A 112248-nucleotide genomic window follows, 5' to 3' on the forward strand; every position below is an offset into this window, starting at 1 on the left:
CCGCACCCTGGTCACCGCCGCCGCCACCTGGGCCGTGCTCGGCGGCACGTCCCTGGGCCGCGCCGGGACGGCGATGGCGCGCACCCTGGACGCCGGCGACCTGCCCGCCGCCCGTGCCCTGCTGCCCACCCTGGCCGGCCGGGACCCCGCCGGGCTGGAGGTCCCGGAACTGGCCCGCGCCACGGTCGAGTCGGTCGCGGAGAACACCTCGGACGCCGCCGTGGCGCCGCTGGTCTGGGGGGCGCTGGCCGGCCTGCCCGGCCTCCTCGGCTACCGCGCCGTCAACACCCTGGACGCGATGGTGGGCCACCGCTCGCCGCGGTACGCGCGCTTCGGCTGGGCGTCCGCGCGCGCCGACGACGTCGCCAACTGGCTGCCCGCCCGGCTGACCGCCGCGCTCACCGTGGCCACCGCGCCGCTGGCGGGGGGCTCGGCGCGCGCGGCGTGGACGGTGTGGCACCGCGACGGCGCGGCCCACCCCTCGCCCAACGCCGGCCGGTGCGAGGCGGCGCTGGCCGGTGCCCTGGGCCTGCGGCTGGGCGGCCGCAACGTCTACGGCAGCCGGGTGGAGGACCGTCCGGTCCTCGGCAGCGGGCGGTCGCCATCGGCGCGCGACGTCCCCCGCGCCGTGCGGCTCTCGCGCGCGGTGTGGACCGTGGCCGCCGCGCTCGCGGCGGTGGCCCGGGCACTGCCCCGCTCCTGACTCCACGCTGCTGCCCAACGCCGCTCCGTGACCGTCTCGGGACGGCGCACCGGGACACGCGGAACGGGGCACCAGATCGGCGTCGACGCCCGTGCGTGTCGCCGCAGGACGTCGTACGGTCCGAGGACACGGAGCGGCCGGTGACTTCCGGTCACCGGCACACCGCGGTGGTCGAACACACGGCCGGCGGCGCCCCGGCCGGGCCGGCCCCGACGGCACACCCCATGGAGTCGACATGACCGCGACCCATCCCCCCGCCTTGACGCGGAGCACGGCGCCTCGTGCCCGTCCCACCCCGCAGCCGGCACACAGCGCCTCCTCCCGGCGGCTGGCCGGCCGGTACCGCTACGACCGGCGCGCCGGCACGTGGACCTGGTCCCCGGAGATGTCCGCGCTCCTCAACGTGGCACGCAACGGCGCCCACCCGTGCACCGAGCTGCTGGTCCGCTCGATCCACCCGGGCGACCGGCCGCGGGCCCTCGACGCCATCTCCGGCGCCTGCTCCGCCGGCGTGCCCTTCGCCCTGCGGGTGCGGCTGGGCAGCCGGGGTGGGGTGGAACGCCCCGCCGTCCTCGTCGGCGAACCCGTCGTGGACGCGGCCGGGGCGGTCGACGCCCTCGAGGGCGTGCTCGTGGAGCTGCCGCCGGAGCCCCGCCCGTCGGCCGCCCGGCCGGGCGCAGGCGAGCCCGAGGACGACCGGGTGCAGGCCCTGGAGACCGAGGTGACGCAGCTGCGCACCGCGATGAGCAGCCGGGCGGCGATCGAGCAGGCCAAGGGCATCCTCATGCTGCTCACCAGCTGCGGCGAGCAGGTGGCCTTCGACCTGCTGGCGCACATCTCGAGCAACTCGCACCGCAAGGTGCGCGACGTCGCCGTGGCGATCGTCGAGTCGGCGGCCGGCCACGCCGGGCTGCCCCAGGACATCCAGGCGCTCATGCGCGACGTCTGCCCACCCCGCCCGCACCCCTGAGGGCGCGCCGTGCGCCCCGGGAGCCGGCCGCTCCTGGGGCGCACGGGATGATGCCGCTGTCGCCGGCGGCCGCCGGCGCCCCCGAGCCGAGAAGGGGGACGCGGCGTGCTCTACGTGGTCGTCCGGTTCCTGCTGCGCCCGTTGTTCCACGTCGTGCTGCGCATGCGCGTGACGGGGCGGGAGAACGTGCCGGCCACCGGCCCGGTGATCCTGGCCAGCAACCACCTGTCCTTCATCGACAGCATGGTCATCCCGCTGTCCGCGCCCCGCCGCGTGCACTACCTGGCCAAGGCCGAGTACTTCACCGGCACGGGCATCGGTGGCTGGCTGACCCGGACCCTGTTCACCGCGCTCGGCGCCATGCCGGTGCAGCGGCAGACGTCCCGGGCCGCGCAGGAGGCGCTGGACACCGCACTGGCCGTGCTGCGCCGCGGCGAGGGCTTCGGCATCTACCCGGAGGGCACGCGCTCGCGCGACGGGCGGCTGGCCCGCGGCAAGACCGGGGTCGCCTGGCTGGCGCTCACCGCCGACTGCCCCGTCGTCCCCGTGGCCGTGCACGGCACGGACCGGGTGCAGCCGGTCGACTCCCGTTGGCCGCGGCCGCACAAGGTGTCGGTCACCTTCGGCGAGCCGCTGACGTTCCCCGAGCAGCGCGGGATGGCCGGCAACGGCCGGGCCCGCCGCGTGGTGACCGACCGGGTCATGGAGGCGATCGCCGAGCTCTCCGGTCAGGAGAAGGCCGGCTGGGGGCAGCCGGCGGCATGAGCGGCGCACTGCTCGTCGCCGGGACCACGTCGGATGCCGGCAAGTCGGTGGTGACCGCCGGCATCTGCCGCTGGCTGGTGCGCCAGGGGGTCTCGGTCGCCCCGTTCAAGGCGCAGAACATGAGCAACAACTCCATGGTCACCCCCGACGGCGCGGAGATCGGCCGGGCGCAGGTCATGCAGGCCGCCGCGGCCCGCGTCGAGCCCGAGGCGGCGATGAACCCGGTGCTGCTCAAGCCCGGGGGCGAGGACTCCAGCCAGGTCGTCGTCCTCGGCCGGGCCGTGGCCGACGTGACCGCGCTGTCCTACCGGCCGATGAAGGCCGCGCTGCTGGAGCAGGTGCTGGCCAGCCTCGAGGACCTGCGCGCGCGGTTCGACGTCGTCGTCTGCGAGGGCGCGGGCTCCCCCACCGAGATCAACCTGCGCGCCGACGACATCGCGAACATGGGGCTGGCCACCGCCGCCGGGCTGCCCGTGGTCGTCGTCGGTGACATCGACCGGGGCGGGGTCTTCCCGGCGCTCTACGGCACGGTCGCGCTCATGCCGCCGGCCGACCAGCGGCTGGTCGCCGGCTTCCTGGTGAACAAGTTCCGCGGCGACGTCCGCCTGCTCGCGCCCGGGCTGGACCAGCTCACCGCGCTCACCGGCCGCCCGACCCTCGGCGTGCTGCCCTGGCTGGCCGGCGCGGCGGTGGACGTGGAGGACTCCCTCGGCGTCCCGACCGGCGTCTCCTCCGCCGGCCCGCCGCACGGCGAGGAGGTGCTGCGGGTCGCCGTCGCCCGGCTGCCGCGGCTGTCCAACTTCACCGACCTCGACGCGCTGGCCGCCGAGCCGGGGGTGCTGGTCCGCTACGCGACCACCCCCGAGGAGCTGGCCGACGCCGACCTGGTCGTGCTGCCCGGCACCCGCGCCACGGTCGCCGACCTGGGCTGGCTGCGCGCCACCGGCCTGGCCGACGCCGTGGTCCGGCACGCCGCCGCCGGCCGGGCGGTGCTCGGCGTCTGCGGCGGTCACCAGATGCTGGCCCGGACGATCACCGACGACGTCGAGTCCCGGGCCGGCACGGTGCCCGGGCTCGGGCTGCTGCCGGCCGACGTCCGCTTCGCGCCGGAGAAGACCCTCGGCCGGCCGGCCGGGACGGCGTGGGGGGAGCCGGTGCGCGGCTACGAGATCCACCACGGAGTGGTCACCGTGGACTGGCTCTCCTCCGACCTGCCTGCCGAGCCCTTCCTCGACGGCGCCCGCGCCGGGTCGGTCTTCGGCACCACCTGGCACGGGGCGCTGGAGGTCGACGGCTTCCGGCGCGCGTTCCTCGCCGAGGTCGCCCGGGTGGCCGGACGGCGGTTCGTGGCGGCGCCGGACACCGACTTCGCCGCCGTCCGCGAACGGCGGCTGGACGCCCTCGGCGACCTGGTCGCCGAGCACGCCGACACCGACGCGCTGTGGCGGCTGCTCGAGGACGGCGTCCCCGACGGCCTGCCGGTGCTCCCGCCCGGGGACGCGCTCAGCCCTCGGTGAGCCGGGCGCGCACGTCGTCCGGCCAGGGGGCGGCCACGCCGCCCGAGGCGCACACGTAGGTGGTGCGGACGACGCAGCAGACCTGTTCGCCGACGCGGACGGTGAACCGGACCGTTACGCTGGTGCGGCCGACCCGCTCGGTCTCGGCGTCCACCGTGACGGTGTCGCCCCACCGCGCCGACGACGTCCACTCCAGGGAGCTGGCCTTGACCAGCGGGTCGATGCCGCGGGCGACCAGGTCCTCCCAGGGCAGGCCGTGCGCCGTCCACCAGTCGTAGGAGGCCTCGTCGGTCCAGGTCAGGTAGTGGGCGTTGAAGACGACGCCCTGCTGGTCGCACTCGACGTACCGGACCGGGGAGCTCCACCGTGCAGCCACGGCCGGTGACCGTAGCCCGGCTACCGTGTACCCGTGGACACCGCTCCGGACGTGCTGGCCGGTTACCGCCCACCCTCGCGGCTGGTGCAGGACAAGGTCGTCGACCACCTCGACCGGCACTGCCGCGCCTTCATCGCGCTGTCGCCGTTCGCCACGCTGGCCACGGCCGGGGCCGACGGCTGGCCGGACGTCTCCCCGCGGGGCGGTGACCCGGGGTTCGCTAGGGTCCTCGACGAGCGGACCCTCGCCCTCCCGGACCGGCAGGGCAACAACCGGGTGGACAGCCTGCGCAACACCGTGGGCAACCCGCGGGCCGCTCTGCTGTTCTTCGTGCCCGGGTTCGAGGAGACGCTCAAGGTCTTCGGGACGACGACCCTCGTGGGCCCGGACGACCTCGGCGTGGACCTGACCGAGTTCGGCCGCCCGCCGCGGTCGGTGCTGGTGCTGACCGTCGAGCGGGCGTACTTCCAGTGCGGCAAGGCGGTCATGCGCTCGGGGCTGTGGGACCCGCAGCGGCAGGTCGAGCGCTCGACCTTCCCGTCGCTGGGCGAGGTGCTGCGCGACCACTGCGGGCTGAGCACGCCACTGCCCGGGCAGGAGGAGATGCGCGCGGAGCTGGCGCAGGAGCTCTGAGGGAGGGCCTCCCTGCCACACCGTTCGCAGGCTCACGCCAGGCCCCGTCCCGAGGCTCGCCCTGAGCCCGCGAGGGGTGAGGAGGACGGGGTCCTTCCGCCTGCGGGGAGGCCGGGATCCGTCGGTGGCCCGGCCTATCGTCCGCGCATGGCCACCGACATCCAGATCGTGATCGACTGCGCCGATCCGCACGGACAGGCCGACTGGTGGGCCGAGGTGCTCGGGTGGCAGGTCGAACCGCAGGACGAGGCCTTCATCCGCCGGATGGTGGCGACGGGCGCGGCGACCGAGGCGGACACCACCACGCACCGCGGCGCGCTGGTCTGGAGCTCGGCCGCGGCGATCACCTCGCCCGACCCCCACCGGCCGCGGGTGCTCTTCCAGCGGGTCCCCGAGCCCAAGACCGTCAAGAACCGCGTGCACCTCGACGTGCACGTGGGTGCCGACCGGCGGGAGGACGAGGTCGCCCGCCTGCTGCGGCTCGGGGCGACCGAGCTCCACCGGCAGTCGCAGGGTCCGTTCGAGTGGGCGACCCTCACCGACCCCGAGGGCAACGAGTTCTGCGTCGCCTGAAGGAGGACCCCGTCCTCTCTCAGCCGACGCGCAGGTCGCGTGCCAGCTTCCGGTAGGCGACGGTGCGTTCGGCGACGGCCCGTCGGCGACCGCGCCGGCTCCGCCGGCCGGTGCCCAGGTACCGTGCGTCCTCCACGAGCTGGAAGGCGGCGAGCACGCTCGCCTTCACCTCGCGCCCCCGCGGCAGTGCAGGGGGAAGCGGCTCAGCCGAGGTCATGGCGACCCCCCTCTCCCGGGGTCGGCCGTGCCCGGTCCCCGTACGGCCATGGTGCCCCTGTCTCGGCAGGTCCAACCGTGTTGGTGACGGATCGACACCTGTGTGTCACACGGAACACCCGACCAGCACCACCCGCCCCACCGGGCACACCCGTACCGTGCCGGGCATGGCCGGACCCTCCCTGCCCCGGGTGCTCAGGTCGCTGCTGCGCGCGGTCGTGCGGCCGCCCGCTCCCCGGCCCGGTCCGCCCGCGGACCGGTCCCGCCCACCCGCGGCCCGGCCCGCTCCGTCCGCCGCCCGCGGCCCCGGCGGCCCCGTCCGGGACCTCAGCGGCGGCCTGGACGGCGTCGACCTCGCCTTCCGCCCCCAGGACGACGGCGAGCCCGACCCGGGCGAGGTCGTGTGGGCGTGGGTGCCCTACGACGAGGGCGACGGCCGCGGCAAGGACCGCCCCGTGCTCGTCGTCGGCCGCCGGGGAGCCGACCTGGTCGGCCTGATGCTTTCCAGCCAGGACCACGACCGGGACGCCGCGGACGAGGCCCGGCACGGCCGCACCTGGATGGACGTCGGCCGCGGCGGCTGGGACCCGCGCGGGCGGCCCAGCGAGGTGCGCCTGGACCGCCTGCTGCTCCTGCCGCCCGGCTCGGCCCGCCGGGAGGGCGCGGCGCTCGGGCGGGCGGTCTTCGACGACGTGGTGACGGCGCTGCGCGCACTGCACCGCCGCTGACCGCGGTGGACGCCGCCGAGGTCTTCTGGGCTCTGCACAGCGACCTGCCGCGCGAGGGCGTGGGGTCGGACGCGACCACCCGGACCCTGCTGGCGCTCGCCGCGCCGCTGCCGCCCTCCCCCCGCGCCCTCGACGTCGGGTGCGGTCCCGGTCGGGCGTCGCTGGTGCTGGCCGGCGCCGGCGCGCGGGTGATCGCCGTGGACCTGCACGAGCCGTTCCTGCGCCGCACCCGGAGGGCGGCGCAGGACGCCGGCCTCGGCGGGCGGGTCGCCGTGGAGCGGGCGTCGATGACCGCGCTGCCCCACCCCGACGGCGCGTTCGACCTGCTGTGGTGCGAGGGCGCGGCCTACCTGATGGGCGTGGACCGGGCGCTGCACGAGTGGCGCCGGCTGCTGCGGCCCGGTGGGGCGCTGGTGCTCACCGACGCGGTCTGGACGACGGCCACCCCCTCCGCGGAGGCCCGCCGGTTCTGGGTCCAGTACCCGGCGATGCGCGACGAGGCGGCGCTGGTCGCGGCGGCCCGGTCGGCGGGCTACCAGGTCCTGGCGACGCACCTGCTGCCCGACGCGGACTGGACCGACGAGTACCACGGCCCGCTGGCCGCGGCGATCGACGCGTGGCCGGACCCGGACCCCGGGACGGCCGCGGTCCTGGCCGAGGCGCGCAGCGAGGCCGAGGTCCGGCAGGCGCACCGCGACGAGTTCGGCTACCTGGCGCTGGTGCTGCGCCGCAGCTGAGCGACCGGCGCCGCGGCAGCGGCACCGGCACCGTGCAGCCGGCGCTTCGCGAGGGCGATGGGCAGCTGACCGGCCAGCGCAGGCAGCACCCACCAGACCGGGTTCCCCGTGGCGGCCACCAGCAGCCCGGTCGCCAGCGCGATGTAGGAACCTCCCAGCAGGTGCGGCTGCAGGGTCCGCCAGTGGGGCCACGCCTGCCGCCGGGCCAGCGCGCCGGCGACCGCGAGCGCCTCCGTGGCCACGGCCACCGGGAGCAGCCAGCCCAGGCCGGGTGCCGACACCGCCAGGACCGCGCCGCTCGCCGCGACACCGGCGACCGCCGCCTGGTAGCCGCCGGCCGGGCCCCGCGCCCGTGCCCCCGCCAGGCGGGCGACGAGCCACACCGGCCCGAGCAGCAGTCCCGCCGTCCCGGCGGTCACGTGGAGCAGGAGCAGCGGGTCGCCGGTCATGGGCCGACGGTGCCAGCGGCCCGGCCACCCGGGCAGTGCCGTCCGTCAGGACCCGGGTGTGACAGGTGTACGGGTCACTCCGCGACGGACTGGTCGCGCACCGTCTGCCGGGGGCGCAGGTGGTAGACCCCGGCCTGCGGGCCCAGCGGGGTCAGGTCGTAGCGGTGCACCACCTTGGGGCCGCCGTGCAGGTGGACGTGCGTGACGGTCGGCAGGGGCTCCCCGTGCCGCGCCTCGCGGATCTCCACCCGGCCGTCGAGCGGGCCACCGACGAACAGCAGCACCGCGTCCTGCGTGCCGGCGTCCGCGCCGGTCTGGTCCTCGGACGACTCCCTCACCTCCTCCGACACCGGGTCGAGGGTAGGCGCGCCCGGTGGCCGCGGCACGGCGCCGTCCGGGGCAACCGGCCTCCTCCGGCGTGCCCCGACCTGCAGGGGGTCCCCTCAGCCGCCCTCCGAGCGTCGCAGCCAGCGCGCCAGCAGCGGCGCCGAGAGCAGCATCACGAACAGCCGCAGCACCTGCACGGCGAGCACGAAGGTGGCGTCGGCGCCGCTGTCCTGGGCGGTGGCCAGCACGGCGTAGAGACCGCCGGGGGTGGTGGCGAGGTAGGCGTCCAGCGCGCTGGCGCCGGTGGTCGCGGTGAGCACCGCACCCAGCCCGGCACAGGCGGCGACCAGGCCGAGTATCACGGCGAGCGCGAGCGGCAGCGCCCGGCCGACGGTGCGCAGGCTGTCCCGGTCGAAGTTCAGCCCGACCACCAGCCCGATGACCAGGAAGGCCGCGGTCTCCAGCGGGGCCGGGACGTCCGCCCCGCCCGAGAGCCCGCCGAGGTCGAGCCCGGCGGCGACCAGCAGCGGCCCGAGCAGCGTCGGCACGGGGATCCGCAGCAGCCGGGCCAGCGGCGCGCCGGCTCCCAGGCAGACCGCGGCGAACAGCAGCCCGGCCGGCCACCCGGGCCCGGCGTCGTCCACCGTCGTCCCCCCGGAGCCGGGAGCGGCGCCGAACAGGGCCGTGGCCGCCACCGGCATGAGGACGACGATGAGCAGCACCCGCAGGTACTGCAGGACGGCGACCATCCGGTCGTCGGCGCCCAGCTCCCGGGACATCGCCGTGATGCCCGACGCTCCCCCGGCGACCATGGCGAACGCCCCGGTCACCGGGCTGACGCCGGGCTGCAGGCGCATGAGCAGCCCGGCCAGCACGCTGAGCAGCAGGGTGCCGACGGTCACCAGCAGGACCGGCAGCCAGTCCCGGCCGATCGCCTCGAGGGTGTCCAGGTCGACCAGCGCGCCGATCGACACGCCGATCAGCCCCTGGGCCGCCGTGGTGGCCGGCCGGGGGACGGCGAGCCGGCGGCGTCCGGCCAGACCGCGCACCAGCCCGGCCACCAGGCCGCCGAAGAGGGACGGCGAGGGCAGGTCGAGGACGTCGAGGGCCAGCGTGACGGCGAGGGCGGCGGCGACCACGAGGGCCAGGTCGGTCGCGCGCGCACCCCACCCCCGCTCCGCCACGCTCCCCAGTCTCCCGGCCCTCCTGCTGGATCCCGCCGCGAGCCTGGTGAGGTCCCGGACGGCCCCGTCCAGGGGCCCACCCCGAGCTCGCGGAGGGTGGGGAGGACGGGGACCCTTCGTCAACCGCCCGTGATGCGGCGCAGCTCGGCGACGTGCGCGTCGAACGCGGCCCGCCCCTCGCGGGTGAGGGCCAGGCTGGTGCGCAGCCGGGAGGCGCGGGTGGCCTTACGGACCCGCACGTAGCCGGCCTCCTCGAGCTGCTTGACGTGCTTGGACAGCACCGAGTCGCTGACGCCGACGGTGTCTCGGACCGCGGCGAAGTCCATCGTGTCGACGGCGGCGAGCAGGCCGCAGACCTGCAGCCGGGGTGGCGGGTGGATGACCGCGTCGAAGCGCGGCGCGACCGCGGTCACCGTTCACCACGCAGCTCGGCGACGTAGATGCGGGTCCACCACCGGCTGATGAGCGCCACGCCCACGCCGAGCACGGCACCGGCGACCACCATCGCGCCGCCCCAGTGCTCGTCGGCCGCGAAGCCGGCGAGCAGGACCCCGAGGGCGAACACCATCCACACCGACAACGCCCGCCAGGTCGGGCCCTTGCGGAACCCGTCCACCCAGAAGCCGGTGCGCCGCTTGTAGACCTCGACCATCCCGCGGAGGCACAGCAGGAAGACGACGAGCGCCGCGAGGCTGACCCAGTTGTCGTGCAGCGCGTAGGAGCTCACGAACCCGAACAGGAGCAGCCCGAGCAGCGCGTCGTACCACCACGGCTGCACGGCCCGGTCGGCCAGCGCGGCGCGCTGGGACTGCAGGGCGGCCAGCTCGGCCCGGGCGGCGTCACGGTCGGGGACCTCGTTGCTTTCCATGTCGGAAAGACTGCCGGTCCACTTTCCATCTCGTCAAGACACGGGCCGGGGTGTCACTCACGAGGGCGGCCGTGGTCTGATGACGCGGCCACAGCGACGGCAGTGGAGGAAGCCCGGTGCGACTCCGGCGCGGTCCCGCCACTGTGTGCCGGCCTCGTGCCGGGAAGTCAGGAACTCCCGCCGTCGCCTCCTGCCACCTCCGGGCGTGGACACCCGGGGAGAGGACGCGTGCCGTGCGCGGTCGACCCGCATGACCTATCCCTTCGGTGCCGTCGTCGGCATGGACGACATGCGGCTCGCGCTGCTGCTCAACGCCGTCTCCCCCGCCGTCGGCGGCGTGCTCGTCCGCGGCGAGAAGGGGACCGCGAAGTCGACGGCGGTGCGCGCGCTGGCCGCCGTCCTGCCGCCCGTGGCCGTCGTCGCCGGCTGCCGTTTCGCCTGCGACCCCGCCGCCCCGGACCCGGCCTGCCCTGACGGCCCGCACGATCCCGGCGCCCCGGGCTCCACCCGCCCGGCGCGGCTGGTCGAGCTGCCGGTGGGCGCCTCGGAGGACCGCGTCGTCGGCTCGCTGGACCTCGAGCGGGCGCTCACCGAGGGCGTGAAGGCCTTCGAGCCCGGGCTGCTGGCCGCGGCGCACCGCGGCGTGCTCTACGTCGACGAGGTCAACCTGCTGCACGACCACCTGGTCGACCTGCTGCTCGACGCCGCCGCGCTGGGCACCGCCTACGTCGAGCGCGAGGGCGTCTCGGTGCGGCACGCCGCGCGGTTCCTGCTGGTCGGGACGATGAACCCCGAGGAGGGCGAGCTGCGCCCCCAGCTGCTCGACCGCTTCGGGCTCACCGTGGAGGTGGCCGCACCCCGCGACCCGGCCGAGCGCGCCGAGGTGGTGCGCCGCCGGTTCGCCCACGACGCCGACCCGGCCGGGTTCGCCGCGTCGTGGGCCGACGAGGAGGCCGGGCTGGCGCGCCGGATCGCCGAGGCCCGCGCCCGCCTGCCGCACGTCGTCCTGTCCGACGACGCGCTGCGCCAGGTGACCGCCGTGTGCGCGGCGTTCGACGTCGACGGGCTGCGCGCCGACCTGGTCACCGCCCGCGCCGCGATCGCGCACGCCGCCTGGTGCGGCCGGGACGAGGTCACCGAGGACGACGTCCGGGTGGCCGCCCGGCTGGCCCTCCCACACCGCCGGCGCCGCAACCCGTTCGACGCGCCCGGCCTGGACGAGGAGACCCTCGAGCAGGCGCTCGACGACGCCCGCCCCGACGACGACCCACCCGAGGGCCCGGACGACGGCGGCGGCACCCCGCCTCCGCCGCCGCCCGGCGGCCCGTCCGGGGACGGCGGTGCGCCGGAGTCCCCGGACGCCGACAGCGGCACCGGGTCGTCCCCTCCCTCGACGGCACCCCGCGGGGAGGGTGGCGGCTCCGCCGCGGCCGCCCCGGCGCCCGACCGCGCCGCGGTGGCGCCCGCCGACCCGTTCCGCACCCGCCGCCTCGAGGTGCCCGGCATCGGCGCGGGCGTGGCCGGCCGGCGCTCGCGGGCACGGGGCGACCGCGGCCGCGTCGTCGGCGCCACCCGCCCGAGCGGCACGGTCACCCGGCTGCACCTGACCGGCACCGTGCTCGCCGCCGCACCGCACCAGGTCGCCCGAGGGCGCACCGGCCCGGGGCTGCGGATCGCCCGGGAGGACCTGCGCCAAGCCGTCCTGGAGGGCCGGGAGGGCAACCTCGTGCTCTTCGTCGTCGACGCCAGCGGCTCGATGGGCTCCCGCTCGCGGATGGCTGCGGTCAAGGGCGCCGTCCTCTCGCTGCTGCTGGACGCCTACCAACGCCGGGACAAGGTCGGCCTGGTGACCTTCCGCGGCACCGGCGCCGAGCTGGCGCTGCCGCCGACCTGGTCGGTCGAGGCCGCCGCGGCCCGGCTCACCGCGCTGCCCACCGGCGGCCGCACCCCGCTCGCCGCCGGGCTGCTGCGGGCGCACCAGACGCTGCGGGTGGAGCGGGTCCGCGACCCGCAGCGCCGTCCGCTGCTGGTCGTCGTCACCGACGGGCGGGCCACCGGCGCACGCGGGTCCGCGGCCGTCGCCGACGCGCACGCGGCCGCGGCGCTGCTGGCGGCGGAGGGGACGGCGGCCGTCGTCGTCGACTGCGAGTCCGGGCCGGTGCGCCTCGGGCTGGCCGGCGCGCTCGGGACGGCGCTGGGCGCGCAGACCCTGCGCCTGGAGGAGCTGGCCGCCGAGTCGCTGGCCGCCACGGTGCGCTCGCTGCGGGAGGCCGCCTGATGCCGCAGGGACAGGTGGGCGTCGTCCCGCAGGACGGGCTGACGACGAGACAGCGGCGCAACCGGCCGCTGCTCGCCGTCCACACCGGGGAGATGAAGGGCAAGTCCACCGCCGCGTTCGGCATGGCGATGCGGGCGTGGAACCAGGGCTGGTCGATCGCGGTCTACCAGTTCGTCAAGAGCGCCAAGTGGCGGGTCGGCGAGGAGAACGCGCTGACCGCGCTGGGCCGGCTGCACGAGCAGACCGGCGAGGGCGGGCCGGTGGTCTGGCACAAGATGGGATCGGGCTGGAGCTGGTCGCGCCGTCAGGGCACCGAGGTCGACCACGCCGCCGATGCTGCCGAGGGCTGGGCGCAGATCAAGCGCGACCTCACCGCCGAGGCGCACCGCTTCTACGTGCTCGACGAGTTCACCTACCCGCTGAAGTGGGGCTGGGTCGACGTCGACGACGTCGTCGAGACGCTGACGAAACGCCCCGGCACCCAGCACGTGGTGGTCACCGGGCGGGACGCCCCGCCGGCGCTGGTCGAGGCCGCCGACCTGGTCGTCGAGATGACCAAGGTCAAGCACCCGATGGACGCCGGCCAGAAGGGCCAGCGGGGGATCGAGTGGTGAGCAGCGCGGTCCCGCGGCTGGTCGTCGCCGCGCCGTCGAGCAACGCGGGGAAGACGTCGGTCGCCACCGGCCTGGTCGCCGCGCTCACCGCCCGCGGCCTGACCGTCTCCCCGCACAAGGTCGGCCCCGACTACATCGACCCGGGCTACACCGGCCTGGCCGCCGGGCGGCCCGGGCGAAACCTGGACCCGGTGCTGGTCGGCGAGGAGCGGGTCGTCCCGCTGTTCCTGCACGGGGCCCGCGGCGCCGACGTCGCCGTGGTCGAGGGCGTCATGGGCCTGTTCGATGGCGCGACCCGGCCGGGCCTGGAGCCGGGGTTCGCCTCCACCGCGCACGTGGCCCGGCTGCTGCGCGCGCCGGTGGTGCTGGTCGTCGACGCCTCCGCGCAGGCGCAGAGCGTCGCCGCGCTGGTGCACGGGTTCGCCACCTACGACCCGACGGTGCGGCTCGGCGGCGTGGTGCTCAACCGGGTCGGCAGCGACCGGCACGAGGAGATCCTGCGCGAGGCCCTCGGCGGCTCCGGCGTGCCGGTGCTCGGTGCGGTCCGCCGCATGGAGGCCCTCGGCACGCCGTCGCGGCACCTCGGGCTGGTGCCCGCCGCCGAGCGGTCGGCCGAGGCGCTGGGCACCGTCGGCCGGCTCGGCGAGGTGGTGGCCGGCGCGGTCGACCTGGACGCCGTCCTGCGGCTGGCCCGCACCGCCCCGGCCCTGGACGCCGTGCCGTGGGATCCCGCCGCGGAGGTCGCACCGGTGGACGGCCGGCCGCGGATCGCCGTCGCCGGCGGTGCGGCCTTCACCTTCGGCTACGCGGAGAACACCGAGCTGCTCGAGGCCGCCGGCGCCGAGGTGGTGACCGTCGACCCGCTGCGGGACGAGGAGCTGCCCGAGGGCACCGCCGGTCTGGTGGTCGGCGGCGGGTTCCCCGAGGTGCACGCCGCGGACCTCTCGGCGAACGAGACGCTGCGGGCCGACATCGCCGCGCTCGCCGCCCGGGGCGGCCCGGTCGCCGCCGAGTGTGCCGGGCTGCTGTACCTGGCCCGCAGCCTGGACGGCGTCCCGATGTGCGGCGTCCTCGCCACCGACGCGGTCATGTCCGCGCGGCTGACCCTCGGCTACCGCGAGGCCGTCGCGCTCAGCGACTCGGTGCTCGCGCCGGCCGGCACCCGGGTGCGCGGCCACGAGTTCCACCGCACGGTCGCCACCCCGGCCGCCGGGTCCGCGCCGGCCTGGCGGTGGGCGGGAGCCGGGCCGGAGGGGTTCGTGAGCGGGGGCGTGCACGCGTCCTACCTGCACCTGAACTGGGCCGGGTCCCCGGCCCTGGCCGAGCGGTTCGTGGCCGCCTGCGCGGCAGCAGCTCTCCCGGAAGGGGCACGGCATGCACATCGCTGAGGGGTTCCTGCCGGTGACGCACGCGGTCGGCTGGACGCTGGCCGCCGCGCCCTTCGTCGTCCACGGTGCCCGGCAGGTGGTCACCGAGGTGCGCGAGCGCCCGGAGAACACGCTGCTGCTCGGCGCGGCCGGCGCGTTCACCTTCGTCCTGAGCGCCGTGAAGCTGCCCTCCTTCACCGGCAGCTCCAGCCACCCCACCGGTACGGGGGCCGGCGCCGTCCTGTTCCGGCCGCCGGTGATGGCGCTGCTCGGCACCATCGTGCTGCTGTTCCAGGCGCTGCTGCTGGCGCACGGCGGGCTGACCACGCTGGGCGCCAACGCGTTCGCCATGGCGGTGGTCGGGCCGTGGGCCGGCTACGGCGCCTACCGGCTCGTCCGCCGGCTCGGCGGCGGGCTGCTGCCCGGGGTGTTCGCCGCGATGGCCGTCGCCGACCTCGCCACCTACGTCACGACGGCCGGGCAGCTCGCCCTCGCCCTGCCCGACGCCGAGACCGGGGTCCCCGGCGCGCTGGTCAAGTTCCTCTCCGTCTTCGCGCTGACCCAGGTGCCGCTGGCGGTCGGCGAGGGGCTGCTGGGCGTGCTGCTGTTCCGGGCGCTCACCGTGAACGCCCGCCCCGAGCTGGAGCGCCTCGGCCTGCTGGCGGCTGCGCCGGAGCCGACCCGGTGACCCGCTCCCGGCTGGGAACCGCCCTGCTGGTCCTCGGTGTGCTGGCGCTGATCGCGCTGCCGCTGGTCCTCGACGGCGGGACGTCGGAGTTCGCCGGCACCGACGCCACGGCCGCCGAGCTCGCCGAGGAGCAGGGCGCGCAGCCCTGGTTCGAGTCGGTGTTCTCGCCGTCGTCGGCCGAGGTGGAGTCGGGGCTGTTCGCGCTGCAGGCGGCGCTCGGCGGCGGGGTGCTCGGCTACGTGCTCGGCAGGCTGCGCGGCCGCCGGCTGGCCGAGCGCTCGCGGGAGGACGGCGGCTCGTGAGCACGCACCTGCGCCGTGATCACCGGCAGGTGACCGCCCCGATCCGGCGTGTCGGCAGCCACCCGCCGATGACCACGGAGGCCCCGACGTGACCGGGCTCGCCGTCGACGACGCGGCCTGGGCCAGCGCCTGGCGCCGCCGCTCCCCCGCCGACAAGCTGCTGCTCTGCGGTGGCCTGGTCGGGTGCGCCCTGGCGCTGCCGGCCTGGCCGGGGAGCGTGCTGGTCGGGCTCACCGCGGTCGTCCTCGCACTGGGCCCGGCCCGGGTGCCCGCCCGCACGTTCGGCCGGGCGGTGCGCTGGCCGCTGGCGTTCATCGCCGTCGGCGCGCTGACCTCGGTGGTCACCGTGGGCACCGGCGGCCTCGGCTGGGCGCCGGACGCCGCCGCCCGCGCCGGCTCGCTCGCCGGGCACGCCCTGGCCGGCAGCGCCGCGGTGCTGCTCCTGGCGACCACCACGCCGATGTCGGACCTGCTGCCCGCGCTGCGCGGCCTGCGGGTGCCGGCGGCGGTGGTCGAGGTCGCGGCGGTCACCTACCGGCTGCTGTTCGTGCTGCTGGCGAGCCTGCGCACCATCCGCGAGGCGCAGACGGCGCGGATGGGGTACTCGACGCCTGCCCGCGGCTGGCGCTCGTCCGGCGCGCTGGCCGCCGCGGTGCTCACCCGCTCCTGGGACCGGGCCCGCCGCATGCAGGAGGGGCTGGCCGGGCGCGGCATGGAGAGCGGTCTGCGGGTGCTGCCCGAGGTGCTGCCGTCGTCCCCGGCCTTCCTCACGGCCTCCGCCACCGGGCTGGCCGCCATCGTGGCCGCCGGGCTGGCCGCATGAGCCACCGGACGCTGACCGCCGAGCGGCTGGTCGCCGGCTACGAGCGCGGCCGCCGGGTGCTCGACGGCGCCTCGCTCACCGTGCCGGCCGGGCGCCGGCTGGCACTGCTCGGGGCCAACGGCTCGGGCAAGACCACCCTGCTGCGCTGCCTGTCCGGGGCGCTGGAGCCGGTCGCCGGCACGGTCGCGGTGGACGGGCAACGGCTGCAGCACACCCGCCGCGGCCTGCGCGCGCACCGGCAGGAGGTGCAGCTGGTGCTGCAGGACCCCGACGACCAGCTGTTCAGCGCCTCGGTCGCCCAGGACGTCTCCTTCGGCCCGCTCAACCTGGGCCTGCCCGAGGACGCCGTCCGGGAACGCGTCGCCGAGGCGCTCGCGCTGCTCGGCGTCGGGCACCTGGCCGGCCGGCCCACCCACCAGCTCTCCTACGGCGAGCGCAAGCGGGTCGCGATCGCGGGCGCGGTGGCGATGCGGCCGTGCGTGCTGCTGCTCGACGAGCCGACCGCGGGCCTGGACCCGTCTGCGGTCACCGAGGCGCTGGCCGCGCTCGAGCGGCTGCGGGCGTCGGGGTCGACCGTCGTCATGAGCACCCATGACGTCGACCTGGCGCTGCGCTGGGCCGACGACGTGGCCGTCGTCGTCGACCGCGCGGTGGTGCAGGGCGCGCCTGCCGAGGTGCTGGCCGACGACGCGCTGCTCGCCCGCGCGCGGCTCGACCGCCCGTGGGCGCTGACCGTCGGTGCCCGGCTGCGCGCCCTCGGCCTGCTGCCCGACGGCGCCCTCCCCCGTGACGTCGGGTCGCTGCTGGCAGCGTTGCCCGAGGGGGTGACCCCGTGACCGTCGTGGGGATCGGCGCCCGACCGGGCGTGAGCGCCGCGGAGGTGCTGGCCGCCGTCGACGCCGTCCTGCCCGCCGGTGCGGACGGCGTGCGGCTGGCCACCCTCGACGCGCGCGCCGCCGAGCCCGGCCTGGTCGAGGCGGCGGTCGCCCGGGCCTGGCCGCTCACCGGGCACCCCGCCGCCGCGCTGGCCGCCGTCCCCGTGCCCTCGCCGTCCTCCCGGGTGGCCGCGGCCGTCGGGACGCCGTCGGTGGCCGAGGCCGCGGCCCTGCTGGACGGCGGGACGCTGCTGGTGGGCCGCACGGTCGTCGGCCGGGTGACCGTGGCGGTCGCCGTGGGCGGCGCTGCCGACCCGGCGGCCGCGCCGCGCGGGAGCCGACCGTGGACGCGGTGACCGACCTCGACCACCACGGGGACGCCGAGCTCGCGCCGGGCCTGGTCGACCTCGCGGTCAACGTGCGCGCCGGGACGCCGCCGCCGTGGCTGCGCGCCGTCCTGCACGAGGCCCTCGACGACGCCGCTGGCTACCCCGACGCGCGACCGGCCCGCGCCGCGGTCGCCGCCGCGCACGGCCGCCCGGTCGACGAGGTGCTGCTCACGGCGGGCGCCGCCGAGGCGTTCACCCTGCTCGCGCGGGCGCTGCGGCCGCGCCGGGCGGTCGTCGTCCACCCGTCGTTCACCGAGCCGGAGGCCGCGCTGCGCGCCGCCGGGCACCCGGTCGAGCGGCTGCTGCTGGAGCCGCCCGGCTACCTGCTGCGGGAGGTGCAGGAGGACGCCGACCTGGTGGTGCTGGGCAACCCGACCAACCCGACGTCGGTGCTGCACCCGGTGGACGCCGTCGCCGCGCTGGCCCGGCCGGGGCGGGTGCTGCTGGTCGACGAGGCGTTCGCCGACACGGTGCCCGGCGAACCGGCGTCCCTGGCCGGGCGGCGCGACCTGCCCGGGCTGCTCGTGGTGCGCAGCCTGACCAAGACGTGGGGACTGGCCGGCCTGCGGGTTGGATACGCGTTCGGCCCGGCGGACCTGGTGGCGGCGCTGGCCGCGCAGCAGCCGCACTGGCCGGTGTCCACCCCGGCGCTGGCCGCCCTCGTCGCCTGCACCACCCCCGCGGCGCGAGCCGAGGCCGGGGCGGCGGCGCGCGCGCTCACCGGGGACCGGGAGGCGCTGCTGGCCGCGCTGCCACCGGCTGTGGAGGTCGTCGGGACGCCGCGGTCGTCGTTCGTGCTGCTCCGGGTGCCGGACGGCGCGCGGGTGCGGGCGGCGCTGCGGGACCGGGGCTGGGCGGTGCGCCGCGGCGACACCTTTCCCGGGCTGTCCCCCGACCACCTGCGGGTCGCCGTCCGCGATCCCGCGACCTCGGTGGCCTTCGCCGCCGACCTCGCTGCCATCCTGGACCCTGCGCTCCCCGTGACACCGGCGTTCCGGGACCTGCCCCGCATCCCCGAGGAGATCCGCTGAGCCGCCCCACGCCCCCCTCCAGCGACGCCTCCTTCGCCGGCACCCCGCTGGGCGCCACGATCGCCGCGATCGCGCCCCGGGACGCCGCCGCCGAGCGCGCCGCCCGCGACCGGCTGGACCGGATGACCAAGCCGCCGGGCTCACTCGGCGTGCTGGAGGACGTCGCCGCGCAGCTGGCGGGCACCGCCGGCACCTGCCCGCCCCCGCTCCCCACGCCGGCCGCGGTGGCGGTCTTCGCCGGCGACCACGGGGTGCACGCGCAGGGCGTCACGCCGTGGCCGCAGGAGGTCACCGCGCAGATGGTGGCCAACTTCGCCCGCGGCGGTGCGGTGGTCAACGCCTTCGCCGCGCAGCTCGGCGCCGACGTCGTCGTGGTGGACGTCGGGGTCGCGACGCCCTACGCGGTCGAGCCGAGCCCGGCGCTGCTGTCCCGCAAGGTCCGGCACGGCACCGATGACCTCGCCGTCGGCCCGGCCATGACGCTCGAGGAGGCGCAGCGGGCGGTCGAGGTCGGGATCGAGGTCGCCACCGAGCTGGCCGCGGAGCACGGCTGCCTGGTCACCGGCGACATGGGGATCACCAACACCACGGCGTCGGCGGCGCTGGTCTGCGCGTTCACCGGTGCGACGCCGGCCGCTGCCACCGGTCGCGGCACCGGCGTGGACGACCCGACGCTGGCCCGCAAGGTCGAGGTGGTCGCCCGCGCGGCCGCGCGGGTGCCGGAGCAGCCGTCGACGCCGGAGGCCGCGCTCACCGCCCTCGCCGAGGTCGGCGGCCTGGAGCACGCGGCACTGGCCGGCTTCGTGCTGGGTGCCGCGGCGGCGCGGGTGCCGGTGCTGCTGGACGGCGTGATCGCCGGGTCCGCGGCGCTGGTCGCGGCCGCCCTGTGCCCGGCGGCGCTGGAGCACGCGCTGGCCGGCCACACCTCCGCGGAACCGGGACACGGCATCGCGCTGCGGGCGCTGGGCCTGCGGCCGCTGCTGGGGCTGGACCTGCGCCTGGGCGAGGGCACCGGCGCGCTGCTGGCGCTGCCGCTGGTCGCCAGCGCGGCGCGGGCGCTGCGCGAGGTGGCGACGTTCGACTCGGCCGGTGTGACGGAGAAGTCGTGAGCGGGCTCGCGAGCTCACGCGGGGGCTCAGCTGCGCCGCTCGCTGCCGCGACGAGCGCCGGCGAGGAGCGACCGTGAGCGCCACCCCGGTCGACCCCGCGAGCGGGGTGGTCTACCCGGTCGGGCTGCGGCTGCTGGACCGGGAGGTCGTCGTCGTCGGCGGCGGGCAGGTGGCGCACCGCCGCGTCGCCGGGCTGCTGGAGGCCCGCGCGCGGGTCACGGTGGTCAGCCCCGAGGTGACGCCGGCGCTGGAGGCGCTGGTCGGCCCGGGCGCGGTCACCTGGCTGCGCCGCCGCTACGAGCCGGGCGACCTCGGCGGCGCGTGGTACGCGGTGGCCGCGACCGACGACCCCGAGGTCAACGCAGCGGTCGCCGAGGAGGCCGAGCGGTCGCGGGTGTTCTGCGCCCGCGCCGACGACCGGTCGGCGTCCAGCGTCTGGACCCCGGCGGTCGGCCGGCAGGGCGACCTCGTCGTCGGCGTGCACGGCGGCGGCGACCCGCAGCGCGCGGTCGGTGTGCGGGACGCGGTGCTGGCCGGCCTGACCGACGGCACCATCCGCGACCACGCGGGCCGGGAGGGCCCCGCCGGGCGACCGGGCTCGGTCGTCCTCGTCGGCGGCGGCCCCGGCGATCCCGGGCTGATCACCGTGCGCGGCCAGCAGGCGGTCTCCCAGGCCGACGTCGTCCTCGCCGACCACCTCGCGCCGCAGTCGCTGCTGGCCTCGCTGCCGGCCGACGTGGAGGTCATCGACGCCTCGAAGCTGCCGCGCGGCCGGTACATGGCCCAGGAGCAGATCAACGCGCTGCTGGTCGAGCACGCCCGGGCCGGGAAGCGGGTGGTGCGGCTCAAGGGCGGCGACCCGTTCGTCTTCGGCCGCGGCATGGAGGAGCTCGAGGCCTGTGTCGCCGCGGGCGTGCCGGTGGAGGTGGTGCCCGGGGTGACCAGCGCGATCGGCGTCCCCGGGCTGGCCGGCATCCCGGTGACCCACCGCGGGCTCACCCACGAGTTCGTCGTCGTCTCCGGGCACGTGCCGCCGGGTCACCCGCAGTCCCTCGTCGACTGGGAGGCGCTGGGCCGGCTGCGCGGCACCGTCGTCGTCCTGATGGGCGTCGACACGGCACCGGCGATCGCCGCGGCGCTGGTCGAGCACGGCCGCGCGCCGGAGACGCCGGTGGCCGTCGTTGCCGACGGCTCGACGCCGACCCAGCACGCGGTGCGCACCACGCTCGCCAGCCTGGGGCAGACCCTGGCCGACGAGGGCATCCGCCCGCCCGCCGTCTGGGTGGTCGGCGAGGTCGTGCGACTGACCGCGGGGCTCGCGCACCCGCGCTGACGCCCCCGACCCTGCCCGGCGTTCCCGCGGGAACGTCAGCGGTCGGCCGGGACGGCGCGGTCGCGCAGCAGCCGGACCACCGCCTGCGGGTCGTCGGCCCAGAAGGCGACGCGGGCCACCGGCTCGTCCTGCCCAGCCACCGGCACCGGCGAGTCGACGCACAGTTCCACATTCGAGTCGCCCATGACCGAGAGCACCAGCCGGTCGCCGTCGCGGAGGACGGTCCGCCCGTGCTCGGACTCCACGCGGCGCCGGACCGAGACCAGGCCGCCCAGCGGGACGGTGATCGCGTGCAGGTGCCCGAAGCGCAGCACCAGCTCGCCGTCGCGGAGCAGGTGCGGGTGCTGGAACAGCGACAGCCCCGAGCCCAGCACCCAGACCAGCGCGTAGACCGACACGGCGAGCAGGACCCACCGCGCGACCTCCCACGGGAGCAGCACGTGGACGACGGCCGTCTCCAGCACGCCGAGGGCGGTCACCGCGCCGAGGACCAGGCCGAAGCGGCCGGCGTAGGGCAGCGGCACGTCGTCCGGCCCGACGGCCGAGCGGCGCCGGACGGCCCACCAGAGCGCCCGGACCACCCCGGCCTCGGCGCGGACCAGCCGGAGGAGCACCGGTGGCCAGACGGCCTCCGCCCCCGCGACGAGACCCGCGCGCCGGCCCCCACCCCGCTGCCGCGTCGCCCGGTACGCGCGGCGGAAGGCGGCCGCCTCGACGACCAGGACGACGGCGAAGAGCGCCTCCAGGACCAGCGCCACGACGAGGCCGGTCCGCAGCGACAGCACCCCGGACAGGACCAGCGCGACGTCGACCAGCGGGACGACCAGCGCCAGCCAGCGGAGCGCCGGGAGGAGCACCGTCCACGAGACCATCCCGAGCTCCCGTCATCCGTGCTGCGAGTAGTTGTACTGCCGATGTAGTACACCTACTATCACCGCGGCGGCAAGACGTCGAGGAGGCGCGGTGACCCGGAACGTGTCGGAGCAACCGGTCGTGCGGGTCCGCGGCCTGCGGATGACCTACGGCACCCACGAGGTGCTCACCGGCGTCGACCTCGACGTGCACTGCGGCGAGGTGGTCTGCCTGCTCGGCCCCAACGGCGCGGGCAAGTCCACGACGATCGAGGTGCTGGAGGGCTTCCGGCTGCCGTCGGCGGGCGAGGTGCGCGTCCTCGGCGCCGACCCCGCGCGGGCCGACGACGCGTGGCGGGCCCGGGTGGGCGTCGTCCTGCAGTCGTGGCGCGACCACCCCCGCTGGACCCCGCGCCGGCTGCTCACCCACCTCGGCGGCTTCTACCGGCCCTACTCCACGCCCGAGCGGCCCCGCCCCCACGACGTCGACCGGCTGCTGGAGACCGTCGGCCTCACCGACGACGCCGACCGCAGGATCGCCACGCTCTCCGGGGGACGACGGCGGCGGCTGGACGTCGCCGTGGGCCTCGTCGGCCGGCCGGAGCTGCTCTTCCTCGACGAGCCGACCGCCGGGTTCGACCCCGAGGCCCGCCGGGACTTCCACGACCTCGTGCACCGGCTCTCCGACCTGGAGGGCACCAGCGTGCTCCTGACCACCCACGACCTCGGCGAGGCCGAGCGGCTGGCCGACCGGATCCTCATCCTCGCCGGCGGCCGGATCGTCGCCGACGGCAGCGCGGACGCCCTCAACCGGCAGGTGGCCGCCACCAGCGAGGTGCGCTGGACCCGGCACGGCGAGCGGTTCGTGCACGCCACCGACGAGCCCACCCCCTTCGTGCGCCGGCTGTTCGAGCAGTACGGCGACGAGGTGGCCGACCTCGAGGTCCACCGGGCCAGCCTGGAGGACACCTACCTCGCCATGGTGACCCGGCACCAGTCCGGCGTCCGGCCCGAGCTCGTGGAGGTGGCCCGGTGAGCGGGGGCAGCGCGTACGCCGTTCGGCTGGGTCTGCAGCGCGGCTGGACCGAGTTCACGCAGAGCCTGCGGGCCGTCCAGGACCAGGCCGGCTACCTCGTCCTGGCCGCGCTCACGGTCGGCTACCTCTGGGTCAACCGCGCCGACCCGGTCGAGGGGACCTCGCTGCTCTACCCGACCGTGGCACTGCCGGGGATCCTCGCCGGCCTGGTCGCCTACAGCGCCGTCTTCAACACCGCCTTCGTCCTCGCCATGGAGCGCGAGGACGGCACCCTGCTGCGGCACCGCGCGCTGCCCTCCGGGATGCGGGGCTACGTGACCGGCCAGGTGGCCCTGCAGTCGCTGAACCTGGTGCCCACGCTGCTCGTCGTCCTCGTGCCCAGCGCCCTGCTCTTCGACGGCGCGGTGCCCGGCAGCGCCGGCGGCTGGCTCACCGTCGGGTGGGTGCTCGCGCTCGGCCTGCTGGCCACGCTGCCGCTGGGGATGGTGCTGGGCTCGGTCGTGCCGGACGCCCAGAAGGTGGGCCTGTGGGGTCTGCTGCCCCTCGTCGGGGTCACCGCGATCTCCGGCGTCTTCTTCCCCGTCCAGGCGCTGTGGGGTTGGGTGCAGGCGGTGGCCCAGCTCTTCCCGGTCTACTGGATCGGCCTCGGACTGCGCTCGGCGTTCCTCCCCGACGCCGCGGCCGCCGTGGAGCTCGGCGGCTCCTGGCGCACCGGGACGACGGTCCTCGTGCTCACCGCCTGGGCGGTGGCGAGCCTGCTGGCGGCCCCCGTGGTGCTGCGGCGGATGACGCGCCGCCAGTCCGGGTCCCAGGTCGCCGCGGCCCGGGACACGGCCGGCCAGTGGATCAGGTGAGCCCGTGAGCGGCGACAAGTCCGGGGACGCCGTCTACAACCGGATCGCGCTGCTGCGCGCCGAGCAGGGCGTCACCCGGCGCGAGCTGGCCGACGCCCTGGGCGTCCACTACCAGACCGTCGGCTACCTGGAGCGCGGCGAGTACAACCCCAGCCTGCACCTGGCGCTGCGCATCGCCGAGTTCTTCGGCCTGCCGGTCGAGGTGGTCTTCTCCACGCGGCCCTTCCCGCGGATCAGCGACGCCGGGACCCCGGAACCGCCCGCGGCCGCCGGGTAGGCGCCGGTCAGCCGACGTCGACGACGGCGGGGGGCGTCATGCCGACGGTGTAGGACGCCATCGACAGCGAGCCGTCGGTGAACCCGTCGACCAGCAGCTCCGCCGTCGTGCCGGTCGCCCCCGCGATCCCGGCGACGTAGAGCAGCGGCAGGAGGTGCTCGGGGGTGGGGACGGCGAGGCCGGCGTCCGGGTGCCCGTCGAGGGTGGCGACCTCGGTGGGCCGCTCCACCATCAGCTCGCGCACCCGCTCGTCGAAGCGGTGCGCCCAGTCGTACCCGCTGTCGGGCATGGTGCGGCTCACCGCGGCCAGGTTGTGGACGACGTTGCCGCTGCCGATCACCAGCACGCCGTCCTCCCGCAGCGGCGCCAGCGCGGCGCCCAGCCGCAGGTGGTGCTCGGCGGGCTCGAGCGCGTTGACCGACAGCTGCACCACCGGCACGTCGGCGTCCGGGAAGGCGTGCCGCAGCACCGACCAGGCGCCGTGGTCGATGCCCCAGCTGTCCAGGTCGGCGCCGACCCACGTCGGGTGGACGACGTCGGCGACCTCCTCGTACAGCTCGGGCAGCCCGGGCGCCCCGTAGTCGACGTCGTAGAGCTCGCGCGGGAAGCCGAAGAAGTCGTGGATGGTGCGCGGCCGCGGCATCGCGGTCATCGCGGTGGCGTGCAGGTACCAGTGCGCCGAGACGACGAGGACCGCCCGCGGCCGTGGCACCGCCTGACCGAACGCGCGCCAGGCCCGCGTGTAGCGGTTGTCCTCGATGGCGTTCATCGGGTTGCCGTGGCCCAGGAACGCAGCCGGCATCACCGTCACGCCGTGATCCTCTCCCGCACGCGCGGCGCGTGCGACACCGGGAGGATCACCCGGCGTCGGTCCCGGCGGTCACCCTGGCGTCGGTTCCGGTGGTCACCCGGCATTGGAGGTCGGCGGCACGCGCCGCAGCGCCGGGGACAGCCGGCGCGCACCCGGCCCCTCCCTGCCGGCGACGTCGCCGGGGTTGTAGAGGCCGCACCGGGTCAGCGACAGGCAGCCGCAGCCGATGCAGGACGACAGTCCGTCTCGCAGCTGCACCAGCGCCGCGATCCGCTCGTCGAGCCGCTCCCGCCAGGACGCCGAGAGCCGGGCCCAGTCGCGACCCGACGGCGTCCGCCCGTCCGGCAGGGTGGCCAGCGCCTCGCGGATCTCCGGGAGCGTGAGCCCGACGTTCTGCGCGGCGCGGACGAACGCCAGCCGGCGCAGCACGCTGCGCGGGAAGCGGCGGGCCCCGCCGGCCGTCCGGGTGGCGGTGACCAGGCCCTGCGCCTCGTAGTAGCGCAGCGCGGAGACGGCCATCCCCGACCGCTCGGCCACCTGCCCGATGGTGAGCAACCCGTCCACGACGTCTCCTCTTGACCTCGAGTTCACTTGAGGTCCGACGGTAGCGCCATGACACCTCCCACCGCACTCGTCACCGGCGCCTCCCGCGGGCTCGGCGTCGCCCTCGCCGAGGCGCTGAACCGCCGCGGCTGGCGGCTCGTCGTCGACGGCCGCGACCCCGACCGGCTGGCGGCCGGCGTCGCCGCGCTCCCCCGGCCCGACCTGGTCACCGCCGTGGCCGGCGACGTCGCCGACCCCGCCCACCGGGCCGCCCTCGCCGCCACCGTCCCCGGCCGGCTGGACCTGCTCGTCAACAACGCCAGCGAGCTCGGCCCCACCCCGCTGCCCCGGCTGGCGGACCTGCCGCCCGCGGCCCTCGAGCGGGTGCTGGCGGTGAACACCGTCGCCCCGCTCGCCCTGGTCCAGGCGGTGCTGCCGGCGCTCGAGCGGGCCCGCGGGGTCGTGCTCGACGTCAGCAGCGACGCCGCGGTCGAGGCCTACGAGGGGTGGGGCGGGTACGGCGCGAGCAAGGCCGCGCTGGACCGGCTGAGCGCCGTCCTCGCCGTCGAGCACCCGGCCCTGCGGGTGTACGCCGTCGACCCGGGCGACATGGCCACCGACATGCACCGCGCAGCCGACCCCGACGCCACCGGGCTGCCGGAGCCGGCGGCCGTCGCCCCCGCGCTGCTGCGGCTGGTGGACGGTGACCTCCCCAGCGGCCGGTACCGCGCGGCGGAGCTGGCCGTCCCCGCGGAGACCGGACGGTGACCGCCGTCGCCATGGGTGCCGAGGCGAGCGCGCCGCCGGAGCGCCGGGGCCTGGCCCGCGACGGCGTCCGGCTGATGGCGGTCCGGCCGGGCGGCCTCACCGAGACGACCTTCCGTGACCTGCCCGAACTGCTCGAGCCCGGCGACCTCGTCGTCGTCAACACCTCGGCGACGCTGCCCGCGCGCCTCGACGTCCGACGGGCCGACGGCGTCGGCGCCCCGCTGCACGTCTCCACCACGCTGGACGACGGCGACTGGGTCGTGGAGCTGCGCCGTCCGCACAATGACGGCCCGGACCGCGGCGTGGAGCCCGGCACGGTGCTCGACCTGCCGGGCGGGGTCCGGCTGCGGCTGCTCGAGGGCTTCCCCACCCCGGCGCGGGCGTCGCGGCTGTGGCGGGCCCGCCCCGATCCGGACGTCCCCGCGGCCGAGCTCCTGAGACGGCACGGCACGCCCATCCGCTACGGCCACCTCAGCGCCGCCGTCCCGCTGGCCGACGCGCAGAACGTCTACGCCACCGATCCCGGCAGCGCGGAGAACGCCAGCGCCGGGCGGCCGTTCACCGACCGGGTGCTGGTGCGGCTGATGGCCCGCGGGGTCCCCGTCGTCCCGGTGGTGCTGCACGCCGGCGTCTCCAGCCCCGAGCTGCACGAGCCGCCGGTGCCGGAGCGCTACCGGGTGCCCGAGGTCACCGCCCGGCTGGTGAACGCCACCCGCGCGGCCGGGAGCCGGGTCGTCGCCGTGGGGACGACGGTCACCCGAGCGCTGGAGACGGCGACCGGCGAGGACGGCGTCACCCGCACCGCGGCCGGCTGGACCGACCTGGTGCTCGGTCCGGACCGCCCCGCCCGGGTCGTCACCGGCCTGCTCACCGGGCTGCACGCGCCCGACGCCAGCCACCTGCTGCTGCTCGAGGCGGTGGCCGGCCGCGAGCTGGTGGACGAGGCCTACGCCCGGGCCGCCGCCGGCGGGTACCTGTGGCACGAGTTCGGCGACACGATGCTGTTCCTGCCGTGAGGGGGTGGGCCGGTGGTCGAGACGCTGCTCCGGGCCGAGGGGCCGCGCGGCGAGGTGGCCCTCCGCCGGCGCACCACCGACGACGGCGGCACGCACCTGGAGCTGGTCGTCGACGGCGTCTTCGCGATGGACGACACCGACACCACCACCGAGTGCGCCCTGGCCACCGAGGCGCTGAGCCGCCTCCCGGGCGCCGACCTGCAGGTGCTCGTCGGCGGGCTCGGCCTGGGGTGGACGGCGGCCACCGCGCTCGCCGAGCCGCGGGTCGGCACTGTCGAGGTGGTCGAGCTGCACGAACCCCTGGTGCGGTGGGCCGAGCAGGGCAGGCTCCCGGCGCTCCCGCCCGGCGCCCCGCGGCTGCGCGTGCGCACCGGCGACGTCGCCGACGTCCTGGGCGAGCACGACGGCTGGTGGGACGCCGTCCTGCTCGACGTCGACAACGGTCCGGGCTTCCTCGTGCACCGGTCGAACGACGCGCTCTACCGCCCAGCCGGACTGGCCGGCGCGGTGGCTGCGCTGCGTCCCTCCGGCGTCCTGGCGATCTGGTCGAGCTCCCCGGCCCCGCGGCTGCGGCAGGCGCTCGCCGGGCTGCCCACGACCACGGACGCCGAGGAGCTGCTACTGCCGGTGGCCCGCGACGGGCACGAGTTCACCTACGCGGTCGTGCTCGCCCGCCGCTCGGCGACCGGGTGAGCCGGCCGGCCGCGCTCCGGTGGCGGCCCACCACCCGGGGAACGAGGCTGGGGACGCCGGAGCAGACGGCGCCACCCGGGTTCGGGAGACGCACATGCCAGGGACGTGGCTGCTGGGCAGCGAGGTCGCGCAGGACGGGGACCGCGACGGGGACGGCGGACCGGACGGCGCACGCGCGGTGCTGCTGGGCCTGCGGGACGGCGGGCGCGGCGCGGTCGACCCGCTGGACGAGCTGGAGCGGCTGGCCGACACCGACGGGGTCGCCGTCGTCGGCCGGCTGGTGCAGCCCCGCGACCGGCCCGACCCGGCGACCTACCTGGGGTCGGGCAAGGTGGCCGAGCTCGCCGACCTGGTGCGCGACCGCGACGCCGGCCTGGTGATCGCCGACGGCGAGCTCTCCCCCGCGCAGGTGCGCAACCTCGAGGAGCGGCTCGGTGCGCGGGTGGTGGACCGGACCGCGCTGATCCTCGACATCTTCGCCCAGCACGCGCGCAGCTCCGAGGGCAAGGCGCAGGTCGAGCTGGCCCAGCTGGCCTACCAGCTGCCGCGGCTGACCGGCCACGGCGTGGAGATGTCCCGGGTCGGTGGCGGGCGCACGGCGGGTGGCGCGGGCATCGGTGTCCGCGGCCCCGGCGAGCAGCAGCTGGAGTCCCGCCGCCGGCACCTGCGGCGGCGGATGACGCTGCTGCGCCGGCAGGTGCAGGACACCGCACGGCGGCGGGAGCGCACCCGCTTGCGGCGGCGCCGCAACCGGGTGCCGGCAGTGGCGCTCACCGGCTACACCAACGCCGGGAAGTCGGCGCTGCTGAACCGGCTGGCCGGCGCCGACGTCCTGGTGCAGGACGCGCTGTTCGCCACGCTCGACCCGACGGTCCGCCGCACCCGGACCCCCGACGGCCGGCCGTACACCCTCACCGACACCGTCGGGTTCGTCCGCCACCTGCCGCACCAGCTGGTCGACGCCTTCCGCTCCACCCTCGAGGAGGTCGTCGACGCCGACCTCGTGCTGCACGTCGTCGACGCCTCGGCCGCCGACGCCATGGGCCAGGTGACCGCCGTGCGCGGGGTGCTCTACGAGATCGGCGCCCGGGACCACCCCGAGCTGCTGGCGCTCAACAAGGTGGACGTCGCCCCGGCGGGCTGGCTGGCGGCGCTGCGGAGCGCCTACCCCGACGCCGTCCCGGTGTCCGCGCTGACCGGCGAGGGCGTCGAGGGGCTGCGCCGGGCGATCGGGGAGCGGCTGGGCTGATCAGCGCATCCGCGCGGCGGTGTCCTCGAGCAGCACCTCGCGCTCGGCGGCCGGCCGCCGCGGGCAGGAGGTGCACAGCGGCTCGGGCGGCAGCCGGTAGAGCAGGCAGCACGACACCCGCCGGGTGAAGCTGACGCCGCCGACGTCGACGTAGCGGGGCACCGGGAGCGGCGGTCCGACGGCGGCCGCCAGCGGCGCGGCCAGCGCGGTTCCCCGCCGCTCCTCCCCCAGCGCCCGGCCCAGGGCGAGCAGCCGGTTGGCCAGCGAGTCTGCGGCGATCGCCCAGAGCGGCCGCGCGCGCATGCGGCCGGCCGCGGCCACGACGTCGACCACCTCGGCGAGGGTGTCCCGCAGCTCGGCTGCGGCGTCCCCGCCCGGCGCCGACGACGTGGCGGCCACCGGGGTCCCGCCCGCCAGCAACGCCACGGAGGTGTCGGCCAGCCGGGCCGACAACGGCCGACCGGTGACCAGCCCGGCCAACACGGGGGTGAGCAGCACCGAGGACGCCGAGTACCACCACACGGTGGCCAGCACCCGCCGGTCGTCGGAGGCGTACCGCGCCCCGAGCGCCGCCAGCCGCGCGCTCGTCCAGTCGGCGTCGGCGAGCAGCGCGGCCGGGACGGCGACCGCGGACGGGGGCGCCAGCAGGCCGAGCGCGGCCGCACCCGGCACCCGGGCGGCCACCGCCGCCTGCACGCCCGCCGTCACCCCGCCAGTCTGGCCGCCGGGCGCGAACCGGACCACGCGCCCCGCTGCGCCGACGTTGCGCCGGGCAGACGGGAAGCGTCGTGGGCCATACGGTGTGACAGAGGACACTCCGCGTCGCGCTGCTGCCGGGACGCCGGGTGCCGACCGCGACGACCGGACACAGGACAGGCGTCGACGACGACGCCACGGAGCAGGAGGAGTCGCATGAGCGAGTCGACCGAGCTGGAGGGCCGCCGGTTCCCGGCGCCGGAGGAGCTGACGGCACAGGCCAACGTGGGTCCCGACGTCTACGAGCGGGCGGCCCAGGACCGGCTGGGCTTCTGGGCGGAGGCGGCCGACCGGCTGACCTGGGCGCAGAAGTGGGACGAGGTCCTGGACTGGAGCAACCCGCCCTTCGCCAAGTGGTTCGTCGGCGGCAAGCTCAACGTCGCCTACAACTGCGTCGACCGGCACGTCGAGGCCGGCCACGGCGAGCAGGTCGCCTACCACTGGGAGGGCGAACCGGGCGACACCCGCACGATCACCTACGCCCAGCTCAAGGACGACGTCTGCAAGGCCGCGAACGCGCTGGTGGAGCTGGGCGTGCAGACTGGCGACCGGGTCGCCATCTACATGCCGATGATCCCGGAGGCGGTCGTCGCGATGCTGGCCTGCGCCCGCATCGGCGCCGTCCACATGGTGGTGTTCGGCGGCTTCTCCAGCGATGCGCTGGCCAGCCGGATCACCGACTCCGGCGCCGTCCTGGTGATCACCTCCGACGGCGGCTACCGGCGGGGTGCGCCCAGCGCGCTCAAGCCGGCGGTGGACGAGGCGGTCGGCCGCACCGACAGCGTCCGCAACGTGCTCGTCGTCCGGCGGACCGAGCAGGACGTGGCGTGGTCCGAGGGCCGCGACCTGTGGTGGCACGACGTCGTCGACCGGCAGTCGACCGAGCACACCGCCGAGGCGTTCGACGCCGAGCACCCGCTCTACATCATGTACACGTCGGGGACGACGGCGTCGCCGAAGGGCATCCTGCACACCTCCGGCGGCTACCTCACCCAGGTCGCCTACTCGCACTGGGCGACCTTCGACCTCAAGCCCGACACCGACGTCTTCTGGACCTCTGCCGACATCGGCTGGGTCACCGGCCACAGCTACATCGTCTACGGGCCGCTGGCCAACCGGGCCACCTCGATCATGTACGAGGGGACGCCGGAGACCCCGCACCGCGGGCGCTGGTTCGAGCTCATCGAGAAGTACAAGGTCACGATCCTCTACACCGCGCCCACGGTGATCCGGACCTTCATGAAGTGGGGCGAGGACATCCCGGCCAAGTTCGACCTGTCCTCGCTGCGGGTCCTCGGCTCGGTCGGTGAGCCGATCAACCCCGAGGCCTGGCTCTGGTACCACGAGCACATCGGTGGCGGCCGCTGCCCGATCATGGACACCTGGTGGCAGACCGAGACCGGCGCGCACATGATCACCCCGCTGCCCGGCGTCACCAGCCTCAAGCCCGGGTCGGCGCAGACGCCCTTCCCCGGCATCGCGGCCAAGGTCGTCGACGACGAGGGCAACGAGCTCGGCGACGACACCACCGGGCTGCTGGTGCTCACCGAGCCGTGGCCGGCGATGCTGCGGACGATCTGGGGCGACGACAACCGCTACGTCGACACCTACTGGTCGCGGTTCGGCAAGGAGGTCTACTTCGCCGGGGACGGCGCCAAGAAGGACGCCGACGGCGACATCTGGCTGCTCGGCCGGGTGGACGACGTCATGAACGTGTCCGGGCACCGCATCTCCACCACCGAGGTCGAGTCCTCGCTGGTGGCACACCCCACCGTCGCCGAGGCGGCGGTCGTCGGCGCCAGCGACCCGACCACCGGCCAGGGCATCGTCGCCTTCGTCATCCTCCGCGGGAACGCCGAGGACTCCGGCGACGAGCTGGTCCAGCAGCTGCGCACCCACGTGGCCAAGGACATCGGCCCGATCGCCAAGCCGCGCCAGATCATGGTCGTGCAGGAGCTGCCCAAGACCCGCTCCGGCAAGATCATGCGCCGGCTGCTGAGGGACATCGCCGAGAACCGCGAGCTCGGCGACGTCACGACGCTCACCGATTCCTCGGTGATGAACCTGATCAAGGACAAGCTGCCGGCGTCCTCCTCGGAGGACTGAAGGAGGACCCCGTCCTCCCCACCCTTCGCAAGCTCAGGGCGGGACCCGGGACGGGGCCGTTCCAGGACGTCACCCGGCCTCCCGCGCTCGTGCGCGGGAGGCCGGGGGGCGCGCTTGGTGATCATGGGGCACGATCTCCCCAGGTGGGTCCGCTCGCATCGGGCGGCCCGGTATCCGCCCGTCGACCCCAGGAGGTGCCCTCGTGGCCCACAGCGCACCGTCGAACCCGTCCGGGGCACGGAGCACCAGCCGCGCGGAGGAGCCCTCCGTCGGTGCCCTGGTGCAGAGCGCCATGGCCGACGTCTCGACGCTGATCCGCAGCGAGATCGAGCTGGCCAAGGCCGAGGTCGGCAAGTCGGCGAAGAAGGCCGGGATCGGGGCCGGGGCCTTCGGTGCGGCCGCCGTCCTGCTCGCCTTCTCCGGCATCTTCCTGTTCGTCACCATCGCTGAGTTCCTCACCTGGCTGGGGCTGGAGCGCTGGATCTCCTACCTGATCGTGTGGCTGCTGCTGGTGGTGCTGGCCGGCATCGCCGCCCTCGTGGGCCGCAGCTCGCTGAAGAAGATCGAGAAGCCCGAGCGGACGATCGAGACGCTGCGCGACCTGCCCGAGGTCATCCACCGCGAGGCGCCCGGCCAGCGTCGCCGCGAGGTGCCGACCGTCAGCAACGGCCGCGTGCAGCTGCGCGGCAGCGAGAACTACACCGTCTGAGCGGGCGCCCGGCGCGCCCGCACCGGTGAGCACCCCCGGCACGGAACGGCCGGACGCCACCAGCGTCCTGCTCCCCGGCCCCTGGACGCACCGCGACCTGTCGGCCAACGGCGTCCGGCTGCACGTCGCCGAGGCCGGCGAGGGCCCGCTGGTGCTGCTGCTGCACGGGTTCCCCGAGTTCTGGTGGGCCTGGCGGGCGCAGCTGCCGGCCCTGGCCGCGGCCGGCTTCCGCGCCGTCGCGCCCGACCTGCGCGGCTACGGCGGCAGCGACAAGCCCCCGCGCGGCTACGACCTGCCGACCGCGGCCGCCGACGTCGCCGCACTGGTCCGCGCGCTGGGCGAGCGCGACGCCGTCGTCGTCGGCCACGACTGGGGCGGGCTGGTGGCCTGGACGATGGCCGCGCTGCACCCCCGGAGCGTCCGCCGGCTGGCCGTGCTCTCCATGGCCCACCCCCGGCAGCTGCGTGCCGCGCTGGCCGACCGGGCGCAGCGGAGGGCACTGCGCCACATCCTCGGCTTCCAGCTGCCCCGCCTGCCCGAGCGGCGGCTCACCCGGGCCGACGACGACCCGGTGGCCGACCTCATGCGCCGCTGGGCCGGGCCCGCGTGGACCGGCACCGCCGGCTTCGCCGAGGCGGTGTCCCGGTACCGGTCGGCCGCGCGCATCCCTCAGGCCGCCTACGGCTCGATGGAGTACTTCCGCTGGGCCGGCCGCTCCCAGCTGCGCCCCGACGGGCTGCGCTACGCCCGCCGGATGGCCGCTCCGGTGACCGCGCCGACGCTGCAGCTGCACGGCGTGCTCGACCCCTGCGTGCTGCCGTCGTCCGCCCGCGGGTCGGGCCGCTACGTGGCCGGCGCCTACGAGTGGCGGGAGCTGCCCGGCGTCGGGCACTTCCCGCACGAGGAGGTGCCGGGGGAGGTCAACGCGGCCCTGGTCGGCTGGGCCCGGTGACGGACTGGAGAGGGCTCCCCGCGGGCGGCCCCGTCCAGGGCACCGCCCCGAGCGTGCCAGGAGTGGGGAGGACGGTGTCCTCCTCTTCGAGGCGTCGGGGGAAGGGTGGTCCTCCTACTCGCAGGCGCCGGTCGTCACCGGGGACGACGAGGCCTGGCCCGTGACGACCGCGTCCTCGACCTGCTCGTAGGTGAGCGCGTAGCCGGTCAGCGGGTCGTCGATGGCCGAGGCGAAGACGACGCCGAGCACCTGCCCCTGCGAGTCGAACAGCGGACCCCCCGAGTTGCCCGCGCGCACCTCGCCGTAGAGCGCGTAGACGTCGCGGACCACGGTGTCCTCGTTGCGGAAGTCCGGGCCGCTGATGTCGGTGTGGTCGCGCACCCGCGCCGGCCCGACGAACAACCCGCCGCCGCCGGGGTAGCCCATGATGATCGCGTCGTCCCCGGAGTCGGCGGGCTCCGGGGAGAACGTGAGCGGCACCTGCGGCAACCCGGGCACGGCGAGCACCGCGACGTCGGTCGCCTCGTCCACGTACACCGGGACGGCCTCGTACTCCTCGCCCTCCGCGGCCACGACCGGGTCGCTGACGCCGGCGAGCACGTGCGCGTTGGTCATCACCCGCTCCCGGGCGTAGACGAAGCCGGAGCCGTCGATCTGCCGGGCGCACGACGGCGCCACCCCGCTGATCTGCACCACCGAGCCCTGCACCGAGCTCACCACGGGGCTCTCCCGCAGCGCCTGGTCCGGTGCGGCGACGTCGGGGACCTGCGTGGGGGTCAGCGGGTCCAGGACGTCGGGCAGCCCGTTCTGGTCGATGGCCTCCCGCAGGGCGTCGTAGACCACCCGGACGCCGTCCGGGACGCTGCGGTCGACCGCCTGGACCAGCGCCGAGTTCTTCACCTGGCTGGCGACCTGGGGGAACGGCGCCTGGGCCAGGGGCGTGGCCACCATCCAGGCGACGAGCAGCACCGCGATCGCCGACAGCACCGCACCGGCCACCGAGTCGACGACCTCGGCCGGTTGCCACGTCACACGGCGGCGCACCGCCCGGCCGATGGCGCCGGCCAGCACCTGTCCCAGCAGCGCCGCGGCGAGGACGACGACCAGCGCGGCGAACACCCGGGTGGTCGCCGTCCCGTCGAGGCGCTCGGCGACCGGCCGGGACAGTTGGGCACCCAGCACGGCGCCGCCGAAGAAGCCGAAGAACGAGGTGGCCGAGACGATGACGCCCTGGCGGAACCCGGAGAAGGCGAAGACCAGTGCCAGTCCGATGAGGACGAGGTCGACGATCGACATGCTCGCGCTCAGCCGCTGACCGTCATGGTGCCGAACTGCTGCAGCTGGGTGTGGAAGCTGCACTCGAAGCCGTACTCACCGGGCGTGGTCGCGGTTAACTCGATGGTGCGGGTCTCCCCCGGGGTCAGCAGCGGGATCTCCGGGTCGATCGGCGCGGGGCCGTCGTCCGGGGTGAAGCGGAAGTTGTGCGTCATCTGCTCGGCGACGTTGGCGACGGTGAGCCGCACCGGGCCGGGCGCGACGGTGAACTCGCTGGGGGTGAAGACGTAGTCGTCCTGGGTCTGCAGGGTGACCTCCTGGACGCCGTCGGGCGCCGTCGTCACCGTGCCCAGCGCCGGACCCGACGACGGCGCCGCCTCCTGCCCGGCCGTCCCCCCGCCGCCGCACCCGGCGAGCAGGACCACGGCGACGGCGACCACGGCGGCCTTCCTGCACGGGCCCCGGCCGTGTCCGGGCCCCGGCCCCGGGCGACCCCGTCCAGAGGCTCGCCGCCGGCCGTCCTGCAGGGCTCCGCCGTGGGCCTGCGAACGGTGGGGGGCAGGAGGGTCCTGGTTCGGTGAGGAGGACGCGGTCCTGCTCCTTCTGCCGTTCATCGCGGGGGAACGGTACTTGTCGGAGGGCCGTCGGGTGCGGGGTCGGCGACCGTCGGCGCGGCGGCCTCCTCGTCGTCCGTGGTGTCGAGGGTGCCGGGCAGCTGCGGGCGGCGGGCACCGAGCGCCGGCAGCGGCCGCACGTCCGTCGCGTCCCAGGGCCGAGCCAGCCCGGCGGCCTCGAGGATCGCGTCGAGCAGGCCGCCGGTGAAGCCCCAGACGACCATGCCGGCGACGCCGAACGCCGGGCCGACGTAGCCCGACGGGTGGCGGATCCGGAAGCGGTTGGCCGGGTCGGCGAGGTCGGCCAGCGGCACCCGTGCCACCCGGGCCACCTCGCGCGGGTCGCCGACGGTGACGTCGCGCGGGTCGTCCCACCAGGCCACGACCGGCACCACGAGGTTGTCCGAGGGCCCGAGGAACAGCTCCGGCAGCGTGGCGAGCACGCGGACGCCGTCCGGGTCGATGCCCGCCTCCTCCTCGGCCTCCCGCAGCGCGGTGCCGACGGGGTAGTCGTCACCGGGGTCGGCACCGCCACCGGGGAAGGCCGGCTGCCCGGCGTGGGTGCGCAGGTGCGCGGACTTCTCGATCAGCAGGACGTCGGCGCCGCGAGGGCCCTCGCCGAAGAGGATCAGGACCGCCGAGCGGCGGGCGGTCGCCGTCGGCCGGGGCATCCGGTGGCGCAACGGCAGGTCGTCGCCCACGTCGAGCAGCCGGCGCAGGTACTCCGGCAGCGCGGATCCGGGCGTGGCCGCGTCGGTCACAGCGTCACCCCGAGGTGCTCGGCGACCAGGCCCTCCAGCTCGGCGACGTCGGCCACGGGGCCCACCTGGACGTGCGCGATCCCGCCGTCGGCGTCGAGGAGGTAGGTGTAGGGCAGCGCGCCCAGGCCCAGCTCGGCCATCAGCTCCCCCTCCCCGTCGAAGGCGCTCGGGAAGCTGGCGCCGGCGTCCGCGGCGAAGGAGGCCGCCTGCGGAGCGCCATCCCGGCTGATCACGCCGACCACCGCCAGCCGGTCCCCGCCGGCGTCGGCCAGCTGCTGCACCAGCGGCAGCTCCTCCCGGCAGGGACCGCACCAGCTGGCCCAGAGGTTCACCACGGTGGGCACGCCGGGCGCGCGGGCGAGGTCGAGCGACCCGCCACCCGGGCAGGCCAGGTCGAGGGCCGGCAGCGTCTGCGCGCCCTCCGCCGGCCGGTCGGGCTGCTCCGGGCACGGCCCGAGGACGGTCAGCGGGTCGGGGGACGGCGACGCCACGGCGCCGTCGGGCTCCTCCGTCGCGCCGGCGGTGCACCCGGCCAGCGTCAGCCCGAGCGCGAGCACGCCGGCCGCCGTCCTGTTGCGGGTGCTCATTCGGTGTCGGAGGCGGCCGGGGTCTTGACCAGCTTCGTGGCGACCTCCGGGTCGGTCGGGCCGATGCCGTACGACGGGCACCACCGGGCCAGGCCGCACGCGCCGCAGGCCGCCTTCTTGGCGTGGCAGACCCGCCGGCCGTGGAAGATCACCCGGTGGCTGAACATGGTCCACTCGCGCTTGGGGACCAGCTCGGCGACCTCGGCCTCGACCTTGACCGGGTCCTCCTCCGCCGTCCACCCGAACCGCCGGACCAGCCGGCCGAAGTGGGTGTCGACGGTGAGCCCGGGGACGTCGAACGCGTTGCCCAGGACGACGTTGGCGGTCTTGCGGCCCACGCCGGGCAGGGTGACCAGGTCGGCCATGCGGCCGGGGACCTCGCCGTCGAACCGCTCCAGCAGCGCCTGCGCGAGGCCGAGCACCGAGTTCGCCTTGGCGCGGAAGAAGCCGGTGGGCTTGAGGACCTCCTCCAGCTCCGCGCGGTCGGCGCCGGCCAGCGCCTGCGCGTCCGGGTACTTCGCGAACAGGACGGGCGTGACCCGGTTGACCGTCTTGTCGGTGGTCTGCGCCGACAGCACGGTGGCGACCAGCAGCTCGAAGGCGTTGGTGAAGTCGAGCTCGCAGTGCGCGTCGGGGTGGATCACCGCCAGCTCGCGGGCCATCCGCCGCGCCCGACGGGTGCGCGCGAGTGGCGTCTCCTGCGGGTCGAACGGGGAGCCGCCCCGGGCAGCGGCACGGCGGGCGCGCGGTGGGACGGGCCGGGCGTAGGCGGGCGAGGACACGCGATCGAGGGTAGGCGGACCGGCTGACGGGGCCCGTGCCATCATCACGACCGCCTCGGCCGGGCTTCCCGCGCGACGCCCCTGGGTACCTGGGAGTGCACGCGCGAGCCGGCCGGTCCGGTCCGCGTCCTGCGACGAGGAGAGAGGAGGAGCCGGTGGTCGCCCTCATCGTCATCCTGTTCCCGCCCCTGGTCATCGCCTTCCTGCTGGTGATGGAACGCGTCGAGGAGCCACTGCGCCGGCCTGCCGGCCCCCGTGAGGTGGCCGAGTTCCTCTCCACCGCCAGCGCCGGTGAGGTCGACACGCTGGCCAACTCCGGCATCCGCCGCGCCATGGCCCGTTGGCGGCGACGTCGCGCATCGCGGGTGCGTCGCGGGGCCGAACCGCCCGTGGTCTGAGGAAGGACCCTGCAGGGGGCCGAGCTCACCCCTCGGGGTGGCCGGGTGTCCCACCGATCGGGTGACGACGCGCACAGGCCCCTAGACTCTCTGCGGACGGCGCCGCGAGGACGCGGCTGCCGACCGGGCCGGCCGCGTGCCGGTGTCCCCAGGTGTGTGTGCGAGAGGACGCGTAGTGGACGAGGTGCTGGCCCAGTCGGGGCTCTTCCAGGGGCTGCCGCAGGATGCGGTCGACCCGGTCGTGAGCCGCCTGGAGACCGTGACGCTCCCCCGCGGCCGCGTGGTCTTCAACGAGGGCGAGCCGGGTGACAGCCTCTTCGTCGTCATCTCCGGCAAGATCAAGCTCTCCCGCCGGTCGCCCGACGGCCGTGAGAACGTGCTGGCCGTGATGGGCCCCTCCGACCAGTTCGGTGAGCTGTCGGTCTTCGACCCCGGCCCGCGCACCGCGACGGCCACCGCGGTCACCGACGTCAAGCTGGCCCGCATGCCGCAGTCGGTGCTGCGCCCGTGGATCGAGGCGCACCCCGAGGTCGGCGAGCGGCTGCTGCACGTGCTGGCCCGCCGGCTGCGCCGCACCAACGACTCGGTCGCGGACCTGATCTTCACCGACGTCCCCGGCCGCGTCGCCAAGGCGCTGCTGCAGATGGCCGACCGGTTCGGCAGCCGCGAGGGCGAGGGCCTGCGGGTCAAGCACGACCTGACCCAGGAGGAGCTGGCCCAGCTGGTCGGCGCCTCCCGCGAGACCGTGAACAAGGCGCTGGCCGACTTCGTGCACCGTGGCTGGATCCAGCTGCAGGGCAAGTCGGTCGTCGTCCTCGACGAGGAGCGCCTGCGCCGCCGCGCGCGCTGAGGCACCTACCGCTCCGTTGCGCGAGGAGGGCCCCGTCCCGGCTGGGGACGGGGCCCTCCTCGCGCGCTCACGAAGGGAGCGGCACGACCATCCGGATCCGCGTGCCGTCGGGCAGGAGGGCCCAGCGGCCGTCGGGTTCCTCGGCGAACGACGGGCAGATCGGGTGCAGCGGCTCCGGCGGTGACCCTGCCAGGGCGGCGGCGACGTCGGCGAAGGGCTCGAGCTGCCCGAGGGTGTGGATCGTCGGCGGCAGCATCGGCCGGGTGCCGGCGGTCATCTCGGCCAGCGCCGCGGACGGCGTCAGCCAGCTGACCTCGTCGGCCTCGCCGGTGACGTGCCGGGCCTCCTGGCCGACCGGCAGCGCCGCGGCGAAGAACTTGGTGTCGTAGCGCCGCGGCTCGGCCGGCGGGGTGATCCAGTGCGCGAAGGGCCGCAGCAGGTCCGAGCGCAGGGCCAGCCCGCGGTCGGCGAGCAGCTCGGCGAGCGACAGCTCCCGGGCCAGCAGGGCCTGGCGCTGCTCCTCCCAGTCCTCGCCCGAGACGTCCGGGACGACGTCGCCGCCGTCGGCCCCCGCGAGCAGGACGCCGGCCTCCTCGAACGTCTCGCGGACCGCCGCGCAGACCAGCTCGCGCGCGGTCCGCTCGTCGCAGCCGAAGGCGTGCGCCCACTCGGCGGGCGACGGCCCGGCCCACGCGGTCTCGACGTCGCCGTCCCGCGGGTCGACGCCGCCGCCCGGGTAGGCGGTCATCCCGCCGGCGAACGGCATCCCGCGGGTGCGCCGGAGCAGGTACACCTCCAGGCCGGGAACGCCGTTCCGCAGCAGCAGCACCGTCGCCGCCTGCCGCGGCTCCGCGATCACCTCAGCTCGACCGTGAGCTCGACCTCGACGGGCGCGCCCAGCGGGAGCTCGGCCACGCCGATGGCGCTGCGGGCGTGCCGGCCGGCGTCGCCGAAGACCCGGCCGAGCAGCTCGCTGGCCCCGTTCACCACCCGCGGCTGGCCGGTGAAGCCCTCCGCGCTGGCGACGTAGCCGACCACCCGCACGACGCGGGCGATCTCGTCCAGTCCCACCAGGTCGTCGATCGCGGCGAGGGCGTTGAGGGCGCACAGCTTGGCGTCGTGCGCGGCGTCCTCGGGGTCGACCGAGCCGCCCACCTTGCCGGTGCGGCGCAGCCCACCGTCGACGAAGGGCAGCTGGCCGGACGTGTAGACCAGCTGGCCGCTGCGCACCGCCGGGACGTAGGCCGCGACCGGTGCGGCGACCGCGGGCAGCCGGATGCCGAGCTCGACCAGCCGGGCGTGCCAGCTGGTGGTCTGCGGGCTGGTCATGGCCGGGTCAGCCGACGGGGCGCTTGAGGTAGGCCACGGGCTGGTCGGCCCCGCCCGGGCCGGGCAGCACGGTCACCAGCTCCCAGCCGTCGACGCCCCAGGAGTCGAGGATCGCCTTGGTGTTGTGGATCAGCAGCGGGATGGTGGCGTACTCCCACCTGACGCGGGCGGATTCGCTCATGGCCGCGACGCTAGCGCAGCGCCTCGGTCCCGTCCGGCCCGCCTCGGGCCTGTGGGCGGCCCTTCTGCAGGGCCCCGCCGTGAGCTTGCGAACGGTGGGGAGCAGGAGGGTCCTCCAACTCCTAGGCTCGTGTCCGTGAATCCCGCCCCCTCCCCCGTGCGCTGCCACGTCGTCACCGGCAAGGGCGGGACCGGCAAGACCACGGTCGCCGCGGCCCTGGCACTGGCCCTCGCCGCCGACGGCCGCCAGGTGCTGCTGGTGGAGACCGAGGGCCGCCAGGGCATCGCCCAGCTGTTCGACACCCCGCCGCTGCCCTACGAGGAGCGGCGGGTCGCCGTCGCCCGCGGCGGCGGGGTGGTCAAGGCCCTGGCGATCGACGTCGAGGAGGCCCTCCTCGAGTACCTCGAGATGTTCTACAACCTGCGGCGGGCCGGGCGGGCGCTGCGCCGGGTGGGCGCCGTCGACTTCGCCACGACGATCGCTCCGGGCCTGCGGGACGTGCTGCTCACCGGCAAGGTGAAGGAGGCGGTGACCCGCCGCCACGACGGCCGCCCGGTCCACGACGCCGTCGTCGTCGACGCCCCGCCGACCGGCCGGATCACCCGCTTCCTCAACGTCACCGGCGAGATGGCCGGGCTGACCCGTTCCGGACCGATCAAGACGCAGAGCGACGGCGTCATGGCGGTGCTCAAGTCGCCGCAGACGGCGGTCCACCTGGTGACGCTGCTGGAGGACATGCCGGTGCAGGAGACCGCCGACGCCATCGCCGAGCTCACCGCCGCCGGGCTGCCGGTCGGCTCGGTGGTGGTGAACATGGCCACCGAGCCGGCGCTGCCCGAGCCCGCGCTGGCCCGCGCCGCGCAGGACGGGCTGACCGGCGCCGACCTGGCCCCCGCCCTGGCCGCGGCAGGACTGCAGGACGTCCCGGGGCTGGCCGACGCGCTGGCCGCCGAGGCCACCGAGCACGCCCGGCGCTGGGCCGCGCAGGACGAGCTGCGCGACGAGGTCGAGGCGCTCGACCGGCCGACGGTCGAGCTGCCGCTGCTCCCCGGGCCGATGGACCTCGGCACGCTGTTCCAGCTCGCCGGCCGGCTGGAGGAGCACCTGCGGACCGAGGTGGCGGCATGAGCCAGGCGACCGAGGCGGCGCCGACCGGGCGCACCCGCCGGGCCCCGCGGCCGCCGGCACCGCCCGCGGCGGAGGCGCTGCCGCTGGAGCTCGCTGAGCTGGTGACCGACCCGGACACCCGGATCGTGGTCTGCTGCGGCGCTGGCGGCGTGGGCAAGACGACGACGTCGGCGGCCCTGGCGCTGGCCGCGGCGGAGGCCGGTCGCACCGTCGTCGTCCTCACGATCGACCCGGCGCGCCGGCTCGCCCAGTCCCTCGGTCTCGTGGAGCTGGACAACGAGCCGCGGCGGGTCGACGTCCCCGGGGCCCGGGGCGAGCTGCACGCGATGATGCTGGACATGAAGCGCACGTTCGACGACATCGTCGTGGCGCACTCGACGCCCGAACGTGCCGAGCAGATCCTCGAGAACCCCTTCTACCAGGCGCTGTCCTCGTCCTTCGCCGGGACGCAGGAGTACATGGCGATGGAGAAGCTGGGCCAGCTGCGGGCCGGCGACCGGTGGGACCTGATCATCGTCGACACCCCGCCGTCACGGTCGGCGCTGGACTTCCTCGACGCCCCGAACCGGATGAGCCGCTTCCTCGACGGCACGATGATCCGGCTGCTCACCGCGCCGAGCCGCACCGGCTTCAAGATCGCCAGCGCCGGCTTCCTGTTCTTCAGCCGGATCATCTCCAAGATCCTCGGCGGGCAGCTGCTGCGGGACATCTCCGCGTTCGTGTCCGCCCTGGACACCATGTTCGGCGGGTTCCGGGAGCGGGCGACCGCCACCTACGAGCTGCTGCGCCGGCCGGGCACCTGGTTCGTCGTCGTGGCGACGCCCGAGCCCGACGCGCTGCGGGAGGCCTCCTACTTCGTCGACCGGCTCTCGGCCGAGCAGATGCCGCTGGCCGGGCTGGTGGTCAACCGGACCCACCCACCGACGACGACGGCGCTGTCGGCGACCCGGGCCGACGGTGCCGCCGAGGAGGCCCTCGAGTCGGGGCGGGAGGGCGCCGAGCTCGCCGCGGGGGCGCTGCGGGTGCACGCCGAGCGGATGACGCTGGCCACCCGTGAGCAACACCTGGCCGACCGGTTCACCAGCGCTCACCCGGAGGTCGCCGTCCGCACGGTGCCGGCCGCCGCCGGCGACGTGCACGACCTCGACGGGCTGCGCGTCATGGCCGACGCGCTGACCGGTCCGGACGGCGACACGCCGACGGGTGTGCCACGGCGGCGCATCCTCCCCGCGCGCCGTCGCTGAGCGCGGGGGCTCGGCCGCCCGCCGCCACGTACATTGGCGGCCGATGTCTGCCGACGCCCCCGATCGCGCCCGGGTCCTGGCGAAGCTCGCCGCGACGATCGTCCTCGCCGGTGCCCTCGTGGCCGGCATGCTGCTGCCGTTCGTGGGCGGCACCGGTCTCGCCGCGCGCAACTCCGCCTCGCTGCTGGACGCCCTGCCGGTCGAGCTGACCGACGAGACGCCGGCGGGCAACACCCGCGTGCTGGCGGCCGACGGCTCGCTGATCACGATGTTCTACCGGAACAACCGGACGCCGGTGGCCGCCGACCGGATCGCCCCCGTGGTGAAGCAGGCGCTGGTCGCGATCGAGGACGCCCGCTTCGAGGAGCACAACGGCCTCGACGTGCAGGGCACGCTGCGGGCGCTGGCGACCAACGTGGCGGCCGGCTCGGTTCGGGAGGGCGGCTCGACGCTCACCCAGCAGCTGGTCAAGCAGACCCTCGCGCAGACCGCCGACACCGCCGAGGAACGACAGGCGGCCACCGAGCAGAGCGTGGGCCGCAAGCTGCGGGAGGCGCGGATGGCCCTCGCCCTGGAGGAGGAGTACTCCAAGGACGAGATCCTCACCCGCTACCTGAACCTCGTGTACTTCGGCCAGGGGGCCTACGGCGTCCAGGCCGCCGCGCAGCGCTACTTCAGCGTGGATGCCGCCGACCTGACCCTGCCGCAGGCGGCCATGCTGGCCGGCCTGGTGCAGAGCCCGTCGAACGACGACCCGATCACCAACCCGGAGAACGGGCAGAACCGGCGCAACCAGGTGCTGCAGCGGATGCTGGACGTCGGGATGATCGACCAGGCCCAGTTCACCGAGGCGTCGGCACAGCCGGTGCAGGTGGCGCAGGGCGCCGTCCCGCCCAACGGCTGCATCGACGCCTCGATCGGCGGCTTCTTCTGCGCCTTCGTGCAGCAGTACCTCACCCAGACGCTCGGCCTGTCGCAGGCCCTGCTGGACGACGGCGGGCTGACGATCCAGACGACGCTGCGGCCGGACCTGCAGCGCTCCGGGGACCAGGCCGTGCTCGGGACCCTGGCGGTGGGCGACCCGCTGGTCGGCGTCTTCACCGCCGTCGAGCCGGGCACCGGGCACGTGCTCGCCATGGCGAACAACCGCCGCTTCGGCTGCGACGGCCCCGAGTGCGAGTCGGTCAACTTCAACGTCGTCCCCAGCAAGGGCGCCGGCTCGACGTTCAAGGTCTTCACCGCCGCAGCGGCTCTCGAGGAGGGCTTCGGGCCCAACCACGTCATCACCACTGGCGAGCCGTACGTCTCGCGGGTCTACCGGGACGGGAGCGGCCCCTACGACGTGGTGAACGTGGGCGACAGCTACCCGAACACGCTCGACATGGAGCGGGCTCTGTACCTGTCGTCGAACACCTACTTCCTCGCCCTCGAGGACCAGCTGGGCTCGGTCGAGGGACCGGTGCGGATGGCGCAGCGCCTGGGCATGCGCTTCGACGCGCCGAACCAGTACCCGGCCGAGACGATCATCGCGGAGAACCGGGGCTCGTTCACGTTCGGCACCGACGCGACCAGCCCGCTGGACCTGGCCAACTCCGCCGCCACTCTGGCCGCCACCGGCACCCGGTGCGAGCCCACGCCGGTCACCGCCGTCCTCGACCGCACCGGCGAGCCGCTCACCGTGGATGGCCGGCCGGTGTTCGAGGGCAGCGACTGCACGCCGGACGCCGTCCCGGCCGAGGTCGCGTCGACCATGAACACGATGCTGCGCAAGGACGTCGAGCCCGGCTTCCGCGGGCAGACCGGCGCGCGGGCCTACGTCCCCGGTCACCAGATCGCCGGCAAGACCGGGACCAACCAGAACCGGGACTCGGTGGCCTTCATCGGCTACACACCGCAGTACTCGGCCAGCGTGATGGTCTTCAGCCCCCTGCAGAACCAGGACGTCGGTGGTTTCGGTGGCGCGCTGGGTGCCGGCATCTGGGGGAACGCGATGAGGCCCATCCTGAGCGCGCAGGCACCGGTGCCGTTCACCGCACCGGCCGCCCCCGCCCCTGCTCCCGCGCCCGCGGCTCCAGCGGCATCGCAGACGGCGCCGGACACCGCACCCACGCCGTCCCCTGCCGCGGACCCCGCCGCCGTCGAGCCGGCGCCGGCCGACCCGGCCGCGCAACCGGCGGCCGCGCAGCCCCCCGCGGCTCCGGTCGACCCGACGGCTGGTGCCGGCAACGGGACCGGGGGCGGCGACACCGGCGCGAACGGCTGAGCCGCTCCGGCGGGTCAGGCCACCGCGGCCGGTGTCACCGGCCCCGCGCGCTCCCCCCGGGTCCCGGGGGACGGCGCGGGACGACGGTGGCGCCCTCCCGGAGGAGCTCGGCCAGGACGCGCTCGGCCGCCCGCCGGCGGGCGGCGGCCCGTTCCCGCAGCACCGCGGCGAGGTGGGGGCTGGTGCACCGTCCGGCCCGCTCGTCCAGCACGCGGGCGGTCTCCGCGTAGAGGGCGTACCGGCGCAGCAGGTCGAGCAACTCCCGGCGGGACTCGAACGACGGCCGGAGCGGCACCGGACCCCCACCGCGTGCTCCGGGGAGCCGGGACGGACTGCTGCCGACGGCGCCGTGCACGGTCACGGTCGCCACCTCCTCGCGATCGACGGTGGTCTGTCGCAGAGGAAGACGCCTCCGGCGTCCGGGGATGACGCGGGCCGTGTCGGTCAGGGGTCGGGGCCACGCCGCGCCATGTCGTAGCTGGCGAGCACCTCGACGAGGAAGTCCGACGCCAACCGGGCGGTGAGGGGCACCTCGGCGGCCGGGCTGTCCCGGAGCACGTCGGCGAGGACGTCGTGGTGGACCTGGACGACCTCGAGCATGCTCCGGCCGTCGGCCAGGGCACCGCGCCCCAGCTGGTAGCCGCTGTGCAGCGCGGACTCCTCGCGCCGCGACAGGTACCGCAGGAACGCGGCCCGGTAGTCGCGGAGCAGGGTCTCGCGTGCCGTCACGTGCGCGGCGCCGGCGGTGCCGTGACGTGGCTGTCGAGCTCGGCCAGGCCCTCCTCCAGGTCGAGTGCGGTGACCACCCGGCCGGTGTCCATGCCGAGCTCCACCATGGCGAACGCGACGTCCGGCTGGATCCCGACGATCACGGTCACCGCTCCGCGCAGCCGGGCCATCTCGCCGATGTCGCGCAGCGTCCGGGACGCGAAGGAGTCCAGGACGTCGAGTGCGGCCACGTCGATGACGACCCCCCGCGCACGGTCCGACCCGATCCGTTCGACCAGGTCCTGCTGGAAGCGCACCAGCTGCGAGTCGTCCAGGGCGGTGTGGATCGACGCGATCAGGTACGGGCCCTGCCGCAGGATCGAGAAGAGCCGCGGGCCACCGTTCACGGACCACCGTTCCCGTCCTCGCGGGACACCGCGAACCCGAGCAGCCGCTCGGCCTCCTCGAGGCCGCCCTGCAGGTCGCCGATGGTGTTCATCTTCGACAGGTCGACGCCGATGGTGACCAGCGTCTGGGCGATCTCCGGGGACAGACCCGTGATGATCACGCTGGCGCCCATCAGCCGCGAGGCGTCGACCGTGCGCACCAGGTGGTTGGCGACGGACTCGTCGACGTCCGGGACGCCGGTGATGTCGACGACGACGACCTTCGCCCGGTGCGTGCGGATGCCACCGAGCAGCTGCACGGTCAGCTGCCGCGCGCGTTCCCGGTCCAGCACCCCGATGATGGGCAGGATCAGCAGCCGCTCACGGACCGGCAGCACCGGCGTCGACAGCTCACGGATGGAGTCCTGCTGCTGCCGGATGACCCGCTCGCGCTCCTCGACGAAGCTGACGGCCACGGTGTTCGCGATCCGGTTGGCCGCCGGCTCGTAGGCGTCGAGCACCCGGTTGAGCAGTGAGAAGTCGCGCTGGTACTTCTCGAACAGCGACCTGGCCAGGACGTCGCGCAGCAGGAGCACGATGCCGACGACCTCGTGCGTCTCCACGCCCCGCGGGATGATTCGCTCGGAGAGGTCGCGGGCGTAGTGCTGCAGCGCCTCCACGCTGCCGGTCTCCAGGACCTCGACGTAGTTGTCGTAGACCAGCGTGGTCTCGGCCACCATCTCCTGGGCGGTCATCGCCTGCAGCAGGTGCGTCTCCTGGATGCGGCCGACCCACTCCTGGCGGAGCCGGGTGCGGTGCTCGCGCAGGTGCGCCACCAGTTGTGGCAACAGGGCCTGCTCGTCGAGGCCGGGTGAGGCGTCGGTCGGAGCCACGGTCACGCTCGGGTCCTCGAACCTGGTCATGTCTCTCCCCGCCACTTCGTCATCGTCACCGTCGTGCCGCGGTCGATCTCGGAGACCACCGCGAACTCGTCCATCAACCGCCGTGCGCCCGGCAGCCCCAGCCCGAGCCCCTGGTAGGTGCTGTAGCCGTCCTGCAGCGCCTGTTCGACGTCGGCGATCCCCGGGCCCGCGTCGCGGGCGACGATGGAGATCCCCTTCCGCGGCTCCTGCAACTCGGCCACGACGACCTCGCCGGACTCCGCGAAACGCACGATGTTGCGGGTGATCTCCGACACCGCCGTCGCGATCAGCGTGACCTCGGTGGTGGAGAACCCCAGCCGGGTGGCGACCTCACGAGCGGCCTGCCGGGCGGCGACGACGTCGGCGTCGGTGCGCACGGCGACGCGCACCGCGTCGTCCCGGGACCGTCCGCGTCCCACCAGGGGCTCGGACAGCCGCGCGCACAGGTCGCACTCGAGCAGGTGGCGGGCGGCGTCGACCTCGCGCTGGCGCCGCCGGTCGCCGCCGGAGATGGCCAGCAGCACGGGACGGCAGCGCTCCGTCGGTGGCTCCACCCGCTCGGAGACGAGCAGGTACTCCACCCGCAGCCGGGCGCGGGTGCGGTTGAGCTGGGCGGCCACCGCACCGGCGGTGGACCCGAGCTCGGCCGCCAGGGCCCGGGTGTCCTGGCCGGAGACCTCGTGGGCGAGCAGCGTCGACCGCTCGCGGTCGGACAGCCGGGTGAGTGCCTCCGCGACGGCAGCGCGGTCCTCGCGGGCGAGGACGTCCTCGTCGGGCGCCTCCGGAGGCCGCAGGTCGACGACCCGGTGCTGGTGCCGTCGCTGCCGGTCCTGGTCCCGCCACATCGAGGTGACGACGTTGCGCGCCGTCACGATGGCGTAGGGCTCGAGCATCCCCGGTTCGACCCGGCCGGCGGCGGCGAGGACGCGGGTCAGGGTCTCCTGCACCAGGTCATCGGCGGTCGCCGGATCGGGGACGCGGGACGCCACGATCCGGCGGACGAGCGGGATGAGGGCTGCGACGTCCGCAGACCCGCAGTCACCTCCCGGGCTCCCCACCGGCTCGACCGCCACCACCCGCGAGACGGTACGCCCGGGGGTCCCCCGTCGGTGCGCCGAACGGACCGCCGGTGGACGCCTTCCCCACCCGTGCATGACGCGGTGCTCCGGGTCGCCTCGGCCGGTCCTGACGACGCGCTGAGACCCGGGGGACCGTTCCTGAGCAGCGGCGACACCAGGACAGGAACCGGGAGGAGCGGCCGGGCAGCCCTCGTCACCCGCCTCGGCGAGCGGCGTCTTCACCCATGCACGGCCGTACTCCACCCGGCACGAGGCGCCGGGACGGCTCACGAGCAAGGAGGCTCCACATGGTCAGCACATGGGCACGCAAGGCCGTCGTCCCGGTCTTCGCCGGAGCGGCGATAGTCGCTGCTGCGACGCCTGCTGCGGCGCAGCCGAACCAGGACGGACTGATCAACGTCGCTGTTGGCGACGTGACGATCCTCGAGGACGTGAACATCGGGGTGGCGGCCCAGGTCGCGGCCAACCTCTGCGGCCTCAAGGTCGGGCCGGTCGCCGTCCTGGGCACCGCCGTGGACCGCAGCGGTGACACCGAGACGGTCTGCACGACCGACCAGGGACCGGTCACCCTCGAGCAGAACTGACGAGCACCGGCCGGTGGACCCCTGACCCGGTCCGCCGGCCGGCCCGCCCCTGCCCCCGGCCCCGTCCCGAGGCTCGCCCCGAGCTCGCGAGGGGTGAGGAGGACGGGGTCCTCCTTCAGCCCAGCTGGCGGCGCACCTCGGCGGCCACCCGGCCTCCCTCGGCCCGGCCGGCGACCTCCTTCTGCACCGCGCCCATGACCCGGCCCATGTCCTTCATGCCGCCGGCGCCGGTGCGGGTGACGACGTCGGCGACGAGAGCGGCGAGGTCGGCGTCCTCCAGCTGCGCGGGCAGGTAGGCGGCCACCACGTCGCCCTCCGCCCGCTCCCGGTCGGCCTGCTCGGTGCGGCCGGCGCCGGCGAAGGCCTCGGCGGCCTCCCGGCGCTTCTTGGCCTCGCGCCGCAGCACCGCCTGCACCTCGTCGTCACTGAGCTCGCGGGCCTCCTTGCCGGCCACCTCCTCCGCGCTGACCGCGGCGAGCACCATCCGCAGCGTGGCGGTGCGCAGCTCGTCGCGGGACTTCATCGCGGTGGTCAGGTCGGTGCGCAGCTGTTCCTTCAGGTCGGACACGGGCGCCAGCCTCGCACGGCGCGTTCCGGCGACGCGCCCGTAATGTCGGCTTCCGTGCGAGCGACCACAGCCCTCCCGGCCGCCGTCCTCGGGTCCGCGACCGCGGGGATCGCCTACGCCTCCCTCTACGAGCGCACCCGCTGGACGCTGCGCCGCTTCGACGTCCCGGTGCTCGCCCCGGGCTCCGCGCCGCTGCGGGTGCTGCACCTGTCCGACCTGCACATGACCGCCGGGCAGCGGTCCAAGCAGGAGTGGGTGGCCTCGCTGGCGGACCTCCAACCGGACCTGGTGGTGGACACCGGCGACAACCTGGCCGGGATGGACGCCGTCCCGGGGACGCTGCGCGCGCTCGAGCCGCTGCTCGACCTGCCGGGCGCCTTCGTGCTGGCCAGCAACGACTACTACGCGCCGCGGCCGAAGAACCCGCTCAAGTACTTCAAGCGGGACCACGTGCGGGTGCACGGCGACGAGCTGCCCTGGCGCGACCTGCGCGACGCCATGGCCGCCCGCGGCTGGCTCGACCTCACCAACGCCCGGGGCGAGCTGGTCGTGGGCGGACGGCGGATCGTCTTCGCCGGCGTCGACGACTCGCACCTGCGTCTCGACCGCTACGACCTCGTCGCCGGCCCCGCCGACCCGACCGCGGACCTGCGCATCGGGCTGGCCCACTCCCCCGAGCCGCGGGTGCTCGACCGCTTCGCCGCCGACGGCCACGACCTGCTGCTGTGCGGGCACACCCACGGCGGGCAGCTGCGGGTGCCCCTCTACGGCGCGCTGGTGACCAACTGCGGCATCGACCGCGACCGGGTCCGCTGGCTGCACCGCTGGGCCGAGCCGTCGGCGACCAACCCGCACGGCACCTGGCTGCACGTCTCGGCCGGTCTGGGCACCAGCCCCTACGCGCCGTACCGCTTCGCCTGCCCGCCGGAGGCGACGCTGCTCACCCTGACCGCCCGTCGGACCTGAGGTCGGCGTCGGCTAGACTCGCTCCGTACCTCGGGGTGTGGCGCAGCTTGGTAGCGCGCGTCGTTCGGGACGACGAGGTCGCAGGTTCAAATCCTGTCACCCCGACACACTGCTCAGGGGCCGCCGCGAGGCGGCCCCTGAGTCGTCCCGGGGGTCCGTGCGCCGCGTCATGGGTTGGCGGAGGTCCGGTCCGGGCACCGGGCCCTCCGATGACCGAGTGGTTGCTCCTCCTCGCCGCCGTGGTGCTCACGGCACTGACCGGTTTCTTCGTGGCCGCCGAGTTCTCCCTGACGACGGTCGACCGCGGGCGGGCCGAGCAGGCCGCGGCGTCCGGGGACCGCCGGGCCCGCGGCGTCGTTGCGGCGCTGCGCACGCTGTCCACCCAGCTGTCGGCCGCCCAGCTGGGCATCACGATCACCACGCTGGTCGTCGGCTACCTGGCCGAGCCTGCACTGGGCCAGCTGCTGCGCGGCCCGCTGGAGGCGGCCGGGCTGCCCGGCGGCTGGGTCACCGGCGTCTCCTACGGCCTGGCGCTGGCGCTGGCCACCACGCTGCAGATGCTGATCGGCGAGCTGGGTCCCAAGAACCTGGCCATCGCCCGCCCGCTGCCCGTCGCAGCCGCGGTGGCCCCCGGGATGCGCGCCTTCACCCGGGTCGCCGGCGTCTTGGTCCACGCCCTCCAGGCCCTGGCCAACGCAATCGTCCGGCGGCTGGGCTTCGAGCCGCGCGAGGAGCTGGACTCCGCCCGCGGCGCCGACGAGCTCGCCGCGGTGGCCCGGCGCTCGGCCGAGGAGGGTGACCTCTCGCCGCGCGCCGCCCGGCTGCTGGAGCGCTCCCTCGCGCTGCGGGACAAGGTCGCCGCCGACGTGATGACCCCGCGCACGCAGATGTGGGCGCTGCGCGCCGATGCCACCGCGGCCGACGTCATCGCCGCGGCGGTCGCCTCGGGCTCGTCCCGCTTCCCGCTCTACGGCGCCGGCCTCGACGAGGTCACCGGGGTGGTGCACGTCAAGCACGCGGTCGCCGTCCCGGAGGACCAGCGGGACGTCGTGCCGGCCGAGGAGCTCGCGGTGCCGATCCTCACCGCTCCCTCGCTGCTGCGGGTGGAGCGGCTGCTGGACCTGCTGCGCGAGGAGGGCCTGCAGATGGCCCTGGTCGTGGACGAGTGGGGCGCGACGCACGGCATCGTGACGCTGGAGGACATCGTGGAGGAGGTCGTCGGCGAGATCACCGACGAGACCGACCGCCCGCTGCGGCTGCTGCGCCGGGTCGATCCGCAGACCTGGCTGCTGTCCGGGCTGCTGCGGCCCGACGAGGTGCGGGAGCGCACCGGCGTCCCGGTGCCCGAGGGCCGCTACGAGACGCTCGGCGGCTACCTCGCCGAGCAGCTGCAGCGCCTGCCCGCCGTGGGGGACACGGTGCCCGTCGAGGGCGGGGAGCTGACCGTGGAGACGATCGAGGGACGGCGGGTGGCCCGGGTGCGGGCGCTGATGCGGGAGGGCTACGCCTCGGGGGCGACCGCCGTCCGGCTCGTCGAGGACGACGAGAAGGAGCCGGCCGCGTGAGCGACGTCCTCAGCCTGCTGGTGCTGGTCGCCCTGCTCCTGGGCAACGCCTTCTTCGTCGCGGCGGAGTTCGCGCTGGTCACCGCGCGTCCCGACCAGCTGGAGCCGCGGGCGGCGGCCGGCTCGTCGCGGGCCCGGAAGACCATCCGCGCGATGCGCAACGTCTCGGCGATGATGGCCGGCGCGCAGCTGGGCATCACGCTGTGCTCGCTGGGCCTCGGCGCGGTCGGCGAGCCCGCGGTGGCGCACCTGATCGAGGCGCCGATGGCGGCCCTCGGCGTCCCGGAGGGGCTGCTGCACCCGATCGCGCTGGTCATCGCGCTGTCGATCGTGACCGTGCTGCACATGGTGCTCGGTGAGATGGTGCCCAAGAACATCACCATCGCCGGGCCCGACCGCGCCGCGCTGCTGCTCGGCCCGCCCCTGGCGGCGTTCGTCCGGCTGCTCGGTCCGGTGATCGGGCTGTTCAACGCCGCGGCCAACGCGATGGTCCGGCTGGCCGGCGTCCAGCCGACCGACGAGGTGGCGGCCGGCTTCGACGAGGCCGAGATCCGCTCGATGATCAGCCAGTCGCGGCGGGAGGGCCGGCTCGGCAGCGAGGTCGGCGAGCTGGCCGCCGGGGCGCTGACCTTCGACCAGGACGAGCTGGAGGCGGTCCTGCTCCCCCTCGACCGGCTGGTCACCGTGCCGCGCGCCACCACGCCGCGACGGCTGGAGGCGGTCGTCGCCGAGCACGGGTTCAGCCGCTACCCCGTCCGCGACGACGACGGCGCGCTGCTCGGCTACGTGCACGTCAAGGACGTGCTCGGGGTGGAGCCCGAGGCCCGCGACCGGCCCATCGCCGACGAGCACGTCATCCCGTTCACCCCGCTGCAGCCCGGCGCGGCCCTGCCCGACGTGCTGACCGCGATGCGCGACGCCGGCGCCCACCTGGGCCGCGTGCTCGACGGTGGGCGGACCGTGGGGCTGGTCGCCCTCGAGGACGTGCTGGAGCGGCTCATCGGCGACATCCGCGACGCGGCCGCCGAGACCTCCCGCCGGCTCGAGGAGCCGGCCCGGGGCGGCGCCGGGGCCGGGGCGGGCGCCGGGGGAAGATGAGTCGGTGAGCTCCGAGCCGACCGCCCTCTCCCCCGAGGTCACCGCCCGCTGGCAGGCCCGCTTCCGCGCGCCGCGGGTGAGCCTCCCCGACTGGGCGCTGGAGGCTCCGCACCGCAGCCTGTACGCCTCCGACGTCAGCGGCGTCGTCGAGCAGTACGCGTGGGACCGGACCACCGACGCCCACCGGCAGGCGACCGACCGGGCCAACGGCACGCTGATCGGCACGCTGAGCCCGGACGGCGAGACGATCTGGTGGTTCGCCGACACCGACGGCGACGAGTTCGGTGTCTGGATGACCCAGCCCTTCGCCGGCGGGGAGGACCGCGTCGCCGTCCCCGAGGTCGGGCCGGCCTACCCGGCGGGCCTGGAGGTCGGCACGTCCGTCGTCGCCCTCGGCCGCTCCACCGACGACGGCTCGGAGCTGTGGCTGGCACCGGCCGGGGGCACGCCGCGGGTGGTCTACCGGCACGAGGACCCGGCGTCGGTCGACGCGCTCACCCACGACGAGGACCTGCTGGTCATCTCGCACTCCGAGCACGGCGACCCGCGCTACCCGGCGCTGCGGCTGCTGCGCACCGGCGACGACTCCGTGGTCGCGGAGAAGTGGGACGGCGAGGGCCGCGGCCTGCACGCGCTGGAGTTCGCCCCGCTCCCCGGTGACCGCCGGCTGCTGGTGGGCCATGAGCGCCGCGGCCGCGAGGAGCTGCTGGTCTGGGACGTCGGCACCGACACCGAGACCGAGATCGTGCTCGACCTGCCCGGCGACGTGACCGCCGGCTGGTACCCGGACGGCTCGGCGCTGCTCGTCGGGCACGACCACGCCGCCCGCAGCGAGCTGTACCGCTACGACCTCGCCAGCGGGGCCCTGGAGCGGCTGGACACCCCGCGCGGCGTCGTCCGCGGGGCCACCGCCCGCCCGGACGGCACCGTCGAGCTGGCCTGGTCGAACTCCGAGCGGCCACCGGTGATCCGGCGGGCCGACGGGCCGGTGGTGCTGGCCGCTCCGGGAGAGGAGCCCCCCGCGGCCTACCCGGTGGAGGACCGCTGGGTGCCGGGGCCGGGCGGCGACGTCCACGCCCTGGTGGTGCGGCCGGCCGGCCCGCCCCCGTACGCGGCGGCGTTCCTGGTGCACGGCGGCCCGGAGGCGGCCGACGACGACTCCTACCGCGCCCGCCGCGCGGCCTACGTGGACGCCGGGTACGCCGTCGTGCACGTGAACTACCGCGGGTCGACCGGCTACGGCAGCGCCTGGCGCGACGCGCTGACCGGCCGGCCGGGGCTGACCGAGCTGGATGACGTCGCGGCGGTCTACGACGCGCTGGTCGAGGAGGGCTTCCTCGACCCGTCGCGGGCGCTGCTCTCGGGCGGGTCGTGGGGCGGGTTCCTCACCCTGCTCGGCCTGGGCACCCAGCCGGAGCGCTGGGCCGCCGGGATCGCCGAGGTGCCCGTGGCCGACTACCTGGCCGCCTACGAGGACGAGATGGAGGGCCTGCGGGCCTACGACCGGGCGCTGTTCGGCGGCTCACCGGAGGAGGTGCGCGACGTCTACGTGCGCTCCTCGCCGATCACCTACGCCGAGGCCGTGACCGCGCCGGTGCTCGTCGTCGCCGGCGCCAACGACCCGCGCTGCCCGATCCGGCAGATCGACAACTACCTGGCGCGCCTCGACGAGCTCGGCAAGCCGCACGAGGTGTACCGCTTCGACGCCGGCCACGGCTCGCTGGTCATCGAGGAGACCATCCGCCAGGTGGAGGTGGCGCTGGACTTCGCCCTGCGGAACGTCAAGCCCTGATCCGCGGTGATCGTTGGCGGGTGGCTGCCATCGACGGCGTGTCAGGCGGCCACCCGCCGGTGATCACCTGCCGGAGGCGAGGATCAGCTCGGCGATCTGGACGGTGTTGAGCGCCGCGCCCTTGCGCAGGTTGTCGTTGCTGACGAACAGCACCAGGCCGCGGTCGCCGTCGACGCCCGGGTCCTGCCGGATGCGGCCGACGTAGCTCGGGTCGCGGCCGGCCGCCTGCAGCGGCGTGGGCACGGCGGTGAGCTCCACACCGGGCGCGGAGGACAGCAGCTCGGTGGCCCGCTCGACGGTGAGCTCACGCTCGAACTCCAGGTTCAGCGACAGCGAGTGCCCGGTGAAGACCGGCACGCGGACGCAGGTGCCCGAGACCCGCAGCTCGGGGATGCCGAGGATCTTGCGGCTCTCGTTGCGGAGTTTCTGCTCCTCGTCGGTCTCGGACGTCCCGTCGTCGACCAGCGAGCCGGCCATGGGCAGCACGTTGAACGCGATCGGCCGCACGTACTTGGCCGGCTCCGGGAAGGGCACCGCCGAGCCGTCGTGGGTGAGCTCCGCGGCCTTGTCGACGACCGCCTTGACCTGGGTGTCGAGCTCCTCGACGCCGGCCAGGCCGCTGCCGGAGACCGCCTGGTAGGTGCTGGCCACGATGCGGACCAGCTGGGCCTCGTCGTGCAGCGGCTTGAGCACCGGCATCGCGGCCATCGTGGTGCAGTTCGGGTTGGCGATGATCCCCTTGGGGATCGACGCCAGCGCGTCCGGGTTGACCTCGGCGACCACCAGGGGGACGTCGGGGTCGCGGCGCCAGGCCGAGCTGTTGTCGACGACGGTCACGCCGGCCTCGGCGAACCGCGGCGCCTGCACCCGCGAGGTCGACGCACCGGCGGAGAAGATCGCGATGTCGAGCCCGGTGGGGTCGGCGGTCGCGGCGTCCTCGACGGTGATCTCGCCGTCGCCCCACGGCAGGGTGCTGCCGGCGGAGCGGGCGGAGGCGAAGAAGCGCAGCTCGCTGAGCGGGAACCCGCGCTCGGCGAGGATCTGCCGCACCACACCGCCGACCTGACCGGTGGCGCCGACGACGCCGACGCGCAGCCCGTCGCTGGAGAAGGTGCTCATCGTCCCGTCCCTCCGTAGACGACCGCCTGTGCCTCGTCGGTGCCGAGGTCGAAGGCGTCGTGCACCGCGCGGACGGCGACGTCCACGTCGGTGTCCTGGCACACCACGGAGATGCGGATCTCCGAGGTGCTGATCAGCTCCAGGTTGACACCGGCGTCGGCCAGCGCCCCGAAGAAGCGCGCGGACACGCCCGGGTGGGAGCGCATGCCCGCCCCGACCAGCGACACCTTGCCGATGTGCTGGTCGAAGGTGACGTCGGTGTAGCCGATGGTGTTCTTGACCTTCTCCAGCGCGGCGAGGGCTGCCGGCCCGTCGCTCTTGGGCAGCGTGAAGGAGATGTCGGCGAGCTTGCTGGCCGCGGTCGACACGTTCTGCACGATCATGTCGACGTTGACCTCGGCCTCGGCGAGCACGCGGAACAGCTGCGCGGCCTCGCCCGGCCGGTCGGGCACCCCGAAGACGGTGATCTTGCCCTCGGAGCGGTCGTGCGCGACGCCGGTGATGATCGCCTGTTCCACCGTGAGGTCCTCCATCGAGCCGGTCACCGTGGTGCCGGGGAGCTGGGAGTAGGAGCTGCGGACGTGCACCGGGATGCCGTAGCGGCGGGCGTACTCGACGCAGCGGAGCATGAGCACCTTCGCCCCGGAGGCGGCGAGCTCGAGCATCTCCTCGTACGTCACCGTGTCCAGCCGCCGGGCGTTGGGCACGATCCGCGGGTCGGCGGTGAACACGCCGTCGACGTCGGTGTAGATCTCGCAGACGTCGGCCTGCAGTGCCGCGGCGACGGCCACGGCGGTCGTGTCGGAGCCGCCCCGGCCGAGCGTGGTGACGTCCTTGGTGTCCTGGCTGACGCCCTGGAAGCCGGCGACGATGACGATCGAGCCCTCGTCGAGGGCGTCGCGCAGCCGGCCGGGCGTGACGTCGATGATCCGCGCCCTGCCGTGGCTGGAGGTGGTGATCACCCCGGCCTGGGAACCGGTGAACGACCGCGCCTCGTAGCCGTGGGTGTTGATCGCGATGGCCAGCAGGGCCATGGAGATCCGCTCACCCGCAGTGAGCAGCATGTCCAGCTCGCGGCCGGCCGGGTCGTCGGTGATCTGCGCGGCCTGGTCGAGCAGCTCGTCGGTCGTGTCGCCCATCGCGGAGACCACGACGACGACGTCGTCGCCCGCCTCCTTGGCCGCCACGATCCGCTCGGCGACGCGCTTGATGTGCGCGGCGGAGGCGACGGACGAGCCGCCGTACTTCTGGACGACGAGGGCCACGGGTCCACAGGCTACCGAGGTCCCCGGTGGCGGCCGTGCTTGCGTCCCCCTGGGCGGGGCGCTGTGATCACCGGGTGGACGACGTGGAGCGCTGGCTGCTGACGGCCGAGGAGCGCGGCAACCCGGCGACGTCCCTGCCCGCGTACACCGAGGGCAACCTCGTCGAGGCGCTCGTGCACGGCGTGCGCTACTTCGACCGGCTGGTCGAGTGCGTCGAGCGGCTGGACGCCGGTGACCACCTGTTCTTCACCGACTGGCGGGGCGACCCGGACGAGCAGCTGCGCCCGGGCGGGCCCACCGTCGCCCAGCTGTTCACCGACGCGGTGCGGCGCGGGGTCTGCGTGCGCGGGCTGGTGTGGCGCTCGCACGTGGACTGGATGTCGTTCAGCGCGCACGAGAACCGGGCGCTGGACGACGAGGTCGAGCACGGCGGCGGCGAGGTGATCCTCGACCAGCGGGTGCGCCGCGGGGGCAGCCACCACCAGAAGCTCGTCGTCCTGCGGCACGACCAGGACCCGACCCAGGACGTCGCCTTCGTCGGCGGGATCGACCTGTGCCACAGCCGGCGGGACGACGCCGCGCACAGGGGCGACCCGCAGCCGGTGGCGATGTCCGCGGCCTACGGGGAGACACCGCCCTGGCACGACGTCCAGCTGATGCTGCGCGGCCCGACGGTCGGCGTCCTGGACACCGTGTTCCGCGAGCGCTGGGACGACCCCACGAACGCCGACTCCGGCAACCCGATCGCGTGGGTGCTCGACCGGCTGCGCGGCGCGCGCCTGGAACCCGACCCGCTGCCGCCGCAGCTGCCCCCGCCGCCGCCGTGCGGTCCGCACCTGGTGCAGAACCTGCGCACCTACCCGGCGATCCGGCCGCCCTACGACTTCGCGCCGCGCGGCGAGCGGTCGGTGGCCCGCGGGTACTCCAAGGCGATCGAGCAGGCCCGCCGGCTGGTGTACCTGGAGGACCAGTACATGTGGTCGGCCGACGTCGCGCGGCTGTTCGCCGAGGCGCTGGCCGCCAACCCGGCGCTGCACCTGGTCGTCGTGGTGCCGCGGGTGCCCGACCAGGACGGCGCGCTCGCCGAGCGGTCGCAGTACGTGGGCCGGTGGCAGGCGCTGGAGATGTGCCGGCGGGCCGGGCGCAACCGGGTGCACGTCTTCGACGTGGAGAACGACGAGGGGACGCCGGTCTACGTGCACGCCAAGGTGTGCGTGGTGGACGACGTCTGGGCCAGCATCGGCAGCGACAACTTCAACCGGCGCTCCTGGACCCACGACAGCGAGCTCTCCTCCGCCGTGCTGGACACCACGCGGGACCCGCGCGAGCCCCGTGACCCCGCCGGCACCGGCGACGGCGCCCGGACCTTCGCCCGCGACCTGCGCCTGGAGCTGGCCCGCGAGCACCTGGACCGCGCGGCCGACGGCAGCGAGGACGACGACCTGCTCGACCCGGACGCGTTCGTGGCGGCGATGGAGGCCTCGGCTGCCGAGCTCGACACCTGGTACGCCGGCGGCCGCCGGGGCCCGCGCCCGCGGGGCCGGCTGCGCGAGCACTCCTCGCCGCGGCTGTCGCTGCCCACCCGGCTGTGGGCGACGCCGGTCTACCGCCTCGTCGACGACCCCGACGGCCGTCCGTGGCGCATGCGCCTGGCCCGGGAGTTCTGAGCCCAGCCCCCCTGGCCGGCGTCCGCGCCCGCCCTCCAGCCCGGCGGGCTGCCGCACCCGGGCACTGCCCCCGGCGAGTCGTGCTCTGCCCAGCACTGTGGGCAGAGCACGAAGGGGGACGGGCGCCTTCCCACTCGAGGAGCTCGTGCTCTGCCCAGCACTGTGGGCAGAGCACGAGCTTCCACAGGGAGACACACGGGCCCCCGATCCCCCGGGACAGCCCGGATCCTCGACGCGTGACCGACGCCGACCACAGCGGCATCCTGCGGCGGATCCGCAGGACCGCCGACCTGTCGCAGCGGGAACTGGCGGTGCGTATCGGCATCTCGAAGTCCGCTGTGGCCGCAGCGGAGAGCGGCCGGTCCGGCATCGACGCCCGGGCGCTTGTCCGCGCCGCCGAGGTGGCCGGGTTGCGGTTGGCGCTGGTCGACGCCGACGGGCGGGAGGTGGCCGGCATGGACGGCGACGCGGTCCGGGACCAGGCCGGCCGCCGCTACCCCGCCCACCTGGACACCCGCTACGGCGACGAGGAGTGGTGGTACACGCACCAGGGTCACGGCCACGACCGCGAGCAGCCCTGGTACACGTTAGACCGCAGCCGCTGGATCCGGGACCGGGTCCGGGCACGCGACGGCGTGCCGGAGGACCACCAGGTACCGCGCCCCGGCGACTCCCCGGGACAACGGGCCGAGGCTCGCCGCGCGGCGCACTGGCGTGCCGTCGCCGCCGAGCGGCAGCGGCGGTTCCTCGCCGGCGAGTTCGCGCACGTCGACGACGGCCTCACCTGCGCGTGCCCACCGGGGTGCGACGAGGTCGACGACGGCTCCGGGCCGCCCAGGCACGCCGTGGACTGCCCGTGTGGCTGCGACCTCGCCTGACCCGCTGCTACCGTGGCCGTGTGCGCGGCAGCCTCCTGCTTACCCGCCGCGGCGAGGCCCTCTCCTAGGTCGGCCCCCTCGCCGCGGGGACCCGCCGTGACCGAGAGCGTCCCCGGCGCCTGCTGACCGCCCCACCGGAGCTGCGACCAGCCCGCGCCCAGAGGAGCGAGAACCCGTGAGCAGGAACCCGAGCGAGAACCACCCGCACGTCCGCCACCCCCAGCAGCCGTCGCGCATGCCGATCTCCCGCTACGCCCCCTTCACCCCGATCGTGCTGCCCGACCGCACGTGGCCGGAGACGGTGACCACCCAGGCCCCGCGCTGGTGCGCCGTCGACCTGCGCGACGGCAACCAGGCGCTGATCGACCCGATGACACCCGACCGCAAGCGGCGGATGTTCGAGCTGCTGGTCCGCATGGGCTACAAGGAGATCGAGGTCGGCTTCCCCGCGGCCAGCCAGACCGACTTCGACTTCGTCCGCCAGCTCATCGAGGACGACCTGGTACCCGACGACGTCACCGTCCAGGTGCTCACCCAGGCCCGCGACGAGCTGATCGAGCGCACCTTCGAGTCCCTGCGCGGCGCGAAGCAGGCCATCGTCCACCTGTACAACTCCACCTCCACCCTGCAGCGGCGGGTCGTGTTCGGCTCCGACCGGGCCGGGATCGTCGACATCGCCGTCCACGGCGCGCAGGTGGTGCGCAAGCTGGCCGAGCAGATGGGCGACACCGACGTCCGGTTCGAGTACTCCCCCGAGTCCTTCACCGGCACCGAGCTCGACTTCGCCGTCGAGGTGTGCAACGCGGTCACCGACGTGTGGGAGCCCACTCCCGACCGGCCGACGATCATCAACCTGCCGGCGACGGTCGAGATGGCCGAGCCGACGGTCTACGCCGACCAGATCGAGTGGATGCACCGCAACCTGGGCCGCCGGGACGCCGTCGTCCTGTCGCTGCACCCGCACAACGACCGCGGCACCGCCGTCGCCGCCGCCGAGCTGGGCTACCGCGCCGGTGCCGACCGCATCGAGGGCTGCCTGTTCGGCAACGGCGAGCGCACTGGCAACGTCGACCTGGTCACCCTGGGTCTGAACCTGTTCAGCCAGGGCATCGACCCGCAGATCGACTTCTCCGACATCGACGAGATCCGCCGCACCGTCGAGTACTGCAACCAGCTGGGCGTGCACGAGCGGCACCCCTACGGCGGCGACCTGGTCTACACCGCCTTCTCCGGCTCCCACCAGGACGCGATCAACAAGGGCCTCAAGGCGCTCGAGCTCGACGCCGAGGCCGCCGGCAAGCCGGTCGCCGAGATGCCGTGGGCGGTGCCGTACCTGCCCATCGACCCCAAGGACGTCGGCCGCACCTACGAGGCCGTCATCCGGGTGAACAGCCAGTCCGGCAAGGGCGGCGTCGCCTACATCATGAAGACCGAGAACCAGCTGGACCTGCCGCGCCGGCTGCAGATCGAGTTCAGCGCGGTGGTCCAGCGGCACACCGACGACGAGGGCGGCGAGGTGACCGCCCAGCAGATGTGGGCGGCGTTCTCCAGCGAGTACCTGCCCGACCCCGGCGCCCCGTGGGGCCGCTTCTCCCTCACCGGGCACCGGCACCGGACCCACGGCGACCAGCTCGACGAGATGGTGGTCGAGCTGGTCGACGCCGGCGTGCCGATGACCGTGGAGGGCCGCGGCAACGGGCCGATCGCCGCGTTCGTCGACGCGCTGCGGTCGGTGGACGTCGACGTCCGGGTCCTCGACTACGCCGAGCACGCCATGTCCGCGGGCGGGGACGCGCGCGCCGCGGCCTACGTCGAGTGCGCCGTCGGCGACCGGGTGCTCTGGGGCGTGGGCATCGACCCGAACATCGTCACCGCATCACTGCGCGCGGTCGTCTCGGCGGTGAACCGAGCCCAGCGCTGAGGACCGGCGGGCGGGGCGCCCGACGACGCCCCGCCCCGCGTCCGGTCGCGGCACCATCGGGGGATGGCCCAGCTGACGCCCTACCTCACCGTGCGCGACGCCCGGGCGGCGACGGCGTGGTACGCCGACGCCCTGGGTGCCCGCGTGGTGGGTGAGCTCTACGTCATGGACGACGACCGCATCGGGCACGCCGAGCTCGACGTCGGTGGGGCGACGCTCTACCTCGCCGACGAGTACCCCGAGCTGGGTCTGGCCGCGCCGGACGCCGGCCGGGTCGCCGTCACGCTGCACCTGGCGGTGCCCGACGTCGAGGCGGCCGTCGACCGGGCCGCCGCAGCCGGGGCGGCCGTGGAGCGGCCGCCCTCCGACGGCCCCGGCGGGCGCACCGGCGTCGTCGTCGACCCCTTCGGGCACCGCTGGATGCTGCAGACGCCGAGCCGTGGACCGGCTGCTGCGCGACCGCCGGTCCGGCCCGGCGACACGGTGCACCTGACGCTCCGGGTGCCCGACGGCGCCCGCGCCCGTGACTTCTACGAGGCGGTGCTCGGCTGGTCGCTGAGCCCCGGCCGGGTCGACGACGGCTGGGAGGCGCCGGGCCAGACGCCGACGGTCGGCCTGCACGGCGGGCAGACCTCCGACCCGGGCGCCGTCCCGGTGTACGCGGTCGACGACATCGAGGTCGCGGTCGCCGCGGTGCAGACCGCCGGCGGTCGGGCCGGTGCGGTCGAGGCCCAGGACTCCGGGCCGTCGGCGTACTGCCGCGACGACCAGGGGCTGCCGTTCCGGCTGGCTCAGCTCGGCTGAGGGAGGACCCCGTCCTCCTCGGGCGGGGCGTCGCCGGGCTCGTCACCCCGGTACCGCGGGTCCTGGTGGCCGGCCGGGCCGAACTCGTCGATCAGCAGCAGGTCGCGGCGGACGTGCCGGCGGCGGTAGGCGACCCGGCTGATCAGGTGCGCGCTCACCGGCGCGGTCAGCAGCTGGAAGGCGGCCACGAGCAGCAGCATCCACGCGTTGGCCCAGCCGTCGAGCCGGATCGCGGCGCCGACCATCACCAGCAGGACGCCGAGCACCTGGGGCTTGGTGCCGGCGTGCATCCGGGACAGCACGTCGGGGAAGCGCACCAACCCCAGGCCGGCGGTGAGGCACAGGGCGGCACCGGTCAGCAGGCAGGCGAACGCGACGACGTCGGCCAGCGCCGTCACGACTGCTCCTCCCGGACCTCGGCCGCCAGCGGCAGGCCGAGGTCGCGGCCGTCCCCCGTGCGGGAGCGCAGCAGCATCCCGCCGATGTAGCGGGCGACCGAGACCGAGCCGACGAAGGCCAGCAGCGAGACCACGACCAGCACCGGCACGACCGTCGGGGAGCGCTCCAGCGCGGCGTAGACCGCCAGGCCGGCGGAGATGATGACCAGCAGGGTGTCGGTGGCGACGACCCGGTCGAGCAGCGAGGGGCCCAGGGCCAGCCGCACGAGCGCCAGCAGCGCTCCCCCACCGATCAGCGCGTACAGCGCGAAGCCCACGACCGTCACGGCGTCGACACCGCCTTCCCCTGGTGCCCGTCGAGGACGGCGAGGTCCGCCGGTGAACCGAACGCCCGGACCAGGCGCTCCTCGACCACCAGCACGTTCGCCTTCTTCCGCGCCACGCCCTCGAGGTCGCGCACGGGCAGCAGGTGCAGGGTCATCACCCGGTGCTCCCGGTCCAGGTCGAGGACCAGGGACCCGGGGACGAGCGAGGTCGCCTCGGCCACCATGGTCAGCAGCAGGTCGGAGTCGGCGCGCAGCTGCACCTGCACGATCGCCGTCCGCCCGACACCGCCCGGTCGCAGGGCCTGCCAGGCGACCTCGGCCCCGGACGCGAACAGGTCCACGACGAAGTGGCCGAGGAAGACCAGCAGCGGCAGCGGCCGCACCCGGGCGCCGCCGACCACGTGCGGCAGCGGCAGCAGCGTCAGCACGGTCAGCGCGACGACCGAGCCGGAGAGCAGGTTCGCCCAGGACCAGGTGCCCCAGAGCAGCATCCACACCACCACCAGCCAGACGGCCAGCGGGACCTGGTGGCGCAGCCGGGTCGCGGCGGGCTCGACCGTCACGGCACCTCCTCAGTCCCGAACACCGAGGTGGTGTAGGGCGTGCGGTCGACCAGGTCGGTCGCGGCCCGGTCGGCCAGGCCGTAGAGCGGTCCGGCCAGCCCGGTGAGGGCCACGGTGAGCGCGACCAGGGCCGTGGTGGCACCCACCATCGTCGCCGGCAGCGGACGCAGCGCCCGGACCGCTCCGGCCGCGGGTGGGAGGTCGGGCTCGGCCGCCGTCGCCACCGCCGTGTGCCGGCGCCAGGCATCCTGCAGCGCGGTGCGCGACCCGCCGTCCGCGGCCTCGCCGTCCGACGCCGCGCCGTCGTGCTCCGGCCGGCGCCGCAGCGTGGCGTCGGCGGCCGCGGCCGCGGCGGTGTCCTCGGCCGGCGACTGGTTCGGGGACCGCCAGAAGGCGCGGGTCCAGACGCGGGCGACCGCGAGCAGCGTCAGCAGGCTGGTGACCACCCCGCCGGCGACGAGCGTGAACGCCACGGCGCTGCCCTCGGCCACCCCGGCCTGCAGCAGGCCGACCTTGCCGATGAAGCCCGACAGCGGGGGTATCCCGGCCAGGTTCATCGCCGGGACGAAGAACAGCACCGCCAGCAGCGGCGAGCGCCGGGCCAGCCCGCCGAGCCGGTCCACCGACGTCGTCCCGCCCTGGCGCTCGACCAGCCCCGCGACCAGGAACAGCGTCGTCTGGATGGCGATGTGGTGGGCCACGTAGAAGACGGCACCGGCCAGCCCCGCCGCCGTCCCCAGGGCGATGCCGAACACCATGTAGCCGATGTGGCTGACCAGGGTGAAGGAGAGCATCCGGCGCAGGTCCCGCTGCGCGACCGCGCCGAGGATGCCCACCAGCATGGTGGCCAGCGCCGCCCACATCAGCAGGTCGTCGAGCGCACCGCCGGGGAACAGCAGCGTCTGGGTGCGGATGATCGCGTACACGCCGACCTTGGTGAGCAGCCCGGCGAAGACGGCGGTGACCGGTGCGGGAGCGGTCGGGTAGCTGTCGGGCAACCACGCCGAGAGCGGGAACACCGCGGCCTTGATGCCGAAGGCGATGAGCAGCATCGACTGCAGCAGCACCTGGGTGCCCTCGGGCAGCTCGCCCAGCCGCACCGCCAGTTGCGCCATGTTCACCGTGCCGGTCGCGGCGTAGACCAGCCCGATCGCGGCGAGGAACACCAGCGAGCTGGTCAGGCTGACCACGATGTACGTGATGCCGCCGCGGATGCGCGCCGCCGTCCCGCCCAGGGTGAGCAGCACGTAGGAGGCCATCAGCAGGATCTCGAAGCCGACGTAGAGGTTGAACAGGTCACCGGCCAGGAAGGCGTTGCCCACGCCCGCGACCAGCACCAGGAACGTCGGGTGGAAGATCGACAGCGGGGTCTCCTCCGACCCGTCGGCCGCCCCCTGCCCGACGGCGAAGACCAGGACGCCGAGCGCCACGGTCGAGGCCACCACCAGCATCAGCGCCGACAGCCGGTCGACGACCAGCACGATGCCCAGCGGGACCGCCCAGCCGCCGACGGAGACCGAGGTCGCCCCCTCGGCGTCGGCGACGAACAGCAGCACCACCGAGACGGCGAGCACCGCCGTGAGCACGGTCGTGCTGAGGGCGCGCTGGAAGGCCGGGTGCCCGGAGACCAGCAGCGCCCCGGCGGCCCCGAGCAGCGGGAGCAGCACCGGCAGCGGGGCGAGGACCTCGATCACCGGGTGCCGCTCCCCGCCGGCAGGTCGACGTCGTCGGCGAGCTCCTCGAGGACCCCGGCCCGGGAGTCGGCGTGCATGGCGGCGCGGTCCTCCGGGGCCAGGTCGTCCGGGTCGAGCTCGTCTGCGTCGGTGGCCTTCCGGGCGGCGACCCGGCGGTCCTCCTCGTCGGTGCCGACGGCCTCGTTGCGGGCGAGCCGCCACGAGCGGTGGATGATCGCCAGCACGAACGCCGAGACGCCGAAGGTGATCACGATGGCGGTCAGGATGAGCGCCTGCGGCAGCGGGTCGTTGAACTGCTCCGGGTCGGAGTAGCCGAGGATCGGCGCCAGCCCCGCCGGGCCACCAGTCGAGAGCAGCAGCAGGTTGGTGGCGTTGCCCAGCAGCACGAAGCCCAGCAGCACGCGGGTGAGGCTGCGGTCGAGCAGCAGGTACACCCCCGCTGCGTAGAGCCCGCCGATCATCACCGGCAGCACGACCGTGGGGGTCATCGCAGCACCACCTCTCCCGGGGCGAGCTCGATCTCGTCCTCCTGGTCCTCCTGGCGGTCGAGCTCGGCGCCCAGGCTGCGCAGCACGTCGAGGACCAGCCCGACGACGATCAGGTAGACGCCGATGTCGAAGAAGAGCGAGGTCACGAGCTTGACGTCGCCGAGCACCGGCAGCGTGGTCTGCAGGATCGCTGTCTGCAGCACCCCGGCCCCCAGCAGCAGGCCGGCGACGCCGGTGCCGCCCGCGAAGAGCAGCCCGCCGCCGAGCAGCAGGCCCGGCGCGACCGGCGCGGCCTCGCCCAGCTCGTAGCGCCCACCGGCCAGGTAGCGCAGCACCAGCGCCAGGCCGGCGACCAGGCCGCCGGCGAACCCGCCACCGGGCTCGTTGTGCCCGGAGAACAGCAGGTACAGCGAGAACACCATGATCGTGTGGAAGAGCAGCCGGGTGACGACCTCGAGCACGACCGAGCGCCGGGCCGGGTCGAGCGTCGCGGTGGCCGCCAGCCAGCGGTCCCGCGGGGCCCGCCGGCCGCGCTCGCGCCGCTGCGCCAGGTCCGCCCGGGTCACCCGGTCGACGCCGCCGGTGCGTCCCCGGAGGAAGACGAGGCTGGCCACGCCGGTGGCGGCGACGACCAGCAGCGAGATCTCGCCGAGGGTGTCCCAGGCGCGGATGTCCACCAGGGTCACGTTGACGACGTTCTTGCCGCCGCCGAAGTCGTAGGCCGGTCCCGGCCAGCCTGCCGACACCGGCGTCGCGGTGCGGGCGGACAGCGCCACCGCGCCCACGGCCGCCATGAACGCGCCCACCGCGACGGCGATGACCCCGCGGACGGCGCGCTCGCGCGGCCGGTGCCGCTCGGAGATGTCCTTGGGCAGCTTGCGCAGCACCAGCACGAAGACCACGAGGGTGAGCGTCTCGACGAGGAACTGGGTGAGCGCGAGGTCGGGGGCGCCCTGCAGCGCGAAGACGACGGCGATGCCGTAGCCGGTGACCCCGACGACCAGCACCGCGGAGAGCCGCTGGCGGATCCGCAGGGTGAGCGCGGCGGCGGTCACGACGACGACCCCGACCACCGCCTGCACCGGGGTGTCCCAGGCCCGCCACTCGCCCGGCCACGGGGCGCGGGTGAGCAGCAGCGTGCCGGGCAGCGCCAGCACGGCGACCAGGATCGTGCCGAGGTAGGCCGGCAGGGACCCGCGCTGGGTGGTGCCGGTGACCAGCACCGAGAGCCGGTCGATCCCCTGGACCACGTTCCAGTAGCCCTCGTCGGCCGAGGCGCCGATGGCCACCCGCCGCTGCAGGCGCTGGACCGGCCCGCGGACGGCGAACAGCGCGGCACCGCCGCCGACGGTCAGCGCCGACAGCGCCAGCGCCGGCTGCCAGCCGTGCCACAGCGCCAGGTGCTCGGCCTCGGGGGCCAGCAGCGGCAGCGTCTCGGCGTAGGCGACGACCAGCGGGTCCAGCAGCGGGCTGGCCGGCCCGAGGACCAGCCCGGTCAGCGCCAGGACGGCCGGGGCGGCGAGGAACAGCGGCTCCGGCGGGTGCTCGAGCTCGCTGTCCTCGACGCCGGGCTTGCGGGCGAAGGCGCCCCACACGAAGCGCGCGGTGTAGGCCGCGGTGAGCACCGAGCCCGCGACCACGCCGGTGAGGACGACGAGCGCGACGCTGCGGTCCGGCACCCCGCCGTCCAGCAGGGCGGTGAACGCCGCCTCCTTGCCGACGAACCCCAGCAGCGGCGGCAACCCGGCCATGGACGCCGCGGCGGCGGCGCCGATGGCCGCGAGCAGCGGCAGCCGCCGGCCGAGGCCGGACAGCCGGCGCAGGTCACGGGTGCCGGTCGCGTGGTCGACGACGCCGACGGTGAGGAAGAGGGTGGACTTGAACAGCGCGTGCGCCAGCGTCATGGCCAGGCCGGCCGCGGCCAGCTCCGAGCTGCCCGCGCCCACGAGCGTCACGAGGAAGCCCAGCTGGCTGACCGTGCCGAAGGCCAGCAGCAGCTTGAGGTCCTTCTGGCGCAGTGCGCGGTAGCCGCCGACCAGCATGGTCGCCACGCCCAGGCCCAGCACGACCGGCCGCCATCCGGGGACGTCGGCGAAGCCCGGTGCCAGCCGGGCGACCAGGTAGACGCCGGCCTTCACCATCGCCGCGGCGTGCAGGTAGGCGCTGACCGGCGTCGGCGCCTCCATGGCCGCGGGCAGCCAGAAGTGGAACGGCACGAGGGCGGACTTGGTGACCGCGCCGGCGAGCACCAGGGCCACGCCGACCGTCACGCCGGTGCCGCTGCCGGGCTCGGCGACCACCTCGGAGAGCAGGAAGGAGCCGCTGGCCCGGCCGATGAGGATGAGCCCGACCAGCATCGCCAGGCCGCCGGCGGTGGTCAGGATGAGCGCCTGCGATGCCGCCCGGCGCGCGGCCAGCCGCCGTCCCGAGCCCCCGATCAGGAGGAAGGAGAAGACGGTGGTGAGCTCCCAGAAGACGTAGAGCAGGAGCATGTCGTCGGCGAGGACGAGGCCGAGCATGGAGCCCGCGAAGGCGGTGAGGGAGCCGGCGAAGCGGCCGGTGCCCTCCTCGCCCGGGGAGAAGTAGCGGGCGCAGTAGACCAGCACCAGCGCGCCGACGCCGGTGACCAGCGCGGCGAAGGTGAGGGCGAGGGCGTCGAGCCGCAGGGCGACGTCGAGCTGGAGGGCGGGGATCCACGGCACCGTCTCGCGCGGCTCCTGGCCGGCGAGGACCGGGCCGAGCCGGGACAGCACCCAGGCGAAGGCCGCGGCGGGCACCAACGCGAGGGCGAGGAACGCCTGCCGCCCCCACCACCGCACCAGCACGGGCGCCAGCACGCCGGCGATCAGGTGGAGGAGCAGCAGTACGAGCACGTGTCTCCGGGAGTCGTTGGGCGGCTCGGGGACACCAGGAACGTCGGTCGACGACGGCCGGCGGTGACCCCACTCTACCGGGCGCGCCGACGGAGCCGCTCCGGAGGCGGGCGGGCCTGGCTGGCCCGGCCTCCCCCTACCCGCAGGAGCGGGACCCCACCCGCGGGCAGGGGGCACCTGCCGTCCCTCTCAGCCCTCGGCGACCTCTGCGGCGGCCAGCCAGTCGGTCTCCACCTGGTCCTTCTCGGCGAGCACCGCACGCAGCCGCTCGTCGAGCTGCAGCACCCGCGCGTGGTCGGTGGCGGCGGCGGCGAGCTCGCCGTGCAGCTCCTCCTCCGCGGCGGTCAGCTTCTCCAGCCGGCGCTCCAGCCGCGCGGCCTCCTTGCGGGCGGCGCGCACCTCCCCGGCCGACCGGGCCGGGGCGTCGTCCGCCGGCGCGACGGCCGCCGGACGGGTCGTCCCGGCCGCCGAGGGCAGCTCCGCCTCCCCGGCCGCGCGGCGGGCCAGGTACTCCTCGACCCCGCCGGGCAGGGCGGCCAGCGAGCCGTCGCCCATGAGCGCGACCACCGAGTCGCAGACCCGGTCGACGAAGTACCGGTCGTGACTGACCACCAGCACGGTGCCGGGGAAGCCGTCGAGCAGGTCCTCCAGCGCGGTCAGCGTGTCGATGTCGAGGTCGTTGGTCGGCTCGTCGAGCAGCAGCACGTTGGGCTCGCTCATGAGCAGCCGCAGCAGCTGCAGCCGCCGCCGCTCGCCGCCGGAGAGGTCGCCGACCGGCGTCCACTGGCGGGACGCCGGGAAGCCGAACCGCTCGGCCAGCGACGACGCGGAGATCTCCTGGTTGCCGATCCGGGCGATGCGGGCGATCTCCTGCACCGCCTCCAGCACCCGGAGCCGGCCCGGCAGCTCGGTGACGTGCTGCGACAGGTACGCCGGCGCGACGGTCTGCCCACGCACCACCCGGCCGCGGTCGGGCTCGGTCTCGCCGACCAGCAACCGCAGCAGCGACGTCTTCCCGGCCCCGTTGACCCCCACGACGCCGATCCGGTCACCCGGACCGACGTGCCAGGTCAGGTCGTCGAAGAGGGTGCGCGGCGGGGCACCGGTCGCCGGGTCGCCCGGGACGGCGTAGTCGACGTCCTCCACGTCGTAGACGGTCTTGCCGAGGCGGCGGGCGGCGAACCCCTGGAGCGCCATCGTGTCGCGCGGCGGCGGCTCGTCCTCGATCAGCGCCTGGGCCGCCTCGATGCGGAACCGGGGCTTGCTGGTGCGCGCGGGCGGTCCGCGGCGCAGCCAGGCCAGCTCCTTGCGGACCAGGTCGAGCCGTCGTTGTTCCTGTACCGCCGCGATCCGGGCCCGCTCGGCCCGGGCGAGGGTGTAGGCCGCGTAGCCGCCCTCGTAGGCGTGCACCCGTCCCTCGGCCACCTCCCAGGTCTGGCTGCAGACCTCGTCGAGGAACCAGCGGTCGTGGGTGACGACTACCAGCGCGCCGACCCGGTCCTTCACGTAGTCGGCCAGCCAGGCGACGCCCTCGACGTCGAGGTGGTTGGTGGGCTCGTCGAGGACGAGCAGGTCCAGCGGCCGGACCAGCTGCGCGGCCAGCGCGACCCGACGTCGCTCGCCACCGGACATCGGGGCCACCGGGGAGTCCAGGCCCAGCCGGTCGAGTTCCAGGCCGGTCAGCACGCTGCGCACCGCCGGGTCGGCGGCCCACTCGTGCTCGGCGGCGAACAGGCTCCCGGGCAGGACGACGTCGCGCACCGTCGCGCCGGGCGGCAGCGTGCCGGACTGGTCGAGGACGCCGAGCGCGAGGTCGCCGCGGCGGGTCACCCGGCCGGAGTCGGGTTCCTCCCGACCGGTGAGGACGCCGAGCAGCGTGGACTTGCCGCTGCCGTTGCGCCCGACCACGCCGATGCGCTCGCCGGCGGCGATGCCCAGCGAGACGTCGTCGAGCAGGACGGTGGTGCCGTGTGCCTTGTGCACCCGCTCGAGGTTGACCAGGTTGAGGGGTGCGCTCATCGCCCCCCAGTATCCGCGCGGCCGGGCCGGACCGGGGAGGCGACCACCGCGCGCACGAACGTCCCCGGGTCGTCCTGCCATGGGTGGTGGCCGGCGCCGCGCTGGACGACCAGCCGGCCGCCCGGGAACAGGTCGGTGTACTCGGCGGCCCGGGACGGCGGGAGCGCGACGTCGTACTCCCCGGCGACCAGCAGGACCGGCACGCGCAGCTCCGCGAGGGCGGCCCGGACGGCCGCGGGGTCGGGTGTCCCGTCGCCGTAGTACCGGGCTGCCGCGTCGGCGTCGCGCTGGGCGTCCGCGCGGTCGACGGCGGCACGCACGGCGTCGTCCCAGCGGCCGTGCGTGAAGGGCGTGATCGCCGTCCAGTCGGCGTCCGTGGCCCCACCGGACCAGATCCGCTCGAAGGCCGCGTACGCCGCGGCGAACCAGGGCTCACCGCGGCGCCGCTCGGCGACCTCTCGGCGGTCGGCGTCGGTCACCTCGAGGCCGACCACCCGCGGGCTCGGGGTGACCAGCGTGAGGCTCGCGACGCGGTCGGGGTGCCGGGCGGCGTACAGCAGGGCCAGGGCCGCACCGGCGGAGTGCGCGAGGAGGTCGAGCCGCTCCAGCCCGAGGTGTGCACGCAGCGCCTCGACGTCGGCGACCTGCCGGTCGCACCGGCAGGTCGCCGGGTCCGCCGGGACGGCGGAGTGCCCGGTGCCCCGCAGGTCCAGCAGCACCAGCGACCGGTGCGCGTCGACGCCGCCGAGGTCGCCGAGGTACTCCGCCGGCAGCATCGGCCCACCGGGGAGGCAGACCAGCGGGGGGCCCTCGCCCACAGACACGTACGCGAGCCGGGTGCCGTCGGGGCTGCGGAGGGTGGTCATGGCGGGCAGCCTCGCACCCGCGGCCGGTCAGCCGTGGCGGCCGACCCGGTTCCGGCGCGTGCCCCACCCCCTCCGTGAGGTCAGCGGCGCGCCGGGTCGGTGGAGTGCCTACACGGTCGGTCAGCGGGCTCACGGGGACGCACCTACCGTCGGGCCGGTGCGTCTGCCTCGCGTCCCCTGGTCGGAGGTCGAGCGCCGCGCCCGGTCCGTGTCCGGTGGGCCGGTCACCCGAGCCGGCGGCACCGACGACCTGACCGTGCGCAGCCTGGTGACCGACTCGCGGCTGGTCGTCCCCGGCTCGCTGTTCGCCTGCGTCCGCGGGGCCACGAGCGACGGGCACCGGCACGCTCCCGCCGCCGCGGCTCGCGGTGCCGCCGCGCTCCTGGTCGACCGGCCGGTCGACACCGACCTGCCCGTGCTGTGCGTGCCGTCGGTGCGCGCCCAGCTCGGCCCGCTCGGCGCGCTGCTGGCCGGCGACCCGGCCCGGGCGCTGCGGCTGGTCGGGGTGACCGGCAGCAACGGCAAGACGACGACCAGCGCCCTCGTGCGCGGGGTGCTGGACGCGGACGGCGACTGCACCGGCGTCGTCGGCACCCTCGGGGCCGAGGTCGGGAGCCGCTCGCGGAGCACGGCGCTGACCACGCCGGAGGCGCCCGAGCTGCACGAGGTGCTGCGCTGGATGGCCGACGCCGGGGCCCGGCGGGCGGTCGTGGAGGCCTCCTCCATCGCGCTGGACATGGGCCGCATGGACGGGCTCGCCTTCGAGGTCTCGGTCTTCACCGGCTTCGAGGAGGACCACCTCGACCACCACGGCACCGTCGAGCAGTACTGGGCCAGCAAGGCCCGGCTGTTCGAGCCCGGCCGGACCGCCGCGGGCGTCGTCGTCACCGACGACCCGTGGGGACGGCGGCTGGCCGACCAGGCGGCGGTGCCGGTGACCAGGGTCGGGTCCGACAGGGACGCCGACGTACGGGTGCTCGGCTGGCGGACCGGGAGCGGTGGCACCGAGGTGCTGCTGGGCGACGACACCGGCGGGCACCGGGTGCACAGCCCGCTGGTCGGGCGGGTCCACGTGACCAACCTGGCGGCCGCCTGGGCCACCGGTCGGGTGCTCGGCGCGGCGCCGGACCGCATCGCCGCCGGGCTGGCCGCGGTGGCCCCGCCGCGGGGACGCAACACCGTCCTCGGCGGGTCGGGCCGGCCGCTCGTCGTCGTCGACTACGCGCACACGCCGCGCGCGCTGGCCGCCGCGGTCGACACCGCCCGTGACCTCACCGGCCGCAGCGGGCGGGTGCACCTGGTGCTCGGCGCCCGTGGCCGGCGCGACCGGTACAAGCGCCAGGGGCTGGGCGGGTCCGCCCGGGCCGCCGACTGCGTGTGGCTGACCAACGAGGGCAGCCACGGCGAGGACCCGGCGGCGATCCGGGGCGAGCTCCGCGTCGGGCTGTTCGGCTCGCCGGCGCGGGTGCGCGAGGTGCCCGACCGGCGGGCCGCGATCACCGCCGCGGTGGCCGCCGCCGGGCCGGCCGACGTCGTCCTGGTGGTGGGCCGCGGCCACGAGACGCGGCTGCTGGACACCACCGACCCGCGGGACGCGGTCCTCCTGGACGACGCCGAGGTGGCCGCCACGGCGCTGGCGACCCTGCACGCCCGCGAGGAGGACCTGCGCGGACGCGCGTCCTGAGCCCGCTCCCGGGTGGTGGGGCCGTCAGTCGGCGGTCGCGACCCCGAGCCACGGCCGCAGCGCCCCGTCGGCGAGCAGCCGGCCGACCCGGCCGGACTGCTCCTGCGCCTGGCGCCAGCGCGGGTCGTCCCCGTGCCTCCGGGAGACCTCGGCGTCGACTGCGTCGGCGCGCTCGCTCCACTCCGGCGGACTGTCCCCGAGGTCCGCGGTCGCGGTCTCCCCCAGCCGGAGACCCGCCGCGTCGAGCAGCTCCCGCAGCTCCTCCTCGGTCGGGAAGTCGTTGCCCTCCGGCAGGGGCGGGGGCAACGGGCGGTCGGCCACGAAGACCAGCAGGCCGAGCCGGCCGCCGTCCACCAGCACCCGCCTCAGCTCGGTCAGCGCACCGGACTTGTCGGAGGTGGTGCACAGGACGCCGAGGCACCAGGCGGCGTCGAAGGCGGCGTCGGCGAACGGCAGCCGTTGCGCCAGCGCGGTCACCGACGGCAGCCCGAACAGCCGCCGCGCGGCACGCGCCGCCTCGTGCATCGGCTCGGCGCAGACGGCGCGCACGCCGTGCTCGGCCGCCAGCCACCCGGCCGGCCCCCCGACGCCGGCACCGTCGTCGAGCACCCGGCTGCCGGCCGTCAGCCCCAGCCGGTCGGCCAGCCAGCGCAGCGCCCCCTCGCTGCCGCTCCCCCGGCACCCGGCCGGGACGGCGTGCTCGGGGCCCAGTGCCCGCACCGCCTGCTCGGTCCACCCGGCGACGGTGCCGAACTCGGCCTCCATCGCCTCGCTCTCCAGCTCGGTCATGCTGCCTCCCTGATCGCGGCGGCGACCTCGGCCTTGACCCGGGCGCCGTCGTCCTCCCCGCCGCCCGAGGCCAGACCGGACAGGTTGACCCCCACGACCCCGGGGACGCCCAGCAGCGCGCGGGCCTCGGCCACGGCGGCCGCGACACCGGCCGACCGCGGGTCCGGCGCGAGCAGCACCTCCTCGACGGTGGCGTCGTCCACGTGCAGGCCGGGGAAGCGCTGCAGCACCCGCGCCGAGCGCTCGTCGGTGTAGACGGCGACCGCGGCGACGAACGGCAACGTCGCCCCGGCGCTCCGCGCGGCGGCGACGAAGGCCGCCACCTCCGCCGGGGTGCGGACGTGGTTGAGGACGCACAGCTGCGCCCCGGCCCGCTGCTTGTCCGCGACCCGGGCCGGCCGGCGGTCGACCGGCGGGGCCGCGGGCGACTCGGGGACGGCGACCGGCAGCCCCGCCGCCACGGCGAGCGCCGTCAGCCGGGTGCCGTCGAGGTCGAACACCTGGGTGACGCCGGGCCGGACGCCGGGGCCGCGGGCGTCGCCGGTCACGCACAGCACGCCGTCGACGCCCACCGCGGCCAGGCCCGCCAGCTCCTGCTCGAGGACGACGCGGTTGCGGTCGCGGCAGGCCAGCGTCGTCCACGGCCGGCCACCGGCGTCCCGGATCTCGGCGGCGAACAGCGTGGGCGGGAAGTCGGGCCGGTTGGCGTGCTCGCCGACCAGCAGTCCGTCGGAGACCGGGGCCAGCACGCCCACCACCCGGCGCAGGGAGGCCGGGTCGAACGGCGCCACGGTGAGGTCGGTCAGCACGACCGGCCTCGTGCGGGCGCGGTCGAGCAGGCTGCCCGGTCGCGGTGCGGCCGGGGACGCGACAGGCGCGTCCCAGGCGGGAGCGGGGTCGTCGAGGAAGACGCAGCGGTGCTCGGCCACCTCGCAGCGGCCGTCGTCCCGGACACCACCGCACGGGCCGAACACCATCCGCTTGGGGCAGCCCGGCCGCCGGCGGTCGTCGTCCACGGTCGGGGCCTGACCCGTCCGGTCCCCGCCCAAACCGGCGCTCCCGGGCGGCGGCTACCGCCCTGCCGCCGGGATCGTCATGCTGACCGCGACCGGTCCCGCGACGGAGGAGCCGCCCGTGCCCGTCTTCCCGCCCATGCCGCTGGCCGAGTGGGCCGACACCAAGGAGACCCTGCACCGGTTCCTGCAGGTCGTCGGCAAGCTGCGGCTGGCCAACGCCCCGCGGCGCAACCACTGGTGGCACATCCCCTTCCACCTCACCGGCCGGGGCCTCACCACCCGGCCGATGGGCTTCGACCCGGTCTTCGCGGTCGACCTCGACCTGGTCGACCACCGGCTGGAGGTGGCCGTCGCCGACGGACGCCGGGCGTCGTTCCCGCTGCCCGGGCTGAGCGTGGCGGCGTTCTACCGGCAGCTGCTCGACACCCTCGCGACGCTCGGCCTGCCCGCCACCGTGGACATCCCGGTCCCCTTCGACCTGGCCGACCGCACGCCGTTCGCCGAGGACGAGCACCACGCGTCCTACGACCGGGCCATGGTGACCCGCTACTGGGTGGTGCTGGGGCAGGTGGCGCAGGTGCTCGAGGAGTTCGCCGGCCGCAGCTACGCCAAGACCAGCCCGGTGCACCACTTCTGGCACACCTTCGACCTCGCCGTCACCCGGTTCTCCGACCGCCGGGTGGAGCAGCCGGACACCGTCGACCCGGTCACCCGCGAGGCCTACTCGCACGAGGTCGTCAGCGCCGGCTTCTGGTTCGGCGACGACCAGGTGCCCGAGCCCGCCTTCTACTCCTACACCGCCCCCGAGCCGGCGGGCCTGGTCGAGGAGTCGCTGCGGCCGGCCGGTGCGCGGTGGATCGACAGCCGCGGCGCGCACCTGGCGCTGCTGCCCTACGAGGACGTGCGCGCCGCGCCCGACCCGCGCGCCGTCGTCCTGGACTTCCTGGAGAGCGCCTACGTGGCCGGCGCCCGGCGCGCCGGCTGGGACCTCGCGGCGCTGCGCTGCCCGACCGCCCCGGAGCCCCGATGACCCCGATCCCACCGACCCACCGGAGGCCCGCGCCATGAGCAACCTGGACCGCCGTCCGCCCGCCCGTGAGCTCGGCGGGCTGGCGGGCACCGCCGCCGGCCCGGTGCTGGACCTGCTGCCGGGCAAGGAGGTGCTGCTCGGCGAGAGCACCCGCGTGCGCCGGCTGCTGCCCACCCTGGGCCGCCGGCTGGTCGGCGCGTGGGCGTTCGTCGACCACTACGGCCCCGACGACATCACCTCCTCCCCCGGCATGCAGGTGCCGCCGCACCCGCATACCGGGCTGCAGACGGTGTCCTGGCTGCTCGAGGGCGAGGTGCACCACCGCGACTCCCTCGGCAGCGACGCCCGCATCCACCCCGGCGAGCTGGCCCTGATGACCGCCGGGCACGGCATCGCGCACTCCGAGCAGTCCCCGGCGGTGCACCCGCGGTACCTGCACGGCGCCCAGCTGTGGGTGGCGCTGCCCGAGGCCGCCCGTGACACCGCACCGGCCTTCGCCCACCACACCGCCCTGCCCGGCTTCACCTCCGACGGGCTGACCGCGACGGTGCTCATGGGCAGCCTCGGCGGGGCCACCTCACCGGGCACCGCGCACACCCCGCTGGTCGGCGCCGACCTCGACGTGGCCGCCGGCGCCGACGTCGAGCTGCCGCTGGAGCCGGACTTCGAGCACGCCCTGCTGGCCTCGTCCGGGACGGCCGAGGTGGAGGACGCCCCGCTGGAGGTCGGCGCGGTGCTGTACCTCGGCACCGGACGGCGCTCGGTGCGGGTGCGCGCCGGGGAGGCGACCCGGCTGCTGCTGCTCGGCGGCGAGCCGTTCGAGGAGCGGATCGTCATGTGGTGGAACTTCGTCGGCCGCTCCGGGGAGGAGATCGCCGACTACGCCGAGCGCTGGAACGCCGAGGACGAGCGCTTCGGCACCGTCGTCGGCTACGACGGGGACCGGCTCGAGGCCCCGCCGCTGCCGCCGGTGCCGCTCAAGGCCCGCGGCCGGGAGCGCTAGGCGGACCTCACGGACCTCCCCCCGAGGGGGTAGGGGAACGGCCGGGTCTCTGTGGAACCCCGGCGGCCGGTGCGATGACTGGAGCATGAGAGCGCTGGCCCAGGACGAGGAGCGGGTCGCGTTCTGGCGGCGGCACACCCTCAGCGGCATCGTGCTGTGCGAGGTCCTCCCGGCGATCATCGCCGTGCGCACCCTGACCACCGACCCACCGCGGGCCGGCCTCGTCCTCGCCGTGGTCGCGGCGGTGGCCGGAGCGGCTCCGCTGCTCTGGCTCGTCCCGGTCGACCGGCTGGTCCGCCACCCGCGGGGCCGGCTGTTCTTCGACGCCTGGGAGGCCGCGGGCATCGCCCTGGTGATCACGATCTGCCTGCTCGACGGGGGGGCCGCCAGCCCCTACGTCTTGTTCCTGTTCGTCCTGCTGGCGCACGCTGCCCTGGCCTACCCGCCGGCCGGTGTCGCGCTGGCCGGCAGCACCATCCTGGCCGGCTACCTCGGCATGGGCCTCGGCGTCGGCGGTGCACCGGCCGACGACGTCCTGGTCGGTGCGCTCGCGCTGGCGGTCGCCACGGCGACCTGCGCGTTCGCGTCGGCGAACCACCAGCGGGCCTACCAGCGCACCGCCGCCTACGCGCGGCAGGTGGCCCTCCTCGCCGAGCGCGACGGGCTCACCGGTGCGTTGAACCACCGCACCTTCCACGAGCGGCTGCGCACCGAGGCGGCCCGCACCACGGCCGACCGGCCGCTGAGCCTGCTGCTCGTCGACGTCGACGAGTTCAAGAGCGTCAACGACACCCTGGGTCACCTGGCCGGGGACGCGGTGCTCCGCCTCGTGGGCGAGACGCTGGCCGGCCTCACCCGGAGCGAGGACGTGAGCGGGCGCCTGGGCGGCGACGAGTTCGCCCTCCTGCTGCCGGACACCGACCTGTCGGAGGCGGCCGGGATCGCCGAACGGCTGGTGGCCCACGTGCGCACCGCCGCGGCTCCCTACGCGGCCACGGTGAGCGTCGGGGCGGCGACCGTCACGTGGGGTGATCCGGTCGGGCTGCAGGCGGCGGCCGACGCCGCCGTGTACCGCGCGAAGCACAGCGGCCGGAACCGCGTCTGCGTCCCCCCGGCGGCCTCGGACGGCCCCCGCGTGGCACCCCTGACGCCGTCCGGACGCTGACCGCGGCTCCGGCCCCGGCTCCGGCCCCGGCTCCGGCCCGGCGAGGGACGGCAGGGCACAAGACGGCGCGGGACGACGTTCCTGCCGGCATGAGCGCCGCCGTGGACCCCCGCATGCTCGCCTTCGTCGCCACGCAGCACGCGGGCGTGCTGGCCACCCTCAAGCGGGACGGCCGCCCGCAGCTGTCCAACCTCTTCTACGCGTGGGACGACGAACAGCAGCTGGCCCGCATCTCGGTGACCGCCGACCGCGCCAAGACCCGCAACCTGCAGGCCGATCCGCGGGCGACCTTGCACGTGACCTCGCCCGACTTCTGGACCTGGGTCGCCGTCGAGGGCACCACCGAGCTCGCCCCGGTCGCGACCGACCCGCACGACGCCACCGTCGAGGAGCTCGTGGCCTACTACCGCGCCCTCAGCGGCGAGCACGACGACTGGGACGCCTACCGCGCGGCCATGGTCGCCGACCGCCGCCTCGTCGTCCGGCTGCGGCCCGAGCACACCTACGGTCAGCTGCGCGGCTGAGGGAGGACCCCCTGCCCCCACCGCTCGCACGCTCGCGGCGGGACCCTGCAGGGGGCCGGGGGCCCGGGACGGGGCCGTGGACCGGCGTGCCCCCTGCACGCCGGTCCACGGTTGGATCAGCTGCCCGCGGGGGGCTGCATCACCGACAGTGGGGCACCCCACGGGTCCTCCACCACGGCGATGCGGCCGTACTCCGTGTCCATCGGGGCCATCGTCACCTTGCCGCCGCCGGCCTCGACCGTGGCGACGGCGTCGTCGGTGGAGTCGACCGCGAAGCAGACCGCCCAGCCCTTGGGAGAGCCGGGCTGGTGCCCGCTCAGACCCCCGAGCGGGCGGTCCCCGATCGCGAAGGTCTGATAGCCCTCCGCGCCAGGGACATCGGCCCAGGTGAACCCGAAGACCGCCGAGTAGAACTCCCGCGCGGCCGCCGGGTCGTCGACCGCCGCCTCGCTCCAGACCAGCGACCCGTGCTCGTTGAAGACGCGGTAGCCGGTGTGCTCGCCGGACTGCCACAGGCCGAACGCGTTGCCCTGCGGGTCGGCGGCGATGGCCATGGTGCCCATCGGCCCGACCTCCATGGGCTCCACGACGACGGCGCCGCCGGCTTCGCGGATGCGGGCGACCGTGGCCGCGGCGTCGTCGGTCGCGAAGTACGTCGTCCAGCCCGGGGAGTCGTCCGGGCTCATCAGCGGGCCGAGGCCGGCGGCCGGCTCGCCGTTGCGGGTGGCGTTGAGGTACCCGCCGTAGTCGGGGTCACCGCCCTCGAACTCCCAGCCGAACAGGCGGCCGTAGAAGTCCTGGGCGGCGTCGATCTCCGAGGCGCCGTAGTCGATCCAGCAGGGGGTGCCGGCCGGCCACGGGCTGTTCCGAGTGGGCATCGTTCCTCCTCGTCGGGTGGGGAGGGACACCCTGGCACCGGGGTCCGACAGTTCCCAGGGGGTCAGAAGCGACCGCCTCCGGAGCGGCCCCGGCTGCGCGAGCCGCCGAAGCTGCCCGGGCGCCGCCCGCCACCCCGGGAGCCGGCGCCACCGCCGCCGAACCCACCGCCGGCGCCGCCTCCGTAGCTCCCGCCGTACCCCCCGGCGCCGCCGCCGCCGAAGAGGATCCCGCCGAGCACCAGACTGCCCAGGTCCACGCCGCCCCGGCCTCCGCCGTGGCCCCCGCCGAACCCGCCAGGCCCGTACCCACCCCCATAGCCGCCGTAGCCGCCGCCGTAGCCGCCGCCCCAGCCGGCCACGTCGGACTGCGCCTGCTGCAGCGCCTGCTGGGCCAGCGCGTCGGCCAGCTGGGCCTCGCGCAGCGCGCCGACCGGGTCGGTGCGGCCCTGCGCGACCGCGAGGTCCAGGTGCCGCTGCGCCTCGGCCAGCCGGGTGCGGGCCTCGGGGCCGACGGCGCCGCGGCGGGTGCCGATGAAGTCGCCGGCGGCCGCGATGCCCGACCGGGCGGTGAGCAGCGCCTGGTCCAGCGACGCCGCGGCCCGCCGCGCCCGCTGGTCGGCGTCCCGGGCCAGGCCCAGGGCCTGCTCCAGCGCGATGTCGGCCTCCTCCAGCCGGCGGAGCGCGGCCATCGGGTCGGGCCGGCCGCCGTCGGCCGGGTGCAGCGCGGCGTCGGCCGCGGCCAGCGCCGCCTCGGCCCGGGCCACCTGCGGGCGCAGGTTCCCGCCGGTGCCGCCGGCGAGCAGCGCGCGGGCCTCGGCGAGGTCCTCCTCGGTCTCCGCCCGCACCTGCGCGACCCGGGCCTCGGCGGCCTGCAGGTCGGTGCCCAGCCGGGCGACGGCGTCCAGCAGCGTCCCGGTCTGGGCGAGGGCGTCCTCGGCGACCCGGATGTCCCCGACGGCGGCGCCCGCCCGCCCGGCTGCGATCTCGCCGCGGGCCTCGGCGATCTCCTGCTCCGCCGCGTCCAGCCGGGCCCGGGCCTGCGCCAGGTTGTCGGCGACCGGCGCCAGGGCGGCCGGGGCGTAGCGGCGCTGCAGGGCGGCGAAGCGCTCCTCGTCGGCGGGCAGCCGGCCGCGCAGCGCGGTGGCGCGGGAGGCCAGCGCATCGAGGGCCTGCGGCGCGGTGCGTTCCAGGTCGCGGAGCCGGTCGAAGGCCTCGGCCTGCTCGTCGAGGCGGGCGTCGGCCGCGGCGGTCAGCTGGAGCATCTCGGCGAGCAGCCGCCGCTTCACCGGCTCGTCCTCGGGGTGTTCGTCGTCCAGCTCCTGGCGCAGCGCGAAGGCCCGCGCCAGCTCCTGCTCCGAGGCCGTCAGCGCCTCGGCGAACCCGGCGACCGCCTCCTGGCCGTACTGCAGGCGGGCGTAGTCGAGGTCGAGCCGGGAGGTCTTGACCGCCTCGTCGAGCTCCAGGAGCGCCGTGCTGGCCTGCGCCTCCAGCTGCTCGGTCGGGACGCCGGCGTGCGGGTCCGGCCGCTCCAGCCGCTGGGGAGGCGGTGGCCCCTGCCGGCGGCGGCGGGACCGCGTGACGAGGTAGGCGCCACCGGCGACCGCCGCGATGCCGCCCACCACCGCGACCGTGCCCAGCCCGCTGCCGCTGCCGCCGCCACCGCCGCCCAGGCCCTCGGCGAAGGCGACGGCCGCGCCGTCAAAGTCCCCGGCGGTGAGCTCCGGCTCGACGTCGGAGGCGATCAGTTGCTCGATCTCCTGGTCGGAGAGCCGGAAGTCCGCGGGCGGGTTGTACGTGTAGCGCCGGTCCTCGACGGCGACGGCGAACAGGACGTCGTTGCCGCCCAACCCGGACAGCTCGGCGGTCCGGGTCGCCCACTCGTCCGGGTCGAGGCCGTCGAAGGAGTCGACGTAGACGACGAACAGCTGCAGCTGCTCCTGCGCCTGCAGCTCGGCGACGGCGGCCTCGACCGCCGACTCGTCGCCGACGAGGACGCCGGCGCGGTCGGTGACCTGCTCCGGCACGTCGAACGGCGGCTCGGCCAGCGCCGGGCCCCCGCCGAGGAGGACCACGGCGGCCAGCGGGGCGAGGACGGCGAGCAGCCGGCGCACGAGGGACCTCCGGGAGTCGGGTGCGGCGACCCTACCCGGGCCGGGCGGTCTGACCCGTCGTCTCCGGGGTAGGGGCTGGGCCCGAGACCGTGGAGGACGCATGACCGAGCCCGACCGGATCCCCGCCGCCGACCTGCCGCCGGGAGCGGTCCGCCGGGTCGGCGACTGGGCCGTCGGCAACCGGGACGGCCGGTACTTCGCCGTCTCGCGGCGTTGCCGCCACCAGCTCGCCGACCTCTCCGAGGGCACGGTGGACGCCGACGGCTGCCTGGTCTGCCCGTGGCACCAGAGCCGCTACGACGTCCGGACCGGCGAGATGGTCGAGGGCCCGCACGGCTTCCTCGGCTACCACGGCCCGACGCCCGGCTACACCCAGTTCGTCCGCGCCTACGCCCGCATCCTGCGGCTGCGGGTCCGCCGGGCGCTGCGCCGTGGGGACGACGTCGTCCTGGAGTAAGGACCCCCCCTGCCCCTCACCGCTCGCAGGCTCGCGGCGGGCCCCTGCAGGGGGGCCTACCTCCGCTCGATCGGCTCGTCGAGGCCCTGCACCAGCGCGTCGCTCTCGATCGCCTCCACACCGGTGGCGCGCACCGACACGCCCTGGGTGGCGGCGACCTCCTCGGCCGACCTGGGCTGCAGGGCGCCGTCCCGGATCTCCTCGGCCCAGTGGCAGCTGACCAGGTGGCCGGGCGCCAGCTCGCGCAGCACCGGCACCTCGTCGTCGCAGCGCGTCTCCTGCCGCCACGGGCAGCGGGTGTGGAACCGGCAGCCGCTGGGCGGGTCGGCCGGCGAGGGCAGGTCGCCGGCGAGCAGGATCCGCTCCCGGCGCTCCTCCACCACCGGGTCGGGCACCGGGACGGCGCTCATCAACGCGCGCGTGTACGGGTGCAGCGGCTCGTCGTAGAGGGCCCCCGACGGCGCCTGCTCGACCAGCGACCCGAGGTACATGACCCCGACGACGTCGCTGATGTGCCGCACCACGGCCAGGTCGTGCGCGATGACCAGGTAGGTGAGGCCCAGCCGCTGCTGCAGCTCCTCGAGCAGGTTGACCACCTGCGCCTGCACGCTGACGTCGAGCGCGGACACCGGCTCGTCGGCGATCAGCAGGTCCGGCTCCAGCGAGATCGCGCGGGCGATGCCGATGCGCTGCCGCTGCCCGCCGGAGAACTCGTGCGGATAGCGGCGCAGCGCCGCGGTCGGCAGCCCGACAGCATCCAGCAGCTCGCGGACCCGGGTGGCGATCCCCGCCCTGCCACCTCCCAGCCCGTGCGCCCGCAGCGGCTCGGACAGCAGCGACTCGACGTCCTGCCGCGGGTCCAGGCTGCCCAGCGGGTCCTGGAAGACCATCTGCATGCGCCGCCGCATCGTCCGCAGCGCCTCGCCCCTCAGCGAGGCGACGTCGGTGCCGTCGAACAGCACCTGCCCGGCGGTGGGCTCGACCAGCCGCAGGACGGCGCGGCCCAGCGTGGACTTGCCGCAACCGGACTCCCCCACCAGCCCGTACGTGGTGCCGCGGTCGATGGCCAGGTCCACGCCGTCGACGGCGCGGACGTGGCCGACCGTGCGGTCGACGAACACCCCGCGCTTGATCGGGAAGTGCACCTGCAGGCCCTGGACCTGCAGCAGCGGCTCGCCGGCGCGGGTCACCGTCCGGCTCCCGAGGCGGTGCTCCCGGACGACGTGGCCCCCGCGGTGGACGACGGGTGGGTGAGCGGGTGCCGGCAGCGCAGCTCGCGGCCGGGCCCGTCGTACTCCAGTGGCACGGTGCTCCCCGCGACCTCGGTGAGGCAGTCGTCCTGGGCGTTGTCGCAGCGCGGGGCGAAGGCGCAGCCCTCGGCCCACGGGATCGCGTCGCGGGCCGAGCCGCGGATCGGCGTGAGCGGGATCCCGCGCCCGGCGTCCAGCCGCGGCACCGAGGCGAGCAGGCCGCCGGTGTAGGGCTGCCGCGGCCGGGCGAACAGGTCGTGGCGGTCGGCGGTCTCGATGACCTTGCCCGCGTACATGACGTGCACCCGGTCGCAGAGGCCCGCGACGACGCCGAGGTCGTGGGTGATCATCACCAGCGCCGTCCCGGAGTCGACGACGAGCTCGCGGAGCAGCTCCAGGATCTGCGCCTGGATGGTGACGTCGAGGGCCGTCGTGGGCTCGTCCGCGATCAGCAGCCGCGGCGAGCAGGCCAGCGCCATCGCGATCAGCGCCCGCTGCCGCATACCGCCCGAGAGCTGGTGCGGGTACTCCTTGAGCCGCCGGGTGGGGTCGGGGATGCCGACCCGGTCCAGCAGCTCGGCGGCCTCGGTCGCCGCCTCCTTCTTCCCCATGTCGCGGTGCTCGACGAGCACCTCGGTGACCTGGGTGCCGATCGGCACGGTGGGGTTGAGCGAGGACAGCGGGTCCTGGAACACCATCGCCATCTCGGCCCCCCGCAGCCGGCGCAGCGTCCGGTCCGGCGCCCCGAGCAGCTCCGTGCCGCCGAGCCGCACCGAGCCGCCGACCTGTACGCCGCGCCGCGGGAGCAGGCCCATGACCGCCAGCGAGGTCACCGACTTCCCGCAGCCGGACTCCCCCACCAGGCCGACGGTCTCCCCGGCCGCGACCGAGAAGCTCACCCCGTCGACGGCCCGGGTGGGCTGCTCGCCGCGCCGGGCGAAGGTGACCGACAGGTCCTCGACCTCGAGCACGGGGACGTCGGTGCGCAGCGCACCCTCGGGTGGCAACGCCTCGATGCTCACCGGTCGCTACCTCCGGAACTTCGGGTCGAGGGCCTCCCGCAGCGACTCCCCCAGCAGGGTGAAGCCGAGCGCGACGACGATGATGCACAGCGCCGGCCACACGGCCAGCTCCGGCCGGACGGACAGGAAGTCCTGCGCGGTGGACAGCATCGCGCCCCACTCGGGCCGGGCGATGTCCGGGTCGCCGAGGCCGAGGAAGGAGAGCGCGGCCGCCTCGATGATCGCCGTCGCCAGGGACAGCGTGCCCTGCACGATGACCGGTGACAGCGAGTTGGGCAGCACGTGGCCGAACACGATCCGGCCGCGCTTGACGCCGAGGGCCCGCGCCGCGAGCACGTAGTCGCTCCCGCGCTGGGCCAGCATCGAGCCGCGCAGTAGCCGGGCGAAGACGGGCACCTGGGTGACCGCGATGGCGATCATCAGCGCGTACTGGTTCTGGCCCAGCAGCACCGAGATGCTGATGGCCATCAGCAGGCTGGGGATCGACAGGATGATGTCGATGAACCGCATGACCACGGTGTCGACCCAGCCGCCGAAGGCGCCGGCCAGCACGCCCAGGGCCATCCCGACGACCGCACCGAGCACCGTCGACACCACGCCGATGAGCAGCGACTGCCGCGAGCCGTAGATGAGCCGGGACAGCAGGTCGCGGCCGAGCTGGTCGGCACCGAGCGGGAAGCCCTCCTGCGCACCGGGGATGAACCCGGGGCGGACCTCGCTCAGCAGCGTCTGCGCCAGCGGGTCGCGCGGGGCCAGCCACGGGGCGAACGCGGCGACGAACAGGAACACCACGACGATGACCGCGCCCAGGATCGCCACCGGGTTGCGCCGCAGCCGGCGGAAGGCGCTCCTGACGAGCGACACCCCGCCCTCGCCCTCGGGCACCTGCCCGGCTCGGGCGGCGAGCTCGTCGATCCGCTGCCGTCGCACGTCCCCCATCGCCGTCATCGGACGCGCACCCTCGGGTCGAGCAGGCCGTAGGAGATGTCGACCAGCAGGTTCACCAGGACGTAGACCACCGCCAGCATGAGGATGAAGCCCTGCAGGACGGCGAAGTCGCGGGTGAAGATCGCGTCGTAGATCGCCGACCCGACCCCCCCGAAGGCGAAGACCGTCTCGGTGAGCACCGCACCGGACAGCAGCAGGCCGGTCTGCAGGCCGATCGTCGTGGACACCGGCAGCAGGGCGTTGCGGATGACGTGCCGCCGGCGCACGGTGTCGGCCGACAGGCCCTTGGCGTTCGCCGTCCGGACGTAGTCCTCGTTGACGACGTCGAGCACCGAGGCCCGGGTGATCCGCACGATGATGGCCAGCGGGATGGTGCCCAGCGCGATGCCCGGCAGGACCAGGTGCAGCAGGGCGTCCCACGCGGCGTCCCACTCGCGGGTCAGCAGGCCGTCCAGGACGTAGAAGTTCGTGATGTGGGTGGCGTCGATGCGCACCTCCTGGCGGCCCGAACCGGGCAGCCAGCCGAGCTCCACGGCGAACAGCAGCCGCAGCAGGTAGGCGAGGAAGAAGACCGGGATCGCCACGCCGAGCAGCGAGCCGATGACGGCGCCGGAGTCCAGCCAGCTGCCGTGCCTGCGGGCGGCCAGGTAGCCCAGCGGGATGCCGACGCCGATGGCGAAGACCATGGCGAACAGCGTCAGCTCGACGGTGCCGGGCATCCGCTCCAGGAACTCGGTGGTCACCGTGCGGCCGGTGCGGGACGACGTCCCGAAGTCCAGCTGCACGGCGCGGCCGAGGAAGCGCAGGTACTGGACCCAGATCGGCTGGTCGAGGCCGAACAGCTCGTTGTAGCGGGCGATGGCCTCGGGCGTCGCCCGCTCGCCCAGGGCGGCCTGGGCCGGGCCACCGGGCAGGGCGCGCAGCCAGGCGAAGAGCAGGACCGACAGGCCCAGCAGGATCGGGACGAGCTGCAGGAGCCGTCGGACGATGAAGCGGAGCACGGCGTGCGGGTCAGCCTTCCCTGGGTCCGGCGTCGGTCACGACACCGTCCCCGCCGGCAGCCCGGGAGCTGCCGGCGGGGACGGGCGCGGGGTCACTCGCTGATGGAGACCGTGGAGAAGACCTCGGCGGTCAGCGGGCTGGGCTCCAGACCCGAGACGTTCTCCGCGACGACCAGCGCCGGCGGCGAGTGGGAGATCGGGACACCCGGCAGGTAGTCCATGATCAGCCGGTTCGCCTCCTGGTAGAGCCGGGTGCGGGTGGCCGCGTCCGGCTCCTGGTCAGCCCGGGCCAGCGCCTGGAAGATCTCCGGCGCGCTGAACGCCCCGAACTCCGCCGACGCCTGGTTGTTCGACGCCTCGGCGAAGAAGGTGCCGATGAAGTTGTAGGCGTCGTTGTAGTCACCGGTCCACCCGAGCAGGTGGATGTCGGCCTGACCGGACTGGACGGCGTTCAGGTAGTCCGGGTTCCACGGCAGCGCGACCGGCTCGATGGTGAAGCCGGCGTCAGTCAGGTTCTGGCTGATGACCTGGAACATCGCAGCCGGGTCCGGCAGATAGGGCCGGCTGACCTCGGTCGGGTAGTAGAACCGCAGGGTCGTGCCCTCGGCCCCGGCTTCCTGCAGCAACTGCCGCGCCCGGTCCGGGTCGTGGTCGTAGGTGGTGACGTCCTCGGCGTAGCCGTCGACGGTCGGCGGCATGAACTCGATGGCCGCCTCGGCGCCCTCGGGGAGCAGCGAGCTGACGATCGTGTCACGGTCGATCGCGTGCGCGATCGCCTGCCGCACCCGCGGGTCCTGCAGCGCCGGGTTGGCGCTGGTGCCGGGGACGTTCCCGCCGTTGAAGCCCAGGTAGAGGATGTTGAACGGGTCGCGGACCAGGACCTGGAGACCCTCGTCCTGCAGCGACTGGTAGTCCGCCGGCGCCACGAAGTCGTAGCCGTCGATCGAGCCGGCCTGCAGCTCCTGGCGGCGGGTGTTGCCGTCCGGGATGGTGCGGATGATGAGCTCGTCGAGCAGCGCCGGCTCGCCCCAGTACTCCTCGTTGCGGACCAGGGTGACCCGACCGTTGCCGCGGTCCCAGCTCTCGAACCGGAAGGGTCCGGTGCCGGTCGGGTGCTCGAGGGCGTACTCGGGGTAGGTCAGCGCGTCCTCGGCACCGGACAGGTTGTCGGCGTCGTACTCCTGCAGGGCCGTCGGGCTCTGGATGGAGAACGCCGGCAGGGCCAGCGCGGCGGGGAACTTGGAGGTGACCTGGGTGAGCCGGATGACCGCGGTGTTCTCGTCGGTCGCCTCGCAGCTCTGGTAGATGCTCGGGGTGTCCGGCGTGCTGGCGAAGCCGCCGAAGACCGCCTGGTAGTAGTACGAGGCGCTCGGGCTGGTCGCCAGGCCCTCGAAGTTGTACCAGCGGTCGAAGTTGAAGCAGACAGCCTCGGCGTTGAACTGCGTGCCGTCGTGGAACTGGACGCCCTGCTGCAGGTTGAAGGTGTACTCCAGCCCGTCCTCGCTGACCTCCCAGTCCTCGGCCAGCTCGGGCACCGGGTCGGTGCCGCCGAGCTCGTTGCCGAGCAGGCCCTCGAAGATCTGGCGGGAGACGCGGAAGGTCTCACCGTCGCTGCCGAACGCCGGGTCGAGCATCGCGGGGTCGCCGGTGGCGCCGAAGACCATGGTGCCGCCGGACTGGGCCGCACCACCGCCCTCCCCGCCACCACCGGATTCCCGGTCGCTCGAGGCACAGGCAGCCAGGGTGACTGCGGTGAGCGTGGCCGCCGAGGCGGCGAGCACGCGTTGGGGACGACGCTGCATCGCGGAAGACCTGCCTTCTCGGCCCCCGTGGGCCGGATGAGTTCCCGACTTCGCGGCCGGAGGGCGCAAGCCCTCACGGACGTGCGTCGGACCCTAGGCGCGAGGTCGGCGCTGCGGTGAGCCGGGGAGCCGCATCGACACCATCCTGTGACCTGGTATCGGGCCTGGTCAGGCGGCACCCGGGCGCCACCCGCGCCCGGCCCCGCCCTGAGCCTGCGCAAGGCGCGGATGACGGGCGACCCCCCGCAGGGTCCCCCCGCGAGCCTGCGACTGGCGGGGGGCAGGGAGTCCTCCCTCAGGCGTCGATGCGGCGGCGGCCCTCGAACGCCCGACCCAGCGTGACCTCGTCGGCGTACTCCAGGTCGCCGCCCACCGGGAGGCCGCTGGCCAGCCGGGAGACGGCCAGCCCGAGCGGGCCGACCAGCCGCGCCAGGTAGGCCGCGGTGGCCTCGCCCTCGAGGTTGGGGTCGGTGGCGATGATCAGCTCGGTGACCGCGCCGTTCATCAGCCGGGTCATCAGCTCCTTGACCCGCAGGTCGTCGGGGCCGACGCCCTCGATCGGGCTGATCGCGCCGCCGAGCACGTGGTAGCGGCCGCGGAACTCGCGGGTGCGCTCGATCGCGACGACGTCCTTGGGCTCCTCGACGACGCAGATGACGTCGTCGGCCCGGCGCGGGTCGCGGCAGATGCGGCACTGCTCGCCCTCGGCGACGTTGTAGCAGGTGCTGCAGAAGCGGACCTCGGCCTGCACGCGCTGCAGTGCGGCGACCAGCCGGCCGACGTCCGCCGACTCCGCCGCCAGCAGGTGGAAGGCGATGCGCTGGGCGCTCTTCGGCCCGACGCCGGGCAACCGGCCGAGCTCGTCGATGAGGTCCTGGACGGCCCCCTCGTACACGGTGTCCCTCTCGTCAGGGGGGTCCGCCGCGGCTCAGAGGCCGGGCAACCCCAGGCCGCCGCCGAGGCCGCCGGCGAGCGGCCCCATGCGACTGGCAGTGAGTTCGTTGACGGCGCGGGAGGCGTCGCGGAAGGCCGCGACGATGAGGTCCTGCAGGCTCTCGACGTCGTCGGGGTCGACGGCCGCCGGCGCGATCGTCACCGCGGTGACCTCGCCCTGCCCGGTCATCGTCACGCTGACCAGGTTGCCGCCGGCCGTGCCGGTGACCTCCTCCTGCGCCAGCTGCTCCTGCGCGGCAGCCAGCTGCTGCTGCATCTGCTGCGCCTGCTCGAGCAGGCGTGCCATGTCGGGCTGGCCTCCGGGGAACATGACCCGAGCGTAGGCCGAGGGACCGACACGTGCGGGGACGTCGGCATCGTCAACCAGGTGGTTGACAACACCCACCCGCAGGTCCACGCTCTTCGTCAACTGAGTGGTTGAGGAAGGGAGGACACCTGATGGCCGCCGATCCGCTCTCCCGGGTCTTCGCGGCCCTGGCCGACCCCACCCGGCGCGACATGGTCGCCCGGCTGGCGGTCACCGACGCCACCGTCGGCGAGCTCGCCGAGCCCTACGACGTCAGCGTCCAGGCGGTCTCCAAGCACCTGCGGGTGCTGGAGGACGCCGGCCTGGTCAGCCGCAGCCGCGACGCCCAGCGGCGTCCGGTGCACCTCGAGGCCGAGGTCCTCGACCTCATGACCACGTGGATCGAGCGCTACCGGCGGCAGGCCGAGGAGCGCTACCGCCGTCTGGACGAGGTCCTCCGGTCCATGCCGGACGACGCCTCCCCCACCCACCCCACCGACGCCTCCCCCACCCAGCCCACCGACGCCTCCCCCACCCACCCCACCGACGCCACCCACCCAGGAGGGAACCCGTCATGACCACCAGCACGCACGAGACCCGCATCGACGTCGACCCCGAGGTCCCGCTGGTCCGCATCACCCGCGAGTTCGACGCGCCGCCCGAGAAGGTGTTCCGTGCGCACACCGACCCCGAGCTGTTCGCCCAGTGGGTCGGCCCGCGGGACACCGAGACCCGCGTCGACGTCTTCGAGTGCTGCACCGGCGGCTCGTACCGCTTCGTGACGATCAGCGACGGCGAGGAGTACGGGTTCCGCGGTTGCTTTCACGAGGTGCGGCCCGACGAGCTGATCGTGCAGACCTTCACCTTCGAGGGCGACCCGGACGGCGTGGCGCTGGAGAAGCTGGTCCTCGAGGACCTGGGCGACGGGCGCACCCGGCTGACCTCGACGTCGCTGGTCGACTCCTTCGCCGGTCGGGACGCCTTCGTGGCCAGTGGCATGGAGGTCGGCGTCCGCGAGGGCTACGAGCGCCTGGACGAGGTCCTCACCCGCAGCTGAGGGTTCGCGCCTGCTGGCGCTCCTCGTGGCTCACCGGTGCTGCAGGACCGGCGAGCCACGGGAGAGGCACCCCGTGCCCCCGGTCGCGTCAACCGGATCGAGGCACTCGCCGGTGGAGGTGACCTGCAGCGCGCCGACGACCGGCTGAGGACCCGGGGCAACCGCGGCCGCCCCGATCCCACCGGTCAGCCGTCGAGGGGGCGCGCACCCAGGTGGGTGCGCAGCAGCGACAGCGCCGCCTGCTCGGGGTCGACCGCCGGCTCGTGCGGGTGATCGCCCCCGGCTCCCTCGGCCGCCCGCTCGGCCATGAGCTCGCTCGCCTCGGCGGCCTCCGCGGCGCGCGCCGCCTCGCGCGCGGCCTCCGGCGAGACGGTGCGGCCGGGCGCGGGCCGGCCGGGTGCGTCGACGACGGCCTGCACCTTCCAGCGCACGCCGAGCAGCTCCTGCAGCGCCGTGCGGACGACGTCCTTGTTCAGGTCGTCGCCCAGCATCTTGGCCAGCGCCGGCGAGGTCATCGACAGGGTCAGCGTGCCGTTGGCGACGTCGTGCACCTGCGCGGACTTCAGCAGCGCCTCGGTGGTCCGCTTGTGCCGGCGGACGACGGCCAGCAGCTCCGGCCACACGCGGCGGACGTCACCGGCGTCCAGCTCGCCGTCCGCGGCGTCCGGCTGCGGCGGGTTCGCCGTCACCACGGGCATCGGCTCGCTGCCACGTGGGGCCGGCGAGGACTCGGCCGCGGCCCGGGGTGCCGACGCCGTCGGCCGGGGCTGCTCCACGCGCGCCGCCGCAGCTGCGGCCGCTGCGGGCTGGGCCGGGTGCGGCCAGTCCTCGTCGTCGGTCGGCTCCGGCGGCAGCGGGATGTCGGGCTCACCCACGGCGACGGGGGCGCGGCGCGGCTCCTCGACCGCGGCCGGCGGGGTGGCGGCCGGCGCCGGCGGGGTGGCGGCTTGCGCCGGCGGGGTGGCGGCTTGCGCCGGCGAGGTGGCGGCCGGTGCCGGCGGGCGGGGCGGGGCGCCCGACCCCGGAGGGGTGGTCTGCGGCCAGCCGTCGTCGGCCGGCGCGCGGGCCGCGACCGGCTCCGGGCGCGCTGGCTCGGGCCGCTCCGGCTCGGCGCGCGGCGGCTCCGGCTCGGCGCGCGGCGGCTCCGGAGCGGGCCGCGGGGCCGGCTGCGCGGGTGCCGCCGGGGCGCTCGGCGCCTGCGCGGCCACCTGCGACCTGCGCACGAACTCGCGCACCGGGCGACCCGGCTGGTCAGCCGGCGGCGGAGCGGCGGCGGGCTCCGGCCGCGACTCGCGCCCCGGCGCGTCGAGGACGGCGGGCTCGGCGACCGGCCGGCCCGCGTGCTCACCGGCGATCGACATCCGCCGCTCGAGGCGCTCCAGCCGCTGCAGGGTGGCCGCTGCGGAGCCGTCGGTCCCGGGCAGCAGCATCCGCGCGCACACGAGTTCGAGCAGCAGCCGCGGGCCCGTCGTCCCCCGCATCTCGGTCAGGCCCGCGTGCACCGTGTCGGCCATCCGCGACAGCGTCGCCGACCCCAGCGCCGAGGCCTGCGAGCTCATCAGGTCCAGCCGGTCGGGCGGGCAGTCGAGCAGCCCGTTGCCCCCCGCGTCCGGCACGGCGTCGAGCACGATGAGGTCCCGCAGCCGGTCGAGCAGGTCGGTGGCGAACCTGCGCGGGTCGTGCCCGGCCTCCACCACCCGGTCGACGGCGCGGAAGACGCCGGGCGCGTCGTGCGCGGCGAGCGCGTCGATCGTCTCGTCGAGCAGCGCGTCGTCGGTGACGCCGAGCAGCCCGACGGCGCTCTTGTAGGTGACGCCCTCCTCCCCGGCGCCGGCCAGCAGCTGGTCGAGGATCGACAGCGAGTCACGGACCGAGCCGCCGCCGGCCCGGACGACCAGCGGGAAGACGGTCGGCTCCACCTGCACGCCCTCGGCGGCGCAGGTCTTCTCCAGCAGGCCGCGCAGCGTCGTCGGCGGCACCAGCCGGAACGGGTAGTGGTGCGTGCGCGAGCGGATGGTGGGCAGCACCTTGTCCGGCTCGGTGGTCGCGAACACGAAGACGAGGAACTCCGGTGGCTCCTCGACCACCTTGAGCAGGGCGTTGAAGCCCTGCGTGGTGACCATGTGCGCCTCGTCGACGATGTAGACCTTGAAGCGGCTGTTCACCGGCGCGAAGAAGGCCCGCTCACGCAGGTCGCGGGCGTCGTCGACGCCACCGTGGCTGGCCGCGTCGATCTCAATGACGTCGAGCGAGCCGGGGCCGTCGGGCGCCAGGGCCACGCAGGAGCCGCAGGTGCCGCACGGGGTGGACGTCGGCCCCTGCTCGCAGTTCAGCGACCGGGCGAGGATGCGCGCCGAGGAGGTCTTGCCGCACCCGCGCGGGCCGCTGAACAGATAGGCGTGGTTGACCCGCCCGCCGTCGACGGCGTTCACCAGCGGGGCCGTCACGTGCTCCTGACCGACCACCTCGGCGAAGGTCGCCGGGCGGTACTTCCGGTAGAGCGCCAGAGCCACGGCAGCAGGTTACGTGGAGGAGGCGACGGATCGGCGAACGCCGTTGTGGACCGGTCGCAGGGGCCCGGAGGGTCTCCCGACCGGGGACGCGGGCAGCGGCGCCACGCAGGCAGGGGACGGCACCCGGCCGCGGTGTCGGCCGGTGGGCCGACAGGAAGAAAGGGACCCCCCGCGCACCCGCCAGAGCCCGCTTATCCTTGCTGCCTTCCGGCCCTGGGGAGGTTCACGGGGTGACGCCACACGAGGGGTCTGCACCCACTGTAGAGGAAACCGCGTGAGAGCCGGGCGCCCCCTCGCTACCCTCCCTGCCATGACGCCCCGGCACGCCCTCGTGCTGCCCCCGCCGCGCTCCTGACCCGGAGCACCGCGGGCTGACCTGATCCCGGCACCACCTGCCGGGCCCCTGCGCTGTGCTCCGGACCGCCTCTCCCCGATCCGGACCCGCCCAGGAGCGTCATGCCCACCCCCTCGACCACCTCTGCCGTGTCGCGCGGCTTCCCGCTCGTCGTCCTCGCTGCCCTCTGCTGGGGCACCTCGGGCGTCAGCGCCCGCATCGTGACCGACCGCACCGACCTCGGCCCGCTCGACATCGCCTGGCACCGCATGGCCGTCGGCGCCGCCGTCCTGCTCGCCGGGTACCTGTTCACCCGGCACCGGCGGCCGTCGTCCGCCGTCCCGCTGACCCGACCGCTCGCCGTCCGGCTCGGTCTGGTCGGCGCCGGGCTGGCCGCTTACCAGCTGGCCTTCTTCGCCGCCGTCGAGGAGGCCGGGGTGAGCGTCTCGACCCTGGTCGCACTCGGCCTGGCCCCGTTGCTCATCGCGCTCGGCGCGGCGGCGCTCGGGCACGGCCGGCCGGACCGCGCCACGCTCGTGACCCTCGCCGTCGCGCTCGTCGGCCTGGGGCTGCTGGTCGGGCTCACCGCCGGGGCCTCGGCCGGGACGGCGGTGCTGCTGGGCGCGCTGCTGGCCAGCGGCTCGGCCCTCGGGTACGCCGTCGTCACGCTGGCCGGTGGCGGCGTCCCCGCCGGCGTCCCGGTGACGCTGACCGGCTTCGTGGGTGGCGCACTGCTGCTGACGCCGGTGGCCCTGGCCGCCGGCCTGCGCCTGACCACCGAGCCGGTCGCGCTGGCGACGCTGCTCTACCTGGGTGTGGTGCCGAGCGCCGCGGCCTACGCCCTGTTCTTCCGCGGGCTGCAGACGGTGCCCGGCGCGGTCGCCGGCATCGTCACGCTGCTGGAGCCGGTGACGGCGACGGCGCTGGCGACGGCCTTCCTCGGCGAGAGGCTGCCGCTCGGCGCCCTGGCCGGCGGGCTGCTCGTGCTCGCCGCGGTGGCCGGCCTCTACCTCCGGCGTCCGGCCGTGGCCGAGCACGAGGCCCTGGCAGAGCACGAGGCCGTGGCGGAGCCGCACGGCTGAACCGCCCGGAGACGACGGAGGCCGGGCCCGTGCGGGGCCCGGCCTCTGCTGCGGAGGATGGGAGATTCGAACTCCCGAGGGGTTGCCCCCAACCCGCTTTCCAAGCGAGCGCCATAGGCCACTAGGCGAATCCTCCAACTGCGCCCGCCAGGGTACCGGGCCGGGTGCGGCCGGTCAGCCGGCGGTACCCGGGGCGCGGTACGGGGTGGTTACGCGTCCGTCCCTCAGGGCACGCTGGGGGCTGCGCCGGACCGACGGCGCGCCGACGACAGGAGAGCAGCCCCCATGAGCGAGACCGACCGGCTCCGGCCCGACGTCGTGGAGGCGATCGTCGCGGTGCTCAAGGGAGCCGACCCCTCGGAGCTGCCGGCCTCCGCGACCAAGGAGGAGAAGGACGCCGCGAAGGACCGGTACCTCTCGGAGTTCGTCGCCGAGCGCAGCAAGCGGGACCGGCAGACGCGCGCCTGGGAGCTGCTGCTGACCCGCAGCTACGACGAGCCCCCCACCTGGGAGCGCCTCTTCGACGACCTCTCCTCCGACGTGGTCGAGGAGCTCGGCGAGCTCTACGACGTCCTGCCCGCGGGCGCCCAGGAGGAGTACGCCCGCCGGTACGGCGTCCCGACCGGCGTCTGACCGCGGCTCCGGTGCCGGCGGCGAGCAGGGGGGACGCACGGTGAGCGGACCCGGTCACGTCGTGGCCGGGCGCTACCGCCTGCTCGAGCGCATCGGCGGGGGCGGCATGGGCGCCGTCTGGCTGGCCTCCGACGAGCTGCTCGGGCGCCGGGTCGCCGTCAAGCAGGTGCTGCCGCCGCCGACCGCCGACGAGACCGTCATCGCCCAGCAGCGCCAGCGGGCGCTGCGCGAGGGGCGGATCGCCGCGCGGCTGTCCCACCCGCACGCCGTCGTGGTCTACGACGTCGCCGTCGAGGACGACGCGCCGTGGCTGGTCATGGAGTACCTGCCCTCCCGCAGCCTGGCCGAGGTGCTGCACCAGGACGGCGTCCTGCCGGTCGACCAGGTCGCGCAGATCGGTGCCCAGGTCGCCGACGCCCTGTCCGCCACGCACGCGGCCGGCATCGTGCACCGCGACGTGAAGCCGGCCAACGTCCTCATCGGGCGGGGCCCGCGGATCGAGGGCCTGGTGAAGATCACCGACTTCGGCATCTCGCACGCCAGCGACGACGTGACGCTCACCCAGACCGGCCAGATCACCGGCACCCCGGCCTTCCTGGCCCCCGAGGTCGCCCGCGGCGGGGAGGTGACGCCGGAGAGCGACGTCTTCTCCCTCGGCGCGACGCTCTACACCTGCCTGGAGGGCCAGCCGCCGTTCGGCCTGGACGACAACGCCCTGCGGCTGCTGCACCGCGTCGCCGGTGGGGAGGTGGTGCCGCCGCGGCGGGCCGGCTCGATGACCGCGCCGCTGGTGCGGATGCTGGCCGCCGACCCCGCGGATCGGCCGACGACGACCGAGGTCCGCGACGAGCTCGCCCGGCTGGCGGTCGGCCGGGACGGCGACCCGACGACCGTGCTGATGGCGCGCACCAAGCTGCGGTCGTCGAGCAACCGTGAGCGCACCGAGGAGCTGGCCAGCGGGGTGCTGCCGGCCGCGGGAGCGGGCGCCGCGGCCGCCGCCGGGTCCCGGGACCCGGACACCGCCGTCCAGGTCGCCCCCGTCGGGCCGGCCACGCCGCCTCCGCCCGGCCGGGCGGAGGACCGGCCTCCCGCTGCTCCGGTGCCGAGCCCCCGACGCCGCCGCGGGCCACTGCTGGCCGCCGTGCTGCTGCTCGCCGTGCTGCTGCTCGGCGGCGGGCTCTGGCTCGGCACCCGGGGCGACGCTGGGACCAGCGCCGACGCCCCCGCGGCGGCGTCGTCCCCGCCCGTCGACGACGCGACGCCCCCGGCCGAGGACACCCCCGCCCCGGAGACCCCGGATGCCGAGCCGACGCCGTCCACCGGCGCGGAGGCGCCGTCGAGCGAGCCGTCGTCCGACGAGCCGACCGACGAGGCGACCGACGACCCGGCCGAGGTCGTCGAGGAGACGTTGGACCGGTACTACGAGCTGCTCCCCGGCGACCCCGACGCCGCCTACGACATGACCGGTCCGTACCTGCGGGCACAGGCCAGCCGGAGCTACTACCGCGACTTCTGGGCGACCTGGGAGGAGGTGGACCTGCGCGAGGTGCGCGCGGCGCAGCAGTCGGGGGACGGCGTCGTCACGGCCACGACCGAGGTGGAGTTCACCGGGGACGACGGACGCGAGCAGACCGAGCGCCACCAGGTCCGCCTGGTGCAGGACGACGACGGGGACTGGCTGGTCGACCTGGACCTGGTCGCCTGATGAAGGACCCCGTCCTCCCCGCCCCTCGCAGGCTCGGGGCGGTGCCCTGGACGGGGCCAGAACCACGACGGCGGCGCCCCGAGTCGGGACGCCGCCGTCGATCTGTCTGCGGTGGCGGTGGGATTTGAACCCACGGAGGCTTGCACCTCACACGCTTTCGAGGCGTGCTCCTTCGGCCGCTCGGACACGCCACCGTCGAACAGACTACAGGCCCCGCTGACGGCGGAAGAACGCGCGTAGCAGCGTGGCGGACTCCTCGGCGCGGACCCCGCCGGTGACCTGCGGACGGTGGTTGAGCCGCCGGTCGCGGACGACGTCCCACAGCGACCCGGCCGCACCCGCCTTGGGGTCGTCCGCGCCGTACACGATCCGGTCCACGCGGGCCAGCACGCTCGCGCCGGCGCACATGGTGCAGGGCTCGAGGGTGACCACGAGCGTCGTCCCGGTCAGCCGCCAGCCGTCGCCGTGCACCCGCGCGGCGACGCGCAGCGCCAGGACCTCGGCGTGCGCGGTCGGGTCGCCCTGCTTCTCCCGCTCGTTGGCGGCCTCGGCGAGCACGGCGCCGTCCGGCCCGAGGACGACGGCACCGATGGGCGTGTCACCCCACTCGACGGCGGCCGCGGCCAGCGCGAGCGCCCGCCCCATCGCGGCGTCGACGTCCGGGGTCACCGAGTGCCCCCTGCGGTGCTCGTGCTCTGCCCAGCACCGTGGGCAGAGCACGACGGGGCCGCCACCGATCCGATCCCCGGGCGCTCGTGCTCTGCCCAGCACCGTGGGCAGAGCACGAGCGCCCGGGAGGGGAGGTGTGCCGGGAGCGGGGTCACGAGGCTGCGCCGTCCAGCAGGTCGATGCCGACCAGCGCGGACAGCTCGGCCAGCGCGACGGCCGGGTCGACGACCTTGATCGTGTGCATCCCCATCGCGCGGGCCGGCTTGAGGTTGATGCCCAGGTCGTCGAGGTAGGCGCAGTCCGAGGCGGCCACCTCCCTGCCGACCGCCTCGGACAGCCGGGCCAGCGCGCGGCGGTAGATCTCCGGCTCGGGCTTGCGCACGCCCTCCACCGACGACTCCACGACCGCGTCGAACAGCTCCAGCAGCTCGCCCAGCCGCCCGGTGCGCTCCATCGGCGCCACGTTGTTCGACAGCAGGGCCAGCGGTACGCCGGCCGCGCGCAGCCGCCGCACCGCGTCGACCACCTGCGGGCGCACCTCGCCGGCCAGCGCGGCCAGCACCCGCCGAGCGTCCAGGCGGTGCCCCGCGGCCAGGGCCTCGGCCTCGAAGGCGTCGGTGAACCCGGCGGCGTCGAGCTCGTTGCGCTCGAAGCGGGCCCAGGCGTTGGTGTCGGGGTCGGTGCTGTTCAGCCGCACGATGAGCCCCTGGGGCAGCCCTGCCTCGGCCTCGTAGGCGGTGAAGGCGGTCATCGGGCTCTCGGTGATCACCCCGCCGAGGTCGAAGACGACCGCGGTCGCCACGGCGCTCACCGGCCCACCGCCGCGGCCAGCTCGTCGGCGAAGCCCAGCCGCGCGGCGATCGCGGTGACCATCTCGTCGGCCCACAGGTCGTCGGCGGTGACGATCGGCCGCAGCTGGTCGGCCGGCAGCCCGTCGTCGGCGAAGACGTCCAGGTCGCCGCCGGGCCAGCCGGTCTCGTCGTCGAACGCGCTCTCGGCGTCGACCGCGATGCCGTAGCGCTCCACCACCTCGGCGGCGAGCAGCCACTCCTGCATGGTGGCGTCGGAGATCAGCGCCCGCACCAGCCCGCCCGGCCCGTGCCGGAGGACGACGAAGTACAGCCGCGAGTCGACGACCACGACGAACGGCCCGGGCCAGTCCTCGGCGCCCGGGTCGCCGAGCGCCCGCTCCAGCGCCGGCAGCTCGTCCCCGGCGTCCGCGGCGAGCAGCTCCACCCGCCAGGTCCCGCCCGGACGGCTCACCCGCACCGCCCAGCTGGCCGGCGTGTCCGGTCCGCTCATCGCCGCCGCAGCACCGTCAGGCCGTCGGACAGCGGCAGCAGCACCGTCTCCCAGCGGGGGTCGGTCGCCAGCGCGGCGTTGAGCGCCACGAGCGCCCGGTCGTCGTCGTTCCGCGGGTCGAGCACGCGACCGCCGCGCAGGGTGTTGTCCAGCAGCACGACGCCGCCGTCGGTCATCCGCGGGTGCAGCTGGTCGACGTAGTCGGCGTAGCCGGCCTTGTCCGCGTCGACGAAGGCCAGGTCGAAGGTCGGCTCGGCCGGCAGCGCCCGCAGCGACTCGTGCGCGTCACCCAGCCGCAGCCCGATGCGGTCGGCCAGCCCGGCGCGGGCCCAGTACCGCCGGGCCACCGCCGTCCACTCCTCGCTGGTGTCCAGGCACAGCAGCGAGCCGTCCTCCGGCAGCCCGCGGGCCACGCACAGCGCCGAGTACCCGGTGAAGGTGCCGATCTCGACCGCCCGGCGGACGCCGAGAGCGCGGGTGAGCAGCTGCATGAAGGTGCCCTGCTCGGGCGCGATCTGGAAGGTCGGCGGCGCGTCGCCGCGGTCGGCCAGCGCCGCGGTCTCGGCGAGCAGGTCGGCGGCGACGTCGTCGGGCGGCTCGGAGCTGGCCCGGACGTAGTCGGCCAGCTCCGGGGTGAGCAGGAACGAGCGGGGGGTCATGCCGCGGAGGCCTGGGCGCGCGGGGGCCGGAGGAGCGCGTGGGTCATAGCCTCTGATCATGGCCGATCCCGCTCCGGACGACGGAGCCGACGTCGCCCCCGCGCTGTTCTCCCGGCTGGCCGCCGACCCGCTGGCCGACCTGCTGGGGATCGTCCTGGAGCAGGTCCGCCCCGGGTACGCCCGCGCGGCGATGACGGTGGGCCCGCAGCTGCTCAACGCGGTCGGCACCGCGCACGGCGGGGCGACGATGGCCCTGCTCGACGTCGTCCACGCGGCGGTCAGCAACAGCCACGGCACCGTCGCGGTGGCCCAGGACGTGCACACCGAGTTCCTCGCCCCCGGCCGGCCGGGTGACCGGCTGGTCGCCGAGGGCACCGAGGTCCACCGCAGCCGCCGCACCGCCGTCTACCGCATCGAGGCCCGCGCCCAGGACGGCCGGCTGGTGGCCACCGCGCTGGCCCGGGTGTTCCGCACCGGGACCGCCTGGGAGGACCGGTGACCTCCTTCCCCGTGCCGACGGTGCCCGCTCCCCCGGTGGGCGTCGTCGGCCTGGGCCAGCTGGGCGGGTCGCTGGCAGCCGCCCTCGTCGCGGCCGGCCGGCAGGTGACCGGCTGGGACGTCGACCCCGCAGCCCGGGACGCCGCCGCCGCACGCGGGGTGCGGATCGCCCGCGAGCTGACCGGCGTCGTCGTCCTCGCCGTCCCGCTGCCGGCGATGGCCGCGGCACTCGAGGGTCTCGACGTCGACCCGGACGCCACCGTCACCGACCTGGGCTCGGTCAAGGCACCGGTCCTCGCCGAGCTGGGGCCGACGCTGGGTGGTCGCTACGTCGGCGGGCACCCCATGTGCGGCACCGAGCGCTCCGGGTACGAGGCGACCGACCCCGGCCTGTTCACCGGTGCCCGCTGGGCGCTGTGCCTGGAGCCGGGCACCGAGCTGCCGCGCTGGCTGCGGGTGGCCGAGGTCGCGCTGGCCGTCGGCGCCGAGGTGGTCCCGGCGACCGCCGCCGAGCACGACGACGCCGTCGCCGCGGTCAGCCACGTGCCGCACCTGCTGGCCGCGGCCCTGGCCGCCACCGCCGGGGAGGCCGGCCCGCTGGCGCTGGCGCTGGCCGCCGGGAGCTTCCGCGACGGCACCCGGGTGATCGGCAGCGACCCGGGCTTCGTCACCGCGATGGTGCAGGGCAACGCCGGCCCGACGACCGCCGCGCTGGCCCGCGTGCTGGAGCAGCTGGCGCGCCCGTGGCCGGAGCTGGTGGCCGCCGGGCACGCCGTGCGCGCGGGCGGCCCGGCGGGACGGCGTCCGGTGCGGGTGCCGCTGGAGCGGGCCGCGCTGCTGTCGCTGGGCCGGGCCGGTGGCGCGGTCACCCGGCGGCTGGCGGCGTTCGTCGAGGGCTACGTGCCGGCCGTCGGCTGACGCCGCGGGGAGCGGCCGGGGGTGGCAGCCGGCCGGTGGCACCGCGCTGACCGTTTCGCCCGCCCCGCGCCGGGCAGGGAGCGTCCATGGACGACAGCGAGATCCGCGGCCGCATCGAGGCGCTGGTCGAGGAGGAGCGCCGACTGCGGGACAGCGGCGAGCACTCCGACGAGCAGCGCGCCCGCCTCCGGCAGATCGAGGAGGACCGCGACCAGCTCTGGGACCTGCTGCGCCAACGGGACGCCAAGCGCCAGTACGGCGAGGACCCCGACGAGGCCTCCCCCCGCCCCGAGCAGCAGGTGGAGGGTTACCTGCAGTGAGCGGACCCGTCCTGCGCACCGTTCGGGGGCGCACGGCGAGCCGCTGGACGGGGTCAACCGATAGGGGGCCGCCGTCCCCCCGGGCCGGACACTTAAACGCCGAAGTGTGCGGCGGTGATCTTCGGGTAGGAGCCGCCGCGGCGCGCACGGTCGCGCGTCCGGTGCGGAGGGAGCAGGCATGGTGCGCGCGGCACGGATGATCCGGCGGGCGGTGGTCACCGGGGGTGCCGGTTTCCTCGGCTCCCACCTCTGCGAGCACCTGCTCGAGCGGGGCGTCGAGGTGGTCTGCCTCGACAACTTCCTCACCGGCTCGCCGCAGAACGTCGTCCACCTGGTGGAGCACCCCGGCTTCCGGCTGGTCCGCTGCGACGTCACCGACTTCGTGCACGTGCCCGGCGACGTCGACCTGGTGCTGCACTTCGCCTCGCCGGCCAGCCCGCTGGACTACCTGAGGATGCCGATCGAGACCCTCAAGGTCGGCAGCCTCGGCACCCTGCACACCCTCGGGCTGGCCCACGAGAAGGGCGCCCGGTACGTGCTCGCCTCCACCTCCGAGGTCTACGGCGACCCGCTGGTCCACCCGCAGACCGAGGAGTACTGGGGCAACGTCAACCCGATCGGCCCGCGCGGCGTCTACGACGAGGCCAAGCGCTTCAGCGAGGCCATGACGACGGCCTACCGGACCTCGAAGGGCACCGACACCGGCATCGTCCGGATCTTCAACACCTACGGTCCGCGGATGCGCCCGGACGACGGCCGCGCCATCCCCGCCTTCGTCGGCCAGGCGCTCGCCGGCCGCCCGCTGACCGTCGCGGGCGACGGCTCGCAGACCCGGTCCATCTGCTACGTCGACGACACCGTGCGCGGCATCCTCGCGATGGCCTTCTCCGGCGAGGCCGGGCCGGTCAACATCGGCAACCCCGACGAGCTGTCGATGCTGCGGCTGGCCGAGTGGATCGTCGAGCTGACCGGCTCGTCGTCGGAGATCTCCTTCATCGACCTGCCGGTGGACGACCCGAAGGTCCGCCGTCCCGACACCACCCGCGCCGAGCAGCTGCTCGGCTGGCGCCCGACGGTCCCCTCGGAGGAGGGCCTGCGGAGCACGGTGGCGTGGTTCTCCGAGCAGCTGCGGGCGGCGGACGTCCGCGCCGGGTGATCCACAGCGGGTCAGGGATCGCATCTACTGTGTAGTGGGCGGTCGCGAGGGTCGCCGGAGACGCTGACCACTTCGACGGGGGAGCTGCTCGATGGGCCGCCACGCCGACACCTCTGCCTCGCGCCGGTCGCTGCAGCTGACGCCGCAGGTGCTGATCGCGCTGGCGGTGGCCGCGGTGGTGCTGCTGGCCGGTGGCATCACCGTGTGGGCGATGAACGCGGGGGACGGCGACTGCGAGAGCACCGCGGTGGTACGGCTCGCCGTCGCCCCCGAACTCGTACCCGTCGCCGAGCAGGTGCTCACCGGCGCCGAGGGCCTTCGTCCCGAGGACTGCGCGTCCGCCGAGGTGACCGCGCAGCAGCCGGTGCAGACCGTGGGCGACCTGGGCGCGCTGGATGCCGCGGACCTGCCGCACCTGTGGGTGCCCGACTCCTCGCTGTGGGTGGCCCGCGCCGGGGACGCCGCGCTGGAGAGCACCGGATCGGTCGCCACCTCCCCCGTGGTGCTGGCCACCAGCCGCGCGGCCGTGGACGCGCTGGGCTGGACCGACGCGGCGCCGGGGTGGGGTGCGGCGCTGGTCAGCCAGCAGGGCATCGCCGTCCCGGACCTGGCGACCAGCGCCGAGGCCCTCGCCGCGCTGGGCGCAGTGCGGACGTCGCTGGGCGGCGGCGAGGACGCCGACAACGCCGTGGTGCAGGCGGTGCTCGCGGCCGAGCGCGGACCGTCGGTCTCGCCGGCCGACGCGCTGACCGCCGGCCGCGAGGGCGCGGTCGATGCGCCGCTGGTGCCGGTCAGCGAGCAGGAGGTGTGGTCGGCCAACGCCGACGCGGAGGACCCGCAGCTGGTGGCCGTCTACCCGGCGGAGGGCTCGCCAGGGCTGGACTACCCGCTGGTGCGGGTCGGCACCGCCGCCGCCACCGACGCCGCCGCCGTGGACGCCGCCGTGCGGGCGCTCACCTCGGACGCCGCGCGGTCCGCCGTCATCGAGGCCGGTTTCCGCGATGCCGACGGCACCGCGCCGGCCGGCGCGGAGGCGGCGGGGATCCGCGAGGCCGCCCCGCAGGCCCTGCAGCTCGACCCCGCCGGGGTGCAGGCGCTGCTGGCGCAGCTGTCGGAGCTGGCCGCGCCGTCCCGGATCCTCACCGTCTTCGACGTCTCCACCTCGATGGAGGCCCCGGCCGGCGACGGCACCCGGGCCACGCTCGCCCGGGACGCCGCCAAGAGCACGCTCACGCTGGTGCCGGGCAACTTCGCGCTCGGGCTGTGGTTCTTCGCCGCCGAGCTGGACGGCGAGCGCGACTGGACCGAGGTGGTGCCCACGCGGCAGCTCGAGGCACAGGTCGAGGGCACCGTCCAGCGGGACCTGCTCGACCAGGAGCTCGACACCATCCCCGCCCGGCTCAGCCCCGGCGGCACCGGCCTGTACGACACCACGCTGGACGCGGTGCGGGCGGCGCGCGCGGACTTCGACCCGCGCGCGGTCAACAGCGTGCTGGTGGTGACCGACGGGACGAACGAGGACAGCCAGGGCGTGGACCTCGACGAGCTGCTGGACACGCTGCGCGGCGAGGCCGACCCCGACCGGCCGATCAAGGTCATCGGTGTCGCGCTCGGCCCGGACGCCGACCTGGGTGCCCTCGAGCAGATCGCGGACGTGACCGGCGGCGCGGCCTACTCCGCGGTCGACCCGACGGACCTGCAGACCGTCCTGTTCGACGCCCTCCGGCAGCGCTGAGCGCCCCGTCCCGCGACCCCCGCCAGGGCCCCGCACCACGCCCACGAGGTGTGGGGAGGGGTGGGTCCTCCCTCAGGTCCGGGTCAGCAGGTCGTCGAGCGCAGCGACGACCTCCTCGACGGTCACCTCTGCCAGCGCCGGGTCGAGCTCGGTGCCCCACGGGTCCCCGGTCCCGTCGCCGTGCCAGAGGACGACGTGCAGTGGCCCGTGCGCCCCGGCCCTGAGCGGTGGCCCCCACAGCGCCGGGGACACCGGGCCGAACAGCACCACCGAGGGACGGCGGTAGGCGGTCGCCAGGTGCGCCAGGCCGGTGTCGCCGCTGACCACGACGCGGGCCCCGGCGACCACCGCGGCCAGCTCGAGCGTCGTCGTCCGCCCGGCCAGGACGCACCCCTGCCCGAGGCCGGCGCCCTCGGCCACCGCCCGCGCGAGGGGCACCTCGGCCGGGCCCCCGGTGATCCGCACGTCCAGCCCGCGCGCGGCCAGGTTCCGTGCCACGGCGGCGAACCGGTCGGCGGGCCAGCGCCGTCCGGGGAACGCCGCGCCCGGGTGCACCAGCGCCACACCGGCCGGGGCGGGCGGAGGCACGGAGGGCACGGCGAGGTCGAGCGCGTCGGGGTCGGCGTCCACGCCCAGTCCCTCGGCGACCAGCCGGCACCAGCGCCGCACCTCGTGCTCGTCGGGGTACCAGGTCGGCCCGGGGTAGCCGGGGCTGTCGAAGGTCAGCAGCCGGTGCGGGTGCAGGTCGGCGACCACGACGTGCGAGGCCGGCCCCTTGCCGTGCAGGTCGACGGCGAGCTCGGGCGGCGGGCCCGACCAGTCCAGCGGCTCCAGCTCGCGGGCGGGCAGCACCTCGTCGACCGCGTCGACCAACGAGGCCAGCGGCTCGAGCGCCGCGGTGGTGGCCAGCACCAGCCGGTGGCCGGGGACGGCCGCCCGCACGGCGCGGATCGCGGGCACGCCGGTGAGCAGGTCGCCGAGCCCCAGCGGCCGGAGTACCACCGCGGCTGGCCGCTCCCCCGGGCCTGTCAACGCCCCGTTCCGGGTCCCGCGCCGAGCCTGCGACGCGTGGGGGGCAGCGGGGTCCTCCCTCACACCCGTGAGCGCTCCACCAGGGCGGTCGTGGAGTGCCCGTCGAGGTAGGGCAGCACGACGGCCTGGCCACCCCAGCGCCGCAGCACGGCGGCCTCGGGCAGGTCGGCGCCGGCGTAGTCCCCGCCCTTGGCCCACACGTCCGGGCGCAGCCGGCCGATCACCTCGGCCGGGGTGTCCTCGTCGAAGACGACGACGGCGTCGACGAACTCCAGCGCCTCGAGCACCCGCGCCCGGTCTGCGGCGGTCACCAGCGGCCGCGACGGGCCCTTGAGCCGGCGCACCGAGTCGTCGGAGTTGATGCACACCACCAGGCAGTCGCCCAGCCCGCGGGCGGCCCGCAGCGTCGCCACGTGGCCGGGGTGCAGCAGGTCGAAGCAGCCGCCGGTCGCGACCACCGTCCCGCCCGCCGCGCGGACCCGGGCGATCACCCCGTCGGCCCCGGGCTCGGTGACCACGTCCGGCTCGACGGCGTCCCACGCCGAGGCGCCACCGCGGGCCACGAAGCCCCCGGCGAACGCGACCGCGGCCGCGACCGCCTCGCCGGTCACCGCCCCCTCCGCCAGGGCCAGCGCTGCCGCGGCGGCGAACGCGTCCCCGGCTCCGCACGGGTCCCCGCCGGTCACCGGGGTCGCGGGCACCACCATCGGCGCGCCCTCGCCGTAGGAGAGCAGCGCACCGCGGGCGCCGAGGGTCACCGAGACCGCGCCGACGCCCCAGTGCCGGATCAGCGCCTCGGCCCGCGCGCCGACCGCCGCCAGGCCCTCGCCCTCGGCGGCCACCCCGGCCGACGAGGCCACGCGGGCGGCCTCGGCGCCGTTGGGCGTCACCAGCCGCGCGTTGGGCACCGGGTCCGCGCCACGCGGGTGCGGGTCCCAGACCACCGGCCCACCGGCCTCGGCCAGCACCGCGCGGACGGCGGGGTCGGCCGTCGTCCCCCGGCCGTAGTCGGCGACGAGCACCGCGGCGGCGTCGCGCAGGACGGCAGCCGCCTCGTCGGGCAGCGTGCCCAGCTCGGCCACCGGGGCGCCGCTGTCGATGCGCGCCACCGAGTGGTCGCCCACCCGGACCCGGCGCTTGACGGCCGTCCCGCCGGTCGCCGGGATCTCCACCAACCGCACCCGGCCGGCGAGCAGCGCGCGCAGCCGGTCGGCGTCCGCGTCGTCGGCCATCGGGGTGACCAGCACGACCTCCCGGCGGGTGGCCCGCGCCGCGATGACCGCCGCCAGGGCCGCCCCGCCGGGGCGCTCGCGGGTCTCGACGTCCTCGACGACCGGCACCGGCGCGTCGGGGGTGAGCCGCGAGGCCGTCCCGACCAGGTCGACGTCGAGCAGCGCGTCGCCGACGACGACGATCGCTCCCCCACCCACCCCGGTCGCGCTCACCGGGCGACCCCGAGCCGGGTCTCGGGCACGCGGGCGGGCTCGGCGAGCACTGCCGCGTCGAAGGCGGCGCAGACCAGGTGCAGCGCGACCAGGTGGCACTCCTGGACGGTCGCCGTCCACGGGGAGTCGATGCAGACCGCGTCGTCGGCCACGGCGGCCAGCGGGTTGGGTGCCGGGCCGGTCATCGCCAGCACGGTGATGCCGCACTCGCGGGCCCGGCGCGCGGCGGCGACGGCGTTGGGGCTGCGGCCGGACGTCGACAGCAGCACCAGCACGTCGCCGGCCCGGCCGTGCGCCTCCACCTGGCGGGCGAACAGCTCGTCGGCCGGGTAGTCGTTGGCGATCGCGGTCAGCGACGAGGTCTCGGCGGTCAGGCAGATCGCGGAGAACGGCGGCCGGTCGGCCCGGTAGCGGCCGACCAGCTCGGCGGTCAGGTGCTGCGCCTGGGCCGCGCTGCCCCCGTTGCCCGCCGCGAGCAGCCGGCCGCGGCTCTCCCCGCAGAGCACGTCGGCGATGAGCCGGCCCCAGCGGTCCAGCGCGTCGAGCTGCCCGTTCAGCGACCCCAGCGCGGCGGCCAGCGACGCGACGTGGTCCGCGCCGGTGAGGTGCGTGCACGTGTCGGGCGAGACGACCTCGCCGGCGGAGTGCGGCGGAACGGTCATCGGGCGGCCTCCACGGGGCTCCTGTCGCTGCCATCGGTGCGTACCGGGCCGGCCAGGACCTGCCGGTAGACGGTGTCGGTGTCGGCGACCACGCGGGCCCACCGGTACCGGTGGCGGGCGCGCCGCACCCCGGCCGTGCCGTAGGCCGCACGGCGGGCGTCGTCGGCCAGCAGCGCGGCGAGCACCTCGCCGAGCCTGGCCGGGTCCCGCGCGGGGACCAGGTCGCCGGTGACCCCGTCGGCGACGGAGTCCTGCAGCCCGCCGACCGCGGTGGCGACCACCGGGCGGCCGCAGGCCATGGCCTCCAGCGGGGTGATGCCGAACGGCTCGTACCAGGGCACGGCCAGCACGACGTCGGCCGAGCGGATCCACGCCGGGACGTCGGCGCGGGCCACCGCGCCCGTGAACACCAGCCGGTCCGCCACCCCGAGGGAGGCGGCGACCGCGCGCAGCCGGCGCACCTCGGCGTCGCCGTCCAGCTGCGCGGCCGGAGGCCCGCCGACGACGACCAGCTCGGCGTCGGGGACGGCGGCCAGCGCGCGGACGGCGTCCTCCTGCCCCTTGCGCTCGACCAGCCGGCCGAGGACGAGCAGCCGCTTCCGGTCGCCGCGCGGCGCGACCGGTCCGCGCGGGGTGAACACCGTGGTGTCCACCCCGCAGGGCACGACCGTGACGCGGTCGCTGTCCAGGCCGAGCCGGCGCAGCTCGAAGACCTCGTCGGAGCAGGTGGCGACCACGTGGCGAAGGGTCCGGCACAGCGACCGCTCCAGCTCGACGCGCTGCGGCGGCGAGGTGTCGGCGGCACCCTGGTGGCGCCGCTTGACCGAGCCGAGTGCGTGGAAGGTCTGCACGACCGGGATCGCCCCTGCGGCGGCGACCGCGGCCAGCCCGCTCATCCAGAAGTGCGCGTGCACCAGGTCCGGGGGCCGCTGCGCCCACTCGCGGCGCAGCACCGACGCGAACTCGGGCATGTGCTGCAGCAGGTCGTCCTTGGGCAGCACCCGGGCCGGCCCCGCGGTCACGTGCGCGACGTCGTAGCCGTCGGCGGTGGTCACGCGGTCGGGCTGGTCCGGGTCCTCCCGGCGGGTGTGCACGGTCACCGCGTGCCCGCGGCGGGCCAGGCCCGCGGCGAGCGCGGCGACGTGCACGTTCTGCCCGCCGGCGTCCACTCCGCCGATCGCGGCGAGCGGGCTCGCGTGCTCGCTGACCAGGTCGATGATCATCGCGTCACCTCTCCGAGGAGTCGGTCCCAGTCGGTGAGGAACCGGGGAAGCCCGTACCGCTCCAGCGCGGCGGCGCGTGCCGCCTTGCCGGCCAGCCGGGCGGCGTCCTCGTCGTGCAGGTAGGTGCGGACGGCGTCCCACAGGACGCCGGGCCGGGTGGAGAGCACGCCGGCCTCGGCCGGCACCGCCTCCACCGCCTCGGTGGTCGCCAGGGCGACCACCGGCAGGCCCAGGTGCATCGCCTCGAGCAGGGAGAGCCCGAGGGAGGTCCACCGGACCGGGTGCACGTAGACCCGGCGGCGGGCCAGCTCGGTGTGCATCGCGGCCTGCGGCGGGTCGTCGTGCAGCGCGACCCGGCCGGGGTCGAGGCCGTAGCGCTCGTGCAGCCCGGCCAGCCCCATGCCGAACACGTCGACCGGCGCGACCGCGGCCAGCCCGGGCAGCAGGTCGGCGCCGACCGTCCGGCCGCGGCGGACCGGCTCGTTGGTGACGACGGCGGCCCGCGCCAGCTCGCCGGTCCAGCGCTCGCCGGGGTCGACGATGCCGTGCTCGACGACCGTCGTCGGCGCCCGGCCGTTGTCGTAGAAGAGCTGGTTGAAGTGCGTGACGTGCACGATCGGGATGTCCGAGCGGTCGGCCAGCGGGTGCCGGGTGTGCGGCACCGGCCCGTCGCCGGGCTCCAGACCCGGCGCGTTGTGCTCGAGGAAGACCGCGGGCAGGTCCCGTCCGGGCTCGCGGCCCAGCCACTCGCGCACCAGGTCCAGGTCGCGGGTCCGCTGCAGCACCACCACGTCGACACCGCCGTCGACGCTGATCTCCCTCAGCTGCTCCGGGGTCACCTCGCGGGCCGATGCCGGCCAGTCCCAGGTGCGCGCCCGCCCGAGCCCGTCCGGGCCGCGGTCCGGGGTGACCGGGATGAGGTACTCGTGCCGCCCCTGGACGAACGCCGTCGTCCACGAGCCGTGCACGTGCCACAGCAGGACCCTCACGCGGCCATCACCTTCTCCACAGCGGCGACGACGTCGGCGGCGGTCACCGACGCGAGACAGGGGTGGCCGGGCACCGGGCACTCCCGGGCCCGGGTCAGCCGGCAGGCGGCGTCCTGGTCGCCGAGCAGCACGGTCGGTACGCCGTAGGGCGCCCACCGGACGGCCGGCACGACCGGGGAGAAGAGCGAGACGACCGGCGTGCCGACGGCGGCGGCCAGGTGGGCCGGGCCGGTGTTGCCGACGACCACCGCGGCCGCCCCCTCCAGCACGGCGGCCAGCTCGGCCAGGCCCAGCGCGCCACCGAGGTCGACGCCGCGGGTACCGGCGACGGCCGCGGTGAGCGCCCGCTCGCCCGGCCCGCCGGTGACCAGCACCCGGTGACCGGCGTCGGCCAGCGCCTCGACCGCCTCGGCGCAGCGGTGCGCCGGCCAGGCCCGGGCGGGGACCGAGGCGCCCGGGTGGACGACGACGTGACCCGGTTCGGGCGCGACCGGGGGCAGGGGCCGGCGCACGGCGAGCCGGCCGTCGTCGCCGGCCGGCAGGTCGAAGCCCGCGGCGCGGGCGAGGGACAGGGCGCGCTCGGGTTCGGGGAGGTCGTCGTCCACCCGGTGGCGGACGTCGAGCAGCGACCCGGGGTAGTCGACGCTGATCGCGGAGACCCGCCGCACGCCGGCGGTGCGCAGCACCAGCGCCAGGGGCAGGGGCGACTGGTGGAAGGACGTGGAGACGACGGCCTCGTCGGGGGCGAGGGCCCGGATCCGCTCGGTCAGCCCGGCGAGGTCGTCCGCGTCGACCGGCGGCGGGTCGCCGAGGATCCAGGGGCAGGCCCAGGTCTCCACCTCGTCGACGCCGGGCAGCAGCCGGGCCGCCTCGGCGCCGGCCGGGCCGGCGAGGAACACGACGCGGTCGGCGCCGGCGGCCACGGCGCGCACCAGCGGCCCCTGGACCAGGACGTCGCCGACCGAGTCCAGCCGCGCGACCAGGACCGTGCGGCTCACCACCCACCCGCCAGGACCCGCTCGACCGCCTCGGTGATCGTCGCTGCGCGGCGGGGTGCCGCCTCGACCTCGGCCCGGCGCGTGACCGGCGTCGGCACGAGGATCCCCGACGCGCCGGCGGCGGCCGCGGCCTCGACGTCGGCCCCGATGTCGCCGACGACCACGCAGCGGGCGGGGTCGACGTCGAGCTCGGCGCAGGCGGCCTTTACCATCCCGGGCGCGGGCTTGCGGCAGGTGCAGCCGTCGTCCGGCCCGTGCGGGCAGACCTGGACGGTGTCGAAGGGACCGAGCAGCTCGTCGAGGCGGGCCATGCAGGCGTCGACCTGCGCGCGGGTGATCAGCCCGCGGGCCACACCGGACTGGTTGCTCACCACGCCGACCCGGACGCCGCGGGCGCGCAGCGCGTCGACGGCCTCGCGGGCCCCGGGCACCGGCTTCACCAGCGCCGGGTCGCCGTTGTAGGGGTAGTCGCGCACCAGGGTGCCGTCGCGGTCGAACAGCACCAGGTCGGGCAGCCCGCGCCAGGGTCGCACCCGCCGGTGCTGCACCGCGCCGCGGAGGAAGTGCCAGGTGGCCAGCGGCGGGATCAGCGCGCTGGTGGCGAGCATGGTGCCGACCTCGGCCCGGTCGCGCGGGCCGGGGGCGATCCGCGCCCAGGCGAACTCGCCGGTGCCGGCCGCCCAGGCCGCGGCGGCGCCGAGCGCGGCGCGTGGCCGCCGGGCGGCGGCGAGGCCGACGGCGGCCAGCCCGGCGGCGGTGACGGCCAGGTGCCGCGGCCGGCGGCCCAGCGGGGCGTCGGCGCGGTCGCGCCAGCCGGGGCCGTGCAGCCGCCGCATGAGGACGTCGTCGGCGTTGCCGGCCTGCACCCGGACGCTCACCCAGCGGTCGACCGGGCGCACCGGGTGGGTGATCCGGCGCTGACCGCGGACCAGCCGGGCGCCGGTGTCCATGACCCGGAGGGCCAGGTCGGAGTCCTCGCGGAAGGCGCGGGGGAAGCGCTCGTCGAAGCCGCCGACGGCGGCCAGGGCGGCGCGGCGGTAGGCGAGGTCGGCGGTGATCCAGGAGCTGGTGGCCAGGCCCGCGGTGCCGCGCTCCCAGTCGGTGGGCCGGCGGTCCGCGGGCAGCGGCACCCCCACCCGGCCCTGGCTGCCGGCGACGTCGGCCGGCAGGTCGGAGAGGTCCTCGGCCAGCCGCCGGTACCAGTCGGGGTCGGGGACGACGTCGTCGTCGAGGAAGGCCACCCACTCGGTGCGCACGCTGCGCCAGCCGAGGTTGCGCGCGCGGGCGGGGCCACCGCCGCCGGTGCGCACCACGCGCAGGGGTGGCAGGCCGGGCCGCGCCGGCCTCAGCGGTTCCCCGGCGGGCCGGTCGTCGACGAGGACCAGCTCGGCCGGACGCGGCCCGGGGGCCTCCGCGAGGGCGTCGAGCAGCACGTCCAGGGACGGCCGGCCGACGGTCGGCACGACCACGGAGCACTGCTCGATCCCCACCTGCATGTTCGCGTCCTGCCCGCCGTGAGTGGAGAGGAAACACTACGGGCTTGAAGTGTCCCCGGACGAGTGGCGGCAGGCCGGGAGTCCCCCGTTCAGCGGCGGGTGCGGGCCGCCGCTGAGACGCGGGCGAGGGCGTCGGTCACGACGGGCGCGTCGTCCCCCAGCAGGGTGAGCAGGTGGGCGACCAGGCCGTCGTGGGTGGGGCGGGCCTCCTCGACCTTGGTCCGCCCGGCCGGGGTGAGCCGGGCGTGCAGCAGCCGCTTGTCCCCGGAGGAGCGCTCCCGGACGACGTAGCCCTCGGCGACCAGCCGGCTGACGGTGCTGGTCACCCCGGCGCGGGAGATCCCGAGGGCCTCGGCGAGCTCGCCCATGGTGGCCCGCTCGCCGGGGGCCTCGGCGATCCGCCGCAGCGCCTCGTACCCGGTGAGCGAGAGGTCGTGCCGGCGGTGCAGCGCCGAGTCGACGCGG

General features: G+C 75.7%; 118 protein-coding genes, 3 tRNA genes, 1 other RNA gene and 1 riboswitch (2 of these 123 cut by a window edge). Of the genes, 60 read left to right on the forward strand and 62 right to left on the reverse strand.

What is annotated here, in order from left to right; genetic code table 11:
• From BMW27_RS13335 to BMW27_RS13350, 4 genes are all read left to right on the forward strand, one after another.
• A protein-coding gene (locus BMW27_RS13335) for a cobalamin biosynthesis protein (RefSeq protein ID WP_091444902.1) crosses the window boundary here: on the forward strand, positions 1-703 show its 3' portion. 254 nt of this gene lie to the left of the window's left edge; 703 of the gene's 957 nt are visible here — the last part of the coding sequence; the start codon falls outside the window, past its left edge; it ends in the stop codon at positions 701-703.
• Between the two features lie 235 nt (positions 704-938).
• Complete coding sequence (locus tag BMW27_RS13340; RefSeq protein ID WP_139206897.1) at positions 939-1673, forward strand: ANTAR domain-containing protein; 735 nt, start codon at positions 939-941, stop codon at positions 1671-1673.
• Positions 1674-1778: 105 nt separating this feature from the next.
• Positions 1779-2438 carry a lysophospholipid acyltransferase family protein gene (locus tag BMW27_RS13345; protein ID WP_091444906.1) on the forward strand — a complete coding sequence of 220 codons (660 nt, stop codon included), beginning with the start codon at positions 1779-1781 and terminating at the stop codon, positions 2436-2438.
• Entirely contained in the window at positions 2435-3955 is a 1521-nt protein-coding gene (locus tag BMW27_RS13350; protein ID WP_091444908.1) for a cobyric acid synthase, read from the forward strand. Before BMW27_RS13345 ends, BMW27_RS13350 begins: the two co-directional genes overlap by 4 nt.
• Here BMW27_RS13350 and BMW27_RS13355 read toward each other — a convergent pair.
• Positions 3942-4331 carry an acyl-CoA thioesterase gene (locus BMW27_RS13355; protein ID WP_091444910.1) on the reverse strand — a complete coding sequence of 130 codons (390 nt, stop codon included), beginning with the start codon at positions 4329-4331 and terminating at the stop codon, positions 3942-3944. The genes BMW27_RS13350 and BMW27_RS13355 overlap by 14 nt on opposite strands.
• A 33-nt stretch (positions 4332-4364) precedes the next feature.
• Here BMW27_RS13355 and BMW27_RS13360 point away from each other — a divergent pair, with 33 nt between their 5' ends.
• Positions 4365-4964: a pyridoxamine 5'-phosphate oxidase family protein gene (locus BMW27_RS13360; RefSeq protein WP_091444912.1), complete on the forward strand. Its 600-nt coding sequence runs from the start codon at positions 4365-4367 to the stop codon at positions 4962-4964.
• 147 nt (positions 4965-5111) lie between these two features.
• Positions 5112-5537 (forward strand): VOC family protein, encoded by a 426-nt coding sequence (locus BMW27_RS13365; RefSeq protein WP_091444914.1) that lies wholly within the window; start codon positions 5112-5114, stop codon positions 5535-5537.
• Positions 5538-5556: 19 nt separating this feature from the next.
• On the opposite strand, the gene BMW27_RS22960 is transcribed toward BMW27_RS13365, so the two are convergent.
• Positions 5557-5754, reverse strand: coding sequence for a hypothetical protein (locus BMW27_RS22960; protein WP_139206898.1), 198 nt, complete (start codon positions 5752-5754; stop codon positions 5557-5559).
• A gap of 166 nt (positions 5755-5920) precedes the next feature.
• On the opposite strand from BMW27_RS22960, the gene BMW27_RS24380 reads away from it, so the two are divergent.
• Together BMW27_RS24380 and BMW27_RS13375 are read left to right on the forward strand one after the other, a co-directional pair.
• Complete coding sequence (locus BMW27_RS24380) at positions 5921-6481, forward strand: type II toxin-antitoxin system PemK/MazF family toxin (RefSeq protein ID WP_281244760.1); 561 nt, start codon at positions 5921-5923, stop codon at positions 6479-6481.
• Between the two features lie 5 nt (positions 6482-6486).
• On the forward strand, positions 6487-7218 hold the full coding sequence (locus BMW27_RS13375) for a class I SAM-dependent methyltransferase (protein WP_091444918.1): 732 nt from the start codon (positions 6487-6489) through the stop codon (positions 7216-7218).
• Here BMW27_RS13375 and BMW27_RS13380 read toward each other — a convergent pair.
• The 5 genes from BMW27_RS13380 to BMW27_RS13400 all read right to left on the reverse strand — a co-directional run bounded on the left by BMW27_RS13380 (position 7188) and on the right by BMW27_RS13400 (position 10046).
• Positions 7188-7667 (reverse strand): hypothetical protein, encoded by a 480-nt coding sequence (locus tag BMW27_RS13380; RefSeq protein ID WP_091444920.1) that lies wholly within the window; start codon positions 7665-7667, stop codon positions 7188-7190. The two genes, BMW27_RS13375 and BMW27_RS13380, sit on opposite strands and share 31 nt — an antisense overlap.
• A 74-nt stretch (positions 7668-7741) precedes the next feature.
• Positions 7742-8017, reverse strand: coding sequence for a hypothetical protein (locus BMW27_RS13385; RefSeq protein WP_245743543.1), 276 nt, complete (start codon positions 8015-8017; stop codon positions 7742-7744).
• 93 nt (positions 8018-8110) lie between these two features.
• Positions 8111-9178, reverse strand: coding sequence for an AbrB family transcriptional regulator (locus tag BMW27_RS13390; RefSeq protein WP_091444924.1), 1068 nt, complete (start codon positions 9176-9178; stop codon positions 8111-8113).
• 119 nt (positions 9179-9297) lie between these two features.
• Positions 9298-9591, reverse strand: coding sequence for a transcriptional regulator (locus BMW27_RS13395; protein WP_091444926.1), 294 nt, complete (start codon positions 9589-9591; stop codon positions 9298-9300).
• Positions 9588-10046: a hypothetical protein gene (locus BMW27_RS13400; protein ID WP_091444927.1), complete on the reverse strand. Its 459-nt coding sequence runs from the start codon at positions 10044-10046 to the stop codon at positions 9588-9590. Before BMW27_RS13400 ends, BMW27_RS13395 begins: the two co-directional genes overlap by 4 nt.
• A 55-nt stretch (positions 10047-10101) precedes the next feature.
• Positions 10102-10245, forward strand: a riboswitch (cobalamin riboswitch).
• 51 nt (positions 10246-10296) lie between these two features.
• Between BMW27_RS13400 and BMW27_RS13405 the strand changes: the two genes are divergently transcribed.
• The 11 genes from BMW27_RS13405 to cobA all read left to right on the forward strand — a co-directional run bounded on the left by BMW27_RS13405 (position 10297) and on the right by cobA (position 20855).
• A complete protein-coding gene (locus tag BMW27_RS13405) occupies positions 10297-12324 on the forward strand; it encodes a putative cobaltochelatase (protein ID WP_091444929.1) in 2028 nt (675 codons plus the stop codon).
• Positions 12324-12938 carry a cob(I)yrinic acid a,c-diamide adenosyltransferase gene (gene cobO, locus BMW27_RS13410; protein ID WP_091444930.1) on the forward strand — a complete coding sequence of 205 codons (615 nt, stop codon included), beginning with the start codon at positions 12324-12326 and terminating at the stop codon, positions 12936-12938. Before BMW27_RS13405 ends, cobO begins: the two co-directional genes overlap by 1 nt.
• Positions 12935-14326, forward strand: coding sequence for a cobyrinic acid a,c-diamide synthase CobB (locus BMW27_RS13415; RefSeq protein WP_245743544.1), 1392 nt, complete (start codon positions 12935-12937; stop codon positions 14324-14326). The genes cobO and BMW27_RS13415 overlap by 4 nt, the downstream gene beginning before the upstream one ends.
• Positions 14313-14993 (forward strand): energy-coupling factor ABC transporter permease, encoded by a 681-nt coding sequence (locus BMW27_RS13420; RefSeq protein WP_091444934.1) that lies wholly within the window; start codon positions 14313-14315, stop codon positions 14991-14993. The genes BMW27_RS13415 and BMW27_RS13420 overlap by 14 nt, the downstream gene beginning before the upstream one ends.
• Complete coding sequence (locus BMW27_RS13425; RefSeq protein ID WP_091444935.1) at positions 14990-15295, forward strand: energy-coupling factor ABC transporter substrate-binding protein; 306 nt, start codon at positions 14990-14992, stop codon at positions 15293-15295. Before BMW27_RS13420 ends, BMW27_RS13425 begins: the two co-directional genes overlap by 4 nt.
• An 88-nt stretch (positions 15296-15383) precedes the next feature.
• Positions 15384-16118, forward strand: coding sequence for a cobalt ECF transporter T component CbiQ (gene cbiQ / locus BMW27_RS13430; protein ID WP_091444937.1), 735 nt, complete (start codon positions 15384-15386; stop codon positions 16116-16118).
• Positions 16115-16954, forward strand: coding sequence for an energy-coupling factor ABC transporter ATP-binding protein (locus BMW27_RS13435; RefSeq protein WP_091444938.1), 840 nt, complete (start codon positions 16115-16117; stop codon positions 16952-16954). Before cbiQ ends, BMW27_RS13435 begins: the two co-directional genes overlap by 4 nt.
• Positions 16951-17349 carry a cobalamin biosynthesis protein gene (locus tag BMW27_RS13440; RefSeq protein WP_091444940.1) on the forward strand — a complete coding sequence of 133 codons (399 nt, stop codon included), beginning with the start codon at positions 16951-16953 and terminating at the stop codon, positions 17347-17349. The genes BMW27_RS13435 and BMW27_RS13440 overlap by 4 nt, the downstream gene beginning before the upstream one ends.
• Positions 17337-18413, forward strand: a complete 1077-nt coding sequence (cobC, locus tag BMW27_RS13445; RefSeq protein WP_091444942.1) for an Rv2231c family histidinol phosphate aminotransferase CobC — start codon at positions 17337-17339, stop codon at positions 18411-18413. Before BMW27_RS13440 ends, cobC begins: the two co-directional genes overlap by 13 nt.
• A gap of 59 nt (positions 18414-18472) precedes the next feature.
• Positions 18473-19522: a nicotinate-nucleotide--dimethylbenzimidazole phosphoribosyltransferase gene (cobT, locus tag BMW27_RS13450; RefSeq protein WP_281244765.1), complete on the forward strand. Its 1050-nt coding sequence runs from the start codon at positions 18473-18475 to the stop codon at positions 19520-19522.
• A 73-nt stretch (positions 19523-19595) separates the two neighbouring features.
• Positions 19596-20855: a uroporphyrinogen-III C-methyltransferase gene (gene cobA / locus BMW27_RS13455; protein WP_091444944.1), complete on the forward strand. Its 1260-nt coding sequence runs from the start codon at positions 19596-19598 to the stop codon at positions 20853-20855.
• A gap of 35 nt (positions 20856-20890) precedes the next feature.
• Here the strand turns inward: cobA and BMW27_RS13460 are convergent, their stop codons facing one another.
• Complete coding sequence (locus tag BMW27_RS13460) at positions 20891-21727, reverse strand: hypothetical protein (protein ID WP_091444946.1); 837 nt, start codon at positions 21725-21727, stop codon at positions 20891-20893.
• Positions 21728-21818: 91 nt separating this feature from the next.
• Between BMW27_RS13460 and BMW27_RS13465 the strand changes: the two genes are divergently transcribed.
• From BMW27_RS13465 to BMW27_RS13475, 3 genes are read left to right on the forward strand one after another with little or no spacing between them, the layout of a single operon-like run.
• Positions 21819-22742 carry an ABC transporter ATP-binding protein gene (locus BMW27_RS13465; protein ID WP_245743545.1) on the forward strand — a complete coding sequence of 308 codons (924 nt, stop codon included), beginning with the start codon at positions 21819-21821 and terminating at the stop codon, positions 22740-22742.
• Positions 22739-23596, forward strand: a complete 858-nt coding sequence (locus tag BMW27_RS13470) for an ABC transporter permease (protein ID WP_091444948.1) — start codon at positions 22739-22741, stop codon at positions 23594-23596. The genes BMW27_RS13465 and BMW27_RS13470 overlap by 4 nt, the downstream gene beginning before the upstream one ends.
• Positions 23597-23600: 4 nt before the next feature.
• Positions 23601-23873: a helix-turn-helix transcriptional regulator gene (locus BMW27_RS13475; protein ID WP_012946756.1), complete on the forward strand. Its 273-nt coding sequence runs from the start codon at positions 23601-23603 to the stop codon at positions 23871-23873.
• Between the two features lie 7 nt (positions 23874-23880).
• Here BMW27_RS13475 and ygiD read toward each other — a convergent pair whose 3' ends face one another.
• Together ygiD and soxR are read right to left on the reverse strand one after the other, a co-directional pair.
• Complete coding sequence (gene ygiD, locus BMW27_RS13480) at positions 23881-24675, reverse strand: 4,5-DOPA-extradiol-dioxygenase (RefSeq protein WP_175486511.1); 795 nt, start codon at positions 24673-24675, stop codon at positions 23881-23883.
• A gap of 102 nt (positions 24676-24777) precedes the next feature.
• A complete protein-coding gene (gene soxR, locus BMW27_RS13485) occupies positions 24778-25248 on the reverse strand; it encodes a redox-sensitive transcriptional activator SoxR (protein WP_091444951.1) in 471 nt (156 codons plus the stop codon).
• Positions 25249-25296: 48 nt separating this feature from the next.
• Here soxR and BMW27_RS13490 point away from each other — a divergent pair, with 48 nt between their 5' ends.
• The 4 genes from BMW27_RS13490 to hflX all read left to right on the forward strand — a co-directional run bounded on the left by BMW27_RS13490 (position 25297) and on the right by hflX (position 28953).
• Positions 25297-25995 carry an SDR family NAD(P)-dependent oxidoreductase gene (locus tag BMW27_RS13490; RefSeq protein ID WP_091444953.1) on the forward strand — a complete coding sequence of 233 codons (699 nt, stop codon included), beginning with the start codon at positions 25297-25299 and terminating at the stop codon, positions 25993-25995.
• On the forward strand, positions 25992-27011 hold the full coding sequence (locus tag BMW27_RS13495) for an S-adenosylmethionine:tRNA ribosyltransferase-isomerase (protein WP_091444955.1): 1020 nt from the start codon (positions 25992-25994) through the stop codon (positions 27009-27011). Before BMW27_RS13490 ends, BMW27_RS13495 begins: the two co-directional genes overlap by 4 nt.
• Before the next feature lie 12 nt (positions 27012-27023).
• Entirely contained in the window at positions 27024-27704 is a 681-nt protein-coding gene (locus BMW27_RS13500) for a spermidine synthase family protein (RefSeq protein ID WP_091444957.1), read from the forward strand.
• 94 nt (positions 27705-27798) lie between these two features.
• A complete protein-coding gene (hflX, locus tag BMW27_RS13505; protein ID WP_091444959.1) occupies positions 27799-28953 on the forward strand; it encodes a GTPase HflX in 1155 nt (384 codons plus the stop codon).
• On the opposite strand, the gene BMW27_RS13510 is transcribed toward hflX, so the two are convergent.
• Positions 28954-29661 carry a (2Fe-2S)-binding protein gene (locus tag BMW27_RS13510; protein WP_245743546.1) on the reverse strand — a complete coding sequence of 236 codons (708 nt, stop codon included), beginning with the start codon at positions 29659-29661 and terminating at the stop codon, positions 28954-28956.
• 204 nt (positions 29662-29865) lie between these two features.
• On the opposite strand from BMW27_RS13510, the gene acs reads away from it, so the two are divergent.
• The 3 genes from acs (at position 29866) to BMW27_RS13525 (ending at position 33476) form a co-directional block, all read left to right on the forward strand.
• On the forward strand, positions 29866-31815 hold the full coding sequence (gene acs, locus BMW27_RS13515; RefSeq protein ID WP_091444963.1) for an acetate--CoA ligase: 1950 nt from the start codon (positions 29866-29868) through the stop codon (positions 31813-31815).
• 202 nt (positions 31816-32017) lie between these two features.
• Complete coding sequence (locus tag BMW27_RS13520; RefSeq protein ID WP_091444965.1) at positions 32018-32524, forward strand: phage holin family protein; 507 nt, start codon at positions 32018-32020, stop codon at positions 32522-32524.
• 25 nt (positions 32525-32549) lie between these two features.
• A complete protein-coding gene (locus BMW27_RS13525) occupies positions 32550-33476 on the forward strand; it encodes an alpha/beta fold hydrolase (RefSeq protein ID WP_091444968.1) in 927 nt (308 codons plus the stop codon).
• A gap of 114 nt (positions 33477-33590) precedes the next feature.
• On the opposite strand, the gene BMW27_RS13530 is transcribed toward BMW27_RS13525, so the two are convergent.
• The 5 genes from BMW27_RS13530 to nth all read right to left on the reverse strand — a co-directional run bounded on the left by BMW27_RS13530 (position 33591) and on the right by nth (position 37495).
• Complete coding sequence (locus BMW27_RS13530; RefSeq protein WP_091444970.1) at positions 33591-34772, reverse strand: MarP family serine protease; 1182 nt, start codon at positions 34770-34772, stop codon at positions 33591-33593.
• Positions 34773-34780: 8 nt separating this feature from the next.
• On the reverse strand, positions 34781-35191 hold the full coding sequence (locus BMW27_RS13535; protein ID WP_091444972.1) for a cupredoxin domain-containing protein: 411 nt from the start codon (positions 35189-35191) through the stop codon (positions 34781-34783).
• Positions 35192-35361: 170 nt separating this feature from the next.
• Positions 35362-36126, reverse strand: coding sequence for an NUDIX hydrolase (locus BMW27_RS13540; RefSeq protein ID WP_091444974.1), 765 nt, complete (start codon positions 36124-36126; stop codon positions 35362-35364).
• A complete protein-coding gene (locus BMW27_RS13545) occupies positions 36123-36713 on the reverse strand; it encodes a TlpA family protein disulfide reductase (protein ID WP_091444975.1) in 591 nt (196 codons plus the stop codon). The genes BMW27_RS13540 and BMW27_RS13545 overlap by 4 nt, the downstream gene beginning before the upstream one ends.
• A complete protein-coding gene (gene nth / locus BMW27_RS13550; protein WP_245743547.1) occupies positions 36710-37495 on the reverse strand; it encodes an endonuclease III in 786 nt (261 codons plus the stop codon). The genes BMW27_RS13545 and nth overlap by 4 nt, the downstream gene beginning before the upstream one ends.
• A gap of 155 nt (positions 37496-37650) precedes the next feature.
• On the opposite strand from nth, the gene BMW27_RS13555 reads away from it, so the two are divergent.
• A complete protein-coding gene (locus BMW27_RS13555; RefSeq protein WP_091444977.1) occupies positions 37651-37893 on the forward strand; it encodes a hypothetical protein in 243 nt (80 codons plus the stop codon).
• Positions 37894-38068: 175 nt separating this feature from the next.
• Positions 38069-38743, forward strand: a complete 675-nt coding sequence (locus tag BMW27_RS13560; protein ID WP_091444979.1) for a Crp/Fnr family transcriptional regulator — start codon at positions 38069-38071, stop codon at positions 38741-38743.
• A 67-nt stretch (positions 38744-38810) separates the two neighbouring features.
• Here the strand turns inward: BMW27_RS13560 and BMW27_RS13565 are convergent, their stop codons facing one another.
• From BMW27_RS13565 to sp36, 3 genes are read right to left on the reverse strand one after another with little or no spacing between them, the layout of a single operon-like run.
• Positions 38811-39602, reverse strand: a complete 792-nt coding sequence (locus tag BMW27_RS13565) for an NUDIX hydrolase (RefSeq protein ID WP_091444981.1) — start codon at positions 39600-39602, stop codon at positions 38811-38813.
• Positions 39599-40072 carry a RidA family protein gene (locus BMW27_RS13570; protein WP_091444983.1) on the reverse strand — a complete coding sequence of 158 codons (474 nt, stop codon included), beginning with the start codon at positions 40070-40072 and terminating at the stop codon, positions 39599-39601. Before BMW27_RS13570 ends, BMW27_RS13565 begins: the two co-directional genes overlap by 4 nt.
• A gap of 7 nt (positions 40073-40079) precedes the next feature.
• Positions 40080-40253, reverse strand: coding sequence for a Sp36 family protein (gene sp36, locus BMW27_RS23430; protein WP_012946737.1), 174 nt, complete (start codon positions 40251-40253; stop codon positions 40080-40082).
• A 135-nt stretch (positions 40254-40388) separates the two neighbouring features.
• Between sp36 and bagA the strand changes: the two genes are divergently transcribed.
• Genes bagA through BMW27_RS13590 form a run of 3 tightly spaced genes read left to right on the forward strand, consistent with a single transcriptional unit; the run spans position 40389 to position 44888 of the window.
• A complete protein-coding gene (gene bagA, locus BMW27_RS13580; protein ID WP_091445168.1) occupies positions 40389-41381 on the forward strand; it encodes an ATPase BagA in 993 nt (330 codons plus the stop codon).
• On the forward strand, positions 41378-42625 hold the full coding sequence (bagB, locus tag BMW27_RS13585) for an ATPase BagB (protein WP_217638149.1): 1248 nt from the start codon (positions 41378-41380) through the stop codon (positions 42623-42625). Before bagA ends, bagB begins: the two co-directional genes overlap by 4 nt.
• Positions 42626-42668: 43 nt before the next feature.
• Positions 42669-44888 carry a transglycosylase domain-containing protein gene (locus BMW27_RS13590; protein ID WP_091444985.1) on the forward strand — a complete coding sequence of 740 codons (2220 nt, stop codon included), beginning with the start codon at positions 42669-42671 and terminating at the stop codon, positions 44886-44888.
• Positions 44889-44922: 34 nt separating this feature from the next.
• Here BMW27_RS13590 and BMW27_RS13595 read toward each other — a convergent pair whose 3' ends face one another.
• The 5 genes from BMW27_RS13595 to BMW27_RS13615 form a co-directional block, all read right to left on the reverse strand.
• Positions 44923-45258, reverse strand: coding sequence for a hypothetical protein (locus tag BMW27_RS13595; protein WP_091444988.1), 336 nt, complete (start codon positions 45256-45258; stop codon positions 44923-44925).
• A gap of 74 nt (positions 45259-45332) precedes the next feature.
• A complete protein-coding gene (locus tag BMW27_RS13600; protein WP_091444990.1) occupies positions 45333-45617 on the reverse strand; it encodes a phosphatase RsbU N-terminal domain-containing protein in 285 nt (94 codons plus the stop codon).
• Positions 45614-46003, reverse strand: a complete 390-nt coding sequence (locus BMW27_RS13605) for an STAS domain-containing protein (protein WP_091444992.1) — start codon at positions 46001-46003, stop codon at positions 45614-45616. Before BMW27_RS13605 ends, BMW27_RS13600 begins: the two co-directional genes overlap by 4 nt.
• Complete coding sequence (locus BMW27_RS13610; RefSeq protein ID WP_245743549.1) at positions 46000-46881, reverse strand: STAS domain-containing protein; 882 nt, start codon at positions 46879-46881, stop codon at positions 46000-46002. The genes BMW27_RS13605 and BMW27_RS13610 overlap by 4 nt, the downstream gene beginning before the upstream one ends.
• 20 nt (positions 46882-46901) lie before the next feature.
• A complete protein-coding gene (locus tag BMW27_RS13615; protein WP_245743551.1) occupies positions 46902-47981 on the reverse strand; it encodes a sigma-70 family RNA polymerase sigma factor in 1080 nt (359 codons plus the stop codon).
• Between the two features lie 290 nt (positions 47982-48271).
• Between BMW27_RS13615 and BMW27_RS13620 the strand changes: the two genes are divergently transcribed.
• Complete coding sequence (locus tag BMW27_RS13620; protein ID WP_091444996.1) at positions 48272-48568, forward strand: hypothetical protein; 297 nt, start codon at positions 48272-48274, stop codon at positions 48566-48568.
• A 115-nt stretch (positions 48569-48683) separates the two neighbouring features.
• Here BMW27_RS13620 and BMW27_RS13625 read toward each other — a convergent pair whose 3' ends face one another.
• Positions 48684-49136 carry a GatB/YqeY domain-containing protein gene (locus BMW27_RS13625; protein WP_091444998.1) on the reverse strand — a complete coding sequence of 151 codons (453 nt, stop codon included), beginning with the start codon at positions 49134-49136 and terminating at the stop codon, positions 48684-48686.
• Positions 49137-49190: 54 nt separating this feature from the next.
• On the opposite strand from BMW27_RS13625, the gene BMW27_RS13630 reads away from it, so the two are divergent.
• From BMW27_RS13630 to BMW27_RS13650, 5 genes are all read left to right on the forward strand, one after another.
• On the forward strand, positions 49191-50102 hold the full coding sequence (locus tag BMW27_RS13630) for a metallophosphoesterase (RefSeq protein ID WP_091444999.1): 912 nt from the start codon (positions 49191-49193) through the stop codon (positions 50100-50102).
• A gap of 31 nt (positions 50103-50133) precedes the next feature.
• Positions 50134-50207: transfer RNA gene (locus BMW27_RS13635), tRNA-Pro, on the forward strand.
• Positions 50208-50311: 104 nt separating this feature from the next.
• Positions 50312-51667: a hemolysin family protein gene (locus tag BMW27_RS13640; RefSeq protein ID WP_091445001.1), complete on the forward strand. Its 1356-nt coding sequence runs from the start codon at positions 50312-50314 to the stop codon at positions 51665-51667.
• Positions 51664-52764, forward strand: a complete 1101-nt coding sequence (locus BMW27_RS13645; protein WP_091445002.1) for a hemolysin family protein — start codon at positions 51664-51666, stop codon at positions 52762-52764. Before BMW27_RS13640 ends, BMW27_RS13645 begins: the two co-directional genes overlap by 4 nt.
• A 4-nt stretch (positions 52765-52768) precedes the next feature.
• Positions 52769-54556 (forward strand): S9 family peptidase, encoded by a 1788-nt coding sequence (locus BMW27_RS13650; protein WP_091445004.1) that lies wholly within the window; start codon positions 52769-52771, stop codon positions 54554-54556.
• A gap of 63 nt (positions 54557-54619) precedes the next feature.
• Here BMW27_RS13650 and BMW27_RS13655 read toward each other — a convergent pair whose 3' ends face one another.
• Both BMW27_RS13655 and BMW27_RS13660 read right to left on the reverse strand, forming a co-directional pair.
• The gene (locus tag BMW27_RS13655; protein WP_091445005.1) at positions 54620-55675 is read right to left on the reverse strand and encodes an aspartate-semialdehyde dehydrogenase; all 1056 of its coding nucleotides are present in this window, start codon (positions 55673-55675) and stop codon (positions 54620-54622) included.
• On the reverse strand, positions 55672-56940 hold the full coding sequence (locus BMW27_RS13660; protein WP_091445007.1) for an aspartate kinase: 1269 nt from the start codon (positions 56938-56940) through the stop codon (positions 55672-55674). The genes BMW27_RS13655 and BMW27_RS13660 overlap by 4 nt, the downstream gene beginning before the upstream one ends.
• 74 nt (positions 56941-57014) lie before the next feature.
• On the opposite strand from BMW27_RS13660, the gene BMW27_RS13665 reads away from it, so the two are divergent.
• The 4 genes from BMW27_RS13665 to BMW27_RS13680 all read left to right on the forward strand — a co-directional run bounded on the left by BMW27_RS13665 (position 57015) and on the right by BMW27_RS13680 (position 62210).
• Entirely contained in the window at positions 57015-58607 is a 1593-nt protein-coding gene (locus BMW27_RS13665) for a phospholipase D family protein (protein ID WP_091445008.1), read from the forward strand.
• A gap of 236 nt (positions 58608-58843) precedes the next feature.
• Positions 58844-59485 (forward strand): helix-turn-helix domain-containing protein, encoded by a 642-nt coding sequence (locus BMW27_RS13670; protein WP_175486500.1) that lies wholly within the window; start codon positions 58844-58846, stop codon positions 59483-59485.
• A 175-nt stretch (positions 59486-59660) separates the two neighbouring features.
• Complete coding sequence (gene leuA, locus BMW27_RS13675) at positions 59661-61406, forward strand: 2-isopropylmalate synthase (protein WP_245743553.1); 1746 nt, start codon at positions 59661-59663, stop codon at positions 61404-61406.
• Between the two features lie 63 nt (positions 61407-61469).
• Positions 61470-62210: a VOC family protein gene (locus BMW27_RS13680; RefSeq protein ID WP_091445013.1), complete on the forward strand. Its 741-nt coding sequence runs from the start codon at positions 61470-61472 to the stop codon at positions 62208-62210.
• Here BMW27_RS13680 and mnhG read toward each other — a convergent pair.
• The 8 genes from mnhG to BMW27_RS13720 form a co-directional block, all read right to left on the reverse strand.
• On the reverse strand, positions 62198-62608 hold the full coding sequence (gene mnhG / locus BMW27_RS13685) for a monovalent cation/H(+) antiporter subunit G (protein ID WP_091445014.1): 411 nt from the start codon (positions 62606-62608) through the stop codon (positions 62198-62200). The two genes, BMW27_RS13680 and mnhG, sit on opposite strands and share 13 nt — an antisense overlap.
• Positions 62605-62934: a monovalent cation/H+ antiporter complex subunit F gene (locus BMW27_RS13690; RefSeq protein ID WP_091445016.1), complete on the reverse strand. Its 330-nt coding sequence runs from the start codon at positions 62932-62934 to the stop codon at positions 62605-62607. The genes mnhG and BMW27_RS13690 overlap by 4 nt, the downstream gene beginning before the upstream one ends.
• Positions 62931-63497, reverse strand: a complete 567-nt coding sequence (locus BMW27_RS13695) for a Na+/H+ antiporter subunit E (protein ID WP_091445018.1) — start codon at positions 63495-63497, stop codon at positions 62931-62933. The genes BMW27_RS13690 and BMW27_RS13695 overlap by 4 nt, the downstream gene beginning before the upstream one ends.
• Positions 63494-65191, reverse strand: a complete 1698-nt coding sequence (locus BMW27_RS13700) for a Na+/H+ antiporter subunit D (protein WP_217638151.1) — start codon at positions 65189-65191, stop codon at positions 63494-63496. Before BMW27_RS13700 ends, BMW27_RS13695 begins: the two co-directional genes overlap by 4 nt.
• A complete protein-coding gene (locus BMW27_RS13705) occupies positions 65188-65679 on the reverse strand; it encodes a Na(+)/H(+) antiporter subunit C (protein ID WP_091445019.1) in 492 nt (163 codons plus the stop codon). Before BMW27_RS13705 ends, BMW27_RS13700 begins: the two co-directional genes overlap by 4 nt.
• Complete coding sequence (locus BMW27_RS13710; protein ID WP_091445021.1) at positions 65676-68552, reverse strand: Na+/H+ antiporter subunit A; 2877 nt, start codon at positions 68550-68552, stop codon at positions 65676-65678. Before BMW27_RS13710 ends, BMW27_RS13705 begins: the two co-directional genes overlap by 4 nt.
• Positions 68553-68741: 189 nt before the next feature.
• A complete protein-coding gene (locus tag BMW27_RS13715; protein WP_091445023.1) occupies positions 68742-70571 on the reverse strand; it encodes an ABC-F family ATP-binding cassette domain-containing protein in 1830 nt (609 codons plus the stop codon).
• A complete protein-coding gene (locus BMW27_RS13720; protein ID WP_091445025.1) occupies positions 70568-71437 on the reverse strand; it encodes an alpha/beta fold hydrolase in 870 nt (289 codons plus the stop codon). The genes BMW27_RS13715 and BMW27_RS13720 overlap by 4 nt, the downstream gene beginning before the upstream one ends.
• A gap of 157 nt (positions 71438-71594) precedes the next feature.
• Here BMW27_RS13720 and BMW27_RS13725 point away from each other — a divergent pair, with 157 nt between their 5' ends.
• Positions 71595-73121 carry a Mur ligase family protein gene (locus tag BMW27_RS13725; protein WP_091445027.1) on the forward strand — a complete coding sequence of 509 codons (1527 nt, stop codon included), beginning with the start codon at positions 71595-71597 and terminating at the stop codon, positions 73119-73121.
• Between the two features lie 24 nt (positions 73122-73145).
• On the opposite strand, the gene BMW27_RS13730 is transcribed toward BMW27_RS13725, so the two are convergent.
• Together BMW27_RS13730 and BMW27_RS13735 are read right to left on the reverse strand one after the other, a co-directional pair.
• Complete coding sequence (locus tag BMW27_RS13730) at positions 73146-73910, reverse strand: class I SAM-dependent methyltransferase (protein ID WP_245743555.1); 765 nt, start codon at positions 73908-73910, stop codon at positions 73146-73148.
• On the reverse strand, positions 73907-74926 hold the full coding sequence (locus BMW27_RS13735) for a methylenetetrahydrofolate reductase C-terminal domain-containing protein (RefSeq protein WP_245743556.1): 1020 nt from the start codon (positions 74924-74926) through the stop codon (positions 73907-73909). Before BMW27_RS13735 ends, BMW27_RS13730 begins: the two co-directional genes overlap by 4 nt.
• Positions 74927-75044: 118 nt before the next feature.
• Here BMW27_RS13735 and BMW27_RS13740 point away from each other — a divergent pair, with 118 nt between their 5' ends.
• From BMW27_RS13740 to BMW27_RS13755, 4 genes are all read left to right on the forward strand, one after another.
• Positions 75045-75956, forward strand: coding sequence for a DUF5996 family protein (locus tag BMW27_RS13740; protein ID WP_091445175.1), 912 nt, complete (start codon positions 75045-75047; stop codon positions 75954-75956).
• Between the two features lie 34 nt (positions 75957-75990).
• The gene (locus BMW27_RS13745) at positions 75991-76959 is read left to right on the forward strand and encodes a pirin family protein (RefSeq protein WP_091445028.1); all 969 of its coding nucleotides are present in this window, start codon (positions 75991-75993) and stop codon (positions 76957-76959) included.
• An 85-nt stretch (positions 76960-77044) separates the two neighbouring features.
• Complete coding sequence (locus tag BMW27_RS13750) at positions 77045-78124, forward strand: GGDEF domain-containing protein (RefSeq protein ID WP_091445030.1); 1080 nt, start codon at positions 77045-77047, stop codon at positions 78122-78124.
• A gap of 89 nt (positions 78125-78213) precedes the next feature.
• Positions 78214-78648 carry a PPOX class F420-dependent oxidoreductase gene (locus BMW27_RS13755; protein WP_091445032.1) on the forward strand — a complete coding sequence of 145 codons (435 nt, stop codon included), beginning with the start codon at positions 78214-78216 and terminating at the stop codon, positions 78646-78648.
• A 116-nt stretch (positions 78649-78764) separates the two neighbouring features.
• Here the strand turns inward: BMW27_RS13755 and BMW27_RS13760 are convergent, their stop codons facing one another.
• The gene (locus BMW27_RS13760) at positions 78765-79526 is read right to left on the reverse strand and encodes a VOC family protein (protein WP_091445034.1); all 762 of its coding nucleotides are present in this window, start codon (positions 79524-79526) and stop codon (positions 78765-78767) included.
• 62 nt (positions 79527-79588) lie between these two features.
• Positions 79589-81637 carry a TPM domain-containing protein gene (locus tag BMW27_RS13765; protein WP_091445036.1) on the reverse strand — a complete coding sequence of 683 codons (2049 nt, stop codon included), beginning with the start codon at positions 81635-81637 and terminating at the stop codon, positions 79589-79591.
• Positions 81638-81737: 100 nt separating this feature from the next.
• Between BMW27_RS13765 and BMW27_RS13770 the strand changes: the two genes are divergently transcribed.
• Complete coding sequence (locus BMW27_RS13770; protein WP_091445038.1) at positions 81738-82094, forward strand: Rieske (2Fe-2S) protein; 357 nt, start codon at positions 81738-81740, stop codon at positions 82092-82094.
• A 56-nt stretch (positions 82095-82150) separates the two neighbouring features.
• Here the strand turns inward: BMW27_RS13770 and BMW27_RS13775 are convergent, their stop codons facing one another.
• From BMW27_RS13775 to BMW27_RS13805, 7 genes are all read right to left on the reverse strand, one after another.
• Positions 82151-83284 (reverse strand): ABC transporter ATP-binding protein, encoded by a 1134-nt coding sequence (locus tag BMW27_RS13775; RefSeq protein ID WP_091445039.1) that lies wholly within the window; start codon positions 83282-83284, stop codon positions 82151-82153.
• A complete protein-coding gene (locus BMW27_RS13780) occupies positions 83281-84366 on the reverse strand; it encodes an ABC transporter ATP-binding protein (RefSeq protein ID WP_245743558.1) in 1086 nt (361 codons plus the stop codon). Before BMW27_RS13780 ends, BMW27_RS13775 begins: the two co-directional genes overlap by 4 nt.
• Before the next feature lie 6 nt (positions 84367-84372).
• The gene (locus tag BMW27_RS13785; RefSeq protein WP_091445041.1) at positions 84373-85314 is read right to left on the reverse strand and encodes an ABC transporter permease; all 942 of its coding nucleotides are present in this window, start codon (positions 85312-85314) and stop codon (positions 84373-84375) included.
• Positions 85311-86315 carry an ABC transporter permease gene (locus BMW27_RS13790; protein ID WP_091445043.1) on the reverse strand — a complete coding sequence of 335 codons (1005 nt, stop codon included), beginning with the start codon at positions 86313-86315 and terminating at the stop codon, positions 85311-85313. Before BMW27_RS13790 ends, BMW27_RS13785 begins: the two co-directional genes overlap by 4 nt.
• A gap of 92 nt (positions 86316-86407) precedes the next feature.
• On the reverse strand, positions 86408-88117 hold the full coding sequence (locus BMW27_RS13795; protein ID WP_091445044.1) for an ABC transporter substrate-binding protein: 1710 nt from the start codon (positions 88115-88117) through the stop codon (positions 86408-86410).
• Between the two features lie 295 nt (positions 88118-88412).
• Complete coding sequence (gene recR, locus BMW27_RS13800) at positions 88413-89012, reverse strand: recombination mediator RecR (RefSeq protein ID WP_091445046.1); 600 nt, start codon at positions 89010-89012, stop codon at positions 88413-88415.
• A gap of 33 nt (positions 89013-89045) precedes the next feature.
• The gene (locus BMW27_RS13805) at positions 89046-89381 is read right to left on the reverse strand and encodes a YbaB/EbfC family nucleoid-associated protein (protein ID WP_012946701.1); all 336 of its coding nucleotides are present in this window, start codon (positions 89379-89381) and stop codon (positions 89046-89048) included.
• Between the two features lie 128 nt (positions 89382-89509).
• Between BMW27_RS13805 and BMW27_RS13810 the strand changes: the two genes are divergently transcribed.
• Both BMW27_RS13810 and BMW27_RS13815 read left to right on the forward strand, forming a co-directional pair.
• Entirely contained in the window at positions 89510-89935 is a 426-nt protein-coding gene (locus BMW27_RS13810) for an ArsR/SmtB family transcription factor (protein ID WP_091445048.1), read from the forward strand.
• Positions 89932-90414 (forward strand): SRPBCC family protein, encoded by a 483-nt coding sequence (locus tag BMW27_RS13815; protein WP_091445050.1) that lies wholly within the window; start codon positions 89932-89934, stop codon positions 90412-90414. The genes BMW27_RS13810 and BMW27_RS13815 overlap by 4 nt, the downstream gene beginning before the upstream one ends.
• A 185-nt stretch (positions 90415-90599) precedes the next feature.
• On the opposite strand, the gene BMW27_RS13820 is transcribed toward BMW27_RS13815, so the two are convergent.
• Together BMW27_RS13820 and ffs are read right to left on the reverse strand one after the other, a co-directional pair.
• Complete coding sequence (locus tag BMW27_RS13820; RefSeq protein WP_091445052.1) at positions 90600-92927, reverse strand: DNA polymerase III subunit gamma and tau; 2328 nt, start codon at positions 92925-92927, stop codon at positions 90600-90602.
• A 157-nt stretch (positions 92928-93084) separates the two neighbouring features.
• Positions 93085-93180, reverse strand: an RNA gene (ffs, locus tag BMW27_RS13825) — signal recognition particle sRNA small type.
• A gap of 203 nt (positions 93181-93383) precedes the next feature.
• Here ffs and BMW27_RS13830 point away from each other — a divergent pair.
• On the forward strand, positions 93384-94343 hold the full coding sequence (locus BMW27_RS13830) for a DMT family transporter (protein ID WP_091445053.1): 960 nt from the start codon (positions 93384-93386) through the stop codon (positions 94341-94343).
• Between the two features lie 51 nt (positions 94344-94394).
• On the opposite strand, the gene BMW27_RS13835 is transcribed toward BMW27_RS13830, so the two are convergent.
• A tRNA-Ser gene (locus BMW27_RS13835) sits at positions 94395-94479 on the reverse strand.
• Between the two features lie 149 nt (positions 94480-94628).
• On the opposite strand from BMW27_RS13835, the gene BMW27_RS13840 reads away from it, so the two are divergent.
• Together BMW27_RS13840 and BMW27_RS13845 are read left to right on the forward strand one after the other, a co-directional pair.
• Positions 94629-94976, forward strand: coding sequence for a hypothetical protein (locus tag BMW27_RS13840; RefSeq protein WP_012946696.1), 348 nt, complete (start codon positions 94629-94631; stop codon positions 94974-94976).
• Between the two features lie 40 nt (positions 94977-95016).
• Complete coding sequence (locus BMW27_RS13845) at positions 95017-96681, forward strand: serine/threonine-protein kinase (protein WP_217638152.1); 1665 nt, start codon at positions 95017-95019, stop codon at positions 96679-96681.
• Positions 96682-96790: 109 nt separating this feature from the next.
• Here the strand turns inward: BMW27_RS13845 and BMW27_RS13850 are convergent.
• From BMW27_RS13850 to BMW27_RS13870, 5 genes are all read right to left on the reverse strand, one after another.
• A tRNA-Ser gene (locus BMW27_RS13850) sits at positions 96791-96875 on the reverse strand.
• 10 nt (positions 96876-96885) lie between these two features.
• Positions 96886-97350 (reverse strand): nucleoside deaminase, encoded by a 465-nt coding sequence (locus tag BMW27_RS13855; protein ID WP_217638153.1) that lies wholly within the window; start codon positions 97348-97350, stop codon positions 96886-96888.
• 151 nt (positions 97351-97501) lie between these two features.
• Positions 97502-98161 (reverse strand): HAD-IA family hydrolase, encoded by a 660-nt coding sequence (locus BMW27_RS13860; protein WP_091445055.1) that lies wholly within the window; start codon positions 98159-98161, stop codon positions 97502-97504.
• Positions 98158-98652: a tRNA adenosine deaminase-associated protein gene (locus BMW27_RS13865; RefSeq protein WP_091445057.1), complete on the reverse strand. Its 495-nt coding sequence runs from the start codon at positions 98650-98652 to the stop codon at positions 98158-98160. Before BMW27_RS13865 ends, BMW27_RS13860 begins: the two co-directional genes overlap by 4 nt.
• The gene (locus BMW27_RS13870; protein WP_091445059.1) at positions 98649-99311 is read right to left on the reverse strand and encodes an O-methyltransferase; all 663 of its coding nucleotides are present in this window, start codon (positions 99309-99311) and stop codon (positions 98649-98651) included. Before BMW27_RS13870 ends, BMW27_RS13865 begins: the two co-directional genes overlap by 4 nt.
• Positions 99312-99369: 58 nt before the next feature.
• Between BMW27_RS13870 and BMW27_RS13875 the strand changes: the two genes are divergently transcribed.
• The 5 genes from BMW27_RS13875 (at position 99370) to BMW27_RS13895 (ending at position 103938) form a co-directional block, all read left to right on the forward strand.
• On the forward strand, positions 99370-99810 hold the full coding sequence (locus BMW27_RS13875) for a PaaI family thioesterase (RefSeq protein ID WP_091445061.1): 441 nt from the start codon (positions 99370-99372) through the stop codon (positions 99808-99810).
• The gene (locus BMW27_RS13880) at positions 99807-100727 is read left to right on the forward strand and encodes a prephenate dehydrogenase (protein WP_091445062.1); all 921 of its coding nucleotides are present in this window, start codon (positions 99807-99809) and stop codon (positions 100725-100727) included. The genes BMW27_RS13875 and BMW27_RS13880 overlap by 4 nt, the downstream gene beginning before the upstream one ends.
• Positions 100728-100813: 86 nt before the next feature.
• The gene (locus BMW27_RS13885; protein ID WP_091445064.1) at positions 100814-101047 is read left to right on the forward strand and encodes a DUF2630 family protein; all 234 of its coding nucleotides are present in this window, start codon (positions 100814-100816) and stop codon (positions 101045-101047) included.
• 178 nt (positions 101048-101225) lie between these two features.
• Positions 101226-102203, forward strand: coding sequence for a UDP-glucuronic acid decarboxylase family protein (locus tag BMW27_RS13890; RefSeq protein WP_091445066.1), 978 nt, complete (start codon positions 101226-101228; stop codon positions 102201-102203).
• 91 nt (positions 102204-102294) lie between these two features.
• Positions 102295-103938 (forward strand): VWA domain-containing protein, encoded by a 1644-nt coding sequence (locus BMW27_RS13895; protein WP_091445068.1) that lies wholly within the window; start codon positions 102295-102297, stop codon positions 103936-103938.
• A gap of 72 nt (positions 103939-104010) precedes the next feature.
• Here the strand turns inward: BMW27_RS13895 and BMW27_RS13900 are convergent, their stop codons facing one another.
• The 8 genes from BMW27_RS13900 to BMW27_RS13935 form a co-directional block, all read right to left on the reverse strand.
• Positions 104011-104940: a glycosyltransferase family 9 protein gene (locus BMW27_RS13900; protein WP_245743560.1), complete on the reverse strand. Its 930-nt coding sequence runs from the start codon at positions 104938-104940 to the stop codon at positions 104011-104013.
• 89 nt (positions 104941-105029) lie between these two features.
• Complete coding sequence (gene rfaE2 / locus BMW27_RS13905; protein ID WP_091445072.1) at positions 105030-106415, reverse strand: D-glycero-beta-D-manno-heptose 1-phosphate adenylyltransferase; 1386 nt, start codon at positions 106413-106415, stop codon at positions 105030-105032.
• Positions 106412-107077 (reverse strand): D-sedoheptulose-7-phosphate isomerase, encoded by a 666-nt coding sequence (locus tag BMW27_RS13910; protein WP_091445074.1) that lies wholly within the window; start codon positions 107075-107077, stop codon positions 106412-106414. The genes rfaE2 and BMW27_RS13910 overlap by 4 nt, the downstream gene beginning before the upstream one ends.
• Positions 107074-108300 carry a glycosyltransferase gene (locus BMW27_RS13915; RefSeq protein WP_091445076.1) on the reverse strand — a complete coding sequence of 409 codons (1227 nt, stop codon included), beginning with the start codon at positions 108298-108300 and terminating at the stop codon, positions 107074-107076. Before BMW27_RS13915 ends, BMW27_RS13910 begins: the two co-directional genes overlap by 4 nt.
• A complete protein-coding gene (locus tag BMW27_RS13920) occupies positions 108297-109289 on the reverse strand; it encodes a glycosyltransferase (protein WP_091445078.1) in 993 nt (330 codons plus the stop codon). Before BMW27_RS13920 ends, BMW27_RS13915 begins: the two co-directional genes overlap by 4 nt.
• The gene (locus tag BMW27_RS13925; protein ID WP_091445183.1) at positions 109286-110287 is read right to left on the reverse strand and encodes a glycosyltransferase family 9 protein; all 1002 of its coding nucleotides are present in this window, start codon (positions 110285-110287) and stop codon (positions 109286-109288) included. The genes BMW27_RS13920 and BMW27_RS13925 overlap by 4 nt, the downstream gene beginning before the upstream one ends.
• Positions 110284-111783 (reverse strand): HAD-IIIA family hydrolase, encoded by a 1500-nt coding sequence (locus BMW27_RS13930; RefSeq protein WP_091445080.1) that lies wholly within the window; start codon positions 111781-111783, stop codon positions 110284-110286. The genes BMW27_RS13925 and BMW27_RS13930 overlap by 4 nt, the downstream gene beginning before the upstream one ends.
• Before the next feature lie 89 nt (positions 111784-111872).
• Positions 111873-112248, reverse strand: the 3' portion of a protein-coding gene (locus BMW27_RS13935) for a MarR family winged helix-turn-helix transcriptional regulator (protein WP_091445082.1). 140 nt of this gene lie beyond the right edge of the window; only the last 376 of its 516 coding nucleotides appear in the window; its start codon lies beyond the right edge, outside the window — the gene reads right to left on this strand; it ends in the stop codon at positions 111873-111875.

Source organism: Geodermatophilus poikilotrophus (assembly GCF_900111455.1).
GTDB lineage: Bacteria > Actinomycetota > Actinomycetes > Mycobacteriales > Geodermatophilaceae > Geodermatophilus > Geodermatophilus poikilotrophus.

Excerpts from the sequence above, each read along its gene's own strand:
- BMW27_RS24380 (WP_281244760.1), top strand. The coding sequence starts at position 5,921 with ATGGCCGGACCCTCCCTGCCCCGGGTGCTCAGGTCGCTGCTGCGCGCG.
- BMW27_RS22960 (WP_139206898.1), bottom strand. The coding sequence starts at position 5,754 with ATGACCTCGGCTGAGCCGCTTCCCCCTGCACTGCCGCGGGGGCGCGAG.
- BMW27_RS13640 (WP_091445001.1), top strand. The coding sequence starts at position 50,312 with ATGACCGAGTGGTTGCTCCTCCTCGCCGCCGTGGTGCTCACGGCACTG.
- BMW27_RS13365 (WP_091444914.1), top strand. The coding sequence starts at position 5,112 with ATGGCCACCGACATCCAGATCGTGATCGACTGCGCCGATCCGCACGGA.
- BMW27_RS13875 (WP_091445061.1), top strand. The coding sequence starts at position 99,370 with ATGGCCGATCCCGCTCCGGACGACGGAGCCGACGTCGCCCCCGCGCTG.
- BMW27_RS13910 (WP_091445074.1), bottom strand. The coding sequence starts at position 107,077 with ATGACCGTTCCGCCGCACTCCGCCGGCGAGGTCGTCTCGCCCGACACG.
- acs (WP_091444963.1), top strand. The coding sequence starts at position 29,866 with ATGAGCGAGTCGACCGAGCTGGAGGGCCGCCGGTTCCCGGCGCCGGAG.
- BMW27_RS13755 (WP_091445032.1), top strand. The coding sequence starts at position 78,214 with ATGAGCGCCGCCGTGGACCCCCGCATGCTCGCCTTCGTCGCCACGCAG.
- BMW27_RS13865 (WP_091445057.1), bottom strand. The coding sequence starts at position 98,652 with ATGAGCGGACCGGACACGCCGGCCAGCTGGGCGGTGCGGGTGAGCCGT.
- BMW27_RS13655 (WP_091445005.1), bottom strand. The coding sequence starts at position 55,675 with ATGAGCACCTTCTCCAGCGACGGGCTGCGCGTCGGCGTCGTCGGCGCC.
- BMW27_RS13715 (WP_091445023.1), bottom strand. The coding sequence starts at position 70,571 with ATGAGCGCACCCCTCAACCTGGTCAACCTCGAGCGGGTGCACAAGGCA.
- BMW27_RS13885 (WP_091445064.1), top strand. The coding sequence starts at position 100,814 with ATGGACGACAGCGAGATCCGCGGCCGCATCGAGGCGCTGGTCGAGGAG.
- BMW27_RS13380 (WP_091444920.1), bottom strand. The coding sequence starts at position 7,667 with ATGACCGGCGACCCGCTGCTCCTGCTCCACGTGACCGCCGGGACGGCG.
- BMW27_RS13795 (WP_091445044.1), bottom strand. The coding sequence starts at position 88,117 with ATGCAGCGTCGTCCCCAACGCGTGCTCGCCGCCTCGGCGGCCACGCTC.
- BMW27_RS13760 (WP_091445034.1), bottom strand. The coding sequence starts at position 79,526 with ATGCCCACTCGGAACAGCCCGTGGCCGGCCGGCACCCCCTGCTGGATC.
- BMW27_RS13770 (WP_091445038.1), top strand. The coding sequence starts at position 81,738 with ATGACCGAGCCCGACCGGATCCCCGCCGCCGACCTGCCGCCGGGAGCG.
- ygiD (WP_175486511.1), bottom strand. The coding sequence starts at position 24,675 with ATGCCGGCTGCGTTCCTGGGCCACGGCAACCCGATGAACGCCATCGAG.
- BMW27_RS13435 (WP_091444938.1), top strand. The coding sequence starts at position 16,115 with ATGAGCCACCGGACGCTGACCGCCGAGCGGCTGGTCGCCGGCTACGAG.
- BMW27_RS13570 (WP_091444983.1), bottom strand. The coding sequence starts at position 40,072 with ATGACCAGCCCGCAGACCACCAGCTGGCACGCCCGGCTGGTCGAGCTC.
- BMW27_RS13815 (WP_091445050.1), top strand. The coding sequence starts at position 89,932 with ATGACCACCAGCACGCACGAGACCCGCATCGACGTCGACCCCGAGGTC.
- BMW27_RS13730 (WP_245743555.1), bottom strand. The coding sequence starts at position 73,910 with ATGACCGAGCTGGAGAGCGAGGCGATGGAGGCCGAGTTCGGCACCGTC.
- BMW27_RS13460 (WP_091444946.1), bottom strand. The coding sequence starts at position 21,727 with ATGGTCTCGTGGACGGTGCTCCTCCCGGCGCTCCGCTGGCTGGCGCTG.
- BMW27_RS13750 (WP_091445030.1), top strand. The coding sequence starts at position 77,045 with ATGAGAGCGCTGGCCCAGGACGAGGAGCGGGTCGCGTTCTGGCGGCGG.
- BMW27_RS13400 (WP_091444927.1), bottom strand. The coding sequence starts at position 10,046 with ATGGAAAGCAACGAGGTCCCCGACCGTGACGCCGCCCGGGCCGAGCTG.
- BMW27_RS13840 (WP_012946696.1), top strand. The coding sequence starts at position 94,629 with ATGAGCGAGACCGACCGGCTCCGGCCCGACGTCGTGGAGGCGATCGTC.
- sp36 (WP_012946737.1), bottom strand. The coding sequence starts at position 40,253 with ATGAGCGAATCCGCCCGCGTCAGGTGGGAGTACGCCACCATCCCGCTG.
- BMW27_RS13620 (WP_091444996.1), top strand. The coding sequence starts at position 48,272 with ATGGTCAGCACATGGGCACGCAAGGCCGTCGTCCCGGTCTTCGCCGGA.
- BMW27_RS13545 (WP_091444975.1), bottom strand. The coding sequence starts at position 36,713 with ATGAGCACCCGCAACAGGACGGCGGCCGGCGTGCTCGCGCTCGGGCTG.
- BMW27_RS13785 (WP_091445041.1), bottom strand. The coding sequence starts at position 85,314 with ATGACGGCGATGGGGGACGTGCGACGGCAGCGGATCGACGAGCTCGCC.
- BMW27_RS13490 (WP_091444953.1), top strand. The coding sequence starts at position 25,297 with ATGACACCTCCCACCGCACTCGTCACCGGCGCCTCCCGCGGGCTCGGC.
- BMW27_RS13590 (WP_091444985.1), top strand. The coding sequence starts at position 42,669 with ATGTCTGCCGACGCCCCCGATCGCGCCCGGGTCCTGGCGAAGCTCGCC.
- BMW27_RS13805 (WP_012946701.1), bottom strand. The coding sequence starts at position 89,381 with ATGTTCCCCGGAGGCCAGCCCGACATGGCACGCCTGCTCGAGCAGGCG.
- BMW27_RS13350 (WP_091444908.1), top strand. The coding sequence starts at position 2,435 with ATGAGCGGCGCACTGCTCGTCGCCGGGACCACGTCGGATGCCGGCAAG.
- hflX (WP_091444959.1), top strand. The coding sequence starts at position 27,799 with ATGCCAGGGACGTGGCTGCTGGGCAGCGAGGTCGCGCAGGACGGGGAC.
- BMW27_RS13890 (WP_091445066.1), top strand. The coding sequence starts at position 101,226 with ATGGTGCGCGCGGCACGGATGATCCGGCGGGCGGTGGTCACCGGGGGT.
- BMW27_RS13930 (WP_091445080.1), bottom strand. The coding sequence starts at position 111,783 with ATGCAGGTGGGGATCGAGCAGTGCTCCGTGGTCGTGCCGACCGTCGGC.
- BMW27_RS13745 (WP_091445028.1), top strand. The coding sequence starts at position 75,991 with ATGAGCAACCTGGACCGCCGTCCGCCCGCCCGTGAGCTCGGCGGGCTG.
- BMW27_RS13405 (WP_091444929.1), top strand. The coding sequence starts at position 10,297 with ATGACCTATCCCTTCGGTGCCGTCGTCGGCATGGACGACATGCGGCTC.
- BMW27_RS13895 (WP_091445068.1), top strand. The coding sequence starts at position 102,295 with ATGGGCCGCCACGCCGACACCTCTGCCTCGCGCCGGTCGCTGCAGCTG.
- bagB (WP_217638149.1), top strand. The coding sequence starts at position 41,378 with ATGAGCCAGGCGACCGAGGCGGCGCCGACCGGGCGCACCCGCCGGGCC.
- cobO (WP_091444930.1), top strand. The coding sequence starts at position 12,324 with ATGCCGCAGGGACAGGTGGGCGTCGTCCCGCAGGACGGGCTGACGACG.
- BMW27_RS13915 (WP_091445076.1), bottom strand. The coding sequence starts at position 108,300 with ATGATCATCGACCTGGTCAGCGAGCACGCGAGCCCGCTCGCCGCGATC.
- BMW27_RS13810 (WP_091445048.1), top strand. The coding sequence starts at position 89,510 with ATGGCCGCCGATCCGCTCTCCCGGGTCTTCGCGGCCCTGGCCGACCCC.
- BMW27_RS13680 (WP_091445013.1), top strand. The coding sequence starts at position 61,470 with ATGGCCCAGCTGACGCCCTACCTCACCGTGCGCGACGCCCGGGCGGCG.
- BMW27_RS13870 (WP_091445059.1), bottom strand. The coding sequence starts at position 99,311 with ATGACCCCCCGCTCGTTCCTGCTCACCCCGGAGCTGGCCGACTACGTC.
- BMW27_RS13420 (WP_091444934.1), top strand. The coding sequence starts at position 14,313 with ATGCACATCGCTGAGGGGTTCCTGCCGGTGACGCACGCGGTCGGCTGG.
- BMW27_RS13830 (WP_091445053.1), top strand. The coding sequence starts at position 93,384 with ATGCCCACCCCCTCGACCACCTCTGCCGTGTCGCGCGGCTTCCCGCTC.
- BMW27_RS13705 (WP_091445019.1), bottom strand. The coding sequence starts at position 65,679 with ATGACCCCCACGGTCGTGCTGCCGGTGATGATCGGCGGGCTCTACGCA.
- BMW27_RS13340 (WP_139206897.1), top strand. The coding sequence starts at position 939 with ATGACCGCGACCCATCCCCCCGCCTTGACGCGGAGCACGGCGCCTCGT.
- BMW27_RS13530 (WP_091444970.1), bottom strand. The coding sequence starts at position 34,772 with ATGTCGATCGTCGACCTCGTCCTCATCGGACTGGCACTGGTCTTCGCC.
- BMW27_RS13720 (WP_091445025.1), bottom strand. The coding sequence starts at position 71,437 with ATGACCACCCTCCGCAGCCCCGACGGCACCCGGCTCGCGTACGTGTCT.